General features: G+C 69.6%; 107 protein-coding genes and 1 pseudogene. 71 read left to right on the top strand and 37 right to left on the bottom strand.

Features of this window, described 5'->3' with window-relative positions; all coding sequences use genetic code 11:
• Nucleotides 1–165 (bottom strand): hypothetical protein (locus IG08_RS57685; protein WP_158812315.1); only part of this gene is annotated, 165 nt, incomplete at its 3' end.
• Nucleotides 166–519: 354 nt separating this feature from the next.
• On the opposite strand from IG08_RS57685, the gene IG08_RS0136465 reads away from it, so the two are divergent.
• The 4 genes from IG08_RS0136465 (at nt 520) to IG08_RS0136450 (ending at nt 3,872) form a co-directional block, all read left to right on the top strand.
• The gene (locus tag IG08_RS0136465) at nt 520–1,473 is read left to right on the top strand and encodes a heme o synthase (protein WP_030612941.1); all 954 of its coding nucleotides are present in this window, start codon (nt 520–522) and stop codon (nt 1,471–1,473) included.
• An 84-nt stretch (nt 1,474–1,557) separates the two neighbouring features.
• Complete coding sequence (locus tag IG08_RS0136460) at nt 1,558–1,890, top strand: hypothetical protein (RefSeq protein ID WP_030612938.1); 333 nt, start codon at nt 1,558–1,560, stop codon at nt 1,888–1,890.
• A gap of 116 nt (nt 1,891–2,006) precedes the next feature.
• Nucleotides 2,007–3,113 (top strand): amidohydrolase family protein, encoded by a 1,107-nt coding sequence (locus tag IG08_RS0136455; protein ID WP_030612935.1) that lies wholly within the window; start codon nt 2,007–2,009, stop codon nt 3,111–3,113.
• An 18-nt stretch (nt 3,114–3,131) separates the two neighbouring features.
• Nucleotides 3,132–3,872 (top strand): DUF4111 domain-containing protein, encoded by a 741-nt coding sequence (locus IG08_RS0136450; RefSeq protein WP_030612930.1) that lies wholly within the window; start codon nt 3,132–3,134, stop codon nt 3,870–3,872.
• On the opposite strand, the gene IG08_RS0136445 is transcribed toward IG08_RS0136450, so the two are convergent.
• From IG08_RS0136445 to IG08_RS0136430, 4 genes are read right to left on the bottom strand one after another with little or no spacing between them, the layout of a single operon-like run.
• Complete coding sequence (locus IG08_RS0136445) at nt 3,827–4,849, bottom strand: COX15/CtaA family protein (RefSeq protein WP_052425008.1); 1,023 nt, start codon at nt 4,847–4,849, stop codon at nt 3,827–3,829. The two genes, IG08_RS0136450 and IG08_RS0136445, sit on opposite strands and share 46 nt — an antisense overlap.
• Nucleotides 4,850–4,896: 47 nt before the next feature.
• Nucleotides 4,897–5,664 carry an ABC transporter permease gene (locus IG08_RS0136440; protein WP_030612928.1) on the bottom strand — a complete coding sequence of 256 codons (768 nt, stop codon included), beginning with the start codon at nt 5,662–5,664 and terminating at the stop codon, nt 4,897–4,899.
• Nucleotides 5,661–6,584 carry an ABC transporter ATP-binding protein gene (locus IG08_RS0136435; RefSeq protein ID WP_030612927.1) on the bottom strand — a complete coding sequence of 308 codons (924 nt, stop codon included), beginning with the start codon at nt 6,582–6,584 and terminating at the stop codon, nt 5,661–5,663. The genes IG08_RS0136440 and IG08_RS0136435 overlap by 4 nt, the downstream gene beginning before the upstream one ends.
• A 30-nt stretch (nt 6,585–6,614) precedes the next feature.
• Nucleotides 6,615–7,427, bottom strand: a complete 813-nt coding sequence (locus IG08_RS0136430; RefSeq protein WP_030612926.1) for an AAC(3) family N-acetyltransferase — start codon at nt 7,425–7,427, stop codon at nt 6,615–6,617.
• Nucleotides 7,428–7,588: 161 nt separating this feature from the next.
• Between IG08_RS0136430 and IG08_RS0136425 the strand changes: the two genes are divergently transcribed.
• From IG08_RS0136425 to IG08_RS0136390, 8 genes are all read left to right on the top strand, one after another.
• Entirely contained in the window at nt 7,589–8,332 is a 744-nt protein-coding gene (locus IG08_RS0136425) for a helix-turn-helix transcriptional regulator (RefSeq protein WP_030612925.1), read from the top strand.
• Nucleotides 8,329–9,753, top strand: coding sequence for a Fe-S cluster assembly protein SufB (gene sufB, locus IG08_RS0136420; RefSeq protein ID WP_030612924.1), 1,425 nt, complete (start codon nt 8,329–8,331; stop codon nt 9,751–9,753). Before IG08_RS0136425 ends, sufB begins: the two co-directional genes overlap by 4 nt.
• A 61-nt stretch (nt 9,754–9,814) precedes the next feature.
• Nucleotides 9,815–10,996: a Fe-S cluster assembly protein SufD gene (gene sufD, locus IG08_RS0136415; RefSeq protein ID WP_030612923.1), complete on the top strand. Its 1,182-nt coding sequence runs from the start codon at nt 9,815–9,817 to the stop codon at nt 10,994–10,996.
• Nucleotides 10,996–11,331 carry a non-heme iron oxygenase ferredoxin subunit gene (locus tag IG08_RS0136410; RefSeq protein WP_030612922.1) on the top strand — a complete coding sequence of 112 codons (336 nt, stop codon included), beginning with the start codon at nt 10,996–10,998 and terminating at the stop codon, nt 11,329–11,331. Before sufD ends, IG08_RS0136410 begins: the two co-directional genes overlap by 1 nt.
• Nucleotides 11,332–11,338: 7 nt before the next feature.
• Nucleotides 11,339–12,103 (top strand): Fe-S cluster assembly ATPase SufC, encoded by a 765-nt coding sequence (sufC, locus tag IG08_RS0136405; protein WP_030612920.1) that lies wholly within the window; start codon nt 11,339–11,341, stop codon nt 12,101–12,103.
• Nucleotides 12,100–13,356 carry a cysteine desulfurase gene (locus IG08_RS0136400; protein ID WP_030612919.1) on the top strand — a complete coding sequence of 419 codons (1,257 nt, stop codon included), beginning with the start codon at nt 12,100–12,102 and terminating at the stop codon, nt 13,354–13,356. Before sufC ends, IG08_RS0136400 begins: the two co-directional genes overlap by 4 nt.
• Nucleotides 13,357–13,371: 15 nt before the next feature.
• Nucleotides 13,372–13,839 carry a Fe-S cluster assembly sulfur transfer protein SufU gene (sufU, locus tag IG08_RS0136395; protein ID WP_030612917.1) on the top strand — a complete coding sequence of 156 codons (468 nt, stop codon included), beginning with the start codon at nt 13,372–13,374 and terminating at the stop codon, nt 13,837–13,839.
• The gene (locus IG08_RS0136390; RefSeq protein WP_030612912.1) at nt 13,836–14,168 is read left to right on the top strand and encodes a metal-sulfur cluster assembly factor; all 333 of its coding nucleotides are present in this window, start codon (nt 13,836–13,838) and stop codon (nt 14,166–14,168) included. Before sufU ends, IG08_RS0136390 begins: the two co-directional genes overlap by 4 nt.
• A 353-nt stretch (nt 14,169–14,521) precedes the next feature.
• Here IG08_RS0136390 and IG08_RS0136385 read toward each other — a convergent pair whose 3' ends face one another.
• The gene (locus IG08_RS0136385; protein ID WP_030612911.1) at nt 14,522–15,337 is read right to left on the bottom strand and encodes an AbfB domain-containing protein; all 816 of its coding nucleotides are present in this window, start codon (nt 15,335–15,337) and stop codon (nt 14,522–14,524) included.
• A 218-nt stretch (nt 15,338–15,555) separates the two neighbouring features.
• On the opposite strand from IG08_RS0136385, the gene IG08_RS0136380 reads away from it, so the two are divergent.
• Nucleotides 15,556–16,575, top strand: coding sequence for a sulfotransferase family protein (locus tag IG08_RS0136380; protein WP_030612910.1), 1,020 nt, complete (start codon nt 15,556–15,558; stop codon nt 16,573–16,575).
• Here IG08_RS0136380 and IG08_RS0136375 read toward each other — a convergent pair.
• Nucleotides 16,565–16,864, bottom strand: a complete 300-nt coding sequence (locus IG08_RS0136375; RefSeq protein ID WP_030612906.1) for an endonuclease/exonuclease/phosphatase family protein — start codon at nt 16,862–16,864, stop codon at nt 16,565–16,567. The two genes, IG08_RS0136380 and IG08_RS0136375, sit on opposite strands and share 11 nt — an antisense overlap.
• A 277-nt stretch (nt 16,865–17,141) precedes the next feature.
• On the opposite strand from IG08_RS0136375, the gene IG08_RS0136370 reads away from it, so the two are divergent.
• The 7 genes and pseudogenes from IG08_RS0136370 to IG08_RS0136340 all read left to right on the top strand — a co-directional run bounded on the left by IG08_RS0136370 (nt 17,142) and on the right by IG08_RS0136340 (nt 21,887).
• Entirely contained in the window at nt 17,142–17,462 is a 321-nt protein-coding gene (locus IG08_RS0136370; RefSeq protein WP_030612904.1) for a DMT family transporter, read from the top strand.
• Nucleotides 17,462–17,998: a TetR/AcrR family transcriptional regulator gene (locus tag IG08_RS0136365; RefSeq protein ID WP_030612901.1), complete on the top strand. Its 537-nt coding sequence runs from the start codon at nt 17,462–17,464 to the stop codon at nt 17,996–17,998. The genes IG08_RS0136370 and IG08_RS0136365 overlap by 1 nt, the downstream gene beginning before the upstream one ends.
• Nucleotides 17,999–18,130: 132 nt before the next feature.
• Nucleotides 18,131–18,298 (top strand): annotated as a pseudogene (locus IG08_RS57675) (RNA polymerase subunit sigma-70); the annotation flags it as partial.
• A gap of 334 nt (nt 18,299–18,632) precedes the next feature.
• Entirely contained in the window at nt 18,633–19,622 is a 990-nt protein-coding gene (gene dapD, locus IG08_RS0136355; protein ID WP_030612889.1) for a 2,3,4,5-tetrahydropyridine-2,6-dicarboxylate N-succinyltransferase, read from the top strand.
• A 114-nt stretch (nt 19,623–19,736) separates the two neighbouring features.
• A complete protein-coding gene (locus tag IG08_RS0136350) occupies nt 19,737–19,961 on the top strand; it encodes a hypothetical protein (RefSeq protein ID WP_030612886.1) in 225 nt (74 codons plus the stop codon).
• Nucleotides 19,962–20,103: 142 nt separating this feature from the next.
• Nucleotides 20,104–20,664 carry a SigE family RNA polymerase sigma factor gene (locus IG08_RS0136345; protein ID WP_030612883.1) on the top strand — a complete coding sequence of 187 codons (561 nt, stop codon included), beginning with the start codon at nt 20,104–20,106 and terminating at the stop codon, nt 20,662–20,664.
• Entirely contained in the window at nt 20,661–21,887 is a 1,227-nt protein-coding gene (locus IG08_RS0136340) for an SMP-30/gluconolactonase/LRE family protein (RefSeq protein ID WP_030612881.1), read from the top strand. Before IG08_RS0136345 ends, IG08_RS0136340 begins: the two co-directional genes overlap by 4 nt.
• Here IG08_RS0136340 and dapA read toward each other — a convergent pair whose 3' ends face one another.
• A complete protein-coding gene (dapA, locus tag IG08_RS0136335) occupies nt 21,888–22,787 on the bottom strand; it encodes a 4-hydroxy-tetrahydrodipicolinate synthase (protein ID WP_199820966.1) in 900 nt (299 codons plus the stop codon).
• Between the two features lie 133 nt (nt 22,788–22,920).
• Between dapA and IG08_RS54745 the strand changes: the two genes are divergently transcribed.
• From IG08_RS54745 to IG08_RS0136300, 7 genes are all read left to right on the top strand, one after another.
• Entirely contained in the window at nt 22,921–23,100 is a 180-nt protein-coding gene (locus tag IG08_RS54745) for a hypothetical protein (RefSeq protein ID WP_043456118.1), read from the top strand.
• The gene (locus IG08_RS0136325) at nt 23,097–23,789 is read left to right on the top strand and encodes a hypothetical protein (RefSeq protein ID WP_030612876.1); all 693 of its coding nucleotides are present in this window, start codon (nt 23,097–23,099) and stop codon (nt 23,787–23,789) included. Before IG08_RS54745 ends, IG08_RS0136325 begins: the two co-directional genes overlap by 4 nt.
• Before the next feature lie 159 nt (nt 23,790–23,948).
• Nucleotides 23,949–24,359: a phage holin family protein gene (locus IG08_RS0136320; RefSeq protein WP_030612873.1), complete on the top strand. Its 411-nt coding sequence runs from the start codon at nt 23,949–23,951 to the stop codon at nt 24,357–24,359.
• The gene (locus IG08_RS0136315) at nt 24,356–24,757 is read left to right on the top strand and encodes a DUF3618 domain-containing protein (protein ID WP_030612870.1); all 402 of its coding nucleotides are present in this window, start codon (nt 24,356–24,358) and stop codon (nt 24,755–24,757) included. The genes IG08_RS0136320 and IG08_RS0136315 overlap by 4 nt, the downstream gene beginning before the upstream one ends.
• Nucleotides 24,758–24,841: 84 nt before the next feature.
• Complete coding sequence (locus IG08_RS0136310) at nt 24,842–25,543, top strand: antibiotic biosynthesis monooxygenase (RefSeq protein ID WP_030612866.1); 702 nt, start codon at nt 24,842–24,844, stop codon at nt 25,541–25,543.
• A gap of 59 nt (nt 25,544–25,602) precedes the next feature.
• The gene (locus tag IG08_RS0136305) at nt 25,603–26,199 is read left to right on the top strand and encodes an ArsR/SmtB family transcription factor (RefSeq protein WP_030612863.1); all 597 of its coding nucleotides are present in this window, start codon (nt 25,603–25,605) and stop codon (nt 26,197–26,199) included.
• Between the two features lie 25 nt (nt 26,200–26,224).
• On the top strand, nt 26,225–26,959 hold the full coding sequence (locus IG08_RS0136300) for an SRPBCC family protein (protein ID WP_030612860.1): 735 nt from the start codon (nt 26,225–26,227) through the stop codon (nt 26,957–26,959).
• A gap of 11 nt (nt 26,960–26,970) precedes the next feature.
• Here IG08_RS0136300 and IG08_RS0136295 read toward each other — a convergent pair whose 3' ends face one another.
• Entirely contained in the window at nt 26,971–28,800 is a 1,830-nt protein-coding gene (locus IG08_RS0136295) for an endonuclease/exonuclease/phosphatase family protein (RefSeq protein ID WP_030612857.1), read from the bottom strand.
• Nucleotides 28,801–29,183: 383 nt separating this feature from the next.
• Between IG08_RS0136295 and IG08_RS0136290 the strand changes: the two genes are divergently transcribed.
• Nucleotides 29,184–30,611 carry a hypothetical protein gene (locus tag IG08_RS0136290; protein ID WP_030612854.1) on the top strand — a complete coding sequence of 476 codons (1,428 nt, stop codon included), beginning with the start codon at nt 29,184–29,186 and terminating at the stop codon, nt 30,609–30,611.
• Between the two features lie 82 nt (nt 30,612–30,693).
• Here the strand turns inward: IG08_RS0136290 and IG08_RS0136285 are convergent, their stop codons facing one another.
• From IG08_RS0136285 to IG08_RS0136275, 3 genes are all read right to left on the bottom strand, one after another.
• Nucleotides 30,694–31,140 carry a hypothetical protein gene (locus IG08_RS0136285; RefSeq protein ID WP_030612851.1) on the bottom strand — a complete coding sequence of 149 codons (447 nt, stop codon included), beginning with the start codon at nt 31,138–31,140 and terminating at the stop codon, nt 30,694–30,696.
• Nucleotides 31,141–31,177: 37 nt separating this feature from the next.
• A complete protein-coding gene (locus IG08_RS0136280) occupies nt 31,178–32,338 on the bottom strand; it encodes a chymotrypsin family serine protease (protein ID WP_234343048.1) in 1,161 nt (386 codons plus the stop codon).
• A 75-nt stretch (nt 32,339–32,413) separates the two neighbouring features.
• Entirely contained in the window at nt 32,414–32,611 is a 198-nt protein-coding gene (locus IG08_RS0136275) for a hypothetical protein (RefSeq protein ID WP_078655879.1), read from the bottom strand.
• Nucleotides 32,612–32,943: 332 nt separating this feature from the next.
• Here IG08_RS0136275 and IG08_RS0136270 point away from each other — a divergent pair, with 332 nt between their 5' ends.
• A complete protein-coding gene (locus IG08_RS0136270) occupies nt 32,944–34,392 on the top strand; it encodes an alkaline phosphatase PhoX (protein ID WP_030612844.1) in 1,449 nt (482 codons plus the stop codon).
• 104 nt (nt 34,393–34,496) lie between these two features.
• On the opposite strand, the gene IG08_RS0136265 is transcribed toward IG08_RS0136270, so the two are convergent.
• Complete coding sequence (locus IG08_RS0136265) at nt 34,497–36,101, bottom strand: hypothetical protein (protein ID WP_158812314.1); 1,605 nt, start codon at nt 36,099–36,101, stop codon at nt 34,497–34,499.
• On the opposite strand from IG08_RS0136265, the gene IG08_RS0136260 reads away from it, so the two are divergent.
• The 6 genes from IG08_RS0136260 (at nt 36,091) to IG08_RS0136235 (ending at nt 42,198) form a co-directional block, all read left to right on the top strand.
• Nucleotides 36,091–36,738: a GntR family transcriptional regulator gene (locus IG08_RS0136260; protein WP_030612837.1), complete on the top strand. Its 648-nt coding sequence runs from the start codon at nt 36,091–36,093 to the stop codon at nt 36,736–36,738. The genes IG08_RS0136265 and IG08_RS0136260 overlap by 11 nt on opposite strands.
• A gap of 20 nt (nt 36,739–36,758) precedes the next feature.
• Nucleotides 36,759–37,775: a 1-aminocyclopropane-1-carboxylate deaminase gene (locus IG08_RS0136255; RefSeq protein ID WP_030612834.1), complete on the top strand. Its 1,017-nt coding sequence runs from the start codon at nt 36,759–36,761 to the stop codon at nt 37,773–37,775.
• A gap of 47 nt (nt 37,776–37,822) precedes the next feature.
• Nucleotides 37,823–38,866 carry a LacI family DNA-binding transcriptional regulator gene (locus IG08_RS0136250; protein ID WP_043456114.1) on the top strand — a complete coding sequence of 348 codons (1,044 nt, stop codon included), beginning with the start codon at nt 37,823–37,825 and terminating at the stop codon, nt 38,864–38,866.
• Nucleotides 38,867–39,016: 150 nt separating this feature from the next.
• The gene (locus IG08_RS0136245; RefSeq protein ID WP_030612828.1) at nt 39,017–40,324 is read left to right on the top strand and encodes an ABC transporter substrate-binding protein; all 1,308 of its coding nucleotides are present in this window, start codon (nt 39,017–39,019) and stop codon (nt 40,322–40,324) included.
• 1 nt (nt 40,325) lies between these two features.
• A complete protein-coding gene (locus tag IG08_RS0136240; protein WP_030612825.1) occupies nt 40,326–41,336 on the top strand; it encodes a carbohydrate ABC transporter permease in 1,011 nt (336 codons plus the stop codon).
• A complete protein-coding gene (locus IG08_RS0136235) occupies nt 41,326–42,198 on the top strand; it encodes a carbohydrate ABC transporter permease (RefSeq protein WP_106981095.1) in 873 nt (290 codons plus the stop codon). Before IG08_RS0136240 ends, IG08_RS0136235 begins: the two co-directional genes overlap by 11 nt.
• 7 nt (nt 42,199–42,205) lie before the next feature.
• Here IG08_RS0136235 and IG08_RS0136230 read toward each other — a convergent pair whose 3' ends face one another.
• Complete coding sequence (locus tag IG08_RS0136230) at nt 42,206–43,648, bottom strand: MFS transporter (protein ID WP_043456111.1); 1,443 nt, start codon at nt 43,646–43,648, stop codon at nt 42,206–42,208.
• A 146-nt stretch (nt 43,649–43,794) separates the two neighbouring features.
• Between IG08_RS0136230 and IG08_RS0136225 the strand changes: the two genes are divergently transcribed.
• On the top strand, nt 43,795–44,373 hold the full coding sequence (locus IG08_RS0136225) for a TetR/AcrR family transcriptional regulator (RefSeq protein WP_030612817.1): 579 nt from the start codon (nt 43,795–43,797) through the stop codon (nt 44,371–44,373).
• A gap of 53 nt (nt 44,374–44,426) precedes the next feature.
• Here IG08_RS0136225 and IG08_RS0136220 read toward each other — a convergent pair whose 3' ends face one another.
• The 7 genes from IG08_RS0136220 to IG08_RS0136185 all read right to left on the bottom strand — a co-directional run bounded on the left by IG08_RS0136220 (nt 44,427) and on the right by IG08_RS0136185 (nt 51,942).
• Nucleotides 44,427–45,629 carry a TerD family protein gene (locus IG08_RS0136220; protein ID WP_030612816.1) on the bottom strand — a complete coding sequence of 401 codons (1,203 nt, stop codon included), beginning with the start codon at nt 45,627–45,629 and terminating at the stop codon, nt 44,427–44,429.
• 225 nt (nt 45,630–45,854) lie between these two features.
• Nucleotides 45,855–46,844: a zinc-dependent alcohol dehydrogenase family protein gene (locus IG08_RS0136210; RefSeq protein ID WP_030612813.1), complete on the bottom strand. Its 990-nt coding sequence runs from the start codon at nt 46,842–46,844 to the stop codon at nt 45,855–45,857.
• Nucleotides 46,841–47,686, bottom strand: coding sequence for a carbohydrate ABC transporter permease (locus IG08_RS0136205; protein WP_030612810.1), 846 nt, complete (start codon nt 47,684–47,686; stop codon nt 46,841–46,843). The genes IG08_RS0136210 and IG08_RS0136205 overlap by 4 nt, the downstream gene beginning before the upstream one ends.
• Entirely contained in the window at nt 47,683–48,621 is a 939-nt protein-coding gene (locus IG08_RS0136200; protein WP_030612807.1) for a carbohydrate ABC transporter permease, read from the bottom strand. Before IG08_RS0136200 ends, IG08_RS0136205 begins: the two co-directional genes overlap by 4 nt.
• The gene (locus tag IG08_RS0136195) at nt 48,618–49,988 is read right to left on the bottom strand and encodes an ABC transporter substrate-binding protein (protein WP_030612804.1); all 1,371 of its coding nucleotides are present in this window, start codon (nt 49,986–49,988) and stop codon (nt 48,618–48,620) included. The genes IG08_RS0136200 and IG08_RS0136195 overlap by 4 nt, the downstream gene beginning before the upstream one ends.
• A 108-nt stretch (nt 49,989–50,096) precedes the next feature.
• On the bottom strand, nt 50,097–50,867 hold the full coding sequence (locus IG08_RS0136190; RefSeq protein ID WP_030612802.1) for a DeoR/GlpR family DNA-binding transcription regulator: 771 nt from the start codon (nt 50,865–50,867) through the stop codon (nt 50,097–50,099).
• 265 nt (nt 50,868–51,132) lie between these two features.
• A complete protein-coding gene (locus IG08_RS0136185) occupies nt 51,133–51,942 on the bottom strand; it encodes an NAD-dependent epimerase/dehydratase family protein (RefSeq protein WP_030612798.1) in 810 nt (269 codons plus the stop codon).
• A 190-nt stretch (nt 51,943–52,132) separates the two neighbouring features.
• On the opposite strand from IG08_RS0136185, the gene IG08_RS0136180 reads away from it, so the two are divergent.
• Nucleotides 52,133–53,077, top strand: a complete 945-nt coding sequence (locus tag IG08_RS0136180; protein ID WP_030612795.1) for a 5-dehydro-4-deoxyglucarate dehydratase — start codon at nt 52,133–52,135, stop codon at nt 53,075–53,077.
• On the top strand, nt 53,074–54,288 hold the full coding sequence (locus tag IG08_RS0136175; RefSeq protein WP_030612792.1) for a hypothetical protein: 1,215 nt from the start codon (nt 53,074–53,076) through the stop codon (nt 54,286–54,288). Before IG08_RS0136180 ends, IG08_RS0136175 begins: the two co-directional genes overlap by 4 nt.
• On the opposite strand, the gene IG08_RS0136170 is transcribed toward IG08_RS0136175, so the two are convergent.
• Nucleotides 54,225–55,445, bottom strand: coding sequence for an MFS transporter (locus IG08_RS0136170; protein WP_030612789.1), 1,221 nt, complete (start codon nt 55,443–55,445; stop codon nt 54,225–54,227). The two genes, IG08_RS0136175 and IG08_RS0136170, sit on opposite strands and share 64 nt — an antisense overlap.
• A 272-nt stretch (nt 55,446–55,717) precedes the next feature.
• Between IG08_RS0136170 and IG08_RS0136165 the strand changes: the two genes are divergently transcribed.
• From IG08_RS0136165 to IG08_RS0136060, 22 genes are all read left to right on the top strand, one after another.
• The gene (locus IG08_RS0136165) at nt 55,718–56,134 is read left to right on the top strand and encodes a VOC family protein (RefSeq protein WP_030612786.1); all 417 of its coding nucleotides are present in this window, start codon (nt 55,718–55,720) and stop codon (nt 56,132–56,134) included.
• A gap of 85 nt (nt 56,135–56,219) precedes the next feature.
• Nucleotides 56,220–56,810 (top strand): TIGR03086 family metal-binding protein, encoded by a 591-nt coding sequence (locus IG08_RS0136160; protein WP_030612784.1) that lies wholly within the window; start codon nt 56,220–56,222, stop codon nt 56,808–56,810.
• Nucleotides 56,811–56,850: 40 nt separating this feature from the next.
• The gene (locus IG08_RS0136155; protein ID WP_030612781.1) at nt 56,851–57,603 is read left to right on the top strand and encodes an MBL fold metallo-hydrolase; all 753 of its coding nucleotides are present in this window, start codon (nt 56,851–56,853) and stop codon (nt 57,601–57,603) included.
• Nucleotides 57,604–57,742: 139 nt separating this feature from the next.
• Nucleotides 57,743–58,411, top strand: a complete 669-nt coding sequence (locus IG08_RS0136150; RefSeq protein ID WP_030612778.1) for a GntR family transcriptional regulator — start codon at nt 57,743–57,745, stop codon at nt 58,409–58,411.
• Complete coding sequence (locus IG08_RS0136145) at nt 58,408–59,319, top strand: dihydrodipicolinate synthase family protein (RefSeq protein ID WP_030612775.1); 912 nt, start codon at nt 58,408–58,410, stop codon at nt 59,317–59,319. The genes IG08_RS0136150 and IG08_RS0136145 overlap by 4 nt, the downstream gene beginning before the upstream one ends.
• Nucleotides 59,307–61,037 carry an L-arabinonate dehydratase gene (araD, locus tag IG08_RS0136140; RefSeq protein WP_030612772.1) on the top strand — a complete coding sequence of 577 codons (1,731 nt, stop codon included), beginning with the start codon at nt 59,307–59,309 and terminating at the stop codon, nt 61,035–61,037. The genes IG08_RS0136145 and araD overlap by 13 nt, the downstream gene beginning before the upstream one ends.
• A gap of 150 nt (nt 61,038–61,187) precedes the next feature.
• Nucleotides 61,188–62,120 (top strand): carbohydrate ABC transporter permease, encoded by a 933-nt coding sequence (locus tag IG08_RS0136135; RefSeq protein ID WP_030612769.1) that lies wholly within the window; start codon nt 61,188–61,190, stop codon nt 62,118–62,120.
• A complete protein-coding gene (locus tag IG08_RS0136130; RefSeq protein WP_030612766.1) occupies nt 62,117–63,013 on the top strand; it encodes a carbohydrate ABC transporter permease in 897 nt (298 codons plus the stop codon). Before IG08_RS0136135 ends, IG08_RS0136130 begins: the two co-directional genes overlap by 4 nt.
• Nucleotides 63,010–64,296: a pectate lyase family protein gene (locus IG08_RS0136125; protein ID WP_030612763.1), complete on the top strand. Its 1,287-nt coding sequence runs from the start codon at nt 63,010–63,012 to the stop codon at nt 64,294–64,296. The genes IG08_RS0136130 and IG08_RS0136125 overlap by 4 nt, the downstream gene beginning before the upstream one ends.
• Nucleotides 64,293–65,435 (top strand): Gfo/Idh/MocA family protein, encoded by a 1,143-nt coding sequence (locus IG08_RS0136120; RefSeq protein WP_030612760.1) that lies wholly within the window; start codon nt 64,293–64,295, stop codon nt 65,433–65,435. Before IG08_RS0136125 ends, IG08_RS0136120 begins: the two co-directional genes overlap by 4 nt.
• The gene (locus tag IG08_RS0136115; protein WP_030612757.1) at nt 65,435–66,280 is read left to right on the top strand and encodes a DUF6807 domain-containing protein; all 846 of its coding nucleotides are present in this window, start codon (nt 65,435–65,437) and stop codon (nt 66,278–66,280) included. Before IG08_RS0136120 ends, IG08_RS0136115 begins: the two co-directional genes overlap by 1 nt.
• Nucleotides 66,277–67,797: a glycoside hydrolase family 43 protein gene (locus IG08_RS0136110; RefSeq protein ID WP_030612741.1), complete on the top strand. Its 1,521-nt coding sequence runs from the start codon at nt 66,277–66,279 to the stop codon at nt 67,795–67,797. Before IG08_RS0136115 ends, IG08_RS0136110 begins: the two co-directional genes overlap by 4 nt.
• A 33-nt stretch (nt 67,798–67,830) precedes the next feature.
• Complete coding sequence (locus IG08_RS0136105; RefSeq protein ID WP_030612737.1) at nt 67,831–69,810, top strand: pectinesterase family protein; 1,980 nt, start codon at nt 67,831–67,833, stop codon at nt 69,808–69,810.
• Between the two features lie 48 nt (nt 69,811–69,858).
• Nucleotides 69,859–71,208 (top strand): ABC transporter substrate-binding protein, encoded by a 1,350-nt coding sequence (locus IG08_RS0136100; protein WP_030612734.1) that lies wholly within the window; start codon nt 69,859–69,861, stop codon nt 71,206–71,208.
• Nucleotides 71,209–71,319: 111 nt separating this feature from the next.
• Nucleotides 71,320–72,123: a rhamnogalacturonan acetylesterase gene (locus tag IG08_RS0136095; protein WP_030612731.1), complete on the top strand. Its 804-nt coding sequence runs from the start codon at nt 71,320–71,322 to the stop codon at nt 72,121–72,123.
• Between the two features lie 52 nt (nt 72,124–72,175).
• A complete protein-coding gene (locus IG08_RS0136090) occupies nt 72,176–73,492 on the top strand; it encodes a pectate lyase family protein (protein WP_030612728.1) in 1,317 nt (438 codons plus the stop codon).
• Nucleotides 73,493–73,673: 181 nt separating this feature from the next.
• On the top strand, nt 73,674–74,837 hold the full coding sequence (locus IG08_RS0136085; protein ID WP_030612725.1) for a pectinesterase family protein: 1,164 nt from the start codon (nt 73,674–73,676) through the stop codon (nt 74,835–74,837).
• Nucleotide 74,838: 1 nt separating this feature from the next.
• Nucleotides 74,839–75,861, top strand: coding sequence for a pectinesterase family protein (locus IG08_RS0136080; RefSeq protein WP_030612723.1), 1,023 nt, complete (start codon nt 74,839–74,841; stop codon nt 75,859–75,861).
• Nucleotides 75,854–77,104, top strand: a complete 1,251-nt coding sequence (locus IG08_RS0136075; RefSeq protein ID WP_030612720.1) for a pectate lyase family protein — start codon at nt 75,854–75,856, stop codon at nt 77,102–77,104. Before IG08_RS0136080 ends, IG08_RS0136075 begins: the two co-directional genes overlap by 8 nt.
• Nucleotides 77,091–78,140: a dienelactone hydrolase family protein gene (locus IG08_RS0136070; RefSeq protein ID WP_030612717.1), complete on the top strand. Its 1,050-nt coding sequence runs from the start codon at nt 77,091–77,093 to the stop codon at nt 78,138–78,140. The genes IG08_RS0136075 and IG08_RS0136070 overlap by 14 nt, the downstream gene beginning before the upstream one ends.
• 40 nt (nt 78,141–78,180) lie before the next feature.
• On the top strand, nt 78,181–79,293 hold the full coding sequence (locus tag IG08_RS0136065; RefSeq protein WP_030612713.1) for a right-handed parallel beta-helix repeat-containing protein: 1,113 nt from the start codon (nt 78,181–78,183) through the stop codon (nt 79,291–79,293).
• A gap of 110 nt (nt 79,294–79,403) precedes the next feature.
• On the top strand, nt 79,404–80,201 hold the full coding sequence (locus IG08_RS0136060) for an HAD family acid phosphatase (protein WP_030612710.1): 798 nt from the start codon (nt 79,404–79,406) through the stop codon (nt 80,199–80,201).
• On the opposite strand, the gene IG08_RS0136055 is transcribed toward IG08_RS0136060, so the two are convergent.
• The gene (locus IG08_RS0136055; RefSeq protein WP_030612707.1) at nt 80,194–82,413 is read right to left on the bottom strand and encodes a glycoside hydrolase family 43 protein; all 2,220 of its coding nucleotides are present in this window, start codon (nt 82,411–82,413) and stop codon (nt 80,194–80,196) included. The two genes, IG08_RS0136060 and IG08_RS0136055, sit on opposite strands and share 8 nt — an antisense overlap.
• Nucleotides 82,414–82,645: 232 nt before the next feature.
• On the opposite strand from IG08_RS0136055, the gene IG08_RS0136050 reads away from it, so the two are divergent.
• Nucleotides 82,646–83,800, top strand: a complete 1,155-nt coding sequence (locus IG08_RS0136050) for a right-handed parallel beta-helix repeat-containing protein (protein WP_030612704.1) — start codon at nt 82,646–82,648, stop codon at nt 83,798–83,800.
• Nucleotides 83,801–83,947: 147 nt separating this feature from the next.
• Here IG08_RS0136050 and IG08_RS0136045 read toward each other — a convergent pair whose 3' ends face one another.
• From IG08_RS0136045 to IG08_RS0136030, 4 genes are all read right to left on the bottom strand, one after another.
• Nucleotides 83,948–85,630: a rhamnogalacturonan lyase B N-terminal domain-containing protein gene (locus tag IG08_RS0136045; protein ID WP_030612701.1), complete on the bottom strand. Its 1,683-nt coding sequence runs from the start codon at nt 85,628–85,630 to the stop codon at nt 83,948–83,950.
• A 31-nt stretch (nt 85,631–85,661) separates the two neighbouring features.
• Nucleotides 85,662–86,492, bottom strand: coding sequence for a pectate lyase (locus IG08_RS0136040; protein ID WP_030612699.1), 831 nt, complete (start codon nt 86,490–86,492; stop codon nt 85,662–85,664).
• An 83-nt stretch (nt 86,493–86,575) separates the two neighbouring features.
• Complete coding sequence (locus IG08_RS0136035; RefSeq protein ID WP_030612696.1) at nt 86,576–87,433, bottom strand: hypothetical protein; 858 nt, start codon at nt 87,431–87,433, stop codon at nt 86,576–86,578.
• Nucleotides 87,430–87,996, bottom strand: a complete 567-nt coding sequence (locus IG08_RS0136030) for a SigE family RNA polymerase sigma factor (RefSeq protein ID WP_030612693.1) — start codon at nt 87,994–87,996, stop codon at nt 87,430–87,432. The genes IG08_RS0136035 and IG08_RS0136030 overlap by 4 nt, the downstream gene beginning before the upstream one ends.
• Before the next feature lie 236 nt (nt 87,997–88,232).
• Between IG08_RS0136030 and IG08_RS0136025 the strand changes: the two genes are divergently transcribed.
• Entirely contained in the window at nt 88,233–89,690 is a 1,458-nt protein-coding gene (locus IG08_RS0136025; RefSeq protein ID WP_030612689.1) for an NCS2 family permease, read from the top strand.
• A 77-nt stretch (nt 89,691–89,767) separates the two neighbouring features.
• On the opposite strand, the gene IG08_RS0136020 is transcribed toward IG08_RS0136025, so the two are convergent.
• From IG08_RS0136020 to IG08_RS0136010, 3 genes are all read right to left on the bottom strand, one after another.
• Nucleotides 89,768–91,222, bottom strand: coding sequence for a peptidoglycan D,D-transpeptidase FtsI family protein (locus tag IG08_RS0136020; RefSeq protein ID WP_030612686.1), 1,455 nt, complete (start codon nt 91,220–91,222; stop codon nt 89,768–89,770).
• A gap of 65 nt (nt 91,223–91,287) precedes the next feature.
• Entirely contained in the window at nt 91,288–91,758 is a 471-nt protein-coding gene (locus tag IG08_RS0136015; protein WP_030612683.1) for a GNAT family N-acetyltransferase, read from the bottom strand.
• Nucleotides 91,759–91,761: 3 nt separating this feature from the next.
• Nucleotides 91,762–92,535 (bottom strand): IclR family transcriptional regulator, encoded by a 774-nt coding sequence (locus IG08_RS0136010; RefSeq protein ID WP_030612680.1) that lies wholly within the window; start codon nt 92,533–92,535, stop codon nt 91,762–91,764.
• A 130-nt stretch (nt 92,536–92,665) separates the two neighbouring features.
• Between IG08_RS0136010 and IG08_RS0136005 the strand changes: the two genes are divergently transcribed.
• Together IG08_RS0136005 and IG08_RS0136000 are read left to right on the top strand one after the other, a co-directional pair.
• Nucleotides 92,666–94,195 (top strand): aldehyde dehydrogenase (NADP(+)), encoded by a 1,530-nt coding sequence (locus IG08_RS0136005; RefSeq protein ID WP_106981097.1) that lies wholly within the window; start codon nt 92,666–92,668, stop codon nt 94,193–94,195.
• A 129-nt stretch (nt 94,196–94,324) separates the two neighbouring features.
• Nucleotides 94,325–94,933 carry a DUF1349 domain-containing protein gene (locus tag IG08_RS0136000; RefSeq protein ID WP_030612673.1) on the top strand — a complete coding sequence of 203 codons (609 nt, stop codon included), beginning with the start codon at nt 94,325–94,327 and terminating at the stop codon, nt 94,931–94,933.
• Here the strand turns inward: IG08_RS0136000 and IG08_RS0135995 are convergent.
• A complete protein-coding gene (locus IG08_RS0135995; RefSeq protein ID WP_030612668.1) occupies nt 94,899–96,284 on the bottom strand; it encodes an MFS transporter in 1,386 nt (461 codons plus the stop codon). The two genes, IG08_RS0136000 and IG08_RS0135995, sit on opposite strands and share 35 nt — an antisense overlap.
• A gap of 70 nt (nt 96,285–96,354) precedes the next feature.
• On the opposite strand from IG08_RS0135995, the gene IG08_RS0135990 reads away from it, so the two are divergent.
• The 6 genes from IG08_RS0135990 to IG08_RS0135965 all read left to right on the top strand — a co-directional run bounded on the left by IG08_RS0135990 (nt 96,355) and on the right by IG08_RS0135965 (nt 101,947).
• Nucleotides 96,355–97,341: a GlxA family transcriptional regulator gene (locus IG08_RS0135990; RefSeq protein WP_030612666.1), complete on the top strand. Its 987-nt coding sequence runs from the start codon at nt 96,355–96,357 to the stop codon at nt 97,339–97,341.
• Nucleotides 97,338–97,850 carry a GNAT family N-acetyltransferase gene (locus IG08_RS0135985; RefSeq protein ID WP_199820964.1) on the top strand — a complete coding sequence of 171 codons (513 nt, stop codon included), beginning with the start codon at nt 97,338–97,340 and terminating at the stop codon, nt 97,848–97,850. The genes IG08_RS0135990 and IG08_RS0135985 overlap by 4 nt, the downstream gene beginning before the upstream one ends.
• 510 nt (nt 97,851–98,360) lie before the next feature.
• Complete coding sequence (locus IG08_RS0135980; RefSeq protein ID WP_030612660.1) at nt 98,361–99,077, top strand: DsbA family oxidoreductase; 717 nt, start codon at nt 98,361–98,363, stop codon at nt 99,075–99,077.
• A 98-nt stretch (nt 99,078–99,175) separates the two neighbouring features.
• Complete coding sequence (locus tag IG08_RS0135975) at nt 99,176–100,228, top strand: aminotransferase class V-fold PLP-dependent enzyme (protein ID WP_030612658.1); 1,053 nt, start codon at nt 99,176–99,178, stop codon at nt 100,226–100,228.
• A 56-nt stretch (nt 100,229–100,284) separates the two neighbouring features.
• Entirely contained in the window at nt 100,285–100,893 is a 609-nt protein-coding gene (locus IG08_RS0135970; RefSeq protein ID WP_030612657.1) for an RNA polymerase sigma factor, read from the top strand.
• Nucleotides 100,894–100,918: 25 nt separating this feature from the next.
• Complete coding sequence (locus tag IG08_RS0135965) at nt 100,919–101,947, top strand: maleylpyruvate isomerase family mycothiol-dependent enzyme (RefSeq protein ID WP_030612655.1); 1,029 nt, start codon at nt 100,919–100,921, stop codon at nt 101,945–101,947.
• Here IG08_RS0135965 and IG08_RS0135960 read toward each other — a convergent pair whose 3' ends face one another.
• Nucleotides 101,948–102,439: a MarR family winged helix-turn-helix transcriptional regulator gene (locus IG08_RS0135960; protein WP_052425007.1), complete on the bottom strand. Its 492-nt coding sequence runs from the start codon at nt 102,437–102,439 to the stop codon at nt 101,948–101,950.
• Between the two features lie 202 nt (nt 102,440–102,641).
• Between IG08_RS0135960 and IG08_RS0135955 the strand changes: the two genes are divergently transcribed.
• Nucleotides 102,642–103,715: an alkene reductase gene (locus IG08_RS0135955; RefSeq protein WP_030612651.1), complete on the top strand. Its 1,074-nt coding sequence runs from the start codon at nt 102,642–102,644 to the stop codon at nt 103,713–103,715.
• On the opposite strand, the gene thpD is transcribed toward IG08_RS0135955, so the two are convergent.
• The 5 genes from thpD to IG08_RS0135930 all read right to left on the bottom strand — a co-directional run bounded on the left by thpD (nt 103,699) and on the right by IG08_RS0135930 (nt 107,734).
• Nucleotides 103,699–104,583: an ectoine hydroxylase gene (gene thpD, locus IG08_RS0135950; RefSeq protein WP_030612650.1), complete on the bottom strand. Its 885-nt coding sequence runs from the start codon at nt 104,581–104,583 to the stop codon at nt 103,699–103,701. The two genes, IG08_RS0135955 and thpD, sit on opposite strands and share 17 nt — an antisense overlap.
• Before the next feature lie 7 nt (nt 104,584–104,590).
• On the bottom strand, nt 104,591–105,025 hold the full coding sequence (locus IG08_RS0135945; protein ID WP_030612647.1) for an ectoine synthase: 435 nt from the start codon (nt 105,023–105,025) through the stop codon (nt 104,591–104,593).
• Nucleotides 105,026–105,069: 44 nt separating this feature from the next.
• Nucleotides 105,070–106,341: a diaminobutyrate--2-oxoglutarate transaminase gene (gene ectB / locus IG08_RS0135940; RefSeq protein ID WP_030612644.1), complete on the bottom strand. Its 1,272-nt coding sequence runs from the start codon at nt 106,339–106,341 to the stop codon at nt 105,070–105,072.
• 42 nt (nt 106,342–106,383) lie between these two features.
• A complete protein-coding gene (ectA, locus tag IG08_RS0135935) occupies nt 106,384–106,902 on the bottom strand; it encodes a diaminobutyrate acetyltransferase (RefSeq protein WP_030612641.1) in 519 nt (172 codons plus the stop codon).
• Nucleotides 106,903–107,206: 304 nt separating this feature from the next.
• The gene (locus IG08_RS0135930) at nt 107,207–107,734 is read right to left on the bottom strand and encodes a DinB family protein (protein WP_030612636.1); all 528 of its coding nucleotides are present in this window, start codon (nt 107,732–107,734) and stop codon (nt 107,207–107,209) included.
• Nucleotides 107,735–107,942 lie beyond the last annotated feature (208 nt).

The raw sequence follows: 107,942 nt of genomic DNA, 5'->3' as shown, positions 1-107,942 counted from the left end.
CTTCTGGAAGAGGGTGTACGCGGCGGGCGCCAGGCTCATCGCCGTACCGGGATGGCCGTTACCGACCTTCTGTACGGCATCGGCGGCCAGGACACGGGCGGTGTCCACGGCCCGCTGGTCCAACTCGGTCCACTCGAGGTCTGTGGTGGTCGGCTTGGTGCTCACCCTGGGTCAGGGCTCCTCTCCACATGTCACGCATGTCGAATGCCGGTGCACTGAACGCCCCGGCCGTTGTCGAGCCTACCCCCGTAAGAACGTGCGTTTTTTCGAGTCATTCCAGACTGCCGGGACTCGTCGGGATCCGCCTCCCGACTGGGCCGTTCCGTGTTCGGCATCTGAATACGGAGCCGCTCGTCCGAGTGCTCAATCGAGTGCCGTTCAGCTCTTCCAGCGGTGCGGCTCAACACGACCCCACCCCCGCGAATGTCGGGGTATGGGCAACGTCTACAGTGGCGTGGTACGCGCGGGCCTTTACCGGGACTTCACACGGGGGAGGCCTGCTGGGATGTCTCTGTAGGGGTGTGCGTGACGGCCGTCGAATCCCGTCCAGCCGGTGTGCTGGGGGAGAGCAAGAGCTCGAGTCACCGGCCGTTCGGGGCCCGTGTCAAGGCGTTCGTGGCGCTGACCAAGCCCCGGATCATCGAGCTGCTGCTCATCACCACCGTTCCGGTGATGTTCCTGGCGCAGCAGGGTGTCCCGGATCTGACCCTCGTGCTGCTGACCTGCCTCGGCGGCTACCTCTCCGCGGGCGGCGCCAACGCGCTGAACATGTACATCGACCGTGACATCGACGCGCTCATGGACCGCACCTCGCAGCGTCCGCTCGTCACCGGCATGGTCAGCCCGCGCGAGTGCCTGGTCTTCGGTATCTCCCTGGGGGTCGTCTCCACCCTGTTGTTCGGCCTCGCCGTCAACTGGCTGTCGGCCTGGCTGTCGCTCGGAGCGCTCCTCTTCTACGTCGTCGTCTACACGATGATCCTCAAGCGCCGTACCTCGCAGAACATCGTCTGGGGCGGCATCGCCGGCTGTCTCCCGGTGCTCATCGGCTGGTCGTCCGTCACGAACTCCCTGTCATGGGCGCCGGTCATCCTCTTCCTCGTCATGTTCTTCTGGACGCCGCCGCACTACTGGCCGCTGTCCATGAAGGTGAAAGAGGACTACGCGCGCGTGGGCGTGCCCATGCTGCCGGTCGTCGCCTCCAACAAGGTGGTCGCCAAGCAGATCGTGATCTACAGCTGGGTGATGGTCGCGGTGTCGCTGCTGCTGACCCCGCTCGGCTACACGGGCTGGTTCTACACGCTCGTGGCGCTGCTGGCCGGCGGCTTCTGGCTGTGGGAGGCGCACGGGCTGCAGAACAGGGCCAAGGCCGAGGTGACCGGCGGGAAGCTCAAGGAGATGCGGCTGTTCCACTGGTCGATCACGTATGTGTCGATCCTCTTCCTGGCAGTCGCGGTGGACCCGTTCCTGCGCTAGCTCCTCCGGGCGGCCGGGGTGCGTGGCCAAGACCACGCACCCCGGCCGTCGCCGTTTGATCTACCCGTCGGTAGCATCCTGGCCATGGCAGACACGCAGCAGGTTGACGCGAAGGCCGAGCGCAAGGTGGCCCGGCTCGCCCAGCAGATCGGCGCCTTCTCCAAGGAGCACGGCGGGGCCGAGGGTCAGGTGGCCTACATCGGGGAGCGCGGCGCGCGCATCGTGCTCGTCGGTGAGGACGGCGGCTGGGGCGACCTGGTGGCCCCCTCGTACGAGATCGCCGAGAAGGCCGTCGAGAAGTCCGGCATCACTGTTCACGAAGAGTTCGACGGCGAGTTCGCCGCGAAGGTGAAGACCGGGCCGTACGAGTGGACGCGCATGGCAGGCATCCAGGTAGGTGGACCTAGCAACGACTGACCGAGCGACGGCTGAGATCTGTCGGCTTTTCGCACGGGGTGTGTGACTGCAACACCTAGTGCCCGGTTCACCCGTTAGGACCTGTAAGGAGCGCAGGCCCAGCCACGGGAGTCCGGATGATCGAAACGCCGTCCCTCGTGGACCAGTACTGCCACGGCGTGCTGCGAACGGAGCTGGGCCTCGGCACTTTCGAGGCCCAGTTGGCCCGGACCGAGGGCCCGCCCGCGCCCGGCACGACGCTCTTCGACACCCAGACGGGATTCGCGGTACGCCGCTGGTGCCCCCCGCTGCTCGGCCTGGAGCCGCACTGTCCGCCCGCCCGTTATCTCGCCCGGCGCCGTGAACTCGGCGTACTGGAGTCGGGCCGCAGGCTGCTGCGGGGCAGCGGAATCACGACGTATCTGGTCGACACCGGGCTGCCCGGCGACCTCACCGGCCCGGTCGAGCTGGCCTCCGCCGCGGACGCCGAGGCCCGCGAGATCGTGCGCCTGGAACTCCTCGCCGAACAGGTCGCCGACACCTCCGGCACCGTCGAGTCCTTCCTCGCCAACCTCGCCGAGTCGGTGCACGGGGCCGCCGCGAACGCGGTGGCCTTCACCTCGGTGGCGGGCGTACGGCACGGACTGGCGCTCGCGCCGGAGCCGCCCGGGCCGGGAGAGGTGCGCGGCGCCGTCGGCCGCTGGCTGGCGGGACGCCGGGTGGGCGGGGAACTGTCCGATCCCGTGCTGCTACGGCACCTGCTGTGGATCGCGGTCGCCTCCGGTCTGCCGCTCCAACTGCACGCCGGGCTCGGCGAACCGGGCCTGCGCATCGACCGCACGGATCCGGTGCTGCTGACGGACTTCGTCCGGGCCACGGCAGGCCTCGGCACCGACCTCGTCCTGCTGCACAGCTACCCCTACCACCGCCACGCCGCCCATCTCGCCGGCGTCTTCCCGCACGTCTACGCCGACTCCGGCGCCGCCCTGGTGCGCACCGGCGCCCGCGCGGCGACCGTCCTCGCGGAGATCCTGGAACTGGCCCCCTTCGGCAAGATCCTCTTCTCCAGCGGCGCCCAACGACTGCCCGAACTGCACGTGGTGGGGGCCCGGCTGTTCCGCGAGGCGCTGGGGCGGGTGCTGGGCGGCTGGGTGGCCGAGGGCGCCTGGTCGCTGGCGGACGCGCAGCGGGTGGCGGGGCTGATCGCGGCGGGGAACGCGCGGCGGGTGTACGGGCTGGAGTGAGCTGTACAGACTGGGCGGATGACCGCAACGGACGGCTTGCTCGACCGCTTCCTCATCGGACTGGCCCCGCTCGCACCTGTCGCCGTGTGGGCGCACGGATCGCTCGCCGGCGGCGACTACCAGCAGGGCCGTAGCGACCTGGACCTGATCGCGGTCCTGGACGGACCGGTGACGATGGCTACCGTGCGCCGCCTGGTCGTACTGCACCGCGGGCTGCGTACTGAGCCGCTCGCCGCCGACCTGCATTGCAGCTACCTCACGCCCGACACGCTGGACGACCTGGACCTACGACACCTCACCTGGGCGCACGACCACGTGATGCGCCGAACGGTCACCCCCGTCACTCGGCGCGAGCTGCACGCCTTCGGACGCGTGCTGCACGGCCGGGCCCCGGCCGACCTGCTTCCGGCTGTGCAGGACCGCGAGCTCGACGAGTTCGTCGTAGGCGATCAGCGGGACTTCTGGCGGCCCGCGGTGGACAAGGCACGCCTGTGGACGCAGGACATCTGGGTCGACCTGGGCCTGCTGACCTTCGCCCGCGCGACCGCCACCCTGCGGCACGGGCGGCTCATCTCGAAGCGGGAGGCGCTGGAGCTGCTGCCGGAGCTCGGGGCGCCCGTCGAGGTGGTCGAGGACGTCGGGCTACGGCGGTACGGGCGGCCGGTGTCGCGCGGTGCGGAGTGGACGGTGTGCCGGGGCGAGCTGACCAGGAGTTACCTGGGCCCGGCGATCGACGCGCTCGTGGCGTCGTACGACTGAGCGGGCAGGTCGGCCACCACCACGTCCGGCCGCTCCCGCAGTGCCAGCACCACCCGCAGGACCGCGATCCACACCAGGGCCGAGCCGAGCATGTGCAGGCCGACCAGGAGTTCGGGGAGGTCGGTGAAGTACTGGACGTAGCCGATGACGCCCTGGGCGAGCAGGATCAGGAAGAGGTCGCGGGTGCGGTGCAGAGGGCCCTTGGGGGCGTCGACCGCCTTGAGGATGAACCACAGGGCGAAGGTCAGCGACACCACGATCCAGGCCAGCACGGCGTGCAGCTTGGTGACGTTCTCCCAGTCCAGCGGCATGCGCTCGACCTCGCTGGAGTCGCCCGCGTGCGGACCCGCGCCGGTCACGACGGTGCCGACCAGGATGAGCAGGACGGTGGCCGCGACCAGGAACCACACCAGCTGCTGCACCGGCTTGCCGACCAGCGGGCGGGGCGCCCCGTCACCTTCACGCGTGCGCTGCCACATCACCGTGGCGACCGCGATCAGGGCCGAGGTCGCCACGAAGTGCGCCGCGACCGTGTACGGGTTGAGGCCGACCAGTACCACGATGCCGCCGAGGATCGCGTTGCTCATCACGATCCAGAACTGTGCCCAGCCCAGCCGCGTCAGGCCACGCCGGTACGGCTTCTCGGAGCGCGCGGCGATGATCGCCCAGCCGACCGCGGCGCACAGCACGTACGTCAGCATGCGGTTGCCGAACTCGATGTAGCCGTGGAAGCCCATCGCGCTGGTGGCGGTCAGCGAGTCGTCGGTGCACTTGGGCCAGGTCGGGCAGCCGAGCCCGGACCCGGTGAGCCGCACCGCACCGCCGGTGACCACGATGATCACCGACATCACGAGCGCGGACAGGGCTGCCCGCCGCACCGTTCGGGGGGTGGGGGTCCAGCGGGCGGCGATGAAGGCGAGGGGGTTGCGCACGGCAGCTACGGCGTCGGCACGGGTCAGGTTCGGCACGCGGTCCATCGTAGGCCGCCGCTTGTGCACGCTTTCACGAGGGTCCGTCGTGCCGCCTACTCCCAGCGGAAGAACCGCCCTGCCGCCGCCAGCCCCACAACCCCCCACACCGCCAGAATCCCCAGATCACCCCACGGCATCCCGGCCCCGTGCTGCAGTACATCCCGCAGCCCGTCCGACAGCGCCGAGATCGGCAGCAGCCCCAGCACGTCCTGCGCGCCGGGCGGGAACTTGTCCAGCGGCACGATGACCCCGCCGCCGACGAGCAGCAGCAGGAAGACCAGGTTGGCGGCGGCCAGCGTCGCCTCCGCCTTCAAGGTGCCCGCCATCAGGAGGCCGAGGCCCGAGAAGGCCGCCGTGCCGAGGACCAGGAGGAGCAGGACGGACAGGGGGTTGCCGTGCGGGGACCAGCCGAGCGCGAAGGCGATCACCGTCACCAGCGCCACCTGCAGGATCTCCGTGACCAGCACCGACGCCGTCTTCGCCGTCATCAGGCCCCAGCGGGGGAGCGGCGAGGCGGCGAGGCGCTTCAGGACGCCGTAGCGGCGCTCGAAGCCCGTGGCGATCGCCTGGCCTGTGAATGCTGTGGACATGACCGACAGCGCGAGGATGCCGGGGGCCAGGAAGTCGACCGCCTTGCCGGCGCCCGTGTCGACGATGTCCACGGAGCTGAACAGCACCAGCAGCAGGGTCGGGATCACGACCGTCAGCAGGAGCTGCTCGCCGTTGCGCAGCAGCATCTTCGTCTCGAGCGCCGCCTGCGTCGCGATCATGCGGGGGAGGGGGGCCGCACCCGGCCGTGGTGCATAGGTGCCGGTGGTCATGAACGCAGCTCCTTGCCGGTCAGCTCCAAAAACACGTCTTCGAGCGTGTGCCGTTCGACCGAGATCTTCTCCGGCATCACCCCGTGCTGCGCGCACCACGACGCCACCGTCGCGAGCAGCTGCGGGTCGACCTTGCCGCCGACCCGGTACGAACCCGGTGTCAGCTCGGCGGCCGCGCAGTCCGCCGGGAGCGCCTTGAGCAGAGAGCCGACGTCCAGTCCGGGGCGGCCGGTGAAGCGGAGCGTGTTCTCGGCGCCGCCGCGGCACAGCTCCTCCGGGGTGCCCTGGGCGATGACCCGGCCCGCGTCGATGATCGCGACGTCGTCGGCGAGCTGCTCGGCCTCGTCCATGTAGTGGGTCGTGAGGATGACCGAGACGCCGTCCGTGCGCAGGTCGCGCACCAGGTCCCAGGTGGCGTGGCGGGCCTGCGGGTCGAGGCCCGCGGTCGGCTCGTCCAGGAACACCAGCTCCGGGCGGCCCACCACGGCCATCGCGAGCGCCAGCCGCTGCTGCTGACCGCCCGACAGTCGCCGGTACGTCGTACGGCCGCAACTGCCCAGCCCCAGCCGCTCGATCAGCGTGTCCACGTCCAGCGGGTGCGCGTGCAGCTTGGCGACGTGGCGCAGCATCTCGTCGGCCCGCGCGCCCGAGTACACGCCCCCGGACTGCAGCATCACGCCGATCCGGGTGTGCAGTTCGCGGGACTGCCGTACCGGGTCCAGGCCCAGGACGTGCACCGTGCCGGAGTCCGGCCTGCGGTACCCCTCGCAGGTCTCGACCGTGGTCGTCTTGCCCGCGCCGTTGGGTCCGAGTACGGCGGTGACGCCCGCCTTGGCCACCAGGTCGAGGCCGTCCACCGCGGTCTTCGTGCCGTACCGCTTCACCAGGGCCTGGACCTGGACCACGGGCTCACTTCGCATGGGCCAGAGTCTAGGTACGCGAACCGCGTCTCAGACGGGCGGGTGCAGGATCTCCTCTTCCCGGGACCGGTGCAGGCCGAGCCACCGCTCCGCGTAGGCCACGGCGTCCGCCACCGGGAACAGCCGTATGCCGGCGGCGCCCACCTTTCCCCGTACGACGGGACGGTCCCGCTCGAAGTCGTGGCCCAGCTCGTCGAAGCGGTCCGAGGTGATCGACACCTCGGTGACCACATCCCAGCCGTCCGGTCCGGGACGGCCGACCTTCACGAGGGGGGTCGGTATGCGGTATTCGGCGAGATGGAAGCTCGTGCACGTGTCGTAGCCCGCGCCCAGCAGCAGCACGCGCGCGTGGAGCGCTTCAAGACGGGCGAGCGGGCTGTGTTCGCCGAGCCGACAGTCGGGGGCGTGTCCGGCGGTCACCTCGGCGGCGTGCGGGCCGACGGCGGCGAACGACGTCTGCGGGTGCGCGCTGCGCAGGGCGCCCGGCCAGGTCCGTACGGTCTCCGGGATCACGCCCACCCCGCGCGAGGGCGTGACCAGCGGGTCGTAGGCCGGCATGGTGGCCCGGATCGTCTCCCACCACTGCTCGGGCACCGGTGGGTTGCTCCACAGGGCCGGGTCGGAGAGGTCACCGGTCTGGGTGGGGACGACGAGGGTGCCGTCCGGACCGAGTGCGTCGAGCACTCCCTGGACGATTGTTACGGCACCTCCGCAGACCCAGCCGAGGGCGCTGAGGGAGGAGTGCACGAGGAGGATTTCTCCGGTTCGTACGCCTGCCTCGCGAAGCTGGGCGGCGACTGTGTCCCGGGTGACAAGTGGGCCGGTCGGAGGGGGTGTGGGCATGGTTCGGGAGTGTCCCGGAAGGGGCCTCGCCGCGCCACCGAATTGATCGATCAAAGATCGTTTCCGCAGGTCAGATTAGGTATACCTAAGTGACGGAGCGCACCGTCCCTCGGTCCGGGCACGGCTTGCCCGGTCCTGAGGAATTACGCAACAATGGCGTTGTGAAAAACGTCGGCGAGGCTCGGGAGACCCCCACGGGGACCCTCCAGGAGGAGCACGCGACCGGTGAGCGCTCCACGCGCAACCGCGTCGCGCGATCCATCCTGGACCACGGGCCGTCGACCGTCACCGAGCTCGCCGGGAGGCTGGGCCTCACCCAGGCGGCCGTACGACGTCATCTGGACGCGCTCGTCGCCGACGATGTCGTGGAGGCGCGCGAGCAGAAGGTCTACGGCGCGCGGACACGCGGACGTCCCGCCAAGGTCTTCGCGCTCACCGACTGCGGCCGCGACGCCTTCGACCAGTCGTACGACAAGCTCGCCGCGGACGCCCTGCGCTGGATCCAGGAGCGGTTCGGCGGGGACGAGGCGGTTGTCGCCTTCGCCCGCGCGAGGATCGCCGAGCAGGCCACCGAGTACCGCAAGGCGATCGAGGCCGCCGCCCCCGAGGAGCGCACCGAAGCCCTGGCCAAGGCGCTGAGCGCGGACGGGTACGCTGCTACGGCGCGCAGCGCACCGGTCGGCGAGCAGCTGTGCCAGCACCACTGCCCCGTCGCCCACGTCGCGGAAAAGTTCCCTCAGCTCTGCGAGGCGGAGACCGAGATCTTCTCCCAGCTGCTCGGAACGCACGTCCAGCGACTGGCGACCATCGCGCACGGTGACGGCGTCTGCACGACGTTCATCCCAAAGATTTCCCACACCACACATAACGCATCCGCCAGCACCGCCGGGAGGAACCCCGCATGACGCTCCCCATCGAGGAGACTGCCCACCCCGAGCTCGAGGGTCTGGGCAACTACGAATACGGCTGGGCCGACTCCGACGTGGCTGGTGCCTCTGCCAAGCGCGGTATCAACGAGGACGTCGTCCGGGACATCTCCGCCAAGAAGAACGAGCCGGAGTGGATGACCAAGCTCCGTCTCAAGGGCCTGCGCCTGTTCGACAAGAAGCCCATGCCGAACTGGGGTTCCGACCTGTCGGGCATCGACTTCGACAACATCAAGTACTTCGTGCGTTCCACGGAGAAGCAGGCGGAGTCCTGGGAGGACCTGCCCGAGGACATCAAGAACACGTACGACAAGCTCGGCATCCCCGAGGCGGAGAAGCAGCGCCTCGTCGCCGGTGTCGCGGCCCAGTACGAGTCCGAGGTCGTCTACCACCAGATCCGTGAGGACCTGGAGGAGCAGGGCGTCATCTTCCTGGACACCGACACGGCCCTGAAGGAGCACCCGGAGCTCTTCAAGGAGTACTTCGGCACCGTCATCCCGGTCGGCGACAACAAGTTCGCGTCGCTGAACACCGCGGTGTGGTCCGGCGGTTCCTTCATCTACGTGCCGAAGGGCGTGCAGGTCGAGATCCCGCTCCAGGCCTACTTCCGTATCAACACGGAGAACATGGGCCAGTTCGAGCGGACGCTGATCATCGTCGACGAGGACGCCTACGTCCACTACGTCGAGGGTTGTACGGCCCCGATCTACAAGTCGGACTCCCTGCACTCCGCGGTGGTCGAGATCATCGTGAAGAAGGGCGCCCGCTGCCGTTACACGACCATCCAGAACTGGTCGAACAACGTCTACAACCTGGTCACCAAGCGCGCCGTGGCGTACGAGGGCGCGACCATGGAGTGGATCGACGGCAACATCGGCTCCAAGGTCACCATGAAGTACCCGGCCGTCTACCTGATGGGCGAGCACGCCAAGGGCGAGACCCTCTCCATCGCCTTCGCGGGCGAGGGGCAGCACCAGGACGCCGGCTCCAAGATGGTCCACATGGCGCCGAACACCTCCTCCAACATCGTGTCGAAGTCCGTGGCGCGCGGTGGCGGCCGTACGTCCTACCGTGGTCTCGTCGAGATCGGCGAGGGCGCCCACGGCTCCAAGTCGAACGTGCTGTGCGACGCGCTGCTCGTCGACACCATCTCCCGCTCCGACACGTACCCCTACGTGGACGTCCGTGAGGACGACGTGTCCATGGGCCACGAGGCGACCGTCTCCAAGGTCTCCGAGGATCAGCTCTTCTACCTGATGAGCCGCGGTCTGAGCGAGTTCGAGGCGATGGCGATGATCGTGCGCGGCTTCGTCGAGCCCATCGCGAAGGAGCTGCCGATGGAGTACGCGCTGGAGCTCAACCGGCTGATCGAGCTGCAGATGGAAGGCGCGGTCGGTTAAGACCCGCACTCCTGAAACCAGCTAGCGAAATCTGACGTAGGAAGAGAGCAGACCGACAGCCATGGCTGAGGCTCAGAACATCCCGGTGGGGTCCACCACCGCCGGCCAGATCGCGGTGGCCGCCGAGTCGACCGTCGCCACGCGCATGAGCGCGCCGCCCTCCTTCGACGTGGCGGACTTCCCGGTCCCGCACGGCCGCGAGGAGGAGTGGCGGTTCACCCCGCTGGAGCGCCTGCGCGGGCTGCACGACGGCACCGCCATCGCCACCGACGGCGGTCTGAAGGTCGACGTGGACGCCCCCGAGGGCGTCATCGTCGAGACCGTCGGCCGTGACGACGCGCGCCTCGGCAAGGCGGGCACCCCGGTGGACCGCATCGCCGCCCAGGCCTACTCGGCGTTCGAGAAGGCCGGTGTGATCACCGTCCCCAAGGAGACGGTGCTCACCGAGCCGATCCGGATCGCCGTGCACGGCGAGGGCGGGATCGCCTACGCCCACCAGGTCGTGGAGCTGGGAGCCTTCGCCGAGGCCGTCGTCGTCATCGACCACACCGGTGACGCCGTGCTCGCCGCCAACGTCGACTACATCCTGGGCGACGGCGCCAAGCTGACCGTCGTCTCCGTCCAGGACTGGGACGACAAGGCCGTGCACGTGGGCCAGCACAACGCGCTGATCGGCCGGGACGCCACCTTCAAGTCGTTCGTGGTCACCTTCGGCGGCGACCTCGTTCGTCTGCACCCGCGCGTCGCCTACGCCGGCACCGGCGGCGAGGCCGAGCTCTTCGGTCTGTACTTCACGGACGCCGGTCAGCACCAGGAGCACCGCCTCCTGGTCGACCACAACACCCCGCACTGCAAGTCGAACGTCGCCTACAAGGGCGCGCTCCAGGGCGAGGGCGCCCACGCCGTGTGGATCGGCGACGTCCTCATCGAGGCCAAGGCCGAGGGCACGGACACGTACGAGATGAACCGCAACCTGGTTCTGACCGACGGTGCCCGCGTCGACTCCGTGCCGAACCTGGAGATCGAGACCGGCGAGATCGTCGGCGCCGGTCACGCCTCCGCCACCGGCCGGTTCGACGACGAGCAGCTCTTCTACCTGATGGCCCGCGGCATTCCGGCCGACGAGGCCCGTCGTCTGGTGGTCCGCGGCTTCTTCGCCGAGCTGGTCCAGCAGATCGGCGTGGACGACATCGAAGAGCGCCTTCTCGTGAAGATCGACGAGGAGCTGGAGGCCACGGTCTGATGGCCCCCTTCGACCGCGCCCGTTTCATTCGGGCCTGTGGGCTGAGCGAGCTGGAGGAGGACACCCCGAAGCGGGTGGAACTCGACGGCACGCCGGTCTCGGTCGTCCGTACCGAGGGCGAGGTGTTCGCGATCAACGACATCTGCTCGCACGCGAACGTCTCCCTCTCCGAGGGCGAGGTGGAGGACTGTCAGATCGAGTGCTGGCTGCACGGCTCCGCGTTCGACCTCCGCACCGGCAAGCCGTCCGGCCTTCCCGCGACGCGCCCCGTCCCCGTATACCCCGTAAAGATCGAAGGGGACGACGTGCTCGTCTCCCTCACCCAGGAGTCCTGAGGAACCCATGGCAACGCTTGAAATCCACGACCTGCACGTCACCGTCGAGGCCGACAACGCCACGAAGGAGATCCTCAAGGGCGTCGACCTCACCGTGAAGCAGGGCGAGACCCACGCCATCATGGGCCCGAACGGCTCCGGCAAGTCGACGCTCGCCTACTCGCTCGCGGGTCACCCGAAGTACACCATCACCGGCGGCACCGTCACCCTCGACGGCGAGGACGTCCTGGAGATGTCCGTCGACGAGCGCGCCCGCGCGGGCCTGTTCCTGGCGATGCAGTACCCGGTCGAGATCCCCGGCGTCTCGGTCTCCAACTTCCTTCGTACGTCCGCCACCGCGATCCGCGGTGAGGCGCCCAAGCTGCGCACCTGGGTGAAGGAGGTCAAGGAGACCATGCAGCGTCTCAACATGGACCCGGCCTTCGCCGAGCGCAACGTCAACGAGGGCTTCTCCGGCGGCGAGAAGAAGCGCCACGAGATCCTCCAGCTGGAGCTGCTCAAGCCGAAGATCGCGGTCCTCGACGAGACCGACTCCGGCCTTGACGTCGACGCCCTTCGCATCGTCTCCGAGGGCGTCAACCGCGTCCGCGAGACCGGCGAGGTCGGCACCCTGCTGATCACGCACTACACGCGCATCCTGCGCTACATCAAGCCCGACTTCGTCCACGTCTTCTCCGGCGGCCGGATCGTCGAGTCCGGCGGCGCCGAGCTCGCCGACAAGCTGGAGAACGAGGGCTACGAGGTCTACACGAAGGGTGGCGCATCCGCGTGACATTGCTGCCGGGCCTCCTCGACACAGAGGCGATCCGCAAGGACTTCCCCATCCTGGACCGACAGGTCCACGACGGTAAGAAGCTCGTGTACCTGGACAACGCGGCGACCTCGCAGAAGCCGCGCCAGGTGCTGGATGCCCTGAACGAGTACTACGAGCGCTACAACGCCAACGTCCACCGCGGTGTGCATGTGCTCGCCGAGGAGGCCACGGCGCTGTACGAGGGTGCGCGCGACAAGGTCGCGTCGTTCATCAACGCGCCGAGCCGCGACGAGGTGATCTTCACCAAGAACGCCTCCGAGTCGCTCAACCTCGTGGCCAACATGCTGGGCTGGGCCGACGAGCCCTACCGCGTGGACCACGAGACCGAGATCGTCATCACGGAGATGGAGCACCACTCCAACATCGTGCCGTGGCAGCTGCTGGCGCAGCGCACGGGCGCGAAGCTGAAGTGGTTCGGCCTGACCGACGACGGCCGGCTCGACCTCTCCAACATCGACGAGATCATCACGGAGAAGACGAAGATCGTCTCCTTCGTGCTGGTGTCGAACATCCTCGGCACCGTGAACCCGGTCGAGGCGATAGTCCGCCGTGCACAGGAGGTCGGTGCGCTCGTCTGCATCGACGCCTCGCAGGCCGCGCCGCACATGCCGATGGACGTGCAGGCGCTGCAGGCCGACTTCGTGGCCTTCACCGGCCACAAGATGTGCGGTCCGACGGGCATCGGCGTCCTGTGGGGCCGCCAGGAGCTGCTCGAGGACCTGCCGCCGTTCCTGGGCGGTGGCGAGATGATCGAGACGGTGTCGATGCACTCGTCGACGTACGCTCCCGCCCCGCACAAGTTCGAGGCGGGCACTCCGCCGATCGCGCAGGCGGTCGGTCTGGGTGCGGCGATCGACTACCTGAACGCGATCGGCATGGACAAGGTCCTCGCCCACGAGCACGCGCTCACCGAGTACGCGGTGAAGCGGCTCGGCGAGGTCCCGGACCTGCGGATCATCGGCCCGACGACGGCCGAGGACCGGGGCGCGGCGATCTCCTTCACGCTCGGCGACATCCACCCGCACGACGTGGGCCAGGTCCTCGACGAGCAGGGCATCGCGGTCCGGGTCGGCCACCACTGCGCGCGGCCTGTCTGCCTGCGGTACGGAATTCCTGCGACCACGCGAGCGTCGTTCTATCTGTACTCCACGCCGACCGAGATCGACGCTCTGGTCGACGGCCTGGAGCACGTACGGAACTTCTTCGGCTGAGGAGCTGGCTGAGTCGTGAAGCTTGATTCGATGTACCAGGAAGTCATCCTGGACCACTACAAGCACCCGCACGGGCGCGGTCTTCGGGATGGCGACGCCGAGGTGCACCACGTCAACCCGACGTGCGGCGACGAGATCACCCTGCGCGTGAAGTACGACGGCGAGCAGATCGCGGACATCTCGTATGAGGGCCAGGGCTGCTCGATCAGCCAGGCCTCCGCCTCCGTGCTGAACGACCTCCTCGTCGGCAAGGACCTCGCCGAGGCGCAGAAGATCCAGGAGACGTTCCTGGAGCTGATGCAGTCCAAGGGCAGGATCGAGCCGGACGACGCCATGGAGGAGGTGCTGGAGGACGCGGTCGCGTTCGCCGGTGTCTCCAAGTACCCGGCCCGGGTCAAGTGCGCCCTCCTCAGCTGGATGGCGTGGAAGGACGCGACGGCCCAGGCACTGGGCTCGGACGCCGCCGAAAGGAAGACGGCATGAGCGAGACCATCGAGATGAAGCCGGCCTCTGAGGAAGAGGTCCGCGAGGCCCTGTACGACGTCGTCGACCCCGAACTGGGCATCGACGTCGTCAACCTCGGCCTGATCTACGGCATCCACATCGACGACGCGAACATCGCGACCATCGACATGACCCTGACCTCGGCGGCCTGCCCGCTGACGGACGTCATCGAGGACCAGGCCAAGTCCGCCACGGACGGCCTCGTCAACGAGCTCCGCATCAACTGGGTCTGGATGCCGCCGTGGGGCCCGGACAAGATCACGGACGACGGACGCGAGCAGCTTCGGGCGTTGGGGTTCAACGTCTGAGCCGTTCGGTCACCGAGACCTCACGCGCATGATCGAAACGGCCCCGCCTCAAGGCGGGGCCGTTTCGCTGTGCGCGGATGCCCGGTTGGCAGGAGCTCCCCCCAGAGAAGGAGCGTGAAGGCGTCATCCGGTCGGACCGGTCCGCGCCCAGCGGGATCTCCAGGGGGGGCGGGGGCCATCCCCCAGAAAACGCAGCACGCTGGTGCGGGACCGGAAGGCCGTCGAGGACCGGCTGTACTTCCGACCGTGCCGCCTACGACCAGGCGGCTATGGGCGAGCGGAATCCGCGGCGTGCTGCGGCCCGGGGCGTCACCCGTCGCCTTCCGGGACGCGTAGGTGTGTCCGGTGTGGTCTCAGTCCAGCCCGCCCACCAGCCGGAACGCCGAGTCCGCCTGGTACAGGGAGCTGTACTCGAAGCGTTCGAGGCGGAGCACGAAGTCGCGGTGGCGGAGGAAGTAGCCCGGGTAGTTCACCGACTCCAGGGTGACCGCGCCGGAGTAGGAGGAGGAGCGGGGGCAGAAGGTGGCGTCCTTCTTGAAGACGGACGAGCCGTCGCCGCGGTCGGTGCGCAGGACGAAGTTGCGGTGGCGCAGGTACTTGCCGTCGTGCGTGGCGAAGGAGTAACAGGAGCTGTTGGCCAGCCCCTTGACCAGTTTGAAGGTGGAGTCCTCGCGGGATTCCGAGCCGCGGGGCGCGTCCAGCCGCACGGTGCTGTCGCTCACGTGCCAGTAGCGGTCGGGGTAGTTGACCGAGCGGACCGAGCGCCAGGTGGTGGTGGGCTTCGGCTTGGCCGAACTGCTCCTGGAAGGCGACGACTTGGGCGGCTTCGCGGAGGCGGTGACCGTGGCGGAGGGCGTCGAGCCGTGCTGGCCGGGGGCCCGGGTGGTGGCCGGTAAGGATGCCAGGCCGGCCTTGCCGGGGGGCGGGGTGGTCGCGGTGGACGGCGAGGCGAAGGAGATCAGTCCCGCGCCGTCGTTCCGCGGCGATCCTGACGGATCGTCAGGATCATTCTCCGTCACGGCTATTGCCGCGACGCACGCGACGATCGTGGCCACCGCCAGCGCCCCGGCCAGATAGAGCCTGCGCGTGCCGGGTGTCCGGGAGGTGTCCTGGGTCCAGCCGTTCTCCCAGGGGTGCTCCTGAGGCGGCTGGGACTTGCTTTCGGGCATGCGCTGTTCCTCCAGCGGCGCCTGACGATGGCCGCGGCTGTGATGGCGCGGTATGTGAACGGTGAAACACTAGTGGTTACCGAGGGTCGTGAGCAGCCCTTTGAAGCGAGCGGTTTCCACAATCCTGGCCCAATCCGGCCGACCTTTCGGGCGCTTTCCACATTCCTTTCTCAGGGTGCTCCCAGTCCCGGCTCATCCCGTGGCGGCAGCGTGGCGGTGTGGCTACCTCTGCACCTACCTCCGTACGACCCGTCTTCGTGCTCGGCTGTCCCCGCTCCGGGACCACCCTGCTGCAGCTCATGCTGCACGCGCACCCGCGTATCGCCCTGCCCCCGGAGACCCGCTTCGTGCTGCCCGCCTACGAGGGCCGGCTGCGCTTCGGCGACCTGCGGGACCCGGGCAACCGGGCCGGGCTCGCCGCGTGGATCACCGGGCGGAAGGAGACCCGGTTCGACGAGCTGGGGCTGGATGCCGACACCGTGGCCGAGCGGATCGAGGGCGGGCCGCCCACGCTCGGCTCGGCACTGGGGATCACCCTCAGGTCGTACGCGGAACGGCACGGCAAAGTGCGCTGGGGTGACAAGCGGCCGGCGTACGCCCTGCACGTCGAGGAGATCCTGCGGCTCTTCCCGGACGCCCAGTTCGTGCACCTCGTCCGCGACGGGCGCGACTGCGTCGCATCGCTCATGGGGATGCCCTGGTGGCACCGCGGCTTCCACGAGGCCGTCGCCACCTGGGCGCAGGTGATGGACGTGACGCGGCGGTACGCCCGCAGGCTGGGCCCGGACAGCTGGCACGAGCTGCGCTTCGAGGACCTGGTGGCCCACCCGGAGCCCCAACTGCGGGAGCTGTGCCGCTATTTGGGCGAGGAGTACGACCCCGGGATGACCGAGCCGCGCCGGGTGGCCGAAAAGGCCGTACCCGCCCGCAAGACCTGGCACCGGCGCACCCACGGCGCCCTCGACACCACCCGGGCGGGCAGTTGGCAGCAGCGGCTGACGCCCGATCAGATACGGCTGTGCGACGCCGTGTTGGGCGACCGGCTGGTCCGCAACGGATACGAACTGAGTGGAGCGGTCCGGCCCGACCCGGCCGAACTGCTCCACTACCGCAGGGTGGCGGCCCTGCGCCGCGCCGCCCACGCCAAGCGGCGGATGCTCGACCGCCTGGCGCGGGTGCGCGAACCGGGGCCCGTGTCGGCGGCCCCGTCGTTCACGACCTCCGAGTTCAGGGCGTGATCCGGGCGACCTGCGGGTCGTGGTCGCTGGTCTGGCCCGAGAACTCGCTGTTGATGTGCGCGATGTCGTAGTCGTACGACGTGATCGACGAGCTGACCAGGGTGTGGTCGAGCACCTGCGAGTTGCCGTCGTGGACGTACGTGTACTGCTGCGAGGCCGGCAGCGTGTCCACCAAGTTGGTCAGCACCCCGCCCTTCAGCGTGGAGAGCGTGGTCGAGAACTGGTAGTCGTTCAGGTCGCCGAGCACGATCACGTTGGCGTCGGACTGCGCCGCGAGGATCGAGTCCACGAAGGAGTTGACGACCGAGGCCTGGCTGGTGCCGTCGTCGCCGTGGCGCTGCCGCGTGAAGTGAAGCCCACCCGTGCGGAGTTGTAGAGGTAGGCCTGGCGGATGTCGCCGCCGGTCTCACCGCCGTCGGTGTCGTTCGTCGGTAGGCGCTCAGCGTTACGGCGCAACGGGCGGAACGTGTTCTGCGCGCGTTGCTCGAAGCGTGGGAGCGGCCGGGAGCGTGCTGTGGGAACACTGATATGTACACCCGTACGCAACGATGTGTACACTCGTACGCATGGGATACGTGCTGCTCGCCGGAGCCATAGCCGCAGAGGTCGCCGCCACGACCGCCATGAAGTACAGCGACGGCTTCAGCAGGCTGTGGCCCTCGCTGGTCACCGTTCTCGGGTACGTCATCGCCTTCGCGCTGCTCGCGCAGACCCTGAAGTCCGTGTCGGTCGGCACGGCCTACGCGATCTGGGCCGGCGTCGGCACCGCCGTCATCGCGGCCATCGGCATGGTGTTCCTCGGGGAGGGCATGAACGCCGCCAAGGTCGCCGGCATCGCGCTGATCATCGGCGGCGTGGTCGTGCTGAACGTGGGCGGAGCGCACTGATGGCCCGTCGCTACGACCCCGAGCGCCGGCAGCGGATCATCGACGCGGCCATCCGGGTCGTGCGGGAGAAGGGCCTGGCGGGACTGAGCCACCGCACCGTCGCCGCCGAGGCCGATGTGCCGCTCGGCTCCACGACGTACCACTTCAAGACCCTCGACGAGCTGATGGTCGCGGCCCTGCGGCAGGCGAACGAGAGCTGCGCCAAGGCCGTCGCCGCGCACGGTGCCCTCGACGACCCCCGGGGCGACCTGGCCGCGGACCTCGCCCGGATCCTGGGCGAGTGGCTGAGCGGCGACCGCGCGGGCGTCGAGCTGGAGTACGAGCTCTATCTCGCCGCCCTGCGCCGCCCCGCCCTGCGCCCCGTCGCCGCCGAGTGGGCCGACGACCTCACCGAGCAGCTCTCCCGGCGCACGGACCCGGTGACCGCACGGGCACTCGTCGCGCTGATGGACGGGATCTTTCTGCAGGTGCTGCTGACGGGGACGCCGTACGACGAGGGGTATGCGCGGGAGGTGCTGGGGCGCGTGATGTCCTGACGCCCGCTTCCCTGTTTTCCCCGGCCCTGTTTTCCCCGGCCTTGTTTTCCCTGGCCCCGCACCGTGAACTCTTCTGCGCCCATCGGGGAACAGGAGGTGACACGCGCGCACTGACGAACCAGGGGACCGCTTGTGAGCGGACCACCTCCGTCCACGGCGCGGACGGCGGACGACGCGGAGATCGTCGCGCAGTCACTCGGGCAACCGGAGCTGTTCGCCCGGCTCTGCGACCGGTACGCGCCCGACATCCACCGGTACGCGGCCCGCCGCCTCGGTGACAGCGCGGCCGACGACGTCACCCAGCGCTCGCCGCGCAGGATGTACCAGGTCATGGCCGCCCTGCCGGCCGACGGGGAGCAGACGCCGAAGGTGCTGCGCGAGCGGAACGCCGTCAAGGACATCAGGTCAAGGACCCAGGCGCGGAACGACTACAGCGCGATCAGCGACCTCCCGAACAGCGACCTGATGCCCGCCAAGGGGATGGCCTCCCTCTACCGCGATGAGGCCGGCGACCGCACCTGACACCGCTGTGGCCTGGGCGGCCCGTACCGCGGGGGAGTGCGGGCCGCCCACCACCCGAGACGCCCCGCCCGCTGGTTCGCATCCCCGGCCCCCCGCCGGTTAGGTTGCCCTCATGACCGACACGACTGCACCCCGTACCACCGGCGCTGTTGCCGCCGGGCTCGCCACCGTCGCCGCCGACGGCACTGTTCTCGACACCTGGTTCCCCGCGCCCGAGCTCTCCGTCGAGCCCGGCCCGTCCGGCACCGAACGGCTCTCCGCCGAGCAGGCCGTCGACCTGCTCGGTGACGGTGCGGCGAAGGCGATCGGCCCGGACGCCCGCCGTGGCGTCGAGGTGGTCGCGGTCCGTACGGTCATCTCCTCCCTCGACGAGAAGCCGATCGACGCGCACGACGTCTACCTGCGCCTCCACCTCCTCTCGCACCGGCTGGTCCAGCCGCACGGCCAGAGCCTGGACGGCATGTTCGGCTTCCTCGCCAACGTCGCCTGGACCTCGCTCGGCCCGGTCGCCGTCGACGACATCGAGAAGGTGCGGCTGAACGCCCGCGCCGAGGGCCTGCACCTCGCCGTGACGAGCATCGACAAGTTCCCGCGCATGACCGACTACGTCGCCCCGAAGGGCGTCCGCATCGCCGACGCCGACCGGGTCCGCCTGGGCGCGCACCTCGCCGAGGGCACCACCGTCATGCACGAGGGCTTCGTCAACTTCAACGCCGGCACGCTCGGCACCTCGATGGTCGAGGGCCGCATCTCGGCCGGCGTCGTGGTCGGTGACGGCTCCGACATCGGCGGCGGCGCCTCCACCATGGGCACGCTGTCCGGCGGCGGCAACGTCCGTATCACCATCGGTGAGCGCTGCCTGGTGGGCGCCGAGGCGGGCGTCGGCATCGCGCTCGGCGACGAGTGCGTCGTCGAGGCCGGTCTGTACGTCACCGCCGGCACCCGCGTCACCATGCCCGACGGCCAGATCGTCAAGGCCCGCGAACTCTCCGGCGCCTCGAACATCCTCTTCCGCCGCAACTCGGTCACGGGCACGGTCGAGGCCCGCCCGAACAACGCGGTGTGGGGCGGCCTGAACGAGATCCTGCACAGCCACAACTGAGCGCTCCAAGATCACGTACGGGTTACTCAGCGTGACCTCGAGGTCGTTTCGGCAGATGAACGGGTGGACGCAGTGTCCGATCAGACGCCGAAACGACGAACGAGGGGCCGAGCGATGAGGAACGAGCGGGCGAGAACCGTGGCGCGCTGGCTGACCGGAGTGCTGACCCTGGCGGTGGCCTGCTGGCTGCCGGCCGGGAGCGCGTACGCCGACGAGACCAACACGGCCTCGCACAACGGCCCCCGGATCGGACTGGTCAACGTCGGCCAGGTCGACGATCCGATGGAGGACGTACTGGAGCACGTACTGCTGATCGGCGACGGGTACACCTGGAGCTGACGCGCACGAGAAGTCGCCGTAGAAGGCTGTGGTCTTCTACGGCGACTTTTTTTCGTCGTGGTGGCATAGCGGTGGGTACCGGCACGCGTCACAAGGGGCAGAGGGGCGGGGCACCGGCGCCGTCGGGGAAGAGAAGGTGACGATGAATGCCGAAGGGCTGGAGAGTTTCCGGGACTTCGTGGACAGCAGGTCGTCCGCCCTGCTGAAGACCGCTGTGCTGCTGTGCGGGGGAGACCGGCACGCCGGTGAGGACCTGCTGCAGAACGCCCTGGTCAAGGTGGCCGGACGGTGGCAGCGGATCGACGAGCCCGAGGCTTATGTACGGCGGATCCTCTACCGCCAGCAGGTCAGCCGCTGGCGGCTGAAATGGCCCGGGCGGGAGGTGAGTGTCCCCGAGCCGCCCGAGGTGGGCGCGCCCGGCACCGACGCGGCGGCCGCGACCGAACTGCGCCTCGTGATGCGTCAGGCGCTGTCCCGGCTCACCGCACGCCAGCGCACCGTGCTCGTGCTGCGCTACTTCGAGGACCTGCCCGAGGCCGACGTGGCCCGACTGCTGGGCTGCTCCGTCGGCACCGTACGGTCCACCACCCACCGCTCGCTGGCCCGGCTGCGCACACTCGCGCCCGAACTGGCCGCCCTCGGCCCGGCCGACGCCGAGCGGCTCGCGGCCCGTGACTACTCGCCCGTGGAGGTGCGGCCGTGAACGTCGACGAACTGTTGCGCGACGCCCTGCGCGAGCAGGCAGCCGAACAGACCCCGGCGACAGCGGGGTTCGCCGACCGCGTCCTCGCCGTGCGTCGGCGCCGCGGCAACCGCAGGCTCGCGGCCGCTGCCGCGGCGACCGCGGCCGTGGTCGTCGCGGTGGCGGTACCGCTGCTGGACTCCGGCAAGCAGGACGTACGCCCCTCGGGCGGCGGCATCGTGGTGGAGAAGAAGGACGTGAAGGCCCACCCCGACCAGTCGCCGCCGCGTGAGGAGATCTCCGCCGGGGGCACGACCCTGGCCGGGTACTCCCTCGCGGAGACGGTCGAGAAGTCCGCGGACACCGCCGTCTACCAGCGCACCTACCACCTGCTGAACCCGAAGACCGGCAAGTACGCCAAGGCCGCGGACTGGTCCTGGGTCGCCGTCGCCCCCGGCATGAAGACCGCCGCCGTCCTCGAACAGGACCTGCCCGCCTCGCGGATCGGCCTGCTCGACCTGACCACCGGCAAGGTCGAGCGGTGGATCCCGGTCGACCACGGGGTCGGCGGGCTCGCCTTCTCCCGAGACGGCCGCAAGCTGGTCGCGACGACGTACGGCAAGAACCCCGATCTGCGGGTCAGGACGGAGGGCTCCGACGACTGGGGCCAGGAATGGACGTCGAGCCGCACCGGCTTCTACGTCCTCGACGTGGCCTCCGGGAAGGGCGCCTGGACCGAGGTCAAGCTCGCGAGCGACCCCGACGACCCCATGGGCGGCACCTTCCTCAACACCCGCCAGGACTTCGCCCTCGCCACCGACGGCCGGCACGTCTGGTCGGGCAACCCCATGGGGGACATCGGCAAGCAGTTCTACGACTTCACGGGCAAGGAGGTCCCCGTGCCGGCGGGAGACAAGTACCTGTCGTGGTCCGTCGACGCGGGCAGGTCGCCGAGCGGGAAGCTCGTCGCCGGTGACTTCGCGGGCAAGAAGTGGAAGACCTCCTCCTACGTCCTGGACGCCGCGACCGGGGCGAAGACCGAGGTGCACGGGCAGCAACTGCTCGCCTGGGTCGGCGACAAGCAGCTCATCGCCTGGGACATCGGGAAGGACGACAAGAACGAGTTCCACAACCGGCTCGTGCTGGTCACCGTCGGCAGCGACAAGACCGTTCCGCTCACCGGCTTCCGCGAGGGCAACGACGGCGCCGCCGGGCGCTGGGACCCTCTCTTCGCGCAGCCCTGATCAGGCCGGTCGGGCGGCCACCAGCCGTTCGTACTCCGTCAGCAGCCCGTCGACCGCATCCCGGTCGGCGGGCCGCAGCGGGGAGCGGACCGGGCCCGCCGGCAGGCCGAGTCGGTTCAGGAGGGCCTTGGCGGTGACCGTGCCGGGCAGTCCTGAGGACATCATCAACTCGATCAGCGGCGTGGCCCGTTGTTGGAGGCGGGCGGACACGGGGGTGTCGCCCGCCTCGAACGCGTCGAGGACCGCGCGGAGTTGGGCCGGGACGATGTTGGCGACCGTGCTGACGTACCCGGCGGCGCCCACCGCGTACAGGGCGAGGATGTGCTCGTCGCAGCCCGCGTAGTACGCCAACTCCGTGCGGTCCAGCACCTTCTGGGTGCCGAGGAAGTCGTAGGAACAGTCCTTGACCGCGACGATCCGCGGGTGCTCGGCGAGGCGGATCACCGTCTCCGGCTCGATCCGGGTGCCGGTGCGGCCCGGGATGTCGTAGAGCATGACCGGCAGTCCGGAGGCGTCCGCGATCTCGCGGAAGTGGGCCTCCAGCGCGTCCTGTGGTGGGCGGCTGTAGTACGGGCTGACCACCAACAGGCCGTCCGCGCCCGCCTTTTCGGCCGCCAGGGCCAGCTCCACGGTGTGCCGGGTGTCGAAGGTGCCCACCCCTGCCACGATCGACGCCCGCGTGCCCACCGCCTCGCGGACGGCGGTGACGAGCGCCGACTTCTCCGCGTCCGTCGTGGTCGGTGACTCACCCGTCGTACCGGACAGGACGAGACCGTCGCAGCCCTCGGCCACCAGCCGGTCGGCGAGCCGCTGGGCGCCGTCGAGGTCGAGCGCGCCGGCCTCGGTGAAGGGCGTGATCATGGCGCAGAGGGAGCGGCCGAAGGGGCGAGTCGTCGTCATGGGGGTAGTCTCGGCGTGCCGACAGTGAAGCTCCACTTAATTCTTCTACGAGGTATTGATAAGCAATGCTGCGAGGTGTGTGATGGGCCCCATGTCCCACGCCCTATGTCCAATACGGCCCTCATGAGCCACCATGGCGAGAACGGTCATGGATCCCTGGTCCTTCATGGGAGGCGTCATGAAGCTCGGCAAGGCACTCGCCACCGGAGTCGCGGAAGAGCGGCCGCAGGCCCAAGCGGAAGAACCCGAACTCGAACTCCCCGAGGAGATCAAGGAACTGAAGGCGCCCGAAGAGGTTCCGGCCGCCCGATGAGGCTGCGGCTTCCGGAGGAACGCCCTGCGGAGCCGCCGACCGGATACAAGATCGCCCACCCGGTGCTGTCCCAGGACGGCACCCGGGCCGGGTTCACCGGTGTGTCGCTGGGCGGCGCGCTGCCGTACGGAGTCGTGGCCGACGCGTCCTGCGTCTACGGCCTGCGTCACAGGGCACCGCACCGCCGCTGCGACTGCGGCTTCCACTGCGTGCACGACCGCACGGTGGCCGAGGCACTGCTGTGCACGGCCGAACACCGTACGGCCGTCCTGCTGGAGGTCTCGGTCCTCGGCCGCTACCTCCGCTTCGAACTCGGCTTCCGCTACGCCCGCCAGCGCGTGCGCACGGCCACGGTCGGACCCTGCGCCTGCGGCACGGTCGCAGCGGCCCTGGCCGACGCGGGCTGGGGCAGACCCGGCTGGCGCGGCCTCGCGCCGTCGTGCGCGGGCTGCCTGCGCGGCCGTACGTCCGTCTCGTTGGCCGGATTCGCGAGGCTGGCGGGGGAGGGGCTGCGGGTGGTGGCGGGCAGTGGGGCAGCGGTGGCGGATCTTCAGGCGGACGGCCTCGGCGTATCCGAACTCACCGCGGAGGCGGCCCTGTTGCAGGCGCGGCTGGACTGGTTCCAGACCCAGCTGGCGAGGTTGGGGGAGCGCGGGCACGGCGAGGGCGACGGTCCGGGGGCGCCCTGAGGGGCGCGGGCCGGGTCGATTTGCGGCCCCGCCGCGATGGGGGTCCCCGCCCGTGGGGGAGCGACCGGCCACGACGCGCCCGCGGACCGAACTCGAGAAGCAGCGCTTGGTGGGATCGCGCCCGGGTACCCGTATCCGAACTGAGAGGAGGCGGCCACCGTGACCCACTCCACGACCCCCAGCCCTGCGCAGCACTCCGTGGGCGAACTCGTCGGCCAGACCGCCGAACAGCTCTCCCGGCTCGTACGGCAGGAAGTGGCCCTCGCCAAGGAGGAGCTGGCCGAGAAGGGGCGGCGTGCGGGGCGCGGCGGCGGGCTGCTGGGCGCCGCGGGCGTGATCGCCTACGCCGGACTGCTCGCCCTGGCCGGTACGGCCACCGCCGCCCTCTCGCTGACGCTGCCCGTCTGGGCCGCGGCGCTCATCGTCACGGCCGTGCTGTTCGCCCTCGCGAGCCTGCTCGCCGCGATCGGCCGTGCCCAGTTGCGCCGCGCCGCACCGCCCACGCCCGAGGAGACCCTCGGCAGCGTCAGGGCCGATGTCGAGGAGATCAGGGAAAGGTCGCACCGATGACGGACAAGGCAGCTCAGGGCGTGGGAGGCGGGGCCAAGGGTCCCGATGAACTGCGCCGGAAGATCCAGGAGACGAGGGGCCAACTCGGCGACACCGTCGAGGAGTTGGCGGCCAAGGCGGATGTGAAGGGCCGAGCGCTGGCCCGGGCCGCCGACCTCAGGGACAAGGCGGGCGCGATGACCGTGCAGCTGCGCACCACCGCGGCGCAAGCCGGTCACACCGTCCACGACAAGGCGACGCACGCGGGCCACGCCGTCGAGCACAACGCGCCGCGCCCCGTGCGCACCGTCGTCCAGGCGGGGCTCCGGCATCCGCGGCCGGTGCTGATCGCGGGCGCGGTGGTGGGAGCGGTGGCCGTGGAGGAGATGCTGCGGCGGCGGCACAACGGCCGCCATTGACCTGCTCCCGAGAGGGACTTGACCTGAATCTTGGTTGAGGTCGGAGAGTCGTCGGTACACGGCAGCCGAGCAGTGGAGACCGACATGACCCGTCGTACCGACGATCACCCCGACCTGACCGACCCCCGGACGGGAGCACCCTTCTTCAGCACATGGCGCGTGGGCACGCCCGAGCGGCAGCGGCAGACCGTCGAGGCGATCGACCGGACCTGGCAGCGCCGAGCCTGGCCGACCGCGGACCTGCGCGGCTACCACGTCTACACCGGCCATGACGGCTCCACGCTGCTGCACTACTCGCAGTGGACGAGCGAGCCGGCGTACGAGTCCTTCGTCGAGGCCCACCGCCAGGAGCGCGTCGACGAGATCGACACCGCCGTCCCGGGGATCGAGAGGGTGGCGCTCGGCCGGTACCGGCACTACCGCAGCGGCACCCGGGAGGGCGACATCCGCGTGCCGGGGTGCGTCGTGATCGTCGACATCGAGTTCGAGGGCCCCGACCCCGACCGGCAGCGCGCCTGGGTGGACGCCGTCTTCGAGGCGCTGGAGAGCGAGCCGACCCCGCACCCCGGCGGCATCTCCGCCCACTTCCACCTGAGCACCGACGGCACCAGGGTCCTCAACTACGCCGAGTGGGAGAGCGCTCAGGCGCACATCGACGCCCTCGCCGCGCCCGGCGACGGCATCGGCTCGGCCACGGCCCGGTGGCAGCGCGTCCAGAGCTGGCCCGGCCTCAAGAGCAGCACGGTCAGCCGGTACGACCATGCGCTGGGCCTCGTTCCGGGCTGAGCCGAGCCGACAACTCGAACCGTCTGGACAAAAAAAGTGTTCGGTGAGACGGTGGACCCATGCTGGACGTGACCGTCATCGAGGACCCCGAGGCCGCAGCCGTCTCCCTGGACCCCATAAGGGCGCGGCTGCTCGCCGAGCTGGCGGCCGGCCCCGCGTCGGCCGCCATGCTGGCCGGCAAGGTCGGGCTGCCGCGGCAGAAGGTGAACTACCACCTCAAGGCACTGGAGCGGCACGGCCTGGTCGAGCTGGCCGGAGAGCGCCGCAAGGGCAACGTCACCGAGCGGCTGATGCGGGCGACCGCCGCGTCGTACGTCATCTCGCCGCTCGCGCTGGCCGCCGTACAGCCGGATCCGGACCGCTTCCGCGACCAGCTCTCCGCGCGCTGGCTGCTGGCGCTCGGTGCCCGCCTGGTGCGGGACGTCGGCTCGCTGATCACCGGCGCGGCGAAGGCCCGCAAGGGGCTCGCCACCTATGCGCTGGACGGTGAGGTGCGCTTCGCCTCCGCCGCCGAACGGGCCGCGTTCATCCAGGAGTTGACGGCCGGGGTCAGTGCCCTGATCCGCAAGTACGACGCCCCGGACGCCGACGGCGGCCGTGACCACCGGATCGTCGTGGCCGTCCATCCCACGCTCAAGCAGACCGAGTTGGAATAGCCAGGAGCCCGCCATGTCCGAGGAAATGTCCAAAGAGTTCGAGATCGCCCGCGAGTTCGAGGTCGACGCCACGCCCGAGGAGGTGTGGGAGGCGATCACCGCCGGGACCGGAGGGTATCTCTGGCCGATGGAGCCGCCGGAGCCCAAGGTCGGTGGCAAGGGGCCCTTCGGGTCCACCGTCACCGCCTGGGACCCGCCGCACCGCTACACCAACCGCGTCGAGGACGTCGAGGGCATCTCCGAGCAGACCGCCAACCAGCTCGACTACACCGTCGAACCCCGCGACGAGGGCCGACGGGCCTGGGTGCGGTACGTGCACAGCGGCATCTTCGTCGACGACTGGGACAACCAGTACGACGGCGCCGCCAAGCACACCGACTTCTATCTGCACACCCTGCGCGAGTACCTCACCCACTTCGCGCCCCGGCCGGCCGCCTTCGCCACCTTCGACGGGCCCGAGGCGTCGAAGGCCGCCGACGCGCTGGTCGCCGTAGGACGGGCACTCGGTGTCGGGGAGGACGTGGCCGCCGGTACGCGGGTGACGGTCCGAGGGCCCGACGAGTTCGACGCCGTGGTCGACTACCGCGACCCGTACTTCATCGGGCTGCGTACGGACCGGGGCCTCACCCGCGTCTTCGGGCGCAACCACTGGGGCTACCCGGTCGGCATCTCGCTGCACGACTTCACGCCGGGGGCCGACATCAAGGAGTGCGAGGCCGCCTGGCAGACCTGGCTGAACGGGGTGTTCAACCAGGCCTGAACCAGTGGGAGTTACGGCTTGAAGCGCAGCACCTGCGGGTCGTGGTCGCTGATCTGGTCGTTGAACTCCGCGTTGATGTGCACGCTGTCGTACTCGAAGTCGCAGGAGCGCCGGATCGACGGGCTGACCAGGATCTGGTCCAGGACCTGGCTGTTGCCCTGGTAGTCGTAGGTGTAACGCTCGCTCTTCGGCAGCGACTTGATCGCCGACCAGAGCGCGCCGTCGCCCTCCAGGATCTTGGCGGTGCCGGAGAACTCGAAGTCGTTGATGTCGCCGAGGGTGATGACGTCCGCGTTCTTCTGGGTGTCGAGGATCTCCTTGACGAACGCGTTCACCAGGGTCGCCTGCTGGTGGCGCTGGGTCTCCGAGCTGCGCGGCACCGGCTGGTACTGCGAGGTCAGACCGTAGTCGCCGCCCTTGGAGTTGAAGTGGTTGGCGATCACGAAGACCGTCTTGCCACGGAAGACGAACTCGCCGGCCAGCGGCTTGCGGCTGGCGTTCCAGGCGGTGTCGGTCGGGTCGACACGGCCCGGGGAGGCCGTCAGCTGCGCCTTGCCGTTGACCTTCGTGACGCCGACTGCCGTCGTGGCGTCGCCGCCCGCGCGGTCGGTGAAGGACACCCGCTCCGGGTTGAACAGGAACACCTGGCGGATGTTGCCGCCCGGCTCGCCGCCGTCGGTGTTGTCCGCCGGGTCGATGGAGCGCCAGTCGTACGTCGGGCCGCCGGCCGCGACGATCGCGTCGATCAGCTTCTGCACCGTCTGGTCGGCGGCGGTCGTGCCGTCGTTCGTCGCGCCGTTGTTGTCCTGGATCTCCTCCAGGGACACGATGTCGGGCGACTGCAGGTTGTGCACGATCGCGGAGGCGTGCTCCTCGAAGGTGGCGTCGGACGGGTCGAGGTTCTCGACGTTGTACGTCGCGACCGCCAGCTCGTTCTTCGTCTGCTTCTGCGTGGTCTCCCGCGCGAGGCCGGCGCTCTTCAGCGTGCCGATCTGGTTCGCGACCAGGGTGTAGCCGCCGTACTGGTTGAAGTCCAGGGGGCCCGTGGTGGCGCCGGTGAGGGTGTCGCCGACGTTGGCGACCGGGAAGTCGGCCGTGGCACCCAGCGACTGGATCTGCAGACGGCCGGTGTTCTGCGAGTCGTAGGAGCCGTACAGCGTGCCACCGCGCTTGGTGGCGTTCTCGCGCGGCTTCACCGTGACCCACAGCTCGCTGTACGGGTCGGTGGCGGTGACCACGCGGGCGTCGGCGACCTGGACGTTCATGCCCTCGAGGGACTCGTAGTAGTCCAGGGCGTACTTCTTCGGCTGCAGCGTCAGACCGTTGACCGAGTTGCTCGCGGCGCTGTCGCCGGCCGGGGTGTAGGCGGCCGGGACCGACTTGGCGTCGACGACCGTGGCGGCCGGGACCGTGTTGCCGCTGGAGACGACGGTGGTCACCGGCTTGGTGATCTCGGTGATCGACTGGTTGCCGGAGGAGGAGCCGCCCGGGACGTACTCCGAGACCGTGCCGGAGACCGTGACCAGGTCGCCGACCGCGACGCCCTTCGGGGTGGAACTCGTGAAGACGAACACGCCCTCACTGGTGGCCGGGTCGGCGTCCGGGTTCGCGTCCTGGATCCAGAAGCCTCGGGACGAACCGTAGGTGCGGATGCCGGTGACGACTCCGGTCACGTCCGTCACCGCCTGGCCGGCGTAAGGGGATATCCGGGTCGTGCCCTGGATGTCATGGATGCTCACCGCGGCTGCCTGGGCGGGCGAGGTGAGGACGACGGCCGAGGCCGCGGAACAGACGGCGGCGACGGTGAGCGCGGCGAGGCGCGCGGAAGACTTGCTCGGCAACGGGATCCCTCCGGGGACGTGCATGGGCGCCGGGACGAGGGTGGAGCGTGGAGACGAGGGTGGAGCGTGGAGACGAGGGTGGAGCGTGGAGACGAGGGTGGAGCGTGGAACGGTGGGAGCCGCGACCGGTGGAGCGGTGCGACGCGCGTAGAAAATACAGTGAACAGGTGTCCAACAGATGTCTACGCGCGTAATCTCCTGCCTGGTCAGGCCACTTGTCAAGGTTTCAGCCATGTACGACCCCTGTCGGGGAGATGAACCGGGCGGCATGGGTGGATATCCGTCTAGGCTGAGCGACTGAGTCGTACGGCGGCCAGGTGGTCGTACGTCATGTCGTACGTCGTGTCGTACGTCGTTCAGAGGCGTCCTAGGAGAACCAGCCGATGTCAGAGAGTTCCCCCCTGCCGCCGGTGCGGCTGCACCCCGAAGCGGAGCTGGCGCGGGACGCCCTGTCCACGCCACTGCTCGCCCGGGCCGCCCGGCTCGCCCGCTGGGCCGGACCGGACACCCGGGTCGACGCCGGTGCGGGGCTCGTCGACGAGCAGCTGCCCGCGGCGGCCGAGGTCCTCGGGCTGAGCGGGGACGACGCCGCGGCCCACGCGAGCGAGGCCTGGCGGGTCGCCGTCGACACCGGGCTCGTCGAGGTCGTCGACGAGGAGGAGGGCACCGTCGCGACGGGCGAGGAACTCGACGTGCTCACCGGCGGTTCGCCGCTCGACGTGCTCGGAGTGTGGCTGAACGCCCTGGACACGGTGCTGGCCGACGCGAGCGTGCCCGACCTGGACGACCTGGTCGGCGCGATGGACGCGGGTGGCGAGGTCGACCTCTCCTCCGTGGACTGGGACCCCGAGGTCGAGCAGGAGTTCCTGGACGGCGTGCTCGGCAACCTCTACCTCCTCACCGTCAGCGAGGACGGACCGGGCGACGGTCCCGTGCCGCTGCCCGCGCTCGCCGCGTCGATGATCGTGCCCAGCGACATGGGGGAGCCCACCAACGACGTGCTGGAGCAGGTCTCCGACGCGATGATGCGGCTGGACGACCAGTTCCGGATCCTGGCGCCGGTCGGGCTGGTGGAGTACCAGCCGGTGGACGAGGCGCTGATGGCCGACGCGGACGAGGAGCCGTCCTCCCAGGTCGACGACACCGACGTCAGCCGCTACGGCATGGTGCGGCTGACCCCGCTCGGGCTGTACGGGTTGCGGGCGCGGCTCCTGGAGGCCGGGGTCGCGGCGCCCGCCGTCGGAGACCTCGCCGACAAGGGTGCGGACGCGCTGCTCGACGGGACGGCGACGTTTCCGCCGGCGGCGGCGCAGGCGGAGACCGAGCAGTGGTTGGCTCGCCGTGAACCGCTTGCGGCGGCGCGGGAGTTGCTGGCGGCGGCTCGGGGTGCGGACGCCGGCGGGCCGCTGCGGCGGCTGCGGTGCCAGCAGGCGCTGTCGCTGGTGGGTGCGGAGGCGGAGCCCGCGCTGCGGGAGGTGCTCGGTGACTCGGAGCTGGGTGGGCTGGCCCGGGTCTGGCTGAGCGAACAGGGCGCTTCGGACGTACCGGCCCCCTCGGAGGCGATGGTCTTCTGGCTGACCGTCGACACCCTGGCCGCACAACTGGCCGCCGAGGGCAACTCCGAGGAGCTGCAGGCCCTCGTGGAGGGCCTGGCCCAGCAGCACAGCGGCTTCTTCGCCGCCGCGTGGCGGGTCGAGCACCCGGCCACGGCGGACGTGCTGGAGGCGATGGGGCGGCTGCACCCGGACAAGAGGATCGCGAAGGAAGCCAGGAAGGCGGCCTTCAAGGCGCGTTCCCAGCAAGGGAGTTGACATGACTGCGCGGTGCGGCGGGGAGGTTGTCGGCATCCCCGCCGCACCGCTCAGACGTTCACTGACTCAGTGGTACACCGACTCAGCAGTGGTAACGCGTCGTGTGCTTGAACGACGACGTCGCCCCGTTGAAGCCGTACGTACCCCGGTAGGCCGGCGGGTTCTGGAACTCGCCGACGAGGGTCATCGTGTGGGCGTGGGAGCCCTGGCCGGTGTGCTTCGCGTCGAGGCGAATCGTTTCGCCCACGAAGCCGCCTGTGATGTCCCAGGGGGCGCCGCTGATGCCGGAGGTGATCTTGCCGCCGGTCACGACGTGCGGGTAGGTGTTGGGGTTGTACTTCACCTCGATGGCGAAGGTCACCGTCCCGTTGTGCAGCTCCAGCTTGGCGGACGTGGAGACCGCGTCGGCGGAGACGTCCTGCTGTGCGGCGAACGCCTCGTCACGCGTCTTGACTTCCGCGCCCTGGGGATTGTGGAAGCGGTGTTCGGAGCCGGCTTGGCTCTTCTGCCGCTTGGCCTGCGTGGTCATGCTGATTCCCTCTTCCCGTACGGGTATTGAGTGACCGTCAGGCCAGCTGCTCGGCGATCTCCACCCGCAGCAGTGCGCGAACGTTTTCGATGTGGTTGGCCACGGTGACGACCGAGGAGCCCGCGAAGAGCAGACCGGTCGCGACGTTGTCGAGGGAGGTCACCAGCGAACCGGAGTCCCCGCCCGCCGAGATGGCCGTCGTCAGGATCTGGTCCTTGAACCGGGCCGTGCCCGCCGTGCCGTAGCCGACGTCGATCGTGGCGTCGGTCGCGATGATCCGGCCGAAGCTGATGTTCGTCGTACGGCCGGTCTTCTTCACCAGGTCGCCGACCGCGACGTTGGCCTTGCGCCGCCAGGCGCGCGGCGCACCGCTGAAGTACTGCTCACGGGTGGCGTCCTGGAACTCCACCGCACCGAGCGCGCAGTCCACGACGTTGTTGTGGCGCTCCACCGGGGTCTGCGGCGCGAACTGGATCGGGATGAACCGGTCCAGGGTCGCGATGCGGTCCGCCGGGTCCGTGCCGCCGTCGAACGTTCCGGGCTGCAGGATCGGGCTGCCCAGCTGCGCGCGGTTGGAGTCGGCCAGCACGTGGTTGTTGGAGAGGATGTAGAACTTCGACGGTGTGCCGAGGCCGGGCCCCGGGGGGTCGACGGTGGCGCCCGGCAGGAAGTCGTACACCACGCTGCCCAGCGTGCCCGCGGTCACCCGCACGTTGCCGACCGAGAAGCCGGAAGGGCACGGGCGCATACGGCGCTTGAGGAGCTGCGGCTCGAACTGGCCGAGCCCGCTGAGCTCTTCCAGCAACGGCTGCGAGAGGCCCGCGAGTTGCTCGGCCACACTGCCGTCGGGCTGGTAGGAGGCACCGCGGTCCTCGGAGCGGCCCGAGGCCCTGCGCTGCTGCTGACGCTGCGCGGCGACATGGCCGACCGCTATGACGTCGGTGGGGGTGCCGTCGTCCATCACCCGCGGGATGACATCCCGCTCGGGAAGCTGGGACTCCGGAACCTTCTGGGTCACGAACACCAGCACGGCTGCCTCGCCCGTGGCCTGTCCGTCGATCCACTTCACGCCGTGGCCGAAGCCCACGACGTTGGCCAGCGGCGACTGCGGCCGCAGGAAGTCTGAATTCGCTTGCTGGCGGGAGCTGTCACTCAGCTGACCACCAGTCGGTCCTCGCATCATTTCGGGCTGGCTCACGCCAGACCACCTCTTCAGTTTTCGGCTCTGGGTTCCTTGTGGGCCGCGGCGCGGTGACTCAGCGCTCAGAGCGGCTCACAAGTCCTCTCCCTGAGCGCCCACTTCACCGATCGCGAGCACGCGCACCGGTACGCCGTCGAGCTCGTCCGGAACCACGTCTTCTTGAAGGAGCCGGTCACGGGGCACTTTCCGGGTGACGAAGACGATGATCACGTCCTGTCCCGAGTGCTCGTCCCTCCCGGTGCCGACTCCACTCACGTTGGCCAGCTTCATGAGCCGGCCTTCATGGAGGCGACTCACCCGCTTTGCGTCCATCGGGCTCGCCTCCCCTTCGGGTGGTGTGCTCTTCCGGTCTATGTCCCGGGGCTCCGAGAGTCAAGGCATTCTGAAATGAATCACGAATTTCATTGCGATTCACGCCTATTGACCTTCTTTACGAAGATTATTCCGCCCATCGGTTCGAACACGGGCGGTCTGGCGGATTCATGGAACCGGGTCCCCCGAAGCCGCCCCGTGTTCAACTCCCGTTCAGGCGTGGGCGGGACGGTGGCGCCGAACCGAGGTCCGCCACCCTCCACGGCACACCCACCGTCACAGGAGACACCATGTCGCTCACCCGCAGGGACTTCGCCAGAAAATCCGCGATCACCGGTGCCGGTGTCGCGCTGGCCGGCAGCGCCGGCGTCCTCGCCACCGCGCCGAACGCCCTCGCGTCCACCGACACCGAGAGCACCGAGGAGGGGGCGGCGGACAGCTATGGCGGCGGTGTCGGTTACGGGCCCCTGATCCCCGACCCCGACGGCATCCTCGCGCTGCCCGCCGGCTTCAAGTACAAGATCATCACGTACAGCGGCAAGACCAAGCTGGAGTCGGGCGAGTTCACCCCGTCCAACCACGACGGCACGGCCACCTTCGACGGTCCGCGCGGCACCACCCTCCTCGTCAACAACCACGAGCTGAAGGGCCCGCGCGCCAACTGGACCCACCCGGTCCCGCTCACCGAGGGCCTCGTCTACGACCCCGCCGCGTCCGGCGGCTGCACGGTCGTCGAGGTCCGCCCCGACGGGCAGGTCGCCGAGTGGGTCGGCATCGCCGGCACCTCCACCAACTGCGCGGGCGGCAGCACCCCTTGGGGCACCTGGCTCACCTGCGAGGAGAACTCCGACAAGGCCGGCGTCAACGGCATGACCAAGGACCACGGCTACGTCTTCGAGGTCGACCCCCGCGACCACCGGGCCAACAAGAGCCCCAAGCCCCTGAAGTTCTTCGGCCGTTACGACCACGAGGCCGTCGTCATCGACCCCAAGCGCGGCCACGCCTACCTCACCGAGGACGCCGCCGGCCCCAACGGCCTCTTCTTCCGCTGGACCCCGCCCCAGGGCTTCGCGTACGGCCGCGGCAAGTTCCGCGCCCTCGCCGACGACGCCGGTGTCCTCCAGGCGCCCAGGTGCTACGACTCCGGCGGCAAGTTCGTCGACGACCTCTCCCGCGCCACGAAGATCGGCACGGTGTACGGCGTCGACTGGATCGACGTCCCCGACCGCGACGCGCAGACCACGCCCGTGCGCAAGCAGTTCGCCGACGGCGACATCACCCGCGCCCGCAAGCTGGAGGGCATGTGGTGGGGCGACGGCGGCGCCTACGTCGTCTCCTCGTACGCCCGTGAGGAGAGCCCCGTCCAGCACGACGGCCAGGTCTGGTTCTACGACCCCAAGCGCCGCACCCTCACCCTCAAGGTCCTCCTCGGCGTCAACCCCGACCCGTCCAAGGACGGCGCCTTCGACGGCCCCGACAACATCACGGTCTCCCCCTACGGCGGCCTCGTCATCGCCGAGGACGGCGAGGGCATCCAGCACCTGTTCGGCGCCACCGACAGCGGCCGCACGTACCCCATCGCCCGCAACGAACTCAACGCCGGCACCGAAGAGGAGCCGGAATACAGCGAGTTCACCGGCGTGACTTTCTCGCCCGACGGAAAGACACTGTTCGCCAACATCCAGACGCCGGGGATCATGCTGGCGATTACTGGTCCGTGGAAGCGGCAGAAGCGGTAACCGCCCGCTCCGGCCGAGTCCGCTGCCCTTCTCCGCGTCCGGCTGACCCACCGGTGGCCTGCCGGCCGCCGCCCGGCGCGGAGAGGGACAACGGGCGGACCGCCTCACAACCTCCTGGCAGGAGGGAAGAGCCGGTGTTCCGCGGCGATCCTCACCAGGGGTATCTCGCGCCCGAGGAAGAGCTCGTCGGTGTAAGGGCTGTACCGGTCGCCGGACTCCTTGCTGTGTGTGATGGCGCACCGCACCCGGTAGATGCGATCGGCCGCATGTCCCCTGAGCGCTGCCTCGTCGGCCTGCCCGAAGTCCAGCTGAGGCACCTGTGTGAAGGGGACGGCGCCGTTGGCGAAGTAGTCGGCCGCGCCGGTGAGATACCGGTCGAGGTCGGTGGCGAGCGCGCCGATGTCGACATGCCTGTGCATCACCGCGTGCAGAGCCTTCAACTCACTCCACTCGATGGTGTCCGTGCGGACCCCGAGGAGCTGCGCCGCGATCTTGGCGGCTTTCTTGATGGGGCCCGCGGGCCGTTCCAGGACACCGCCCGCGGCTTCGACTCGGTCGCGCAGCGCCTGGAACCACTCCTCCTCCATGCTGTACTCCAGCACGTGGTAGTACCCCATGTACGCCGCGAAGGGATCGCTCGCGGCGATCGCACGGAGATACCGCTGGGACAGTTCCTCTTCCATGTCGTGAGAATCGCCGAGAAGTCGGTCGCCGATGTGCCCCGGGGGCGTTCCCCGGCCGATGGCGTCGGCGAACTCCGTCGCGCGGAGAGGTAGCTGACGGACCAGCCTCGGCTGGGAGGATCCGTCGAGGCGGCTGACGTCCAGGACCGGAGCCAGGACGATGTCGCTTTCGTAGGCCAGCCGCACCCGGAAGGCTGTCGCCGCCTGCTCCAACTCGCCCGTATCCGTAACCTGAGGTCCGTCGAGCCGCAGTGCCAGCAGGCGCGGTCGAGCAGCCACCCGAAGCACGCATTGCGCTGAGATCCGGGCGGCGGAGCCCTCGGTGATTCCCCGTCGCTCCTCCTGCTCGACGAGGTGGACGAAGAGCGCCTCTCGGTCGAGTACGGCCAGCCTCGCCATGCCGGAGCGTCGCAGCGCCAGGCGTAGCAGCAGGGCGGCTGAGGGCGGGCCGACCGTGACCGTGAGCGGTCCCCGCGGTGTCGCCATGTCGTAGCGGGTAACCGGAATGTCAGCGGTGAGCGGGACGGAGCCCTTGGTCTCGTCACGGACCAGCATCTCGAGGCTCGACGACCCGGCGATCTGCGTGTCGGGACGCTGCCGCGAGTCCACCAACGTCCGGGCCAGAGCCGCGACTGCGTCGAAGCTGGCCTCCACCTCCCATCTGACGCGGGGCCGGTCGTCGAATCCGAGGTACTTTTCCCTCAGTACTTCATCGATTTCGGCGATGCCGGTACCGCCGCGCTCGATGTCCGCGCTGACGGTGAGGACGACACGCTGCCCGTCCTCGTCCTTCGGCTCGTGATCGGTGACGAGGTCGCTCAGCACGCCGACGACAGCTTCGGCTACCTCCTGTACGTCCGTCAGCTCGGTCGGCACCTCGTAGCCGCTCTCCCCGGTGTCATGTGTCCGCTCGTCCATGCGTCCCCCTGTCGACTCGCGACCGATCAGAGTAGCGAGAACCGCCGCAGACTCGCAGGCCTTGTGGAGCGGCATATTGATATCTAACATTTCAGTTGTGGAAGCCATCCGGCCGGTGGGCCGCACCCTCCTCAGGGACCGCGCCTACGAAGCCATCCGGGACGCCATCGTGGCCGGGGAGATCGAGCCCGGTGCGGTGGTGCGGGACGCCGATCTCGCCGAGCGGCTCGGGCTGTCCCGGGCACCGGTGCGGGAGGCCTTCTCGCGGCTGGTGGACGAGGGGCTGCTGGAGAGCAAGCCGCAGAGCTACACGCGGGTCACTCCGGTCGTGGCCGCCGAGGTACGGGACGCCGCCGCCGTGGTCGGCGCCATGCACGAGCTGGTCACCCGGGTCGCCGTGCCCCGACTGTTCGCCGCTGACGTCGAGGCGATGCGTGCGGCCAACGAGCGGTTCGCCGCCGCCGTGCGCGACGGAGACGTGGACACCGCCCTGCGGGCCGACGACGAACTCCACGACGTCCTCGTCCGCGTCAGTGGCAACCACGCGGCCGCCGCCACCGCCGCCCGCTACACCCCCCTCATCCGCCGGCTGGAGCGACGCCGCTTCGGTGAGGGCGGCAACTGCCGTTCGGCCGGCCTGCACGACCGGCTCATCGAGGCCTGCGCGGCCGGTGACGTGGACGAGGCGGTCCGGGTCACCGCGGAGATCTGGCGAGGGCTGGCCGAGCTCGCCGACAGCGACTGAACCCGACCCCGGGAGGACCCATGTCCCTTTCTTCCTACGACCGTTACCCCCTCCTCTTCGGGCCCTCGCCCGTGCATCCGCTGGAGCGGCTCACCGCGCACCTCGGCGGTGCCGCCCTGTGGGCCAAGCGCGAGGACTGCAACTCCGGGATCGCTTACGGCGGCAACAAGACCCGCAAGCTGGAGTACCTGGTCGCCGACGCGCTCGCGAAGGGGTGCGACACGCTCGTCTCGATCGGCGGGGTGCAGTCCAACCACACCCGTCAGGTCGCGGCGGTCGCCGCCCGGGCCGGGCTCAAGTGCGTGCTCGTACAGGAGAGTTGGGTGGAGTGGCCCGACGCCGTTTACGACAAGGTCGGCAACATCCTGATCAGCAGGCTCGCCGGAGCCGACGTACGGCTGGTGAGGGCCGGGTTCGGGATCGGGTTCAAGGAGAGCTGGGAGCAGGCGCTGCGGGAGGTCGAGGAGGGGGGCGGTACGCCGTACCCGATTCCGGCCGGTGCCTCCGACCATCCGCTCGGCGGTCTCGGATTCGCCGGGTGGGCCTATGAAGTGGCCGAGCAGGAGCGGGAGTTGGGCGTCTTCTTCGACACCGTCGTCGTCTGCTCCGTGACCGGGTCCACCCAGGCGGGCATGGTCGCCGGGTTCCGGGCGCTGGAGGAGGCGGGCGGGCGGACGCGGCGCGTGCTCGGCATCGACGCGTCGGCGGCACCCGCCCGCACCCGGGAGCAGATCGCGCGGATCGCGCAGAACACCGGGCAACTCATCGGCGTGGAGAAGGAGTTGACGGAGGCGAACGTAGAGCTCGACGAGCGATACCACGCGGGGACGTACGGCGTTCCCGACGAGACCACCCTCGCCGCGATGCGGCTCGCGGCCCGCACCGAGGGGATGGTCACCGACCCCGTGTACGAGGGGAAGTCGATGGCCGGGATGGTCGACCTGGTCGAGCGCGGGGAGATCGACCGCGACTCGACCGTGCTCTACGCGCACCTGGGCGGACAGCCCGCCCTCAACGCGTACAGCGCGCTGTTCTAGCCCACGCCTGGATCCCGTTCACGTGATGGCCGGATACAGTGCACAGCGTGTGGGCCGACAAACAGCAGCGGGATCCGGGTGCCGACGAGCCTGACGGTCCGCGGCGCCGGGCCACGATCCATGACGTCGCCCAACTGGCCGGAGTGTCCCGCCAGACGGTCTCCCGGGCGGTCAACGACAAGGGTGAGATCGACCCGGCGACCAAGGAGCGGGTGCTCGAGGCCGCCCGTCTGCTGGACTACCGGCCGAGCCGGTTCGCGCGCGGGCTGGTGCAGAAGGGGACGGTGACGGCGGGGCTGGTGATCCCGGACCTGATGAACCCGTTCTTTCCCGAGGTCGCCGCCGGTGTGCTGGAGGCCGCCGAACAGCGCGGCTGGCAGGTGGTGGTGTGGGACACCCGTACCGACGACGCCCGGGAGCGGGAGGCGCTCGACATGCTGTCCCACCAGGCGGACGCGGTCGTGGGCTACTTCAAGAACAAGGACGACGTCCTCGCCCGGCACCTCGGCGGTGTGCCGCTCGTCCTGCTCGAACGCGGCCCGCAGCAGACCCGGTTCGCGGCCGTGGGCATCGACGCCGCCGCCGGCCTGGCACGGGGCGTCGCCCACCTGGTCCGCACGGGACACCGCAGGATCGGCATGCTGGACGGCGACCGGCTCGACGCCCCCGGTCCCCGGCGGGAGGCCTTCCTGGCCGAGGCCCGGCGGCACGGCCTGCCCGTCGACGACAGCTGGGTCGTGATGTGCCCCGAGCACAGTGTCGCCGGCGGTGAGGCGGGCATGGAGCAACTCCTGGACGCTCGGCCCGAGATGACCGCGGCCTTCGGTTTCAACGACCTGATCGCCGTCGGCGCGATGCGTGCCGCCCGTCGCCGCGGCCGGCGGGTGCCCGACGACCTGGCCGTCATGGGCTTCGACGGGCTCTCGCTGGGTGAACTGGTGGAGCCCGCCCTGACCACCCTGCACCTCGACAAACGGCGGCTCGGACGGCTGGCCGTCGAACAGGTCGCCCGTCTGCGCGCGGGCGAGGAGCCGCTGAGCGGCGCGGACGCCTGGGTGATCCCCGAGCTGGTGGTACGGGCCTCGGCCTGACGCCCCAGCACCTCTGACAACACGTCAACAGATAGCGCTTGCACACGTCTTGACTCTCGTTTTCGGCCACCCCAATACTCGTCGGCAACGTTCACGTGAACGTTCACGGAGCTCTTGACATCGTTGTCCTCCGAAAGCGAGTGCGCGCCCATGCCACACCGAACGCTGTCCCGCCGACGTCTGCTGGGGGCCTCCCTCGGCGGCGTCGGCGGAGCTCTGCTGGGCCTGTCGGGATGCGGGGCGAGCGCCGGCTCGGCCTCCGCGGGAAGCGACCACCTCAGCCTCTGGTACTGGAAGGGCTCGCTCAGCGACGAACTCCTCGCCACCGCCGAGCGCGGTGTCCCCGGGGTGTCGGGGCTGAAGGTGCAGGGCGCGCAGATACCCGACAGCGACATCGACTCGAAGGTGCGCACCAGCCTCTCCGCCCGCGCCTATGTCCCGGACATCACGGTCGCCAACTCCGACAACCTCGCCACGTTCTTCCCCGACGAGAACGAGTTCCTGGACCTCAGGACGCTCGGCGCGGAGTCGGTCCGCAGCGAGTACCTCGACTGGAAGTGGAAGAGCTGCTTCACCCCGTCGGGCCGGATGATCGGCTTCCCCCTCGACGCCGGCCCCACCGCGCTCTACTACCGCAGGGACCTCTTCCAGAAGGCCGGACTGGCCCACGAACCGGAGGAGGTCGGCGAAGCGGTCCCGACCTGGGAGAAGTTCATCGCCGCCGGGAAGACGCTGCGGGCGAAGGTGCCGGGCAAGCCGTACCTGGTGAGCAACATCGGCAACGTCTTCCAGCAGGTCCTGCTCCAGAGCACCAAGCAGTTCGTGGACGCCGACAACCGCTTCATCGGCGACCAGGCGCACATCAAACGCGCCTGGGACCTGTCCGTGGAGATCCTCCACCAGGGCCTCAGCGCCCGGATCACGGACGGCACGCCCGACTACAACGCGGCCATGAGCGGGGGCCGGGTCGCCACCATGACCACCGCGGTGTGGGCCATCAACGGCCTCAAGGACACCGCGCCGAAGACGTCCGGTGCCTGGCGGCTGACCACCATGCCGGACGGTCCGGCCAACTACGGCGGCTCGTACATGACCCTGACCCGCTACTGCCGGGACCCGGAGGGCGCCTTCGCCTTCCTGAAGTGGCTGCTCAGCCCGGAGAACCAGCTCAAGAGCTACCAGGAGATGGCCCTGTTCCCCACCACTCCGGCCGCCTACGCCGATCCCGCGATGCACACCTCCGACCCCTTCTTCGGCGGTCAACGGCCCATCGACGTCTTCGGCCCGGCCGCCCAGAAGGCTCCGGTCGTCTACTTCAGCCCGTACGAGGAGACCGCCAACACCCCGTTCTTCCAGGAGCTGACCAACGTGGAACTGCTGGGCAAGAAACCCGACAGGGCCTGGCGGGACGCGGTGAACACCGCCGAGACCACGCTGTCCCGGCTGGGGGTGAGCTGACATGGCCACGGTTCTCGACCCGCCGACCGACAAACAGCCTCTCGTCCGCCGTACGCGATCCACCGCCCCGGGCGGACGCAGACGCCATGTCTCGCCCCTCCTCGCCATCTCCCCGTTCTATGTGCTGTTCGCCGTCTTCGGCGCCTTCCCGGTGGTCTTCTCCCTGTACCTGTCCTTCCAGGACTGGGACGGCATCGGCGACATGCGCTTCGTCGGTCTCCAGCAGTACGGCTGGCTGCTCGAGGACTCGGTGTTCTGGCACTCGGTGCTCAACACCTTCGAGATCTGGTTCCTGTCCACGGTGCCGATGCTGTTCCTGGCCCTGGTGCTCGCGTTCCTGCTGCACTCGCAGGTCCGGTTCACCGGCGCCTACCGGGTGGCGTACTTCATCCCCAACGTCACCTCGATGGTCGCCATGACCGTCGTCTTCGGCTCGGTCTTCGCCCAGACGGGCCTCGCCAACTCGGGCCTGCGGGCACTCGGGTTGGACGGCATCGGCTGGCTGTCCTCCGAGTGGGGGATCAAGTCGTCGATCTCCCTCATGATCATTTGGCGGTGGATCGGTTACAACGCCCTGATCTTCCTGGCGGGCCTCCAGGCCATCCCCACCGAGCACTTCGAGGCCGCCCGCGTCGACGGCGCGAACAGCTGGCAGACCCTCTTCCGGGTCGTGCTGCCGCAGCTGCGGCCGGTGGTCCTCTTCGCCGCCGTCACATCCACCATCAACGGCCTGCAGATCTTCACCGAGTCCCAGGTGCTCTTCCAGTCGACCGACGTCGGAACCACGGGCGGTCCGGGCCAGGAAGGGATGACCATCGTGCGCTATCTCTGGCAGAAGGCCTTCAAGGACCACCAGTTCGGCTACGGGGCCGCGATGGGCTGGCTCCTCTTCGCGATCATCGCGGTCTTCACCGTCATCAACTGGCGGCTGGTCGCCGGCTCCGACCACGACGACCGCGCGGGCATCCTGCGCTCGCTGCGCCGCAAGAAGGGGGCCCGCAATGGCCGTTGACGAGCGGACGACCGGCAGCGCGGGCCTCGCCATCGGCGCCGGCAGCAGGCTCACCCGGATCGGTGTCCGGGCGGCGCTGCTGCTCGGCGTACTGATCTCGCTGTTCCCCTTCTACTGGCTGGTGGTAATGGCTTCCGGCACCACCCAGGACATCTACCGCTACCCGCCCAAGCTGGTGCCGGGCCCGCATCTCCTGGACAACATGCGGCGGGTGCTCGACACCGTCGACTTCTTCGGCTCGCTGTTCAACACCGTCGTCGTCGCCGTCCTCGGCACCGCGCTGGTGCTGTTCTTCGACTCGCTGGCCGCGTTCGCCTTCGCCAAGTACGAGTTCCCGGCCAAGAAGTTCCTCTTCGGCACGCTCCTGGTCACGTACATGATCCCGGCGCAACTCTCCCTGGTGCCGCAGTTCGTCACCATGGCCGAGTTCGGCTGGGCCGGTTCACTGAAGGCGCTGATCATCCCCGGCGCGGCCAATGCCTTCGGCATCTTCTGGATGCGCCAGTACGCCCAGAACTCGCTGCCCGACGAGCTGTTGGACGCCGGGCGGATCGACGGCGCCGGCTTCTTCCGGCTGTACTGGACGGTGGCGCTGCCGCTGTTCCGGCCGGCCCTCGCCTTCCTCTGCATCTTCACGTTCATCGGTCTCTGGAACGACTACATCTGGCCGCTGGTCGTCCTGATCGACCCCGACAAGGTCACCCTCCAGGTCGCCCTGGCGAACCTCAACGTCCTCTACAACACCGACTACTCCCTCGTGATGGCGGGCGCCCTCATGAGCGTCATTCCGCTGATCATCGTCTTCGTGCTGGGGGCGCGGCACTTCCTGCGGGACCTGGCCGCGGGGGCGACGAAGATTTGAGGGCGGCTCAGGCGGTGGTCTTCGGGCGGTTGCCCTTGATCACCGCCCCGCAGACCAGCAGGGCCGTGAGGGCGATGAGGGCACCCACGCCGAACGCCCTCGCGGAGCCCTCGGTGAGGATGTCGGACGGTGACCCGGTCGCGTGCCGGGTCGCCGTGCCGTAGACCGTGACGAGGATGGACAGTCCGAGCGTGCCGCCGAGCCACTGCAGGGTCTGCAGCAGGCCGGATGCGGCGCCCGCCTCGTGCGGCTGGACCCGCGCGAGGATGGTCGCGTTGAGCGGCATGAGGCTCAGACCTATGCCGACGCCGAGCAGCAGCAGCGGACCGAGCAGGCCGGAGAGGTAACCGTCCCCCGGTTCCAGGCGCCACAGCCATCCGGCCGCCACGACGACCAGGCTCAAGCCGGTGAGCAGCACCGGCTTGGCGCCCACGCGTGCCAGCAGCCGTGGCACGAAGCGCACACTGGTGAACATGGCCAGCGTCATCGGCAGGAAGGCGAGGCCCGCACGCAACGGGCTGTAGTCCAGGACCTGTTGGCTGATCAGGGTGAGGAAGTAGAAGGCGCCGAACATGCCGGCCGGCACCAGCATGACGCCCACATAGGCGCCCGCCCGATCGCGGTCGGCGAACAGCCGCAGCGGCAGGATCGGTTGGTCGGCCCGGGACTCGATGAGGGTGAAGCCGACGAGCAGGGCGGCCGCCACGCTGAAGCCGAGCATCGCCTGGGTGTCGCTCCAGCCCTCTTCCGAGACCCGGATGAACGCGTACACCAGCGAGGTCGTCCCGGCCGTGCCGGTGAGCGCGCCAGCGGCGTCGAACCGGCCCGCGTGGCGCGGGGTTTCGGCGACGAAGCGGGGCAGGGCGAGGGCGACCGCGATGCCGATGGGCACGTTGATCAGCAGGGCCCAGCGCCAGGACGCCCAGGAGGTCAGCATGCCGCCGAGGACCAGGCCGACGGAGGCGCCGATGCCCGCCGTGGAGGAGTAGATGCTCAGGGCGTGGTGGCGGCGCGGGCCCTCCGGGAAGTTGGTGGTGATCAGGGCGAGGGTGCTGGGGGCGGTGAGGGCGGCGCCGACGCCCTGGAGCGCGCGGGCGGCCAGCAGCCAGGCGTTGTCGGTGGCGAGTCCGCCCAGGAGGGAGGCCGTGGCGAAGAGCAGGACGCCCAGGGTGAGGGTGCGCCGCCGTCCGACGATGTCTCCGACGCGGCCGCCGAGCAGCAGCAGGCCGCCGAACGCGAGGGTGTAGGAGTTGAGGACCCAGGACAGACCGGTGCGGCTGAAGTCGAGGTCCTGCTGGATGTCGGGGAGCGCTACGTTGACGACAGTGGAGTCGACGCCGACCATCAGGTAGGCGGTGACGACGACGAGAAGGACGGTGCCGAGCCTGGCGGGTGGGCGCGGGGCGGAGAGTGGGTCGGTGGTCGTGGACGGTGCGGACGGGGTGGACATGGTGTTCTCCCGTGCTGGCGTCCCCGGCTGAGGAGTGCGCGGGCAGGGCGAACTGTCCGCGGAGATCGCTGCAATAAGCGGGGACTGTCTCCGTTTAATGCTCGATAAGATACGGAGAGAGTCCCCGGTTTGCAAGGAGTATCTGGATGACGCAGGGAAGGCCCATGCGCGCGGACGCTCGCCGCAACTACGAGCGGTTGCTGAAGGTGGCGGCGGAGGCCTTCGCCGAGCATGGGGAAAAGGCGTCCCTCGACGACATCGCCAAGCGGGCGGGCGTCGGGTCCGGCACGCTGTACCGGCACTTCCCGACCCGGCAGGCGCTGCTGGAGGCCGCGTACGTCGACCGCGTCGAGGAGTTCGCCAGGCGGGCCGACGAGATCGCGAAGGAACTGCCGCCGGGCGAGGCGCTGGTGGTGTGGCTGAACGAACTCTGCGTCGGCACGATTCAGGTGCGCGGCCTGAAGGCCCTGCTGGGCTCGGCCGTCACCGACGGCAGCAACGCCGTGATCACCGCCTGCGGCACCCATATGAAGGGGGCGGTGGAACGGCTGGTGGTGGCGGCGCAGAAGGAGGGCACCCTGCGCCAGGACATCGAGCCGATCGAGGTCCTCCGGCTCGCCCACGGTGTGGTCACGGCGTCGGAACTGGCGAACGGGCAGGGGAAGGCCATCAGCCGGTATCTGTCGCTGCTGTTGGAGGGGCTTCAGCCCGGGTCCGGGAACTGAAGCCGGGCGCCCCCTGGATGGATCGGGGGCGCCCGCAGCTGTCGTACGGCTTCCTACAGGGCCTGCGCGGCCGGCTTCACCATCCCCCTCACCGTGCGGGACTTCACGAAGTCGCCCATCGCCGTCATGTCCCACTCGCCGGAGAACTGCTTGATCAGCTTCGCCATCATCACGCCCGTCTGCGGTTCGGCGCTGGTGAGGTCGAAGCGGACGAGTTCCTCGCCGGTCGAGGCGTCGAGGAGACGGCAGTACGCCTTGGCGACCTCGGTGAACTTCTGGCCGGAGAAGGAGTTGACCGTGAAGACCAGGCCGGTCACCTCCTGGGGGAGGCGGCCGAGGTCGACCACGATCACCTCGTCGTCGCCGCCGCCCTCACCGGTGAGGTTGTCGCCGGAGTGCTTGATCGCGCCGTTCACGATGGACAGCTTGCCGAAGTAGCAGCTGTCGATGTGGTTGCGCTGCGGGCCGTACGCGATGACCGAGGCGTCCAGGTCGATGTCCTTGCCGCGGTACGCCGGCTCCCAGCCGAGGCCCATCTTGACCTGGGAGAGCAGCGGGCGGCCGCCCTTGACCAGGGAGACGGTCTGGTTCTTCTGAAGGCTGACCCGGCCCTTGTCGAGGTTGATCTTCCCGGCGCCGGCGGGCGGCGGCGGGGGAGTGGAAAGGGGCGGGGCCGGCGGGGCGACCGGGGGCTGCATGGTGGGCGGGGGCGGCGGCGGGGTTACCTGCTGCGGCGGGGCGACGGGGGTGGGCGCGGGTGCGGGCTCCTCGACCGTGACGCCGAAGTCCGTGGCGATGCCGGCCAGGCCGTTGGCGTAGCCCTGGCCGACCGCGCGGGCCTTCCAGGCGCCGTTGCGCAGGTAGATCTCCACGATCACCAGGGCCGTCTCGGTGCCGAGCTGCGGGGGCGTGAACGTCGCCAGGACGCTGTTGTCGTCGCCGCTGCGGATCGTGGCCGTGGGTTCGATGCCCTGGAAGGACTGGCCGGCTGCGTCCGGGCTGGCGGTGACCACGATCTTCTCGATGCCCGGGGGCACGGCAGCCGTGTCGACCGTGATCGCGTCGGGGGCGGTGCCGCCGCCCGAGCGGTACGTCACGCCGGGGCCGTTCGGCTGGTTGTAGAAGATGAAGTCGTCGTCCGAGCGCACCTTGCCGTCGGCGGTGAGCAGCAGGCCCGATACGTCGAGGCGCACGGGCGCGGCGACGTCCACCGTCACGCGGGCGGCGGACAGGGGGATGTTCGAGCCGGGGGTCATAGCTGTCATGCCCGGTGAACGATCCAGGCCGCTTTACCGTTCCCTTACCAGCGGCCGTTCGGGTCAGTGGGGGTGCGGCCGTTTTTTCGCCCCCGCCGCCCCTACCCTTCCCGTCCCTGGGGGCTGCGCCCCCAGACCCCGCTTCGGCCCTGAAGGGGCCTCGTCCTCAAACGCCGGACGGGCTGAAAGAACTCAGCCCGTCCGTCATCGAGGAGCGGGAATCCCCTACGGCACCACCACGATCTTGCGGCCCACCCCCGCCGCGAACTGCTCCAGCGCCTCCGGGTAGCGCTCCAGTGGGATGCGGTCGCTGATGAAGATGTCGGGGTTCAGGACACCGTTCGCGAACAGTTCCGCCGCTCGTTCGAAGCTGTGGAGGACCGCCATGGAGCCGGTGATGGTGATCTCCTGGTTGTAGATGCGGTACGGGTCGATCGTCACGCGCGTCGCGTAGTCGGCCACTCCGAACTGCAGGAACGTGCCCGCCTTCGCCACCCGGTCCAGGCCGTCCTGGATCGCCGCCGCGTTGCCCGTCGCGTCGATCACCACGTCCCAGCCCTGTGGGCGGTCCAGCTCGTCCGGGTTCGCCGCCGACGCCGAGACGCCGAGCGTGCGGGCCGTTTCCAGGCGGGTCGGGTTCAGGTCCACGACGTCCACGCTCGACGCACCCGTCCGCTTGGCCAGCTCCAGCATCATCAGGCCCATCGTGCCGGAGCCGTAGATCAACACGTGGGCGCCCAGGCGGGATTGGAGCACGTCGTAGCCCCGGACCGCGCAGGACAGCGGCTCCACCAGCGCCGCGTCCTGCGTACGGACGTGCTCGGGCAGCCGTACGCAGTTCGCCACCGGCGCCACGGCGTACCGCGCCGCACCCCCGGCCGTGGTCACGCCGATCGCGGCCCAGCGTTCGCAGAGGTTGTTGTGGCCCGTACGGCAGTACCGGCACTCGTAGCAGTAGAGGGACGGGTCCACCGCCACCCGGTCGCCCACCGAGATCTCCGTGACCTGGGTGCCCACCCCGACCACCTCGCCCGCGAACTCGTGCCCGGGGACGATCGGCAGCTTGGGTGCGAACTCGCCCTGCAGGATGTGCAGATCGGTCCCGCACAGGCCGCAGGCCGCGACCTCGACCACGACCTCGCGCGGTCCGGGCGTCGGGTCCGGGACCTCGGTGACGACGGCACGGCCCACGGACTCGATGACGGCGGCCTTCATTTCACGGCTCCCAAGGAGAGGCCCTGGACCAGCTTGTCCTGGGCGGCGAACCCCGCGGCGAGCACCGGCAGGGAGATGACGAGCGACGCGGCGCACACCTTCGCCAGGAACAGGCCCTGGCTGGTGATGAAGCCGGTCAGGAAGACGGGGGCGGTCTCGGCCACGACACCGGTGAGCACCCTCGCGAAGAGCAGCTCGTTCCAGCTGAAGATGAAGCAGATCAGGGCCGTCGCGGCGATGCCGGGCAGGGCGATCGGGGCGACCACCCGCGCCAGGATCGTCGGCAGCCGCGCCCCGTCCACCCGGGCGGCCTCGATGATCGCCACCGGGACCTCGGCCAGGAACGACTGCATCATCCACACCGCGATCGGCAGGTTCATGGAGGTGTAGAGGATGACCAGCAGCCAGATGTTGTCCAGCATCCCGGCGTTCTTGGCGAACAGGTAGATGGGCAGCAGGCCCGCCACCACCGGCAGCATCTTCGTCGACAGGAAGAAGAACAGGACGTCCGTCCACTTCTTCACCGGGCGGATCGAGAGCGCGTACGCCGCCGGGAGCGCGAGGAGCAGGACGAACAGCGTCGACGCCACCGACGCCACCACCGAGTTGATCAGCGCCGGCCAGGGGCTCGCGCCGCCGCCCGTGCCGAAGAACTCGCGGTAGCCGTCCAGGGTGAGGGCGGCGCCGAAGGACGGCGGATTGGTGGCCGCGTCCGCCTCCGAGTGGAAGGAGGTCAGCGCCATCCACGCGATGGGGAGGAAGAACAGGATTCCCAGGAGCCAGGCCACGAGGCCCAGGCCGGCTCCCTTCTTACGGCTGGCTCGTACGGCGATGCTGCTCATGCCCGGCCCACCTCCTCGCGGAACAGGGACGACACCACGCGCAGGGCGAAGGTCGCGATGATGATCGAGCCGATGACGACCAGGACGCCGGCGGCCGAGGCGAGGCCGTTCTCGTGGGCCTGGTAGAAGCTCTGGTAGACGGTGTAGGGGAGGTTCGCGGTGCCCAGGCCGCCGGACGTGATCGTGAAGACCGCGTCGAAGTTCTGGACGATGTAGATCGAGCCGAGCAGAGCGCCCAGTTCGAGGTAGCGACGCAGGTGCGGGAGCGTCAGATAGCGGAAGATCTGCCAGTCGCTCGCGCCGTCCACCCTCGCCGCTTCCATCTGCTGCTGGTCGCGGCTCTGCAGGCCCGCGAGCAGGATCAGCATCATGAACGGCGTCCACTGCCAGACCAGGGACATCTCGACCGCGAGCAGCGGGGTGTTGGAGATCCAGTCCGGCTGTGGGCCGCCCACATAGTGCAACAACCCATTGAGCAGGCCGTATTCGGGGTTGTAGAGTACATGCTTCCAGAGCAGGGCCGCCGCCACCGGGACCACCAGGAAGGGGGCGATGAGCAGGGTGCGGACCACGCCCCGGCCCCGGAACTTCCGGTCGAGGAGCAGGGCCAGGGCCAGGCCCAGCACCAGGCTGACCAGGACCACCGCGACCGTCAGCAGGACCGTCGTCCACACCGAGTGGCGCAGATCCGCGTCGGTCAGCACCTGCTGGTAGTTGTCGATGCCGGTGAAGTGGCGGGCCTTGGGATAGAGGGCGTTCCAGTCGAAGAAGGAGATCACCAGCGTGGCCACGAACGGGAGTTGGGTGACCACGATCATGAAGACGAGGGCGGGGAGCAGCGGGGCGCGGGTGGCCCAGGCGCGCAGGCGGGCGGAGGGCTGCCGCACGGGGCGTACGTGTGGGGTGGCCAGTGGGGCCGTGGTTGTCGCGGTCATCGTCCCTCGTACTCCTCGGAGATCCGCTCGGCGATCTGTTGGGACTTCTTCAGGGCCGACTCGACGGACTGGCGTCCGGCGATGGCCGCGCTGATCTCCTGGGAGACCTTGGTGCCGAGATCGGTGAACTCGGGGATGCCGACGAACTGGATGCCGGGCGCGGGGCGCGGCTGCACGCCGGGGTCATTGGGCCGGGCGCCCTCGATGGCCTCCTTGGTCATCTCCTGGAAGGCGGCGGCCTCCTTGACGTAGGCCGGGTTCGTGTACGTCGACGCGCGCTTGCCGGCCGGGACGTTGGACCAGCCGATCTGGTCGCCGACCAGTTGCTCGTACTGCTTGCTGGAGGCCCAGGACACGAACTTCCAGGCCTTGTCGGGGTTGCGGGACGCGTCCTGGATGCCCCAGGCCCAGGTGTAGAGCCAGCCGGCGGACTTGGTCTCCTCGACGGGGGCGGGGGCGTAGCCGAGCTTGCCCTTGACCGGGGAGTCCGACGCCTCCAGGGAACCGGCCGCGGAAGTGGCGTCGTACCACATGGCGACCTTGGCCTGGGTCATGTTGTTGAGGCATTCGGCGAAGCCGGACTGGGGGGCGCCGGACTCGCCGTGCTCACGGACGAGGTCGACATAGAACTTCGTCGCCTTCTCCCATTCCGGGGAGTCGAGCCGTGCCTTCCAGTTCTTGTCGAACCAGGTGCCGCCGAAGGTGTTCACGACGGTGGTGAGCGGTGCCATGACCTCGCCCCAGCCCGGCAGGCCGCGCAGGCAGATGCCCTTCATGCCCGGCTCGGCCCCGTCCAGCTTCGCGGCGAGGTCGGCCACCTGGGTCCAGGTGGGGTGCGCGGGCATCGTCAGGCCCTCCTTCGCGAAGACGTCCTTGCGGTACATCAGGAAGGAGGACTCGCCGTAGAAGGGCTGGCCGTAGAGCTTGCCGTCGTCGCCGGTCAGCGACTCGCGCATCGGCTTGAGGACGTCCTGTTCGTCGTACGCCGGGTCCTTGGCGACGTAGGAGTTCATCTCGCGCAGCCAGCCGTTGCGGGCGTAGATCGGGATCTCGTAGTTGGAGAGGGTGGCCACGTCGTACTGGCCGGCCTGGTTGGCGAAGTCCTGGCTGATCTTGTCGCGGACGTCGTTCTCGGGCAGAACGGTGAAGTTGACCTTGATGCCGGTCTCTTCGGTGAAGCGGGGGGCGAGCTTCTGCAGCTCGATCATCTGGGGGTTGTTGACCATCAGGACGTTGATCGAGTTGCCGCCTGATCCCGCCCCGCCGGCTCCGACCCAGCAGCCGGAGAGCAGCGGGGCGAGCAGCGTCCCTGCGGCGGCCATGGCGAGCGTGGCTCGCGGCGGCCGTCGTCGGCTCTGGGTTCGCATGGATCGCTCCTGGACTTATGGGGAGATAAAGGGCGCTCCTAGGCGTAGGGTGCCCCATTTAGTGGTGAGTTGTGTTTTCAAACTTGAGGGATCGGGTGCGTCTGGTTTTCAGACGCGGATGACCTGCGGCCCCTGCAGTGAGTAGCGGTGGGCCTCGGCCGAGGGGAGCAGCGTGCTCGTCACGATCGTCTCCAGTGCGCCGATGTCCGCGAACCGGCAGAAGCTGACCGCTCCGAACTTGGTGTGCACGCCCGCGAACACCGTGCGGCGCGCGGCCCGGATCGCCTGCGTCTTGACCTCGCTGACCGCGGGGTCGGGCGTGGTCAGTCCGTGTTCGCGGGAGATGCCGTTGGCGCCGATGTAGGCGAGGTCGACGACGAAGCCGGCCAGCATCTTCGTGGTCCAGTGGTCCACGGTGGCGAGGGTGCCGCGCCGGACCCGGCCGCCGAGCAGCAGGACGGAGGTGTTCTCGGCCTCGGCGAGTGCGCCCGCGACCGGGAGGGACGCGGTGACCACGGTCAGCGGCCGGTCCCCGGGCAGTGCCTCGGCGATGAGCTGCGGCGTGAAGCCCTCGTCGACGAAGACCGTCTCGGCGTCCCCGAGCAGCTCGGCCGCGGCGGCCGCGATCCGGCGCTTCTCGGGCACGTGGCTGGTGGCGCGGAAGGCGAGCGTCGTCTCGAAGCCGGCGCTCTCCACGGGATAGGCCCCGCCGTGCGTACGGCGCACCAGACCGTGGTCCTCCAGGGCGCGCAGATCCCGTCGTACGGTCTCCTTGGCCACGCCCAGTTCGGTGGCGAGCGCGGTGACGTCGACCTGGCCGGAGGCGCGCGCGGCCCGCACGATCTCCCGCTGGCGTTCCTCTGCCGTCCTGATGTCCATGGCCGACACCTGCCTCCGCGCTTCCTTGCCCGTTCGGGCCCTGGTGGGGCCCATGGGGGAAGTTCTACAGCGGGTGCGCGGCACTGACCAGGTCTGTTGCAGGCCCGATGCTGCCCGTGTCTGCCCGTTTGCGGAGCGGAGTGCCCGCCTCGGACCTGCGTCGCTGTGAATCGTCGCGTGAGATCGGGCAGGTGTGGTGCCCGAACACGACGGCGGGCGGGCCCGTTCGGTGCCCGCCCGCCGTGAAAGTGCCTTCGCGCAAGTGTCAGTACGGCCAGATCGGCGGGTCGCTCACGAAGTGGCCGCCGAGGTAGGCGTGCGCGATGTTGTCCGGCTCCAGCTCGCCCTGTTCGGCGATCAGTTTCTCGGCGTACGGCTCGGAGTCGTCCTGCGGGTCGTAGCCCAGGGACCGCGCGGTGGTCAGGTCCCACCACAGGCGGGTGTTGGCGGAGGAGCCGTAGACGACGGTGTGCTGGACCTCCTCGGCGGTCAGGGCCGCGTGGAAGAGGCGGGCGCCGTCGGCGGGGCTCATCCACAGCGACAGCATGCGCACGCTGGTCGGCTCGGGGAAGCAGGAGCCGATGCGGACGGAGACGGTCTCGAGGCCGTGCTTGTCCCAGTAGAGCTGGGCGAGGTCCTCGCCGAAGGACTTGGACAGGCCGTAGAAGGTGTCCGGGCGGCGGGGGACGTCGATGGGGATGAGGGGGGCGTCGCCCTGGGGCCGCGGGGTGAAGCCGACGGCGTGGTTCGAGGAGGCGAAGACGATGCGCGGGACGCCCTCCTCGCGCGCGGCCTCGTACAGGTTGTAGGTGCCCTCGATGTTCGCCCGGAGGATCTTCTCGAAGGGGGCTTCCAGGGAGATGCCCGCGAGGTGGATGATCGCGTCGACGCCGCGCACGGCCTCGCGCACCGCGTCCTTGTCGCCGAGGTCCGCGACGAGCGCGTCCGGCTCGCCCTCGATGGGCCGCAGATCGAGCAGGCGCAGCTCGTAGCCGTAGTCCGGGAGCAGATCCCGCATCAGGGTGCCGAGCCCGCCGGCGGCGCCGGTGAGCAGAACGGTGCGGGGCGCTGGCATCCTCGGTTCTCCTTGAGTCGAAGGCTGCATGAGTGCACGGTATTCACATTCGTGGACAAGTTAAGGATCATTGCCGTGCCCAGTCAAGGGTGGCGTGACCCCTGTTCATAAATATAAACTCTGATCAGAAGCCTGCACATTCCCGTTCCTGTTCTCGTTCTCGTTCTCGTTCTCGTTCTAGGGAGAGCCCGTGACGTCTGCCGACCTGGCCACTCGACTCGGCATCCCCAGCGGGCCGCTGTTCTTCCCCGTCACGGCCTACGGCCCGGACGGCTCGGTCGACCTAGACGTGTACCGCGCGCACGTGCGCCGCGGGGTCGAGGCCGGGGCCGCCGCCGTCTTCGCGTGCTGCGGCACGGGGGAGTTCCACGCGCTCACGCCCGAGGAGTTCGAGGCGTGCGTGCGGGCGGCCGTCGAGGAGACGGCGGGCCGGGTGCCGGTCGTCGCGGGCGCCGGATACGGCACCGCGCTCGCCGTGCGGTACGCGCGCGTGGCCGAGGGGGCCGGCGCCGACGGACTGCTCGCCATGCCGCCCTATCTCGTGGTCGCAGGGCAGGAGGGACTGCTGCGGCACTACCGGGAGGTGGCCGCCGCGACCGCGCTGCCCGTCATCGTCTACCAGCGCGACAACGCCGTGTTCACCCCGCAGAGCGTCGTCGAACTCGCGCGCACCGACGGCATCATCGGGTTCAAGGACGGGCTCGGCGACCTCGACCTCATGCAGCGGATCGTCAGCGCCGTTCGGACCGAAGTCCCCGGCGACTTCCTCTACTTCAACGGACTGCCGACGGCCGAACAGACCCAGCTCGCCTACCGCGCGATCGGCGTCCCGCTCTACTCCTCGGCCGTGTTCTGCTTCGCGCCGGAGATCGCCCTCGCCTTCTACCGGGCGCTGCAGTCCGGCGATGACAGGACGGCGAACCGCCTCCTCGACGGCTTCTACCGGCCCTTCGTCGAACTGCGCGCCCAGGGCCGCGGCTACGCCGTCGCCCTCGTCAAGGCCGGCGTACGGCTGCGCGGGCTCGACGTGGGGGAGGTCCGGCCGCCGCTGCACGAGCCGAGCGAGGATCATGTGAAGCAGCTCGCGCAGATCATCGAGCGCGGATACGCGCTGCTGGAGGAGGGCACCAAGTGAAGGCGTCGACATTCGTCTACCCCTGGGACGTCAACGGGGACCCGGAGGCCGCGGCGCGCATCGCCTCCCTCGGCGTCCAGCAGGTGACCCTCGCCGCCGCCTACCACTCCACGCGCGCGCTCACGCCCCGCCACCCGCGCCACCGCATCGTCACCGCCGAACACGCGGCGGTGCTGTATCCGACGGACGGCCGCTGGGAGGGCCGCGAGCTGCGCCCTTACACGGCCGGCGACTGGGCGCCCGGCGACGCCTTCGGCGAGGCCGCGGAAGCGCTGACGGGCGCCGGTCTGGAGGTGCACACCTGGGTCGTACTCGCGCACAACTCCCGCCTGGGCGCCGAGCATCCGGGCACCTCGGTCGTCAACGCCTACGGCGACCGCTACCCGTGGGCCCCTTGTATCGCGCAGCCCGCCACGCGCGCGTACCTCGTCGACCTGGCCGCCGAGGCGGCGGTACGGCCCGGCGCGCGCGGCACCGAGCTGGAGTCCCTCGGCTGGTACGGACTGCAGCACCTGCACGCCCATGACAAGACCGGCGGGGTGCCGCTCGGCGACGCCGGGATGTACCTGATGGCGCTCTGCTTCTGCGCGGTCTGCCGGGAGGGCTACGGCGCACAGGGCCTGGACGCCGACGAACTGGCGGCCGCCGTACGGGCCGCCCTGGAGCCGCTGTGGCAGGGGGCGCCGGACGACGGGGGCTGGGCGGGGGTCGAGAAGCTCCTCGGGGAGGCGAACGCGGCCGCCACGCGCGCGTGGCGCGACGAAACCGCCCGCACGCTCCAGGAGACGGCCGTCGCCGCGGTCCGCGCGGCCGCCCCCGAGGGCTTCCAGATCCTGCTGCACGCCGACCCCGTGACGTACCACGTCGGCGCCAACCCCGGCGTCGACCCGGCGCACGTCCTGTCCGTCGCGGACGGCGTGGTCGTGCCGTGCGCGGGCGGGCCGGGCCTGCTGACGCCGTTCGCGGAGACCCGGAAGGACGCCGAGCCCCGGAAGGACGCCGAGCCCCGGAAGGGCCCGGAGCCCCGGAAGGACGCGGTGATCGCCGCCAACTTCGGTGTGGTGTCCGGCATGGGCGGCAGCCCGGGGACGCTCGCGGCGGACGTGGCCCGGGCGCGGGAGCTCGGCGCGACGGAAATCCGGCTCTATCACGCCGGGTTGGCGTCGGACCGTGACTTGGAGGCGGTGCGCCCGGTGCTCGCCGGGTTCTGAAGCAGGGGCACGACGGTCGCGAGCCACAGCACGCCCAGTACGGCCGACAGCGGCCGCTGGTCGAGGAGTTCGACCAGGACGGCTCCCACGGCCAGCCCGAGCACGTTCGGCGCGAACACCAGCGTGTTGGCCGTGGCGACCGTACGGCCCAGCAGGGCGTCCGGTGTCTCGCGCTGTACGGCCGTGAGCGCGGCGATCAGCACGCAGGGCAGCCCTACACCGCTCGCCGCGCTGCACGCGAGGGCCACCGGGTCGGAGGGGAGCGCCCGCAACCCCGTGGCGACGGCCGTCAGAGCGATGCCGTACGCCGCGAACCGGCGTTCGCCCAGGCGGCGCAGGGCCGGGCCGGAGAGCAGTCCGACCGCCACGGAACCGGCGCCCTGGGCGGCGTACAGCACGCCGGTCCAGGCGGGGGAGTGGCCGAGGCCGTCGACGACGGCGTAGATCAGCGCGCCGTTGAGGCCGGCGAAGAGCATGGTGGTGCCGCCGGCCAGGACGAGGGCGCGCAGCGCGGGGTGCGACCAGAGGTGGCGGGCACCCTCGGTGGCCGGCGTGCGCTCGGACGGCTCGGGCCTGCTCTCGCGGACGCGGAGAGCGGCGTACAGGGCGGTGGCGATCACGAAGGTCACGGCGTCGAGGAGGGCGACGCTCGGGCCGCCGTACGCCGCGTAGAGGCCCACGCCCGCCAGTGGGGCCACGAGCTTCATGCCCTCCGTGATCGCCATCCGCAGTCCGTTGAAGTCGCCGAGCAGGGACGGGGCGACGGCGGTGGCGACGAGGGCGGACTCGGCCGCGTCGTGGACGACGCCTGCGGCGCCGTAGAGGAACAGGACCGCGTAGAGGAGCCAGACGCGGTCGGGGGAGTCGACGGTGAAGAGGGTGGGGAGCAGGGCGGCCAGGAGCAGATTCGTGCCGATCAGGAGCGGCTTGCGGCGGACGCGGTCGGCGAGCGCGCCGAGGAGGGGGCCGGCGAGGGTGGGCGCCCACATCGCGAGCATGCAGAGCGCGGCCAGGCCGTCCGAACCGGTGAGGTCCTTGACCCACACGCCTGACGCGAGCCACAGCGCGGAGGTGCCGAAGCCGGAGATCAGGACGCCGGCGAGGTAGAGGCGGGCGTTGCGGTCGCGTAGGAGGACCCGTGTCCTGGTGGTCGTCATGCCTGGCCATCGTGGGTCTAAGGCGGGGGCGTGCGGATGGGGAAGGCGCCCTAGAGAACAAGGGTGAACAGTGGGCCAACTAGCTGTGTGCGTCGGTAATTTGCCCGTGACGTGAGGCCGGGTGGTGATGTAACCTTCAAGCAAAGAAAAGGTAAAGCGCAAAGGAAGCAATATGTTCGATCTCCGTACGGAAGCGGAAATGAGGCTGCACTCGGACAAGATGGCCCGGGAGCTCGCTCTGAAGAAGCAGCGGGAAGAGGGCGGCGAGACCGATGAGAACACTGCACTTCGGCCTGAGAGTGACGAATCCTGAGCGGTCGCTCGCCTTCTACACGGCCGTCGGCTACGAAGTGGTCGGGAGCGTCCCCGCGACCCCGCTCGGGCGCCTGACCATGCTGAAACTCCCCGGCGACGAGTTCGTCAGCATCGAACTCGTCCACGACCCCGACGGCGGCGAGACCGCCGTCGGCACCGGCCTCAGCCACTTCGTCATCAAGGTGGAGTCCATGGCCGCCACCCTCACCGAGCTGGCCGCCCGCGGCATCGACACCGGGGCGCCCGGATCGCCGGACGGCTCGGACGACTTCCTGACGACATGGCTCACCGACCCGGACGGCAACCGGATCGAGCTGGTCCAGTGGCCGACGGGTCATCCCGAGGGCATGAGCGCGGCCGACTGGTCGGACTGAGTTCCGGAGCGGGCGCGGCCTGCGATGAGTTTCCGCCGCGTGGACGGTCTACCCCTCAGATCCCCCGAACTCTGAGGAGCAGCGGATGACCGACACGACCCTCGACCTCGGACCGCAGACCCGTGTCGTCGCGCGCCTCGCGGCCGGCGTGACCGACGAACAGCTGGCCGACGCCACACCGTGCCCGGACTGCCCGGTGCACAACATGCTCGGCCACCTGGTCCACCTGTCCGCCGCCTTCCGCGACGCCGCCCGCAAGGACCTGGGCGTCACGACCGACACCGACCCCACCGCCGCCGTGCCGGACATCGGCCCCGGCTGGCGCGAGGAGCTCCCCAAGGTCCTCGACGAACTCGCCGAGGCCTGGCGCGACCCGGCCGCCTGGACCGGCATGACCCGCGCGGGCGGCATCGACCTGCCCGGCGAGATCGCCGGCGCCGTCGCGATCGACGAACTGGTCATCCACGGCTGGGACCTGGCCCGGGCCACCGGTCAGCCGTACGACCCCGACCCCGCCGCACTCCAGGCGTCGCACGACTTCCTGCTCGCCTCCGCCGACGACCCCGACCGGGGCGGCATCTTCGGCCCGGTCGTGCCGGTGCCGGAGGGCGCCTCGCTGCTCGACCGGGCGGTAGGGCTGAGCGGGCGGGACCCGGGGTGGACCCCGGGGTCGTAATCGGGAGGCGTACGGCCCGGGGCGACCGTACGCTCCCCGCATGCCCCTCGCCCTCACCGTCCTCGGCACCGCCTCCCCGCACCCGCAGCCGGACACCCCGTGCTCCGGTTACCTGGTACGCGGTGGGGGCGCCGAGGTGTGGGTGGACGCGGGGTTCGGGAGCTTCGCGGAGTTGCAGCGGCACACTGATCCGGTACGACTCGACGCGATCTGGATCTCGCATCTGCACGCCGACCACCATGCCGATCTGCTGGCCGCGGTGTACGGGTTGGCCTACGGAGGGCTCAACCCGTCCGTCCCCCTTCCCGTCTACGCCCCGGACGGCTGCGCACAGCGCCTCGCCGGGTTCTTCGGGCGGGCCGACACCGGCTTCCTGAGCGGCATCTTCGACTTCCGGAAGCTGTACGACGGACACACCGCCCGGCACGGCGACCTGACCCTCACCGCCCACGCCGTCACCCATGATGTCGAGGCCTACGGGCTCCGCGCCGCAGCCGACGGGCGGGTGCTCGCGTACTCCGGGGACACCGGACCCTGCGCCGCGCTCACCCAACTCGCCCGCGACGCCGACCTGTTCCTCTGCGAGGCCGACATCGACGTCCATCGCGAAGGTGAACAGGTTCACCTGACCCCGGAGGATGCCGGAAGCGTCGCCCGCGAGGCCGCCGTACGGCAGCTGCTCGTCACGCATGTCGGGCCCACTCTCACCCCCGAGGCCGCCACCACCCGCGCCGCCTCCGTCTTCGGCGGGCCGACCGCCGCCGCCCGGGTGGGCGAGACGCGCACCGTCTGACGCAACCTCAACTTCCTTTGTCAGAAGCATTGACGAAACACGGGGCCCCTCCTACCTTCAACGCGTCGTACTTCGTACGTCATATATGAGACGCGATACGCGAGATCAGATACGAGACCGCGAGATCCGAGAGGCGCGCATGACCTCTGTGCCCACCCCGATCCCGTCCCGCACGCAGTACGTGCTGGACGCGATCAAACACCGCATCCTCACCGGGCAGTTGACGCCCGGTCAGGCCCTGGTCGAGACCGAGCTCGCCGCGCAGTTCGGGGTGTCGAAGACCCCCGTGCGCGAGGCGCTCAAGACGCTGGCCGGGACCGGACTCGTCGTGATGAGCCAGTACAAGGGCGTCACGGTGCGCATGGTGGACGCGGACATGGCGCGCGAGGTGTACGACGTGCGGCTGCTCCTCGAACCCCAGGCGCTGAAGCGGTCCGTGAAGCGGGGCGCCTCCCTCGACGCGGCACGGGACGCGCTGACCCGGGCCGACGACGCCACCGACACCGCCGAACGCTCCCTCGCCAACCGGGAGTTCCACCGCGCGCTCTACCTGCCCTGCGGCAACCCGCTGCTCGGCCGGATGCTCGACGAGGTCCGCGACCAGGCGGCCCTCGTCTCCGCCGTCGCCTGGGCGGCCTCGCCCTCCTGGGAGCGGGAGGCCGGTGAGCACCGGGAGATCCTGCGGCTCGCGCTCGACGGTGACGCCGACGGCGCGGCGCGCGCCCTCCACGCCCACATCGCTTCGTTCGTGCAACGGGCCTACCCGGGGGTCCTCGAAGAGCTCCAGGCAGAGGAAGGTCAGGAATGAGCAGCGTGACGTTCGAGACCCAACGGGCGGCCCTGGCCGACGTGGTGGCGATCCCGGTGACCCCGTTCGCCGAGGACGGCTCCATCGACCAGGACGCCCACCGGGCCCTGCTGCGTCGCCTGCTCGACGGTGGGATCAGGATCCTGACCCCCAACGGGAACACCGGCGAGTTCTACGCCCTGACGCCCCAAGAGCGCCAGCTGGTCACCGAGTTGACCATCGACGAGGCCGGCGACAGCGCCGTGATCCTCGTCGGCGTCGGCCACGACGTGCCCACCGCCGTCGCCTCCGCCCGCCACGCCCGTGAGCTCGGCGCCCGGATGGTGATGGTCCACCAGCCGGTCCACCCGTACGTCTCCCAGGGCGGCTGGGTCGACTACCACCGCGCCATCGCCGAGGCCGTGCCCGAGCTGGGCGTCGTGCCGTACATCCGCAACGCGCAGCTGTACGGCGCCCGCCTCGCCGAACTCGCCGACGCCTGCCCGAACGTCATCGGCGTCAAGTACGCCGTCCCGGACGCGGCCAGGTTCGCCGCCTTCGCGCGGGACGCGGGGCTGGAGAGATTCGTCTGGGTCGCCGGGCTCGCCGAGCCCTACGCCCCCTCGTACTTCTCCGCGGGCGCCACCGGCTTCACCTCAGGACTCGTGAACGTCGCCCCGTCCGTTTCGCTGAACATGATCGAAGCGCTTCGATCCGGCGACTACCCGGCCGCCATGAAGGTCTGGGAGCAGATCCGCCGCTTCGAGGAACTCCGCGCCGCCAACGGCTCCGCCAACAACGTCACCATCGTCAAGGAGGCCCTCGCCTCCCTCGGTCTGTGCCGCCGCGAGGTCCGTCCACCGAGCAAGCCGCTGCCCGAGGACGAACGGGCGGAAGTCGCCGCCATAGCCGCCGGGTGGTCCATGTGAAGCGGCCCGAGGAACTGAGAAGTCACCAGTGGTACGGCACCGAAGGCCTCCGCTCCTTCAGCCACCGCGCCCGGACCCGCCAGCTCGGCTACCTCCCCGAGGAGCACCTCGGCAAGCCGGTCATCGCGATCCTCAACACCTGGTCGGACATCAACCCCTGCCATGTGCACCTGAGGGACCGCGCGCAGGCGGTGAAGCGAGGGGTGTGGCAGGCGGGAGGCTTCCCGCTGGAATTCCCGGTCTCCACCCTCTCCGAGACCTTCCAGAAGCCGACCCCGATGCTCTACCGCAACATGCTCGCGATGGAGACCGAGGAGCTGCTGCGGTCGTACCCCGTGGACGGGGCCGTGCTGATGGGCGGCTGCGACAAGTCGACCCCGGCGCTCCTCATGGGGGCCGCCTCCGTCGACCTCCCCGCGGTCTTCGTGCCCGCCGGGCCCATGCTGCCGGGCCACTGGCGCAACGAGGTCCTCGGCTCCGGCACCGACATGTGGAAGTACTGGGACGACAAGCGGGCCGGCCTCATCGGCGACTGCGAGATGACCGAGCTGGAGAGCGGCCTCGCCCGCTCGCCCGGCCACTGCATGACGATGGGTACGGCGTCCACGCTGACCGCCGCGGCGGAAGCACTCGGGGTGACCGTCCCGGGTGCGTCCAGCATCCCGGCCGTCGACTCCGGGCACGACCGGATGGCCGCCAAGGCCGGCATGACCATCGTCGAACTGGTCCACAGGGACCGGAAGTTGTCCGACATCCTCACCCCGGACGCCTTCGAGGACGCGGTCACCACCGTCCTCGGCCTCGGCGGCTCCACCAACGCCGTGATCCACCTGATCGCCATGGCGGGCCGGGCGGGCGTCGAGCTCACCCTTGACGACTTCGACCGCATCGCCCGCACGGTCCCGGTGCTCGCGAACGTACGGCCCGGCGGACAGACGTACCTCATGGAGGACTTCCACTTCGCCGGCGGCCTGCCCGGGTTCCTCTCCCGGATCCCGGACCTGCTCCACCTGGACCGGCCGACGGTGTCGTACGACACCCTGCGCGAGCAGATCGACGGCGCGCAGGTGCACGACGACGACGTCATCCGGCCCCGGGACAACCCGGTCGCGGCCGAGGGCGGGGTCGCCGTACTGCGCGGCAACCTCTGCCCGGACGGCGCGGTCATCAAGCACATCTCCGCCGAGCCGCACCTGCTCAAGCACACCGGTCCCGCGGTCGTCTTCGACGACTACCGGACCATGCAACGCACCATCAACGACCCCGAGTTGAACATCACCGCCGACAGCGTGCTGGTGCTGCGCAACGCCGGGCCCAAGGGCGGTCCGGGCATGCCCGAGTACGGCATGCTGCCCCTCCCCGACCACCTGCTCAAGCAGGGGGTGCGGGACATGGTGCGGATCTCCGACGCCCGGATGAGCGGCACGAGTTACGGCGCGTGCGTGCTGCACGTGGCGCCCGAGTCGTACATCGGCGGACCGCTGGCCCTCGTACGCACGGGTGACCCGATCACCCTCGACGTCGAGGCCCGCACCCTCCATCTCCACGTGGACGACGAGGAGTTGGAGCGCCGCCGGGCCGGGTGGACACCGCCGCCCGCGCGCTACGAGCGCGGCTACGGCGCGCTCTACAACGAACAGATCACCCAGGCCGACACCGGCTGCGACTTCGAGTTCCTGGCCCGCCCGGGCAAGGTCGCCGACCCGTACGCCGGCTGAGCCGAAGCAGCACGACAGCACCACCTCGCACACCGCTGTCCAGAGAGAAAGCGCTTCCCGCACGACGCAAGCACACGCAAGCACACGCAAGCACACGCACTCCCCGCACGACGTACCTCCCGCACGACGTACTGAGATCGGAGAACTGTCATGGCCCAAGCCGCAGCCGTGGCGAAGCCGCCCGCGCCACCCCGGCGGCGCCGGGCCTCCGCCACGCCACGCAGGCTGCCGTACCTGCTGATCGCACCGGCGGCCCTGCTGATGCTGGGCTTCATCGCCTACCCGGTCATCAGCGTCTTCTACTACAGCCTGCAGAACTACAACCCCACCAAGCCGTGGCGGAACGGATACGCGGGCTTCGACAACTTCGTCCACGCCTTCACCAAGGACCCCGTCTTCTGGGACACGCTGACCTTCAGCGCCAAGTGGGTCTTCGTCGAGGTCGGGCTCCAGCTGATGTTCGGTCTGGCGCTGGCCCTCATCGTCAACCAGACCTTCGTGGGCCGGGCGATGGGCCGCGCCATGGTCTTCTCCCCGTGGGCCGTCTCCGGTGTGCTGACCTCCGCGATCTGGGTGCTGCTCTACAACTCCCAGACGGGCATCACCCGTTACCTCGCCGACATGGGCATCGGCTCCTACGGCACCAGCTGGCTGTCGGACACCTCAACTGTCTTTCCCGCGGCGATAGTTGCCGACCTCTGGCGAGGCGTCCCCTTCTTCGCGATCCTCATCCTCGCCGACCTGCAGTCCGTCTCGAAGGACCTGTACGAGGCCGCCGAGGTCGACGGGGCCAGCCGTCTCAAGCAGTTCTGGCACATCACGCTGCCCCATCTGAAGGACGCCATCGTCCTGTCCACGCTGCTGCGCGCGGTGTGGGAGTTCAACAACGTCGACCTGCTCTACACGCTCACCGGCGGCGGCCCGGCGGGGGAGACCACCACCCTCCCGCTCTACATCGCCAACACCAGCGTCGACGCCCACAACTTCGGTTACGCGTCCGCCCTGACCACGGTCGCGTTCGTGATCCTGCTCTTCTGCTCGATGGTCTATCTGCGGCTGAGCAAGTTCGGAGGCGAGAAGTGATCACCAAGGAGGCCACCAAGGTGGCGCCCGCCCCCGCACGCCGGCCCGCCGATCCCCCGCGGCCGCTCAAGGCCGGCCGCAACTGGGACGAGGTCCCGCGCTGGCAGATCTACCTGCCGCTGTCGATCTACCTCGTCTTCACCCTGATCCCCTTCTACTGGATCCTGCTCTTCGCCCTGCGCCCGGCAGGCTCCACCTCGCTCGTGCCCTGGCCGATGACCTTCGACCACTTCGAGAAGGTGTGGACGGAACGGCAGTTCGGCACCTACTTCGAGAACAGCGTCCTCGTCGGCGTCGCCACCCTGCTGATGACGACGCTCGTCGCCCTGGCCGGCGGCTACGCCCTCGCCCGGTTCAACTTCAAGGTCAAGCGGGCCTTCATGCTCGCCCTGCTGTGCTCGCAGTTCGTGCCGGGCGCGCTGCTCCTGGTGCCGCTGTTCGAGATCTTCGCCGAACTGCAGATGATCAACTCGCTGGGCAGTGTCATCCTCGCGGAGACCGTCTTCCAGCTGCCGTTGTCGATGATCCTGATCAGCAACTTCATCAAGAACGTGCCGTACTCCCTGGAGGAGGCGGCCTGGGTCGACGGCTGCAACCGCATGACGTCCTTCCGCATCGTCGTGCTGCCGCTGCTGCGCCCCGGTCTGATCGCCGTCGGCTCCTTCGCCTTCGTGCACTCCTGGAACCACTTCCTGTTCGCCCTGATGTTCCTCAACAACCAGGACAAGCAGACGATCCCGGTCGGCCTCAACACCCTGATGAGCGCGGACAGCGTCGACCTCGGCGCTCTCGCGGCAGGCGGCATCATCGCGGCCGTACCCGTAGTGATCGTGTTCGCCTTCATCCAGAAGTGGCTGATCACCGGCTTCAGTGCGGGGGCGGTGAAGGGATGAGACTCCGTCAGATAACGGTCTTCACCGCTCTGTTGGGGCTCCTTTGTGTCCCCGCCCACGCCGAGGCCCGCGACATCAGCCGCGACACCCTGCCCGCGAACGACGGCTGGGCGTCGGAGGGCGCGGGCACGACCGGCGGCGCGGCCGCCGACGACGCACACGTCTACACGGTCACCGACCGGGCCGGACTCGTCCGCGCCCTCGACGGCGGCAGCGCCACCCCGAAGATCATCAAGATCGCCGGGACCATCGACGCCAACACCGACGACGACGGCGATCACCTGGACTGCGCCGACTACGCCACCGACGGCTACGGCCTGAAGAAGTACCTCGCCGCGTACGACCCCCGCACCTGGGGTTCCGCCAAGCCCAGCGGCGAGCAGGAGGACGCCCGCCAGGCCTCGGCGGCCAAGCAGGCCGAGCGGATCGTCCTGCCGGTCGGCTCCAACACCACGATCGTCGGACTCGGCGACAAAGCGGTCCTCAAGGGCGCCAGCCTCCAGGTCAAGAACGCCGACAACGTCATCGTCCGCAACCTCGACCTGCGCGACGCCTACGACTGCTTCCCCGTCTGGCAGCCCAACACCGGCGGCCTCGGCGACTGGAAGACGGCGTACGACAACATCTGGCTGACCGGCGCCACCCACGTCTGGGTCGACCACATCACCGCGAGCGACAAGGGCCACCCGGACGCCGCCGAGCCCACTTACTTCGCCCGCAACTACCTGCGCCACGACGGCCTGCTGGACATCACCAACGGCTCCGACCTGGTCACCGTCTCCTGGAGCCGGTTCGCCGACCACGACAAGGCGATGCTCATCGGCAGCGGCGACTCGGCCACCGGCGACCGCGGCAAGCTCCGGGTCACCCTGCACCACAACCAGTTCGAGTCCGTCGTCCAGCGAGCGCCCCGCGTCCGCTTCGGACAGGTGCACGTCTACGACAACCGGTACGTGGTCGACTCGGACGACTACCGCTACTCCCTCGGCGTCTCCACCGAGTCCGGCATCTACGCCGAGAACAACGCCTTCACCACACCCGGTGAGATCGAGGTCGCCGACCTGGTCAAGAGCTGGAACGGCACCGCCCTGCACCAGACCGGCACCCTCTTCAACGGCTTCCCGGTGGACCTGCTCGCGATCTACAACGCCTACAACTCGGGCAGCGAGCGTGACCTCACGGCGGACGTCGGCTGGACGCCTACCCTGCACACAAAGATCGACAGCGCCGAAGTGGCCGACCGAGAGGTGGCACGCGGCGCGGGCGCAGGGAGGATCCCATGAGCACCGACATCGTCCTGGCGGGCGCACGAGGCCACGGCCACTGGCACCTGGACAACATCCGCCGGCTCCAGGACAAGGGGATCGTGCGGCTGGCAGGCATCTGTGAGCTGAGGCCTCTCACCAAGGACGAGCTCCCCGAGGGCCTCGGCACGCCCGAGCAGTCCGCCGACTTCGGCGCCCTGCTCGACTCCACGGGCGCGCGGATCGCCGTGATCTGCACACCGATCCCGACCCACACGGACCTGGCGCTCGCGGCGGCTCAGCGAGGAGTGCACCTCCTCCTGGAGAAGCCGCCCGCGCCCTCCTACGCCGAGTTCCGCCGCATGGCCGACGGGGTCGCCGAGGCCGGCGTCGTCTGCCAGATCGGCTTCCAGTCGCTGGGCTCGCACGCCGTGCCCGCGATCCGGGAGCTGATCTCCGAGGGCGCGATCGGCGAGGTGGTCGGCATCGGCGGGGCCGGGGCCTGGGCGCGTGCCGAGGCGTACTACCGGCGGGCGCCCTGGGCGGGCCGGCGGCGGCTGAACGGCGTCGACGTGATCGACGGCGTGCTGACCAACCCGCTCGCGCACGCCGTCGCCACCGGCCTCGCGCTGGCGGGCGCCCCGCGCGCCGAGGACGTCACCGGCATCGAGACCGAGCTGCTGCGCGCCAACGACATCGAGTCCGACGACACCTCGTGCGTCCGAATCACTACGGCGAACGGCCGCACGGTCACCGTCGCCGCGACCCTGTGCGCCGAGGACCCCGACGAGCCGTACGTCGTCGTGCACGGCAGCCGCGGCCGGATCACCTTCTGGTACAAGCAGGACCGCGTGCTGCTCCAGCGGGCCGGCCACGGCCCCGAGGAGTACGAGTACGGCCGCACCGACCTGCTGGAGAACCTGGTCGACCACCTCACCGACGGCACCGACCTCCTCGTCACTCCGGACGAGACCGGCGCCTTCATGAAGGTCGTCGAGGCGATCCGACTGGCCCCGGACCCGGCCCCGCTGCCGGCCGGGGCATGGCACCTGATCCCCGACGAGGGCCGCCGGGTCGTGCCCGGCATCGACGGCCTCGTCGCGGCCGCCGCCGACACCCTCTCCCTCTACTCCGAGCTGGGCGCCGGCTGGACCCTTCCCAAAGAGGTGAGCACTTGATGACGACCACCGACTCCCCGGTCCTGCGCGTCGCGGGCCGCCCGGTCGGCCGCTACGTCACCCGGCCCGAGCTGCCCGCCCGGCTCTCCCCACGCCCCTATCTGCACCCCGTCACCACCCTGGCGGGCACGGCGGTGACCGAGCTCAGCCCCGCCGACCACACACACCACCTCGGCGTCGGTGTCGCCGTTCCCGACGTCGAGGGGTACAACTTCTGGGGCGGACGCACCTACGTCCGCGACCAGGGCCCGACCGAGCTCGACAACCACGGCGCCCAACGGCACAACTCCTTCCAGCTCCGGGACCCCGACGGCTTCGTCGAGGAGCTGCGCTGGGTGGCCTCCGGAGCCGAGCTGCTGCGTGAGCGCCGTACGGTCGCGGCCGCCGAACTCACCGACACCGCCTGGGCGTTGGACTTCACCTTCTCCCTGACGAACGTCACCCCCGACCCGCTGTCGATCGGCAGCCCCGCCACCAACGGGCGTCCGGGCGCCGCGTACGGCGGCTACTTCTGGCGGGCCCGCAAGGAGGCGACGGCACCGGACGTCTTCACGGCCGAGGCCGAGGGCGAGGACCAAGTCCACACCCACCGCGCCGACTGGCTCGCCCTCGCCGGCTCCACCTGGACGCTGGTCTTCGCCGGCGCCACCGAGCAGACCCGCCGCGACCCGTGGTTCGTGCGCACCGGTGAATACCCGGGCGTGGGCTCGTCGTTGGCGTACGACGAACGGCTGCCGATCGAGCCGGGCGACACCGTCGTACGGCGGATCGTCACCGTCGTCGCCGACGGCCGTCTGGACCGGGACGGGGCCGCGGCCCTGATACGCAAGGCGGTGAGCCTGTGACCACCGACGAGACGCACGAGACGTACACGAACCCGATCCTCGACGCCGACTGGTCCGACCCGGACGTCGTCCGCGTCGGCGACGACTTCTACCTCACCGCGTCCAGCTTCGGCCGTGTCCCCGGCCTGCCGTTGCTGCACTCGCGCGACCTGGTCAACTGGACACTGGTCGGCCACGCGCTCGAACGCCTGGAGCCTGCGAAGGAGTTCACGAAACCGCGCCACGACTGCGGAGTCTGGGCCCCTGCGCTCCGGTACCACGACGAACGCTTCTGGATCTTCTGGGGCGACCCCGACCAGGGCATCTTCCAGATCAACGCCCCTGAGATCAGGGGCCCTTGGACCCGCCCGCACCTCCTCAAGGAGGGCAAGGGCCTCATCGACCCCTGCCCCCTGTGGGACGAGGAGACCGGCGAGGCCTACCTCGTGCACGCCTGGGCCAAGTCCCGCTCCGGCGTCAAGAACCGCCTCACCGGCCACCGTATGCACCCCGACGGCACCGAACTCCTCGACGAGGGCAAGCTGATCGTCGACGGCGACCGGATCCCCGGCTGGTTCACCCTCGAAGGCCCCAAGCTCTACCAACACGACGGCTGGTTCTGGATCTTCGCCCCCGCCGGGGGAGTGGAGACCGGCTGGCAGGGCGCCCTCCGCTCGCGCGGATTCTTCGGGCCGTACGAGGAGAAGGTCGTCCTGGAGCAGCGGGACACCGAGGTCAACGGCCCCCACCAGGGCGGCTGGGTGCGGACCCCGTCCGGCGAGGACTGGTTCGTGCACTTCCAGCAGAAGGGTGCCTACGGCCGTGTCGTCCACCTCCAGCCGATGAGCTGGGGCGCGGACGGCTGGCCGGTGCTCGGTGACGCCGGCGCCCCCGTCGCCGTACACCCGAAGCCCGACCTGCCGCCGCAGCCGGCCGCCGCACCCGCCACCGACGACGACTTCCCCGGCGGACGGTACGGCCGCCAGTGGCAGTGGACCGCCAACCCGCAGGACGGCTGGGCCACCCACCACTCCGGTGACGGGCTCCGGCTGACCTGCGTCCGCTCGGCCGACGCGCACGACCTGCGCAAACTGCCGAGCGTGCTCACCCAGCGGCTGCCCGGCACTCCGTCCGCCGTCGAGGTCGAAGTCAAGTTGCACAGCGAGGAAGCGGGCTCACGGGCCGGACTGGCGGTCCTCGGGGACGCGTTCGGCTGGATCGGACTCCAGCGGGGCGCGGACGGGGCGGTCCACCTCGTACACCGGTTCGCCGAGGCCGTCGCCGAGCAGGAGCGCGACGCCGACCACCCGCGACTCGCTCCCGAGGGAAGTGTGCGACTGCGGATCGAGATCGGCGCGGGGGCGCGTTGTCGCTTCTTCTACGACATCGGGGAGGGGCCGCACCCGTCCGGTCCCGTCTTCGCCGCCACCCCCTGGCGCTGGGTCGGCGCGCTGCTCGGCCTCTTCGCCCTCGCACCCGTCGGCTCGGGACACGCCGGCGCGGCAACCTTCTCGCACTTCAGGATCGACCACCTGTAACCCACCGCACCCGTATGCCTGTTGGGAGCCGCAATGACGCAGCACCTTCATAGCAAGCGCTTGCAGAGACCGGGGCTCGGCAAAGTCGTGGCCGCCGTGCTCGGTCTCGTGGCCGCGCTGAGCCTCGGGGCGGTCGGGGAGGCGAAGGCCGGTGTTCAGACGCCGGCCTCCGTGGACCGCTTCGACGACCAGCCGCACGGTTTCGCCTCCCTCGCCGGTGGCACCACCGGCGGGGCCGGCGGCAAGGTCGTGACGGTCACCGACCAGGCGTCGCTGGCGAAGTACGCCGCCGCCGAAGAGCCGTACGTCATCCGGGTGTCGGGGGCGATAGCCGTCGAACCCTTCGGCTCGGACATCGTCGTGACCTCGAACAAGACGGTCATCGGCGTCGGCGACACCGGCGAGATCGTCCACGGCGAGCTGCACCTCAACCCCGGTACGAGCAACGTCATCATCCGCAACCTGACGATCCGCGACTCGTACGTCGAGGGCGACTGGGACGGCAAGACCACCGACTTCGACGCCATCCAGATGGACACCGTCGACCACGTCTGGATCGACCACAACCGCTTCACGCACATGGGCGACGGGCTGCTCGACATCCGCAAGGACAGCCAGTACATCACCGTCTCCTACAACCAGTTCACGAACCACAACAAGGCGTTCGGGATCGGCTGGACGACCAATGTGCTGACGCAGATCACCATCGACCACAACTGGTTCACGGGCACGAAGCAGCGCAATCCCTCAGCGGACAACTGCGCCTACGCCCACCTCTACAACAACTACCTCTCGGCGCAGGTGGCCGACGGGGACCCGGTGTGGACGTACGGGAACTGGTCGCGCGGCAAGACCAGGATGGTCATCGAGAACAGTTACTACGACGGGGTCCAGCATCCCTATCAGGCCGACGCCACCGCGGAGTTGGTGCAGCGCGGGTCGATTCTGAAGAACATCAGCGGGCGTACCGACGAGTGGGGTGCCGCCTTCGATCCGCGGGAGTTCTACCCGTATCGGCTGGATCCGGCCGCCGCCGTACCGGCGTTGGTCGAGCGGTTCTCCGGGCCGCAGAAGCGGATCGGGGTGACCCTGCACGTCCCGGGTGACTACCCGACCGTGCAGGCCGCCGTGGACGCCGTGCCCGACGGGAACGCTGTTCCGGTGACGATCGCGGTGGCCCCGGGGACGTATCGCGCGAAGGTCCACATCCCCGCGACCAAGCCGAACATCGTGCTGCAGGGCACTGGACGCGATCGGTCCGACACCGTCATCGTCCACGACACGCCTGCCGCGTACGGCGGTTCGACGGGAAGCGCGACGGTCCGGATCGCCGCGAACGACGTCACCGCCCGCCACCTCACCTTCAGCAACGACTTCGACGAGGCCGCGGTCGAGCTGAACGGCGAGCAGGCCCTCGCGATGAAGACGACCGGCGACCGGATCGTCTTCGAGGACACCGCCTTCCTCGGCAACCAGGACACCCTGATGACCGACAGCCCCAAGCTGGACGTCATCAGCCGGGTCTACATCCGCGACTCCTACATCGAGGGCGATGTCGACTTCCTCTACGGACGGGCGACCACCGTCGTCGAGCGGTCCGTGATCCGTGCGCTGAGCCGGGGCTCGGACACCAACAACGGCTACATCACGGCCGCTTCGACCTGGACGGGCAACCCGTACGGGTTCCTGATCACCGGTTCCAAGATCGTGAGCGACGCGCCGGCGGGGAGCTTTCACCTGGGGCGGCCCTGGCACCCCGGCGGTGAACCCGCCGCGATCGCCCAGGTGTTGATCCGCGACACCGAGCTGCCCGCCGCGATCAAGGCCTCGCCGTGGACCGACATGAGCGGCTTCTCGTGGAAGGACGCGCGGTTCGCGGAGTACCGGAACTCCGGGCCGGGTGCGGCCGTCACGGCCGACCGGCCGCAGATGAGCGACGAGGACGCCCGCGCCCACACCGTCGCCGACTACCTGCGAGGCAGCGACGGCTGGGCGCCGAATGCACGCCACTGACCCCCACAACTTCATATCTCAGTTGGATCCAGAAGAGAGAGCCGACCAATGAAGATCAGCATCCGCAGAAGCAGGCGTGCCGCCGTGGCCGTCGCCCTGGGCTCCGTACTCGCCCTGACCGCCACCGCCTGCGGTGACGACGGCAGCGGCGCCGGTGGCGACAAGGGCGAAGAGGGCAGCGGCAAGGGCAAGATCGTCTTCTGGGACAACAACGGCGGTGTCCGCACCGACGTCTGGAAGGAGATCATCGCCGACTTCGAGAAGGCGAACCCGGACATCAGCGTCGAGTACGTCGGCATCGCCTCCACCGAGTACCAGTCCAAGGTCGACACCGCCATCCAGGGCGGCGGCCTGCCGGACGTCGGCGGTGTCGGCGCGGCCATGATCGCGGGCATCTCCGCCCAGAACGCGCTGGAGCCGCTGGACGACCGCCTCACCAAGTCCTCCCTCAACGGCAAGCTCAACGAGGACATGGTCGAGTCGCTGAAGGCGGCCGGCGGCCGTGACGACACGCTGTACTCCATTCCGACCTCCGCCAACAACGGTGTCCTCTACTACCGCACCGACCTGTTCAAGAAGGCGGGCCTGGACGAGCCGACGACCTGGGACAAGTTCTACGAGGCCGCGGACAAGCTCACCGACTCCAAGAAGAACGAGTTCGGTTACACCATCCGCGGTGGCGCCGGTTCCATCGCCCAGGCGCTGGACGCGATGTACGGGCAGTCCGGCATCACGTCCTTCTGGGACGCCAGCGGCAAGAAGACCACGGTCAACGACGCGAAGAACGTCGAGGCGCTGGAGAAGTACGCGGCGCTGTACAAGAAGGACACTCCCGCCGCCGACCTCAACAACGACTTCACCAAGATGGTCGCCCAGTGGGACTCCGGCACGATCGGCATGCTGAACCACAACCTGGGCTCCTACCAGGACCACGTGAAGGCGTTCGGTACGGACAAGTTCCGCGGCATCCCGCAGCCGGTCGGCTCCTCCGGCAAGCGGGTCCAGGTGTCCAACCCCGTTGACGGGCTCGGGCTGTTCAAGAGCTCCAAGAACAAGGACGCCGCCTGGAAGTTCATCGAGTTCGCCACCTCGCACGCGGAGAACTCGAAGTTCAACAAGTCGGCGGGGCAGGTGCCCGCGAACAACGAGGCCGCGCAGGACTCCTGGATCTCGGAGGCCGAGCCGACGAAGTTGGCTGCGGCTGCGCTGACCGACGGTTCTACGTCGATTGTTCAGCTGCCGTACTACCTGCCGGACTGGAACACCATTTCCAAGGCCGACAACGAGCCGAACTTCCAGAAGGTGCTGCTCGGGGACATGAGTGCGAAGGATTTCCTGGACACGGTTGCCGAGCAGCTGAATGCTGCGCAGGCGGAGTGGGACGAACAGAAGAGCTAAGAGCTCGGGTGGTTTCGGTTGTGGGGGACTGCGGGTCCGGTTGTGGCTGGTCGCGCAGTTCCCCGCGCCCCCTGGTTTCTCCAATTGGCCCCTGTTGAAAGGCACATCGTCGTGTCACTTACCCGCAGACAGGTCACCGCCGCGGCCTTTGGTGCTGTTCCTCTCGCCTTCGCGGTTAACGGGGTTGCGCAGGCCGCCCCTTCCAAGAGCAAGCCCCGCACCCTCTACATCGCCGGCGACTCCACCGCTGCCCAGAAATACGCCGACGCCGCCCCCGAGACCGGGTGGGGCATGGCGTTTCCCTTCTTTCTGCACAAGGACCGGCCGGTCGCCAACCATGCGGTGAACGGGCGGAGTTCGAAGAGCTTCGTCGACGAGGGGCGGCTCGATGTCATCCTCGGGGCGATTCAGCCGGGCGACTTCCTGCTGATCCAGTTCGCGCACAACGACGAGAAGAGCGCCGACCCGACGCGCTACACCGAGCCGTGGACGACGTACCAGGACTACCTGCGGCTCTACATCGATGGGGCCCGGGCTCGCGGCGCGCGGCCCGTGCTCGCCACCTCCGTCGAGCGCAGGAAGTTCGACGCGGACGGCAACGCCGTGCCGACCCACGGCGACTATCCGGCGGCGATGCGCGCGCTCGCCGAGGAGGAGCGCGTGGCGCTGCTCGACATCCAGGCCCTGTCGCTCGCGCTGTGGCAGAAGCTCGGGGTCGAGGAGACGAAGACGTACTTCAACTGGACCGCCACCGAGCAGGACAACACGCACTTCAACCCGCCGGGTGCCATCGCCGTGGCCCGGCTGGTCGCCGGGGAACTGCTGCGCCGCCGGGTGCTGGCGCCGCAGGACGTGCGCCGGCTCGACGCCGAGATCCCCGAGTCCTGGATCACCTGGCCGCCGGCCACCGCCTGACCACCCCGCACCCTCCGCCGAAACGCCGATACGCCGAAAAGAGAGCCGCACAATGAACACAAAGAAATGGCATGGGCATGCCACAAGTGTCGCCGTGGTCGGCTGCACCGCCCTCGCGCTGACCGTCACCGGCACCACCGCCCAGGCCGCCAAGCCCCGTGACCCGGCCCGGCAGACCCTCGCCGCGAACGACGGCTGGGCCTCGTACGGGACGGGGACCACCGGTGGTGCCGCGGCCGACGCGGACCACGTCTACACCGTCACCACCTGGGCCGAGTTCAAGGCCGCCCTCGCCGACGGCGGCAGCGCGCCGAAGATCATCAAGGTCAAGGGGACGATCGACGCCGTGTCGGAAGGGTGTGACGCCTTCGCCGCGGACGGGTACGACTTCGACGCCTACCTGGCCAAGTACTCGCCGGAGGCCTGGGGGCTCGACACCGATCTGAGCGCCGAGCCCGACGACAGCCCCGAGGGGCTGCGCCGCACCTCCGCCGCCAACCAGGACAAGGCCATCAAGGCGACCGTCCCGGCCAACACCACGATCATCGGCATCGGCAAGGACGCCGGCTTCAAGGGCGCCAGCCTCCAGATCAAGGCCGTCGACAACGTCATCGTCCGCAACCTCGCCTTCGAGAGCCCCGTCGACTGCTTCCCGCAGTGGGACCCCACCGACGGCGACAACGGCAACTGGAACTCCGAGTACGACACCGCCGTCGTCTACGGCTCCACTCATGTCTGGCTGGACCACAACACCTTCACCGACGGGGCCCACCCGGACAGCGCGGCGCCCACCTACTTCGGCATGCTCTACCAGCAGCACGACGGTGAGCTGGACATCGTCCGGGGCGCCGACTACGTCACCGCCTCCTGGAACGTCTTCGCCGACCACGACAAGACGATCCTGATCGGCAACAGCGACAGCGAGTCCACGGCCGCGGGCGACCGGGGGCACCTGAAGGTGACCTTCCACCACAACCTGTTCTCGGACCTCGTCGAGCGGGCGCCGCGGGTGCGGTTCGGGCAGGTCGACTCGTACAACAACCACTTCGTCGCCAACGACGACTACGCCTACAGCTTCGGCATCGGCAAGGAGTCCCAACTCGTCGCCGAGCACAACGCGTTCACGCTGCCGGAGGGGGTCAGCGCGGCGAAGGTGCTCAAGCGGTGGAACGTGTCGCCGCTCACCGCCGCCGACAACTACGTCAACGGCGAGGCCGTCGACCTGATCGCCGTGCACAACGCGGAGATTCCTGCGGAGGCTTTGGAGTCCGGGGCCGGTTGGACGCCGACTTTGCGGACCAAGGTCGATCCGGCGAAGGCGGTTCCGGGGATCGTCGATCACTGTGCCGGTTCGGGTCGTTTGAGCTAACCGTTTGCGCCGTCGGTCGTCTGCGGCGCCGTCGTGGCTGGTCGCGCCCGCGCGGCGGTAGCCGCAAATCGATACAGCCCCGCGCCCCTGGGGGGCGGGGCTGCGCCCCGGCCCCCCATCACCCCCCACGGCGAGGTACCACCTACACACATTCAGAGCCGCAAATCCAAGGAGCACCCGCATGCCCTCGCCCCACGCCCAACTCCCCCTGTCTAGAAGGGGTTTCCTGCTGGCGGGCACCGGCGCGGCCGCCGCCCTCGCCCTCGCGCCGGTCCCTGCGCGGGCCGCCTCCCGGCCGCGCCCGTTCGGCCGCTTCGGGTCGCCGGCCGCACGCCTGACCCCGAAGACCCGGTACGTCGATCAGGCCGGCCGTGGTGACTTCAGCACCGTCCAGGCCGCGGTGACCGCCGCCACCACCGCCGGACACACCCTCGTCATCGCCCCCGGCGTCTACCGCGAGACGGTGAGCGCCGGAGTCGTCGACCCGGCGACCGGGCAGCGTACCGAGGCCGCCACCGAGATGACCTGGATCGGGGCGAGCGAGGACCCCCGTGACGTCGTCATCGTCTACGACAACGCGGCCGGCACCCAGAAGCCCGACGGCTCGGGCACCTACGGCACCACCGGGTCGGCCACCACCCTGATCCGCGCCGACGGCTTCACCGCCCGCTGGATCACCTTCGCCAACGACTGGCTGCGCGCCGACCACCCCGGCATCAGCGGCACCCAGGCCGTCGCCATCAAGGTCCAGGGCGACCGCTCGGCCTTCCACCACTGCCGCTTCCTCGGCCACCAGGACACCCTGTACGCCGACTCCTTCGCCCTGACCGTCCTCGCCCGCCAGTACTTCTCGCACTGCTATGTCGAGGGCGACGTCGACTTCGTCTTCGGGCGGGCGACCGCCGTGTACGAGCACTGCCACTTCCGCACGCTGAACCGCACCGACCTGGCAGCGTCCCCGTACGGTTTCGTCTTCGCCCCCTCGACGGCCGGTGCCAACCCGCTCGGCTACCTGGTGACGAAGGGCCGGGTCTCCAGCGAAGCCCCGGACGCCTACTACAAGTTGGCCCGCCCCTGGGTCCCCAGCTCCGACACCACCGCCCGCCCCTCGCTCACCGTCCGGGACACCGTCCTCGGCTCCGGCATCGACGCGGTCGCGCCCTACACCAACATGTCGGACGCCTTCCCGTGGCAGAGCCAGCGGTTCGCCGAGTACCGCAACAGCGGCCCCGGCGCCGAGATCACCGTCCCCGAGAACCGGCCCCAACTCACCGACGAACAGGCCGAGTCGGCGACCCGCGAGGCCTACCTCGGTGGCTGGCAGCCGTGGAAGGAGACGTGCTGACATGCGCCGACGCACCCTTCTCGCAGCGGGGATGGGCCTGGTAGCCGCAGGGACCACACCTGCCTTCGCGACCGGGGTCCGCCACGTCCTGCACGTCCGCCCCGGCGACTCCGTCCAAGCGGCCGTGGACGCGGTGACCGGGCCCGGCTGGACGATCGTCGTGCACCCGGGGACGTACCGCGAGGTCGTCAACATCCCTGCCGACAAGGCCGAGTTGACCGTGCGAGGCGCGTCCCGCGACCCGCGCGACGCCGTGATCGTCTACAACAACGCCAACGGCACCCAGAAGCCCGACGGCACCACGTACGGCACCGCCGGCTCCGCCACCTTCACCTCGGCGGCCCCCGGTCTGACCGTCCGCGACCTCACCCTCGCCAACGACTGGCTGCGCGCCGACCACCCCGACTTCACCGGCACGCAGGCGGTCGCGGCGTACCCGTACGGCGACCGCACCCACTTCGAGAACGTCCGTCTGCTGGCCCACCAGGACACCCTCTTCGTCGAGACGACCGCGCTCACCGCCTTCGACCGGCAGTACTTCCACCGCTGCTACATCGAGGGCGACGTCGACTTCGTCTTCGGGCGGGCGACGGCCGTCTTCGAGGAGTGCCACTTCCACACGCTGCAACGGGACGTCACCTTCACGCCCAAGGGCATGGTCTTCGCCCCGTCCACCGCCCGTGCCAACCCGTACGGCATCCTCGCCGTCCGCTCCCTCATCACCTCCGGTGCGGAGGACGCGGCGTACAAGCTGGCGCGGCCGTGGGTCCCGTCGTACGAGACGACCGCCTGGCCGTCCCTCGTCGTGCGGGACACCCGGATCGGGCCCGGCATCGACCCGGTAGCGCCCTACACCAACATGCGGGAGGCCTACCCCTGGCAGACCATGCGGTTCCGGGAGTACGCCAACTCCGGCCCGGGCGCGGTGATTTCGGTGCCGGAGAACCGGCCGCAGCTGACCGCGGAAGAGGCGGAACTGCACACCGAGAAGACGTACCTCGGCGACTGGCGACCCCGTGCGTAGGGCTGCCGCCGCCCTTCTCGCCGGTGTCTGCCTGCTGTGGGCCCCGGACGCCTCCGCCGCCGAGCGCGGCCCCGTCGGCTGGGCCACCGGCACCACCGGCGGGGCGGGCGGCACCACCTGGACGGTGCACACCCGCGCCGAGCTCAAGGAGGCCCTGACAAACGAAGGAGACCCCACCGCACCCAAGGTGATCCGGGTCGTCGGCGCCATCAACGGCCATGAGGCGGCCGACGGTTCACTGCTCGACGAGCAGGACTACGCGCCCGGCTACGACCTCGCCCGGTACATGTCCTGCTTCGGCGAGGACGGCACCACCTGGTCCGACACCCGCTACGACTACTGCAAGCAGCAGCGCCAGCTCCGGCAGACCGGGTCGAACAAGGAGAAGGCACAGATCCAGCTGACCGTGCCGAGCAACACCACGCTCGTCGGGGTCGGCGACGACGCCCGGCTCCTCGGTGTCTTCCTGACGGTCAACACCGGCACGAACATCGTCGTGCGGAACCTTCAACTCGAAGCCCCGGTCGACCACTTCACCAGCTGGTCGCCGGACGACGGGACGCAGGGCAACTGGAACGCCCGCTTCGACGCGATGACCGTCATCACCGGCAAGAACATCTGGGTCGACCACTGCACCTTCACCGACGGCCGCTTCCCGGACCGCGAGGCACCCCTCGGCTTTCGCGGCGAGCACGTCCAACGGCACGACGGGCTGCTCGACATCGAGGACGGCTCCGACTTCATCACGGTCTCCGACAGCCGGTTCACCGACCACGACAAGGCACTCCTCATCGGGTCGGGTGACGGGCGCGGCGACCGCGACCGCGGCCACCTCAAGGTGACCTTCGTCCGGAACCTGTTCACCGACATCGTGCAGCGCGGGCCCCGCGTCCGCTTCGGACAGGTGCACGTCGTCAACAACGTCTACCGCGGCCGGACTCCTCTCTACGCCCTGGGCGTGGGTCTGGAGTCCGCGATCTTCTCCGAGCGCAACGTGTTCGGCTATCCGGGCGGTGAGCCGTCGATCGCCGTCGCGGACTATGGCGGCGACCGCTTCCACGACACCGGCTCCTGGTTCAACGGCCGTCCGGCCCGGCTGAACGAGCTGGCGAACGGCCTGATCGACGACGTCGGCTGGGACCCGGCAGAGGCCTACGCGTACCGGGCGCTCACCTCCCGGTCGGCCGTCGAGCACCACGTCCTGACTCACGCCGGCCCGGGGAGGCCCTATGGGCACGCCTGACACCCTGTACCCGGCGCTGAAGAAGGAGCTCACCTTCCCCCTGGCCTGGGGCACTTCGCCTGTCCGGGACTTCCGTGACTGGCGGCTCATGGCCCGGGCCAAGGTCGAGGAACACCTCCTGATGGAGCGGCAGGACGAGACACCGTACGCGCCGGAGTACGGCGTACCGTCCCGGACCGACTCCTACACACAGGAGTTGGTGACCCTCTCCCTGACCCGTCACGAGCGCGTGCGAGGTGTCCTCCTCACCCCGCACGGCCCCGGCCCCTTCCCCGCCGTGCTCCTCTTCCACGACCACGGGGCCAAGTTCGACATCGGCAAGGAGAAACTCGTCCGCCCCTGGTACGACGTCACACGCCTCGCCTCCGCCCAGGCGTGGGCCGACAAGTACTTCAGCGGACGGTTCGTGGGCGACGAACTGGCCCGGCGCGGACATGTCGTGCTGTGCCTGGACGCTCCGGGCTGGGGGGATCGCGGTCCGATCGCCTACGAGCAACAGCAGGCCCTGGCAAGCAACTTCTACAACCTCGGCTCCTCGCTCGCCGGACTCATGGCCCGCGAGGACGCCCGCGCCGCCGGCTTCCTGGCCGGCCTGAACCGCGTGCGCCGGATCGCGGCCGTCGGGTTCTCCATGGGCGCCTACCGTGCCTGGCAGACCGCCGCGCTGAGCGACGACATCGCGGCCACCGCCGCCGTGTGCTGGATGACCGGGCTGAAGGAAATGATGGTGCCCGGCAACAACACCCTGCGCGGGCAGTCGTCGTACTACATGCTCCACCCGGGACTTCCCCGGTTCCTCGACTTCCCCGACGTGGCGGCCATCGCCGCCCCCAGGCCGATGTACTTCCTCGACGGCGCACAGGATCCGCTGTTCACCGCCGAGGGCATCGAGACGGCCTACGCCAAGCTGCGTGCCGTCTGGTCCTCCCGCCACGCCGAGGAGCGGCTCCGTACCGAGATCTGGCCGGGGCTCGGCCATGTCTTCACGCAGCCGATGCAGGACGAGGTCATCGACTGGCTCGACTCCGTCCTGTGAATCCCCATCCCCCCAAGAACGACGAAAGGACCCGCACTCCATGTCTCGTCGTACCGCTCTCACCGCCGCAACCGCCCTCGCGTTCGGCACCTGCCTCGCCGTCCTCCCCACCCAGGCCCAGGCCGCGACCGTCGTCGTCGACACCTCGGCCGAGCTGAGCAGTGCCCTCTCCAGCGCCACCGCCGGCACCGTCATCCAGGTCCGCGGCGGCACCTACTACCCGACGGCCACCCTCCAGTCCACGGCCAACGGCACCTCGTCCTCGCCCGTCCAGCTCACCGCGTACGGCTCGGAGACCGTGAAGATCGACGGGTCCTCGCTGCCCGACGGCGACTGGATCTTCAAGCTGACCGCCGACTACTGGAACGTCTCCAACATCACCTTCCAGAACTCCCCGGACAGCGCGGTCGTCTGCCAGTCCTGCACCGGGACGGTCTGGAACAACATCAAGACCATCAACGGCGGCGACTCCGGCTTCACGCTCACCGGCGACGGCACGGTCAACAACACGGTCAGGAACATCGACTCCTACGGCCACTACGACGCCGCCAACCACGGCGAGAACGCCGACGGCATCGCCGTGAAGTACGGCTCCGGCAGCGGGAATCTGATCACCGGGGCGCGCCTCTACAACAACTCGGACGACGGCCTCGACTTCTGGTCCTTCTCCTCGCCGGTCACCGTCGAGCACACCTGGGCCATGGGCAACGGCGTCAACCGCTGGTCCGACTCGTCCTTCGCGGGCGACGGCAACGGCTACAAGCTGGGCGGCGACGGTGAGGTGGTCGCGCACGTCATCAACAACTCGGCCGCCTGGGGCAACGCCGGCAACGGCTTCACCGAGAACTCCAACACCGGCGCGATCGTCATCAACCGCACCACCGCCTACGCCAACAGCAAGTGGGGCTACTACTTCGCCACCAGCTCCGCGAAGCTCGGCAAGAACCTCGCCGTCAGCAACGGCAGCGGTTCGGTGAACAAGGGCTCCTCGGTCACCTCGGCCGGCAACAACTGGGACAGCGGCATCAGCACCCCGTCCTTCGTCTCGACGGACGCGTCGACGACGTACAACGCCCGCAGTTCGAGCGGCACCCTGCCCGCGACGACGTTCCTGACGACGGGCAGCTCGACCATCGGCGCGACGATGAACTGACCAACCCGTACGCCCGTCAGGGCGCTTGACCCGATTTTTGCCTGTGCAGGAGGTCTCGATCAGGCAACGGGTCTCGCGCCCACCGGGGTGACGCGCGTAGAACTCCTGTCATGCATAAGCCACTGCGTATCGCAGCCGTCGCCACCGCCTGTGCTGTCGCCGGTGCCGCCCTGTACGGCGCCGGCGCGGCCACGGCCGGTCAGTCCACGGCGAACTCCACGCACGAGCCCTACAACATCGGGCTCCTGGTCAAGGACATCGACACCTACTACGGCACCACGCTCGACGCGAACGGTGTCTACCAGGCGTCCTCCGACAGCCCCTACGCCAAGGACCTGGCGGCCATCGACAAGGCCGCGAGGAAGTACATCGACCAGGCAAGCCGCAAGGCGGTCCACAAGGGCGAGAAGCCCGCGGTCGTCTTCGACATCGACGACACGCTGCTCCTCAGCCTCGACTACGAGAAGCGCTACAACTACACGTACAACTCGACCACTTGGGCCGACTACGTGAACAAGGCCGACCGCCCGGCCGTCTTCGGCAGCCCCGAGCTCGTGCAGTACGCCGAGAAGAAAGGCGTCGAGGTCTTCTACAACTCGGGTCTCAGCGAGGCGCAGCGTTCCGCCGCCGTCGAGAACCTGAAGAAGATCGGCGCCGATGTGAACCTCGACGCCGACCACGTGTTCCTCAAGGACAAGGCGAACCCACCGTCCTACCTGAGCGCCTGCGCCACGGCCGGCACCTGGAACTGCACGACCGTGCAGTACAAGTCCGGCACCCGCAAGCACATCGAGGAGGACCTCGGCTACGAGGTCATCGCCAACTTCGGCGACCAGTACTCGGACCTCGAGGGCGGGTACGCGGACAAGACGTACAAGCTGCCGAACCCGACGTACTTCGTCAGCTAGAACGCACTGGTTTCACCGACTCCAGGGTCGGCACCACCGGCTCGATGGACCCGTCCGCCCCGAACTCCAGGCGGTCGATCGTGGTCTCCCGGTGCATGCCGTCCCCGCCCGGCCTCCCCGGCCCGTTCAGGGCGAACCGGTGATAGACGATGTACCAGTCGTCGGTCCCGGGCGTGTTCACCACGGAGTGGTGGCCGGTGCCGAGGATGCCGTACTCGGGACGCTTGGACAGGATCGTCCCCTTCTTGGTCCACGGGCCGAGCGGGGACGGTCCCGTCGCGTAGGCGACGTGGTAGTTCTCGCTGCGGGTGTCGTCCTCGGACCACATGAAGTAGTACGTGCCGTTCCGCTTGATCACGAAGGATCCCTCGCGGAAGTTGTCGGGCGTGATGTCCCGCACCTTGCTCGCGTCGTACGACGTCATGTCGTCGTTCAGCGGTACGACGTACCCGTGGCCGTTGCCCCAGTACAGATATGCCTGGCCGTCGTCGTCCGTGAACACCGCCGGGTCGATCATCTGGCCTTGCAGCGAACCGCCCTTGGCGACCAGCGGCTTGCCCAGCGCGTCCTTGAAGGGGCCGGCGGGGGAGTCGGCCACCGCCACGCCGATCTGCTGCTCGGCACAGAAGTAGAAGTAGTACTTGCCGTCGCGCTCGGCGATCGCCGGCGCCCACGCGTACTTGTCGGCCCAGCTCACGTCCGGACCGAGGTCCAGGATGACGCCGTGGTCCGTCCAGTGGACCAGGTCCTTCGACGAGTAGGCCTTGAACTGCGTGCCGCCCCAGCCCTGGAAGCCGTCCGTCGTCGGATAGATCCAGTACTCGCCGTTCAGATAGTGCACGTCCGGGTCGGCGTTGAGGCCGGGGAGGGTCGGACTCCCGGTCCGTACCGCTTCGACGGTCCAGGTCCGTCTCGTGCCGTCCGCAGCCGTCACGGTGTACGTCTGCGGCTTGCGGAAGTCGCGCCGGGTACCGGACCTGGGGCTCAGCTGGGCCCCTTCACCCACCCAGAGCTTCGGAGCGAGGTCGCGCAGATCCGCGCCGGGCTGCATCGGCAGCACGACCTTCGACGCGGCCTCGGTGGCGATGGCGTAGCCCTTCTGGCCCTTCGCCGTGGCGTCCACGACCGAGGTGGGGGTCGACGGGTACGCGGCGAGGAGTCGGTCGTACTCCGCCTGCGTCACCGGCATCACGGTGCCGTGCCGCGGGCTCGCCGGCAGCTGGTAGTTCGTGGACATCGTCCACTTGCCGGAGTCGAGGTCGGTGGTCTCGAAGGGGACGTAGCCGCGGCCGCCGTACTCGTCGATGAACAGGTACCACTTCTTCTCGGTGTTCGACTTGAAGACCGTCGGCCCCTCGCCGCGGTCGATCGAGCCGCTGCCGATGCAGTCGGAGACGAAGTCGTACGAGGTGTCGGTGAGGCTCGTCGACTTCTCGCCGGTGATGAACTTCGAGCAGGGCGAGCTGGAGGACGGGTCGCGCTCGTCCTTGGTGTAGCGGTAGTAAGTGTCCTTGTACTTCACGACAGTTGAGTCGATGACGGAGTACCCCGGGTCGTCCCAGACCTTCGGCTCGCTGAAGGTGCGGAAGTCCTTCGTGGTCGCGTACAGCATCTTGTTGTACGTCGAGCCCGTGTGGTCGGGATCGTCGTCGGCGTACAGCTTCGACGCCCAGAAGACGACGTACTCGCCGAGCGAGTCGTCCCAGTAGGCCTCCGGCGCCCAGGTGTTGCCCGCGGTGTCCGGGGACACCTTCACCAGGCGCTGGTCGGTCCAGTGGACCAGGTCGGTGGACTCCCAGATCATGATCGACTTGCTGCCGTGCCGCTGGACGTCGTCCCAGCTGCCGCTGCTGTTCTGGTACATCCTGAGGTCGGTGGCGATCAGATAGAACTTGTCGCCCTCGGGGGAGCGGATCACGAACGGATCCCGCAGCCCTTTCTCCCCGATGGTGGACGTGAGGACCGGCTTGCCCTGGTTGAGCTCGCGCCAGTGCAGCGGGTCGTTGCCGCGGCTGAGGGCGTAGCGGATCTGCTCGCCGTCGGCGGTGCCCTCGCCGGTGAAGTAGGCGAAGAGGTAGCCGGCGTACTGGGACTGGTTCACGGGTGGTGCTCCGGATTGTGCGGGGGCGGTCGGTGCGGCCAGCAGGCTCAGGAGGAGGGCGAGGAACGGGACCAGGAGCGTGCGGGCGGTACGGCGTCTGCGGCGTCGCATGACACATCCTGTTGGGGTGTGGGGGTTTCTGTTGAGGTGGGGTCCTCGGAGTGTCATCGGACGAGGCCAGCGCGTCAATCGGTGCGGCTGGGGCGCGGGGGGATCGAAAGTTTCGGTTGTTCTCTCGTGGCACGGCAACCTTTTCTGACCATGGCGGCGACCAGATGTCAGAAGCGGGCCGGGGCGGCCCCTCCGGCCCGCTTCGTCCCCATCGCCTAGGAAAGGAAGCTCCGTGCTGCTCAGCACCGGACGCCACCGCCGGACCCGCACCCTCTCCATCGCCGCGGCCGTCGCCGTCGCCGCGGGGGCGGGCGGCGTCTACCTCGGCCTGTCGAACGGCGGCGCCCAGGCAGCCTCGACGACCGTCACCGTGTCCACCACCGCCCAGCTCGAGTCGGCCGTCAAGAACGCCACCGCCGGCACCACGATCCAGGTCCGCGCCGGCACCTACACCCCGGCCGCCACCCTCAAGTCCACGGCGAACGGCACCAGTTCGGCGCGGATCACGCTGCAGGCGTACGGCAGCGAGAAGGTGAAGATCGACGGGTCCAAGCTTGCCGCCGGCTCCTGGCTGGCCGGGATCTACGGTGATTACTGGACCGTTCAGAACATCACTTTCCAGAGCTCCCCGGCCCAGGGATTCGTCGTCACGTCCTCGGTCGGCGGCATCTTCAAGAACCTCGTCACCGCGAACAACGGCGACTCCGGGTTCACGCTGCGCGGCGACGGCACGACGAACAACCTCGTGCAGAACCTGGACAGTTACGGCAACTACGACCCCGCCGGGCACGGCCAGAACGCCGACGGCATCGCGGTGAAGTTCGGCTCCGGCACCGGCAACAAGATCACGGGTGCCCGCCTGTACAACAACTCCGACGACGGCCTCGACCTCTGGCAGTTCTCCTCGCCGGTCACCATCGAGCACACCTGGGCCTTCGGCAACGGCAAGAACCGCTGGAGCGATTCGGCCTTCGAGGGCAACGGCAACGGGTTCAAGCTGGGCGGCGGGGGTGTCACGGTCGCGCATGTCGTCAACAACAACGCGGCGTGGGACAACACGCTGAACGGGTTCACCGAGAACTCCAACCCGGGCGCGATCGTCCTCAACCGCAACACGGCCTACGCCAACGCGGAGGCGGGGTTCTACTTCGCCACGGGCAAGGCTCGGCTGGCGCGGAACCTGGCGGTGAGCAACAAGGGCGGGCTGTCGAAGCTGGGTTCGTCGACGGTGTCGGCGGCGAACAACTGGGACAGTGGTGTTTCCGCGCCCTCCTTCAAGTCCACGGACGCCGCCACGGCGTATGCCTCTCGGCAGTCGGGCGGGGCGTTGCCGTCGACGACGTTCTTGACCACCGGTTCTACGACTATCGGTTCCACCATGAACTGACTGTGGTTTGCGGGCTGCCGGCCGGCTGTGGCTGGTCGCGCAGTTCCCCGCGCCCCTGGTAAGCGAACGCCCCGTCGGTCGTCACCGACGGGGCGTTCGTGTGCCGGCCGAGGGGGGCTCTGACCGGCGCCGCTGGCTGAGGGGGGCTCAGGCCAGCAGATCGATGCAGTCGAACGACGTGCCCGGGCTGAGGTAGGCCGAGCCGGTCGAACCACTGACGATGTTGAGCTTCAGGATGTTGTACTGCGAGGTGTCCGTCTTCCATGCACTGGAAGGGACGTTGAAAGTGAACGTGTGGTTGTTCCCCCGGTACGAACCCGTGGTGAGAGAGCGGGTGTTGGGCTGGGTGGGAGCCGAGGGGATGGCCGAAACCCAGTCATTGATGGATACCCGCGGACGGCCGTTGAGGAACGCGTCCGTGACTCCGACCCGCAGCGTGTGCGCGGCAGCCGCCTGCGCCGCGGTCAGCTTGAAGTAGACGAGGACGCCGTCGTTGACGTCCTTCCAGACGTACGCCGGGAAGGAGGCGGCCTCGCTGCCGCTGCCGATGGTGACGTTGCCGGTCCACTTCGTCGCGCGGGCGTCGGAGGGATGCGCGTACGTCATCAGCTGGGCGTTCTTGAAGCCGCCGGGCGTGCCGTCCCAGTCGCCGAGCCGCCAGAGGGTCGAAGCAGTGGACGGGTCGCCCGTGATGGTGAGGCTGTGCAGGGACGTCGTACTCCCCGCCGTCACCTTCACCGAGGCGGTGTGCACGGCGAGTTCGCCCTTGAAGACGGTCAGCGTGTACGTCCCCGGCAGCATCCCCTTGCAGGAGAACGCACCCGTGCCGGCCGCGGCCTTCGCCCAGTACTGCGCGTCCGCGTTGGCGAAGCCCACCGTGTACGCGTACTTGGCGTCCATGCCCTTCAGGCCGACGCCCGCCACCTTGCCGCGGCCGGCCGCGCCGACCCAGCCGGTGATGCCGAGCCCGTCCACCCAGGAGGTGTCGAGGTTGGCGTGGAAGAGGGAGGACGAGGGCGTACCGCCGTCGGTGAAGGCGAGCACGTACGGGCCCTGGAGGCCGAAGCGTTGCGCCTCCGTCTGGGCCTGGTTGTAGTGCAGGATCTCGTACAGCGCGGCGCCGCCCTCGTTCGAGTGGCGCAGCAGCGAGCGGTAGAACGGGCCGCCGGAGGCCTTCTCGTGGTTGGAGCGGACGACCCACAGACCCACCGAGCCGGTCGTGAAGCCGACGTGGTCGTAGTCGATGACCCGCTTGCCCGAGTAGTGCTTCGAGTGGGTCGTGCCGTCCGACCGCTTCCACACGTCCCCGGCCTCGATCACCGAGTCGGAGGCCTCGATCCAGGTGTCCGATCCCTCGTTCGGGAAGATCCCGGGCTTGAGGCGGACGATGTAGCGGGTCGCCGTGAAGGAGGCGTCCGCCTTGTTCGTCCAGACGTAGACGTTGTTCTGGCCGCTGCGGGCCGCGTACCACTGGGTGATCGCGCCGTGTACGACCTTCACGAGGACCGTCGAGCCCGACTGCTTGATCGTGACCGTCGAGGCGCCGAGACCCGATTCGACGTGCGAGTGCTTGCCGCCGTAGCCCTCGTACTCCTTGCCCTTGTAGGCGAGGGACGTGATGTCGCCGGTCGACTTGGAGACCTTGAAGACGAGTGAGGCCCCGGTGTCGATGACGTAGTTCGTGCCGTCGTCCTTGTATCCGAAGGTCGCGGCGGACGCGGACGTGAGGAGGCCGGTGCCGCCCGCGACGGCGGCGCCGGTGGCGGCGACGCCGATCGCGGAGGCCCCGAGCACCCGTCGGCGCGTGAGGTGTCTCTTGTGCGTGCTCAAGGGGATGGCTCCGTCATGCTTGAAGGTTCACTCACTCGTACGAGATGTCAGAGGACGAGAAGTTGCACGAGGTTCCGTCGGCCCCGGTGCCGATCTCCGTCGGCTCCGCGCCCGTGTTGTTGCCCTTGAAGCGGGTGCACGTCTTGATCTTCTTGCTGCTGTCGCCGTGGATGCGGATCTTGCGCAGCGCGGCCGTGTCGCCGTAGTTGGAGTTGACGCCGACGATCGACTTGCCGGGCGCGGTGATGTCCACGTCGTTGATGATGATCGTGCGCTTGTACTGCGTCTTGCAGTTGCCGCAACTGCGCACCAGCTTGCCGAAGTTCTCGACCTGGAACTTGGTGACGACGAGCCTTCCGGCGCCGTTGAACTGCAGGACCTTGTCCGAGGCGTTCTTCGCGCCGCCGCCGTAGACCGTGTACACGGCCGAGGAGGACTTGCCCTTGAAGCTCGCGGCGTCCTCGCCGACGTCGAGCCACCACACGTTCTGCAGGGTGCAGCTGCCCGTGCAGTGGACGCCGTCCGCGGCCGGGGTGCCGATGATCACGTTCTTGAGGGTCGCGCCGTCGGCGAGCTCGAAGATCGGGTCCTGGCCCTCGTCCTGGCTGTCGCCGCCGAGGTCGCCGGAGCCGTAGAACTTCGTGAGCTTGCCGTCGTAGGTGCCGGACACCTTGATCGTCGACGACACGGCCTTGCTGCCGTTCGCAGTCGGCCAGGAGGCGGCCGCGCCCGCGGAGGAGAGCATCGTCGACGTGACGATGGCTGCACCCGTGATGCCGAGGGCCGAGACTCCGGCGATCACCGCCCGGCGCTTCGAGGGCCGGCGGCGGTGGCGGACGAGCTGTTCAGCTGGTGCAGTCATGCCCATTCCTTGCGTGGGAGAGGAACCTTGCGCTTCCTGGTCGCCACTCGTGAGGAAAGGGTTGCCGAGCCTGACGAGATTCTTTACGAATCCCCTTCGTCCGTCGCCTCGTTGTCGTCCTGGGCCGCGAAGTCGCCCTTCACGGCGAGCTGTTCGGACCCGGCCGTGGCCGACGCGAGGTAGGCGTCGTCCTTCGCGTCCCGGCCGCCGCGCTCATGGTTGTACTGGCCCGCGAACACCCACTCGCCCTTCGGGACCGTACGGCCCTCCTTGAGCACCCAGGTGTAGACGAGGAAGCCGTCCTGCTCGCCGACCGTCAGCGTGAAGTCGTCCTCGGGCAGCGAGCGCCAGGCGCCGGCGCTGGTGATGCCGCCGGTCTGCGCGATCTTCAACTGGACGGTGAGCGCGGTGAGTTGTTCGGACGTCTTGAAGGTCAGGTTGCTCTGCGCCCAGAAGTCGTTGCTGTGCGGGTCGACCGAGCCGTCCGACCACAGGGGGCCGTCCTCGTTGCCCTTGGCGGCGGGCGGCTGGGCGGAGGAACTTGCCGTCGGCGAGGGGGACTTGCTGGACTCGCGGGTCTCCTGCGGAGTGCTGCTCGGCGTCGGATCCACCGGCGGGACGGGCGCGCGGCTCGTCGCGTCCGGCGACGGAGTGGGCGTCCCCGTGGACGCGACCGTCCCCTGCGCCGGGTTCTCGTCCTTCACGGCGGACGCCACCGCGTAACCGCCGACGCCCAGCACACAGGCGACCGCGGCGGTGGCGCTCACCACCCGCACCCAGCCGAACACCGGCGGACGGGTCGCCCGGTGATCGGCGCGGGTCTGCTCGATCATGCCGCGCTCGACGCGGGCCAGGATGCGCGCGCGGTCGGGCTCGTGCTCCCCGGCCGCCTCGTGCAGCCGGGTGCGCAGCTCGTCGTGCACGTCCCGCGGCATGGTCATCGGTTCCTTCCTCCGGCTTCGGAGGTGCGTGCCATCGCGGCGTGCACCTTCAGCGGAGCTTCCTGCGTTCCGAGCAGCCGCTGCAGCTCGGCCATTCCCTTCGAGGTCTGGCTCTTAACCGTACCGACAGTTACCCCGAGGGCGAGAGCGGTGTCCTTCTCCGAGAGATCGAACGCGTGCCGCAGTACCACGCAGGCTCTCTTGCGGAACGGCAGTCTGCGCAGCGCCTCCTGGACGTCGACCACGCCCGCCACGTCCGGGTTCTCGGTCTTCTCCTCGCGCTGCGACCAGAACAGGGCGATACGCCGCCGTTCGCGGACCGCGCTGCGGATCCGGGTGCGGGCCAGGTTGGCGACGACCCCGCGGGCGTACGCCGCCGGGTGGTCGGCCGCGCGCACCCGGTCCCAGCGGTGCCAGAGCGCCAGCAGCGCGTCCGCCGCCAGATCGTCCGCGGCGTCCGACTCGCCCGTCAACAGGTGGGCGAGGCGCGACAGTTCGGCATAGTGGCGCTCGAAGAAGGCGTGAAACTCCACGGAGGCGGCGTCGTCGACGACTGTGCCCACGGGCGAGACCTCCTTGTGCCTGTCATGTGAATGACACGTGATCATCCGGAGGTGATCCGGACGAGATCCGGAAGCGTAGCAGTGATCAACTGCTTGATTCGTACAGGGCATCGAACGGAGTCTGACGGGCCGACCCCCGATTCCGTAACACGGAGAAAACCTGAAGAGCGTTCAACGCGGGAACAATCCAGCCAGCATCCGCACACAGATCATTCAGGCAACAAGGAGCAACAACCATGTCCGAGACCCAGAAGGTGGCCGACCGGGCGAGTGCCCCGCCACCGGGGGCGAACAGCGTCGACCGGTTCTTCAAGATCTCCGAGCGAGGGTCCTCCTTCGCCCGTGAGATACGCGGCGGCTTCGCCACCTTCTTCACGATGGCCTACATCCTTGTCCTGAATCCGATCATCCTCGGCAGCGCGAAGGACAAGTTCGGCCACCAGCTCGACGCGGTCCAACTGACCACCGCCACCGCCCTGGTGGCAGCGGTCATGACGATCATCATGGGCGTCGGCGGCAATCTGCCCCTCGCCCTCGCCGCCGGCCTCGGACTGAATGCAGTCGTCGCCTTCCAGATCGCCCCGCTGATGAGCTGGGACGACGCGATGGGCCTGGTCGTCCTCGAAGGCCTGCTGATCTGCGTCCTGGTGGTGACCGGCCTGCGCGAGGCCGTCATGCACGCCATCCCGCAGGCGCTCAAGCAGGCGATCAGTGTCGGCATCGGCCTGTTCATCGCCTTCATCGGCTTCGTCGACGCCGGCTTCGTCAGCCGCATTCCGGACATCGCGAGCACCACGGTCCCGGTCCAGCTCGGCGCCACCGGCACCCTCACCGGGTGGCCGATTCTCGTCTTCTGTCTCGGCGTGCTGCTGACCATCGGACTGCTCGCCCGCAAGGTCAAGGGCGCCATCCTGATCAGCATCGTGACCATGACGATCGTCGCGATGATCATCAACTCGATCGCCGACATCAAGGCCTGGGGCCTGACCACGCCCGCGTGGCCCGACAAGCTGGTCGACACCCCCGACTTCGGGCTGATCGGTCACTTCAGCCTGTTCGGCGCCTTCGACGCGGCCGGGGTCGGCGTCGTCACCGTCGTCCTGCTGATCTTCACGCTGATCCTGTCCGACTTCTTCGACACCATGGGCACGGTCGTCGGCATCAGCGCCGAGGCCGGCCTGCTGGACGAGGAGGGCAAGGTGCCCAACCTCGGCCGGGTCCTGCTCATCGACGGTGCGGCGGCGGTCGCGGGCGGCGCGGCCTCGTCCTCCTCCGCCACCTCCTACATCGAGTCGGCGGCGGGCGTCGGCGAGGGCTCGCGGACGGGCTTCTCGAACCTGATCACCGGCGGCCTGTTCGCGCTCGCCCTGTTCCTGACCCCGCTGCTCACCATCGTCCCGCTCCAGGCGGCCGCCCCGGCCCTGGTCGCCGTCGGCTTCCTGATGATGACCCAGGTCAAGCACATCGACTGGGACAAGTACGAGATCGCGATCCCGGCGTTCCTGACCATCGCCGTCATGCCGTTCACCTACTCGATCACCAACGGCATCGGCGCGGGCTTCCTCGCCTACGTCGTGATCAAGACGGTCCTCGGCAAGGCCAAGGAGATCCACTGGCTGTTGTGGGGCACCTCGGTGATGTTCCTGATCTACTTCGCGATCAACCCGATCGAGCAGATCCTCGGCGTGAAGTGACGCACTGACCTGCACGGGTGAAGGGCCGTCCTCCAGGGGTGAGAGGACGGCCCTTCGGTGTGGGGACGGGGCTCAGTTCACTTCAGCGCGGCCTGCATCATGGCCTTCGCGACCGGCGCCGCCAGCCCGTTGCCGCTGACCTCCGACCGGGCCGCGTCCGACTGCTCGACGAGGACCGCGACGGCGACCTCCTTGCCGGTCGAGTCCGACTTGCCGTACGACGTGAACCAGGCGTACGGCGTCTCGCTGTTGTTCTCGCCGTGCTGGGCGGTACCTGTCTTGCCGCCCACTGTCACACCGTCGATTCGAGCATTCGTGCCGGTGCCCTCCTCGACGACCGTCTGCATCGCCGACTGCAGTTGCTCGGCGGTGGAGGAGCTGACGATCTCCGTGGTGTCCGCCTCGTCGTCGTAGTTCTTGAGGACGTCACCACCGCTGTCGGTGATCGTCGACACCATGTGCGGCGAGACCAGCTTGCCGCCGTTGGCTATGGCCGCGGACACCATGGCCATCTGGAGCGGGGTGGCCGTGACGTCGAACTGGCCGATGCCGGTCAGGGCGGTCGACGACTTGTCCATGTCGGAGGGGTAGACGCTCTCGTAGGCCCGCACGGGCACGTCCTGCGTCTTGTTGTTGAAGCCGAACTTCTCGGCCATCGCCCTGAGCTTGTCCTGCCCGAGATCCGAGGCCATCTTCGCGAAGACGTTGTTGCAGGAGTACTGCAGCGCGGTGCGGATCGTGGCGTTCTCGCAGGGCGCGGACGAGTTCTCGTTCTTCAGCACGGTCGTCGTGCCCGGCAGTGTGTACGGATCCGGACTGTCGGTCTTCTCGTCCACCGACGAGTACAGGCCGTCCTCCAGCGCGGCTGCCGCCACGACCAGCTTGAACGTCGAGCCCGGTGCGACCGGCTGGCGCAGCGCGCGGTTGGTCAGCGGCTTGTCCGAGTCCTTGGTCAGCTTCTTCCAGGCCGTCCCGGCGGTGTTGGCGTCGGTGAGCGAGGAGGGGTCGTACGACGGGGTCGACACGACCGCCAGGATCTTGCCGGTCGTCGGGTCGATCGCGACGGCCGCGCCCTTCGTGTCGCCGAGCGCGTTGTACGCCGCCTTCTGCACGGCCGGGTCGATCGTGGTCACCACGTTGCCCGGTTCGGCCCGCTGGTTGGTGACGGTGTCCATGACGTTCGTCAGCCGGCTGTCCGTGCCGTTCAGCAGGTCGGCGTAGATGCCCTCCAGCTGGGTCGGCGCGTAGGCCTGCGAGGCGTAGCCCGTCACCGCGGCGTACAGCTCGCCGTTCGTGTACGTGCGTTTGTACTTGAGGTCGCTGTCCTTCGTGCGTGCGGAACCGGTGATCGCGTCTCCGGCCACGATGATGTTCCCGAGTGGCGAGGAGTACGTCTCGATCGCGTTCCGTCGGTTGTCGTTGTCGTCCGCGAGTGCCTGGCCGTCGTAGAACTGCACCCAGGTCGCCCGCACCAGCAGAGCGAACACCAGGAGCAGCGCGAAGACCGATGCGCGCCTGATCGTCTTGTTCATCCCGCTTGGAAGACGATCAGGGGGAAGCGAATCGTTCCCATGCGCCCGGTTTTCTCATCGTACGTTCATGCGTCCAGGGTCAGGACGACCTCGTCGATCTCCTCGCCGCGGGCGTTCGCGTACCCGCTGGCCCGGGCGGTCACCCGGAAACCGCACTTCTCCAGGACGCGCCGCGAACCGGCGTTGTCCGCCGCCGCACGCGCGTACAACGGGCGTTCCGGAACCTCCGCGATCAGGAGCCGCAGCGCGGTCGTCGCGATGCCCCGCCCCCAGTACGCGCGGTCGATCCAGTACGTCACCTCGCGCTCGCCCGGCTCGCCGTAGACCGCCGCGCTGCCCACCACGTCCCCGTCCACCAGGATCGTGCGGTGTACGGCGTCCGAGGCCCGGACGCGTTTCCAGTGGGCGTCGAACGTGTCCCGGTCTGCCGGGTCTTTCGGGGTGAACGCGGCCATACGCAGGGACTCGGGATCGTTCATCTGCCGGAAGAAGACCGGCAGATCACTGTCGTGGACCTCTCGGAGCGCGATCTGCATGCCTCAGAGCCTACGGGTGGCCAGTGTCAGCCGGTCCCGGGCGTCGAACAGCGCGTCCTTCACCATCTGCTCGTGCGCGGGGGTCAATCGCGCCACCGGCACCGAGCAGCTGATCGCGTCACGGGCCGGCGTGCGGTACGGGATCGCCACGCCGAAGCAGCGCAGCCCCAGCGTGTTCTCCTCGCGGTCCACGGAGAAGCCCTGCTCCCGGATCTGGTGCAGCTCCTCGATGAGCTTCTCCCGGTCGGTGATCGTGTGCTCGGTGAGCGCGGGGAGGGTCTCCGGCAGCATCTTGCGGACCTGCTCGTCGGAGTAGGTGCTCAGCAGCGCCTTGCCGAGGGAGGTGGAGTGCGCCGGGAGCCGGCGGCCGACCCGCGTGAAGGGGCGCAGGTAGTGCTGCGACTGCCTGGTGGCGAGGTAGACGACGTTCGTGCCGTCCAGACGCGCCAGGTGGATGGTCTCCGTGGTGTCGTCGGAGAGTCGGTCCAGCGTAGGGCGGGCCGCCGCGACCACCTCGTCGCCGTCGATGTACGAGGTGCCGACGAGCAGCGCCCGCACCCCGATGCCGTACCGCGTGCCCGTCGCGTCCGTCTCCACCCAGCCCAGCTCCACGAGCGTGCGCAGCAGCATGTACAGGCTGGACTTGGGGTACCCGACGGCCTCCTGGACCGCCGCGAGGGAGTGCATACCGGGGCGTCCGGCAAAGTATTCGAGCAGCTCAACCGTCCGCACCGCGGACTTGACCTGAGCCCCGCCCCCCGTCTCGCCTGCCGACATCGCCCTAGACCCCTTCGTTCGACGAGAAGCTGAAGATATAGTCTCCAACAGCATATTCATCATCAGAGACGGCGTTCAGTATATCGAACGACCCTGGTGAATGACCCAGATACACGTGGAGGGACCCGCGGTGGCAGCAGCACCAGTCTGGAGTGTCGACCCCCGAACCGGGAAGCAGCGTGAACAGGTCGCGGTGGAGGCCACGGCCCAGGAAGTGGACACCACCGTCCGCGCCGCCCACGCCGCACGCGCCTCCCTCGCCGACCGCACGGTCCGCTCGGCCTTCCTGCGCACCGCCGCGGCGAAGCTGGAGGCGGCCAAGGACCAGCTCGTCGAGGCCGCCGACGCGGAGACCGCGCTCGGCCCGGTCCGGCTGACCGGCGAACTCGCCCGCACCTGCTATCAGTTGCGGTCCTTCGCGGACACCGTCGACGAGGGCGACTTCCTCGGGGTGGTCATCAACCACCCCGACGGCACTGCGACCCCGCCGATCCCGGACCTGCGCCGCTACAAGGTCCCGCTGGGCGTCGTCGCCGTCTACTCGGCCTCCAACTTCCCCTTCGCCTTCTCCGTCGCAGGCGGCGACTCCGCGAGCGCGCTGGCCGCGGGCAACCCGGTCGTCGTCAAGGCCCACCCCGACCACCCGGCCCTGTCCGAGCTGGTCGCGGCGGTCCTGCGCCGGGCCGCCGCGGCGCACGACATCCCCGAGGGTGTCGTCGGCCTCGTGCACGGCTTCGAGGCGGGCATCGAGCTGATCAAGCACCCGCTGATCTCGGCGGCCGGCTTCACCGGTTCCATCCGGGGCGGCCGGGCCCTCTTCGACGCGGCCGCGGCCCGTCCGGTGCCGATCCCGTTCCACGGCGAGCTGGGCTCGCTGAACCCCGTCGTCGTCACCGAGGCCGCCGCCGCCGAGCGCGCGGAGGCCATCGGCACCGGGCTCGCGGGCTCGATGACCCTGGGCGTCGGCCAGTTCTGCGTGAAGCCGGGCCTCGTGCTGGTACCGGCCGGTGCCGCGGGCGACGGCCTGGTCAAGTCGCTCACGGACGCCGTCAGCGACACCGACCCGGGTGTCCTGCTGGACCACCGGATGCGGGACAACTTCGTCGCGGGCGTCGCCGAGCGCACACAGCTGCCGGACGTCGATTCGCCGGTCACCCCCGGTGCGGGCAGCGAGCACACGGTGAGCGCGGGCTTCCTGACGGTGGCGGCCGGCAGGCTGGCGCAGGAGGGGGAGTACGACCTCCTGCTGGAGGAGTGCTTCGGCCCGGTGACCGTGGTCGCCCGCTACGAGGACGATGCCGAGGTGCGGGCCGTGCTGTCGCGGCTGCCGGGCAACCTCACGGCGACGGTTCAGCTGTCCGCGGAGGAGGCGGCCGGTGAGGGCCGTGGCGCGGAGATCCTCGCGGAGCTGACGCCGCTGGCGGGTCGTGTGCTGGTGAACGGGTGGCCGACGGGAGTTGCCGTGGCCGCGGCCCAGCATCACGGGGGTCCGTACCCGGCGACGACCTCCACATCGACGTCGGTCGGCGGTACGGCAGTTGAGCGTTGGCTGCGGCCGGTGGTGTACCAGACCACCCCTGAGGCGCTGCTTCCGCCGGAGCTTCGGGATGACAACCCGTTGGGGCTTCCTCGCCGGTTCAACGGACAGCTGGAGCGATAGCGCCGTTGGGGCGCGGGTCGTCTGCGGGCTGCCCGCCGCGTGTGGCTGGTCGCGCCCACGCGGCGGAGCCGCATGTTGACACAGCCCCGCGCCCCTGGGTCGGTCGACTCGCCCTGCGATAATCAGTCAATGGACGTGTCGCTTCCCGAACTGCCTTTCCCCCTCCGTACCTATGGGCCCGACGGGCACTGGTCCTACGAGGAGGGTGTCCTCACCGGGTGGGCCGGGCCTCGGCAGGATCGGTTCGTGCCGCCCACTGCCGAAGCGCTTGATCCCGCCTCCGACGCGCCGCGTCTTCTGGGCGCCCCCGAAGGTGACTTCCAGCTCATCGCTCGGGTCACCGTCGGCTTCAGCGCGTCCTTCGATGCCGGGGTGCTCTACGTCCATGTCGGCGACCGGGCCTGGGCCAAGCTCTGTCTGGAGTTCTCCCCGGACGTGCCCACCGTCTGCACGGTGGTCACCCGGGGACACTCCGACGACGCCAACTCCTTCACCGTGGAGGGCAGTTCCGTCTGGCTGCGGGTCAGCCGCACCGGCCGGGCCTTCGGCTTCCACGCCTCCCGTGACGGCGAGCGCTGGACCTTCGTCCGCCTCTTCACCCTGGGCGAGGAGAAGGAGACCGACGCGGCGCTGGTCGGCTTCATGACGCAGTCGCCGATGGGCGAGGGCTGCGTCGTGACCTACGACCACATCGAGTTCCGCCCTACCTGGCCGAACGACCTGAGAGACGGAAGCTGACCGCACCCGTCACCAGCAGCAGGGCCGCACTGATGCCCAGGCTCAGCCGCATCCCGGCCTCGAACCCGTCGGAGACCAGCACTCCGAACACGGCGACCGCGAGCCCACCGGCCACCTGCCGAGCCGCGTTGAGCACGCCCGCCGCGAGCCCGGCCCGCTCGGCCGGCACGGCGTCCATCATCGCGGCCGTCAGCGGCGGCACGGTCAGCGCGCACCCGAGGGCCAGGGGAACGAGCAGGACGGCCACCACGGCGGGCGACGTCCCGGCATCGACGTACAGCAGAATCAGCAGCCCCACCACCGCCAGCCCCTGCCCCACCAGCATCGGCGGCCGGGGGCCGTACCGGCTCGCCAGCTTGCCCGAGACCACGTTCGTCACCCCGATCAGCCCGGTCATCGGCAGGAACATCAGCCCGGCGTAGAGGGCGGAGCGCCCCTGCAGCTGCTGGAAGAAGAGGGAGAAGAGGAACACCACGCCGTAGAAGGCCACACTGACCGCAGCCCCCGCCGCGACAGCGACGGAGACGGTCCGGTTGCGGAACAACCCGAGCGGTACGACGGGATGGGCCTGCCGCGCCTCGACGCGGACGAAGGCAACGGCAGCCAGGCCGGCCACCGCCAGCGCCACCAGCCCGGTCGCCCCGCCCTCGATCACCGCGAAGGTCAGCGCCGTCAGGGTCACCACCGCCGTCAGCTGGCCCGGGAGGTCCAGCGGCGCCGGGCGGCGCTCCGAACGCGGGGCCCGGACCAGCAGCGCCAGGGCCACCGCGCCCAGCGGCAGGTTGATGAAGAAGATGCCCCGCCAGTCCCAGGCGGTCGTCAGCGCGCCGCCCGCCACCGGACCCAGCGCGACGGCCACCGAGCCGCCAGCCGCCCACGCGGCCACCGCACGGGCCCGCCGCACGGGATCGCCGTACGCCTGCCGCACCAGCGCCAGCGAGGCCGGCAGCACCACGGCCGCAGCCGCCCCCTGCACCACGCGCGCGCCGATCAGCGCCGGGAGGCTCGGCGCCAGCCCGCAGGCCGCCGAGGCGAGCGTGAACACCGTGATGCCGATCGCGTACGCCCGGCTCGCCCCGGCCCGGTCCGAGAAGGCGCCGGTGGAGAGCATCAGCGCCGCGAAGGCGAGGGTGTAGGCGTCCACCACCCACTGCAGCCCCGACATCCCGCCGCCGAGCGCGGAGCCGATGGACGGCAGGGCCACGTTCACGACGGACGCGTCGAGGGTGATCAACGCGAAGCCGAGAAGGGCGGTGGTGAGGGTGAGGGCGGGGGAGGGCTGCTTCCCGGCCGGCAACTTCCCTTGCCCATCGGTCAGTTGGCAACTGTCGGCCACGTGGTTCGTTGACATGCCTCCATGCTGCGGATCTCCGGCGGCGTACAGTAGTGGCCTGAATGCCATACCCCCGGAGGTTCTGGCCATGAGGCCTCTGCGTCGTATCGCCGTCGTCGCCCCCTCGCCCGTCTCGATGTTCAACCTCGCCATCCCGGAACTGCTGTTCACCAAGGTCGAGGTGGAGGGTCGGCCCGGCTACGAGGTGGTCATCTGCGCCCCCGAACCGGGACCGGTCCCGACCACCGGCGGTCTCGACCTCCACGTACGGCACGGACTGGACGTCATCCGGGAGGCCGACACCGTGCTCGTCGCCGGCACCGGGGCGCTGTACACGGCCGACCCGCGAACGGTGGACGCCCTGCGCGAGGCAGCCGCCGACGGCAAGCGGATCGCGTCCATCTGCACCGGCGCCTTCTCGCTCGCCCAGGCGGGCCTGCTCGACGGACGCCGGGCCACCACCTACTGGAGCCACTCCGAGGAGCTGCGCCGCCGCTACCCGGACGTCGACCTGTGCGCAGACGTTCTGTACGTACAGGACGGCCCGGTCCTGACCTCCTCCGGCTACGCGGCCGGCATCGATCTCTGCCTCCACATCATCCGCACCGACTACGGCGCCGCCGTCGCCAACGAGGTCGCCCGCCTGGCCCTGGTCGCCCCCGTCCGCCCCGGCGGCCAGACCCAGTTCACCCAGACCCCGCTGCCGCCCGAGCGGGGCACCGCCTGCTCCGACACCCGCGGCTGGGCCATGCGCCACCTCGACGAGCCGCTCACCCTGACCGACCTGGCCCGGCATGCGGGAGTCTCCGTACGGACCCTCACGCGCCGCTTCCACGCCGAGAGCGGGGTCAGCCCCCTGCAGTGGCTGCTCCACCAGCGCATCGAGCGCGCCAAGGAGTTGCTGGAGACCACCACGCTCCCCATGGACCGGGTGGCCCGAGCCTGCGGTCTCGGCACGGCCGACTCGCTCCGCGGCCACCTGGTCCGGCGCACCGGCCTGACACCGAGCGCCTACCGCACGCAGTTCAGCCGCCTCGGAACCGGAATGGCTGCCGCCACGTCCTCCGCTGCATGATCCGTGACCGAGTGACCGGAAGCCGAGTGATCCGCACCGTCCTGCCCGCCGAGGCGGCAGCCGTCACCGCGCTGCACGCGCGTGCCCGGGCGACGTACTACCCGGACGGCCTCCCGGACGACGGCACCGACTGGCTCGCCGCCTGGCGCTCGGCCATCGAGCGGCCCGACGGCCATGTGCTGTGCGCCGTCGAACAGGGCCGGATCATCGGCCTGGCCTCCTTCCGCACCCCGGAGGGCGCCCCGGCAGAAACGGTCAAGCTCTTCCAGTTCCACGTCGATCCCGACCACTGGCGCGACGGCGTCGGTACGGCCCTGCACGCGGCCTGCGTCGAACAGTGGCGGGCCGACGGTCGGCGTACGGCCGTACTGGAGGTACACGTCGCCAACGACCGGGCCCAGTCCTTCTACGCCCGCTGCGGCTGGACCGCGGACGTGGCGGACCCGGGGGACCACCACCTGCACCTGAGGTACGCGGTGCCGGGACGCTCCGCTGGTAGTGCCGGGTGAGGTCGTAGGGCGTCTGCGGGCCGGTGGGGGCGGGTCGCGCCGCGGGGTGCCGGGTGAGGTCGTACGGCATCTGCGGCGCCATCGTGGCTGGTCGCGCAGTTCCCCGCGCCCCTAAAGAAGGGCGTTGCCGCGGCCGCGGATGGTGAGGACCCGGCGTGGGTGTGAGCGTCAGCCGCCGACAGTGAGCAACCCGGCACGAGCATGAGCGCCAGCCGCCGACAGTGAGCAACCCGGCGTGGGTGTGAGCGTGAGTCGCCGGCGGTCGGGGGGTGTCCGCCCGCAGCGGCGGGCGTCCGACACCGAGCACATCCCCAGCAGACAGCACCGCCGACCGAGGACGGACACCCCCCGGCACGGCCCCGACCCACCCACCGGACCGAACGCGCTACACAAGCCCCACCACACCCGCACAGGCGCCGCAGGCATGGGGAATGAACCCCGCTGGTTGAACGTTCAGGTACCAGGCGGAGGGAGCCTCCGTACCCGTACGACCTGGAGAGAGCCGTAGACATGCGCGTCGAGATCTGGAGCGACATCGCCTGCCCCTGGTGCTACGTGGGCAAGGCCCGCTTCGAGAAGGCGCTGGAGGCCTTCCCGCACCGTGACGGCGTCGAGGTGGTGCACCGGTCCTTCGAGCTGGACCCGGGCCGGGCCAAGGGCGACGTCCAGCCGGTGCTCAAGATGCTCACCAAGAAGTACGGCATGAGCGAGGCCCAGGCCCAGGCCGGCGAGGAGAACCTGGGCGCCCAGGCCGCCGCCGAGGGCCTGGAGTACCGCACGAAGGACCGCGACCACGGCAACACCTTCGACATGCACCGCCTCCTCCACCTCGCCAAGGAGCAGGGCAGGCAGAACGAGCTCATCCAGACCCTCTACAAGGCCAACTTCGCCGAGGAGCGCTCCGTCTTCTCCGAGGGCGAGGAGCGCCTCGTGGAGCTGGCCGTAGAGGCCGGGCTGGAGGCCGAGGACGCCCGCAAGGTCCTCGCCGACCCCACCGCCTACGCCGACGACGTCCGCGCCGACGAGCGCGAGGCCGCCGAACTCGGCGCGAACGGCGTGCCGTTCTTCGTCCTCGACCGCAAGTACGGCATCTCCGGCGCCCAGCCCGCCGAGGTCTTCACCCAGGCCCTGACCCAGGCATGGGGCGAGCACTCCCCGCTGAAGCTGATCGACGAGGGCGGCGCGGAAGCATGCGGCCCGGACGGCTGCGCCGTACCGCAGCAGTGACGAACACGCAGATCAGGGCACACGTATAAGCGTTCCTTAGAAGAACCACGTAAGAATTCGCAATGGACTGAGAGATGGTCCGGGCCCACAGTGGACCCATGGAGACCTTCGAGAGCCTCGTCCGCGCCGAGTTCGCCCCGAAGAACACCTACCTCAACACCGCGAGCAGCGGCCTGCTCCCCGCCCGAACCGTGACCGCCCTCCAGGAAGCGGCGCGGATCAGGTTCGAGGGCAGCCCGCTGGACCCGCTGTTCGAGGACGTGGAGGCCGCCCGCGCCTCCTTCGCAAGGCTGGCCGGCGTCCCGGTCGCCCGGGTGGCGGCGGGGGCCTCGGTCTCCTCGCACAGCGGCGTGGTCGCCGCGTCCCTGCCCGCGGGTGCCGAAGTCCTCACGGCCGAGGACGACTTCACCTCGGTCGTGAACCCCTTCCACGCCCGCGGCGACCTCAAGGTGAGGATCGTGCCGCTGGAGCGGCTCGCCGACTCCGTCCGCCCGGACACCGCGCTCGTCGCGGTCAGCGCCGCCCAGTCCGCCGACGGCCGGATCGCCGACCTGCCGGCGTTGCGCGAGGCGGCACGGGAACACGGCGCCCGGACGTACGTCGACTTCTCCCAGGCCGCCGGATGGCTGACGGTGGACGCGGAGTCGTACGACTACACCGTCTCCACCGCCTTCAAGTGGCTGCTCGGCCCGCACGGCGCGGCCTTCCTCGTCGTCCCGGAGGACTTCGGCGATCTGACACCCGTGCTGGCCGGCTGGGTCGCGGGCGAGATCCCCTGGGACAGCTGCTACGGCCCCATCGCCGAACTGGCCCATTCGGCCCGGCGGTTCGACGTCAGTCCCGCCCTGTTCACCTACACCGGAGTACGTCACTCCCTCGCCCTGATGGAGGAGCTCGGCGTGGACGCCGTACACGCCCACGACCTGGCCCTCGCCGACCGCTTCCGCGCGGGACTCGCCACGCTCGGCCACGAGCCCCTGCCGGCACCTGGCTCGGCGATCGTCTCGGTCCCCGGACTGGGCGGGAAACAACCCGAGTTGAGCGCGGCGGGCATTGAGGTCTCCGACCGCGCGGGCAACCTGCGCGCTTCCTTCCATCTGTACAACACCGCCGCGGATGTCGATCGCCTCCTGGACGCCCTCTCTCACTGAACCACTGGCGCGCGACCGCCCGGGACGCTAGGAAAGGCACAAGGGGTGGTGGTGCCGTGGAGTCCACGGACGGGACGACGTCCGTTCAGCAACCCGCCGACGCGGAACTGCACCGGCGGCTGGTCTACGGGGACGAGTCCGCGCTGGCCGAGGCGTACACGGTGTACGGCTCCCTGGTGCGGGCCGTCGCCGTGCGGGTCACCCGCAGCCGGGCCGCCGCCGAGGACGTCGCGCAGGAGGTCTTCGCCCAGCTGTGGAGCAGGCCGTACGCCTTCGACGCCGGCCGGGGCAGTCTGCGCACCTGGCTGTCGGTGCTCGCCCACCGGCGGGCCGTCGACTGGGTGCGCAGCGAGGCCCGGCACCGCAAGGACGCCCGCGCCGACGACTCCGCCCTGCAGACCATCCCTGACGCCTCTCCCGGCCCGGCCGAGGCGGTCGTCGACCGGGAGCGCTCCCTCCTCCTGCACTCCGCCCTCGCCGAACTCCCGCAGCCCCAGCGGGAGGTGGTGCACCTGGCCTACTTCGCGGGCCGCACCTACCGCCAGGCCGCCGTCGAACTAGGCATCCCCGAGGGCACCGCGAAGACTCGACTACGCACCGCTTTACGTACTTTGGCCGAGTCTTTGGCAGACCCACCCGACCCTGCGTGGGAAAGGGGCGCATGATGGCAGGCAGGGAAGGAGGCGTGTGGTGACCACGGATCACGACGGCGTACGAGACCTGCTGGCCGCCTGGGCCTTCGGCGCCCTGGAGCCGGCCGACGAGAAGACGGTCCCGCTGCACCTGGCCGAGTGCGAGAGCTGCGCCGCGGAGGCGGAGCAACTTCGCGAGACGGTACGGCTGTTGGACGGACCGCCGCTGAACGGACTGCTGCCGGACGAGCCGCTCGGCCTCCGGAACGGCACCCCCGGCGTCCTCTCCGGCGCCCTGCGCACCCGCCCCGCCGCCGCACCCCATGTGGCCGGGCATGCCGCCCCCTACGCAGCCGCCGTCGCCGGCCTCAAGGCGCTGCTGCCCGAGATCGAGGGCCGCTGGACCACCCCGGTCGTCCACGACTGGGACGTGCACGCCACCGTCGCCCATCTCCTCGCCGCCGACGAGCACCTGGCGCGGCTGCTCGGCATGGGCCCACGCGTGCCGCCCTCCCGGATCGCGGAGGACACGCGCTGGGCGGACGCCTGGGATCAGCGCACGGCCGACGTCATCACCCACGAGCACGGCCGTACGCCCGAGGAGACCGTCGCCGACTGGTCCGCGCAGGCGGACGGGCTGCTCGCGGCGCCCGAGGCCCGTGACCACGAACTGGCCGCCCGCGCCGTGATGTTGATGGGCGTGCGGCTGCCGGTCGCCGACCACTTCGTGGTGCGCGCCTTCGAGGCGTGGATCCACACCGACGACATCGGCCGCGCCCTGGGACTCGCCGTCCCGCCGCCGCCCGAGGAACACCTGTGGCAGCTGGTCCGCCTGGCCGTCCGCATCCTCGGTCTGTCCCTGGGACCCACCGCGCCGCCGGTGCTGTTCGCGGTCACCGGCGGCGAGGAGTGGGTGCTGGGCTCCGAGGACGAGCCTGTTCAGGCCGAACTCACCCTGGACCCGGTCGACTTCTGCCTCCTCGTCGGCGGCCGGTACGCCCCCGACGAGGTGCCGCGCGGCACCGCGGGCGACGAGGCCGCCGTACGGAACGTACTGGAGCGGGCGTCCCAGCTGGCCTGGCTGTAGTCAGCCCTCGCCGCCACTGCCGCACAGGTTGGTCTCGACCTTGGCGAGCAGATCCAGCAGCTGCCGCCGCTCGGGCGCGGTCAGGCCGGTGAGGGTGTTCTCCTCCAGGACCCCCCAGGCCTCCTCGACCTCGGCGAGCAGGTGCGAGCTGGCGTCGGTCGCCTCGACGAGGACCGCGCGCCGGTCCGCCGGATCGGGCAGGCGCCGGACGTGCCCGGCCTGCTCCAGGCGCTGCAGCATCTTCGTCACCGTGGACGGATCGAGGTCGAGGAGCCGGATCAGCTCCGACTGCCGGGCCGGGCCGCGCTCCCACAGGTGCATCATCACCAGCTCCTGACCGGGGTGCAGTCCCAGCCCGCGCAGCAGCTGACCCGCGGCCTTGCGGTGCAGCCGGGCCGCCCGGGAGATGGCGTGGCTGACCGGCCCGCTGCGGGCGGCCGACGGCAGCTCGGTACAGATGTGGTGGCCCTCCGCCGCCTTGATGGCCTCCATCGGAACTCCCCGTTGTCGCTCGTGCCTGCCCTGCAGGGTACTCGCCCGGAGATTTGATTGGCCGACCAAGGAATGCGCTAGGGTGGCCCCCGGTTGAATTGATTGGCCGACCATGTAAATGGCCCATGGGTCGCCAATAGATCGCCCGTAGACCCCCCATAGGCCTCCCATAGGCCTCCCGTAGATCGCTTCAGGAGCCACCATGACCACCGCGTTCGATCCGATCGACCTCTCCGGCACTCAGCTGGCCAACCGCGTGGCGATGGCGCCGATGACTCGCAGCCGTGCCGCCGAGGGTGGCCTCCCGACCGCGCTGACCGCCGAGTACTACGTCCAGCGGGCCTCCGCCGGGCTGATCGTCACCGAGGGCATCCAGCCTTCCGCGGTCGGCCAGGGCTACCCCGACACCCCGGGGCTGCACAGTGCGGAGCAGGTCGCCGCCTGGCGCACGGTGACCGACGCCGTGCACGCGGCCGGGGGCCGGATCTTCGCGCAGCTCATGCACACCGGCCGGATCGGACACCCCGCGCTGCTGCCCGACGGACTGGTCAACGTCGGAGCCTCGCCGGTCGCCGCGAGCGGCCAGGTCTTCACCCACGAAGGCCCGAAGGACTTCGTCACGCCCCGCGAGCTGACCGGGGACGAGATCCGCGCCACGGTGGGCGACTTCGTGACCGCCGCCCGCAACGCGATCGAGGCCGGCTTCGACGGGGTCGAACTGCACGGCGCCAACGGCTACTTGATCCACCAGTTCCTGGCACCCGGCTCCAACCACCGCACCGACGAGTGGGGCGGGCCCGTCGAGAACCGCATCCGCTTCGCCGTCGAGACCGCAGAGGCCGTCGCCGCCGCGATCGGCGCCGACCGCACCGGCCTGCGCCTCTCGCCCGGCAACCCGCTCAACGACATCCACGAGCCCGAGCCGGAGCCGGCGTACACCGCGCTGGTGACCGCGCTGGAGCCGCTGGGCCTGGCGTATCTGCACGTCATGGAGATGGGCGAGATCCGCGAGCTGACCCTCACCCTGCGCAAGCAGTTCAGCGGCGTGTTCGTCCTCAGCCCGGCGACCGAGGGCCCGACGGGACCGGACGCCCTCGCCCTGGTCGAGGAGGGCGTCACGGACCTCGTCGCCTACGGCCAGCTGTTCCTCGCCAACCCGGACCTGCCGACCCGACTGCGGGCGGGCGGGCCCTTCAACGCCCCCGACCGTACGACGTTCTACGGCGGGGGCGCGAAGGGCTACACGGACTACCCGGTGCTCAGCGGACGGGAGTGAAGTCCCGCGCTCCGATGAACTCGGGGCGTCGGATGGGAGCCGCGAAGGGCTCCACGGCCGCGTTGTCCACGCTGTTGAACACGATGAACACGTTGCTGCGCGGGAACGGCGTGATGTTGTCGCCGGACCCGTGCATGCAGTTGCAGTCGAACCAGGTCGCCGAACCGGCCTTGCCGGTGAACAACTTGATGCCGTACTGGGTGGCCATCTCCGTCAGCGCCTCGTCGGACGGCGTGCCGGCGTCCTGCATCTGCAGGGACTGCTTGTAGTTGTCCTTCGGCGTGGCCCCCGCACAGCCGAGGAACGTGCGGTGCGACCCCGGCATGATCATGAGGCCGCCGTTGGTGTCGTGGTTCTCGGTCAGCGCGATCGAGACCGACACGGTCCGCATGTTCGGCAGCCCGTCCTCGGCGTGCCAGGTCTCGAAGTCGGAGTGCCAGTAGAAGCCGCTGGCGCCGAAGCCCGGCTTGACGTTGATCCGGGACTGGTGGACGTACACGTCCGAGCCGAGGATCTGCCGGGCCCGCCCGACGACCCGCTCGTCGCGCACCAGGTTCGCGAACACCTCGCTGATCCGGTGCACCTCGAAGACGGACCGGATCTCCTTGGACTGCGGCTCGATGATGGAGCGTTCGTCGGCGCGGATCTCCGGGTCGGTGACGAGCCGCTCCAACTCCCGGTGGTACACGGCGACTTCGTCGTCGCTGATGATCTGGTCGACGGCGAGGAAGCCGTCGTGCTCGAACGACTGGAGGCCGATGTCGGAGATCGGGCCGGGAGTGCCCGGCGCGCCCCACACGACGGGGTCCTTGCGCGGGGTCGACACCTCGGTGGCGCCGCGGCTTGGGTAGAGATCGGTGATGGTCATGGGTGCCTCACACCTCCTCGGGCTCGGTGAGCTGGGGGTCCCCCCAGTCTTTTGGATCTGGGGGAGGGTAGACGCCGTTCTCGTCGTGGTCCTCCCGGCCGGTCACGGGCGGGTTGAAGACGCAGATGCAGCGGAAGTCCTCCTTGATCCGCATCGTGTGCCGCTCGTGGCCGTCGAGGAGGTACATGGTGCCGGGCGTGATCGTGTACTTCTGCCCGGTCTCGTCGTCGGTGAGCTCGGCCTCGCCCTCGACGCACACGACGGCCTCGATGTGGTTCGCGTACCACATCGACGTCTCCGTACCCGCGTACAGAATCGTCTCGTGCACGGAGAAGCCGACCCTCTCCTTGGCGAGGACGATGCGTTTGCTCTCCCACGTCCCGGACGCGGCCTTCACATGCCGGTCGGTGCCTTCGATGTCCTTGAACGAACGGACGATCACGGTGTTGCGATGCCTCCTAGGTGGATGTGTCTCAACCGGTCGGTTCAGACGGTTTCGCGGACGGAGCGGGCGAGGACGCTGAGCCCCTCGTCCAGCTCGTCCGAGGTGACGGTGAGCGCCGGGAGCAGCTTCACGACCTCGCCCTCCGGGCCCGACGTCTCGATGAGCAGCCCGAGTTCGAAGGCGCGGTGCGCCACCCGGCCGGCCCGGTCCTTGTCATGGAACTCCAGGCCCCACACGAGCCCGCGCCCCCGGTACTCCTTCACATCGGCGAGGTTCTCCTCGGTGATGGAGATGAGGGCCTGCTCGATCTGCTCACCGCGGGCACAGGTCTGCTTCTCCATCGCGGGCCCGTCCGCCCAGTACGCCTCCAGCGCGGCGGTGGCCGTCACGAAGGCGGGGTTGTTGCCGCGGAAGGTGCCGTTGTGCTCGCCCGGCTCCCAGATGTCCAGCTCGGGCTTGAACAGGCAGAGGGACATGGGCAGTCCGTAGCCGCTGATCGACTTGGAGACGGTGACGATGTCGGGGGTGATGCCCGCCTCCTCGAAGGAGAAGAAGGCACCCGTCCGCCCGCAGCCCATCTGGATGTCGTCGACGATGAGCAGCATGTCCTGGCGCTCGCACAGGTCGGCGAGCGCCCGCAGCCACTCGGGGCGCGCGACGTTGATGCCGCCCTCGCCCTGCACGGTCTCCACGATCACGGCGGCGGGCTTGTTGAGCCCGGACCCCTGGTCCTCCAACAGCCGCTCGAACCACAGGAAGTCCGGGACCTGCCCGTCGAAGTAGTTGTCGAACGGCATCGGCGTCCCGTGCACCAGCGGAATCCCGGCGCCGGCCCGCTTGAAGGCGTTGCCGGTGACGGCGAGCGACCCCAGCGACATCCCGTGGAAGGCGTTGGTGAACGACACGATCGCCTCGCGCCCCTTCACCTTCCGCGCGAGCTTGAGCGCGGACTCCACGGCGTTGGTGCCGGTCGGCCCCGGGAACATGACCTTGAACGGCAGATCACGCGGCCGCAGCACCAGGTCCTGGAAGGTCTGCAGGAACGCCCGCTTGGCGGTGGTCGACATGTCGAGCCCGTGCGTGACGCCGTCCCGCTCCAGGTAGTCGATCAGCGCGCGTTTGAGGACGGGGTTGTTGTGCCCGTAGTTGAGCGAGCCGGCGCCCGCGAAGAAGTCCAGGTACGCGTGGCCGTCCTCGTCGTACATACGGCTGCCCTGCGCACGGTCGAAGACGGTGGGCCAGCCGCGGCAGTAGCTGCGCACCTCGGACTCGAGGGTCTCGAAGACACTGAGGTCGGGCTGGGTGATGGTCACGACGAATCGCTCCTCGTTGCGTGGGGGGTGCAGAGGGAGTGGTCAGGCGGAGGGAGTGAGAGACAGGGGCCCGATGCGGTACAGAACCTCGGGGTCGTGCGGCCCGTCGGGGAACAGACGGGCGTCGAACAGCACCTCGCGCTCCAGCCGGGCGCCGTGACGCTCGGCGAACGCGGCGAACAGCCGCTCGGAGGCGGTGTTGCCCGGGGTGATGGTGGTCTCGACGATGCGCAGACCGCGCTCGGCGGAGACCCGCGCGGTCAGCCCGTCGAGCAGCGCGGCGGCGAGGCCCCGCCCGCGGTACGCCGCGTCCACGGCCACCTGCCAGACGAGCAGGGTGCCGGGCCGGTCGGGCCGGACGTACCCGGTGACGAAACCGACCGGCTCCCCGCGCTCGTCCCGCGCCACGGCCGTCGTGGCGGCGAAGTCCCGACACCACAGCAGATAGCTGTACGACGAGTTCAGGTCGAGGGCCTTCGAGTCCCTCGCTATCCGCCACAGCGCGGCGCCGTCCGCCACCGACGGCCGGTCGATTTGCAGGTCTGCTTGTGCGGCAGTCATGCGAATTGAATTTACCGAGGGAAATTCGAAATTGCATCGCCGGGTGGGGTTACGTGCGAGGGCTCTCTGTGTTATCACGCGGGCGCGTGCGGCCACGCGAGTGGGTACCGAAATGGGTGATTTCACCCGGTAATAATGCACATAGCGGACGCGATGTGTAACGCGTCACAACCATGTAATCCCCACGAGATCTGACCGAATTACACTGATCGGCGTTCGCGAAATCTTTGCGTTTAGGTCGAAGGAAAGCGGGCAAAAGAATACGGGAAGCTGTTCTCCGAGGAATTCAAGAATTCCCTCGAAATTAGGTTCCGGTTACTCCGTCGATCCGCTCCCGCAAGATGTCCGCGTGCCCGTTGTGCCGCGCGTACTCCTCGACCATGTGCACGAGCACCCACCGCAAGCTGACCTCCAGCCCGGCCATCGCCCCGTCGGCGATCCGCCCGGTGTCGTCCGGCGACCGCCCGGCACGCAAGGCGTCCCCTCGGGCGATCTCCCGCTTCCACGCGGCCAGCGCCTCGTCGAGTCCCCGTCCCGGATCGAGGGCGTACCCGGTCTCCTCCTCGAACACCGGCGGCACATCGAGCCCCCCGACCACCCGCTGGAACCAGTTCCGCTCGACCTCGGCGAGGTGCTGCACGAGGCCGAGGAGGGTCATCGCGGACGGCTCCGCCGATGCCAGCCGCACCTGCGCGTCGTCCAGTCCCGCACACTTCAGCTCCAACGTGGCCCGGTGGAAGGCCAACCAGCTTTCGAGCATGGGGAGTTCGTCGCCGGTCATGAGAGGGATGGGGCGTCCGTCGGGGAGGGCGAGAGGTGTGTCGGTGGTCATGCGGGCGAGTCTCTCAGCGAGAGCCCGCCCGGCAACGCGCGTTTTCGGCCCGTCCGACGGTTTTTTCTCGCCCCCGCCGCCCCTTCCCAATTCCCGTCCCTGGGGGCTGCGCCCCCAGACCCCCGCTGTCGGCCCTGAAGGGGCCTCGTCCTCAAACGCCGGACGGGCTGAAAAGATCAAGCCCCAGCCGGGAAAGTCCAGCCTCGGC

Origin of the sequence: Streptomyces fulvoviolaceus (assembly GCF_000718165.1) — a bacterium.
Classification (GTDB): Bacteria; Actinomycetota; Actinomycetes; order Streptomycetales; family Streptomycetaceae; genus Streptomyces; species Streptomyces fulvoviolaceus.
This window is presented reverse-complemented; position numbering and strand designations above follow the sequence as displayed.

Excerpts from the sequence above, each read along its gene's own strand:
- IG08_RS0136460 (WP_030612938.1), top strand. The coding sequence starts at position 1,558 with ATGGCAGACACGCAGCAGGTTGACGCGAAGGCCGAGCGCAAGGTGGCC.
- IG08_RS0136455 (WP_030612935.1), top strand. The coding sequence starts at position 2,007 with ATGATCGAAACGCCGTCCCTCGTGGACCAGTACTGCCACGGCGTGCTG.
- IG08_RS0136450 (WP_030612930.1), top strand. The coding sequence starts at position 3,132 with ATGACCGCAACGGACGGCTTGCTCGACCGCTTCCTCATCGGACTGGCC.
- IG08_RS0136445 (WP_052425008.1), bottom strand. The coding sequence starts at position 4,849 with ATGGACCGCGTGCCGAACCTGACCCGTGCCGACGCCGTAGCTGCCGTG.
- IG08_RS0136440 (WP_030612928.1), bottom strand. The coding sequence starts at position 5,664 with ATGACCACCGGCACCTATGCACCACGGCCGGGTGCGGCCCCCCTCCCC.
- IG08_RS0136435 (WP_030612927.1), bottom strand. The coding sequence starts at position 6,584 with ATGCGAAGTGAGCCCGTGGTCCAGGTCCAGGCCCTGGTGAAGCGGTAC.
- IG08_RS0136430 (WP_030612926.1), bottom strand. The coding sequence starts at position 7,427 with ATGCCCACACCCCCTCCGACCGGCCCACTTGTCACCCGGGACACAGTC.
- sufB (WP_030612924.1), top strand. The coding sequence starts at position 8,329 with ATGACGCTCCCCATCGAGGAGACTGCCCACCCCGAGCTCGAGGGTCTG.
- sufD (WP_030612923.1), top strand. The coding sequence starts at position 9,815 with ATGGCTGAGGCTCAGAACATCCCGGTGGGGTCCACCACCGCCGGCCAG.
- IG08_RS0136410 (WP_030612922.1), top strand. The coding sequence starts at position 10,996 with ATGGCCCCCTTCGACCGCGCCCGTTTCATTCGGGCCTGTGGGCTGAGC.
- sufC (WP_030612920.1), top strand. The coding sequence starts at position 11,339 with ATGGCAACGCTTGAAATCCACGACCTGCACGTCACCGTCGAGGCCGAC.
- IG08_RS0136390 (WP_030612912.1), top strand. The coding sequence starts at position 13,836 with ATGAGCGAGACCATCGAGATGAAGCCGGCCTCTGAGGAAGAGGTCCGC.
- IG08_RS0136385 (WP_030612911.1), bottom strand. The coding sequence starts at position 15,337 with ATGCCCGAAAGCAAGTCCCAGCCGCCTCAGGAGCACCCCTGGGAGAAC.
- IG08_RS0136370 (WP_030612904.1), top strand. The coding sequence starts at position 17,142 with ATGGGATACGTGCTGCTCGCCGGAGCCATAGCCGCAGAGGTCGCCGCC.
- IG08_RS0136365 (WP_030612901.1), top strand. The coding sequence starts at position 17,462 with ATGGCCCGTCGCTACGACCCCGAGCGCCGGCAGCGGATCATCGACGCG.
- dapD (WP_030612889.1), top strand. The coding sequence starts at position 18,633 with ATGACCGACACGACTGCACCCCGTACCACCGGCGCTGTTGCCGCCGGG.
- IG08_RS0136350 (WP_030612886.1), top strand. The coding sequence starts at position 19,737 with ATGAGGAACGAGCGGGCGAGAACCGTGGCGCGCTGGCTGACCGGAGTG.
- IG08_RS0136345 (WP_030612883.1), top strand. The coding sequence starts at position 20,104 with ATGAATGCCGAAGGGCTGGAGAGTTTCCGGGACTTCGTGGACAGCAGG.
- dapA (WP_199820966.1), bottom strand. The coding sequence starts at position 22,787 with ATGACGACGACTCGCCCCTTCGGCCGCTCCCTCTGCGCCATGATCACG.
- IG08_RS54745 (WP_043456118.1), top strand. The coding sequence starts at position 22,921 with ATGGCGAGAACGGTCATGGATCCCTGGTCCTTCATGGGAGGCGTCATG.
- IG08_RS0136325 (WP_030612876.1), top strand. The coding sequence starts at position 23,097 with ATGAGGCTGCGGCTTCCGGAGGAACGCCCTGCGGAGCCGCCGACCGGA.
- IG08_RS0136315 (WP_030612870.1), top strand. The coding sequence starts at position 24,356 with ATGACGGACAAGGCAGCTCAGGGCGTGGGAGGCGGGGCCAAGGGTCCC.
- IG08_RS0136310 (WP_030612866.1), top strand. The coding sequence starts at position 24,842 with ATGACCCGTCGTACCGACGATCACCCCGACCTGACCGACCCCCGGACG.
- IG08_RS0136305 (WP_030612863.1), top strand. The coding sequence starts at position 25,603 with ATGCTGGACGTGACCGTCATCGAGGACCCCGAGGCCGCAGCCGTCTCC.
- IG08_RS0136300 (WP_030612860.1), top strand. The coding sequence starts at position 26,225 with ATGTCCAAAGAGTTCGAGATCGCCCGCGAGTTCGAGGTCGACGCCACG.
- IG08_RS0136290 (WP_030612854.1), top strand. The coding sequence starts at position 29,184 with ATGTCAGAGAGTTCCCCCCTGCCGCCGGTGCGGCTGCACCCCGAAGCG.
- IG08_RS0136285 (WP_030612851.1), bottom strand. The coding sequence starts at position 31,140 with ATGACCACGCAGGCCAAGCGGCAGAAGAGCCAAGCCGGCTCCGAACAC.
- IG08_RS0136275 (WP_078655879.1), bottom strand. The coding sequence starts at position 32,611 with ATGAAGCTGGCCAACGTGAGTGGAGTCGGCACCGGGAGGGACGAGCAC.
- IG08_RS0136270 (WP_030612844.1), top strand. The coding sequence starts at position 32,944 with ATGTCGCTCACCCGCAGGGACTTCGCCAGAAAATCCGCGATCACCGGT.
- IG08_RS0136265 (WP_158812314.1), bottom strand. The coding sequence starts at position 36,101 with ATGGCTTCCACAACTGAAATGTTAGATATCAATATGCCGCTCCACAAG.
- IG08_RS0136255 (WP_030612834.1), top strand. The coding sequence starts at position 36,759 with ATGTCCCTTTCTTCCTACGACCGTTACCCCCTCCTCTTCGGGCCCTCG.
- IG08_RS0136245 (WP_030612828.1), top strand. The coding sequence starts at position 39,017 with ATGCCACACCGAACGCTGTCCCGCCGACGTCTGCTGGGGGCCTCCCTC.
- IG08_RS0136240 (WP_030612825.1), top strand. The coding sequence starts at position 40,326 with ATGGCCACGGTTCTCGACCCGCCGACCGACAAACAGCCTCTCGTCCGC.
- IG08_RS0136235 (WP_106981095.1), top strand. The coding sequence starts at position 41,326 with ATGGCCGTTGACGAGCGGACGACCGGCAGCGCGGGCCTCGCCATCGGC.
- IG08_RS0136230 (WP_043456111.1), bottom strand. The coding sequence starts at position 43,648 with ATGTCCACCCCGTCCGCACCGTCCACGACCACCGACCCACTCTCCGCC.
- IG08_RS0136225 (WP_030612817.1), top strand. The coding sequence starts at position 43,795 with ATGACGCAGGGAAGGCCCATGCGCGCGGACGCTCGCCGCAACTACGAG.
- IG08_RS0136220 (WP_030612816.1), bottom strand. The coding sequence starts at position 45,629 with ATGACCCCCGGCTCGAACATCCCCCTGTCCGCCGCCCGCGTGACGGTG.
- IG08_RS0136210 (WP_030612813.1), bottom strand. The coding sequence starts at position 46,844 with ATGAAGGCCGCCGTCATCGAGTCCGTGGGCCGTGCCGTCGTCACCGAG.
- IG08_RS0136205 (WP_030612810.1), bottom strand. The coding sequence starts at position 47,686 with ATGAGCAGCATCGCCGTACGAGCCAGCCGTAAGAAGGGAGCCGGCCTG.
- IG08_RS0136200 (WP_030612807.1), bottom strand. The coding sequence starts at position 48,621 with ATGACCGCGACAACCACGGCCCCACTGGCCACCCCACACGTACGCCCC.
- IG08_RS0136195 (WP_030612804.1), bottom strand. The coding sequence starts at position 49,988 with ATGCGAACCCAGAGCCGACGACGGCCGCCGCGAGCCACGCTCGCCATG.
- IG08_RS0136190 (WP_030612802.1), bottom strand. The coding sequence starts at position 50,867 with ATGGACATCAGGACGGCAGAGGAACGCCAGCGGGAGATCGTGCGGGCC.
- IG08_RS0136185 (WP_030612798.1), bottom strand. The coding sequence starts at position 51,942 with ATGCCAGCGCCCCGCACCGTTCTGCTCACCGGCGCCGCCGGCGGGCTC.
- IG08_RS0136170 (WP_030612789.1), bottom strand. The coding sequence starts at position 55,445 with ATGACGACCACCAGGACACGGGTCCTCCTACGCGACCGCAACGCCCGC.
- IG08_RS0136165 (WP_030612786.1), top strand. The coding sequence starts at position 55,718 with ATGAGAACACTGCACTTCGGCCTGAGAGTGACGAATCCTGAGCGGTCG.
- IG08_RS0136160 (WP_030612784.1), top strand. The coding sequence starts at position 56,220 with ATGACCGACACGACCCTCGACCTCGGACCGCAGACCCGTGTCGTCGCG.
- IG08_RS0136155 (WP_030612781.1), top strand. The coding sequence starts at position 56,851 with ATGCCCCTCGCCCTCACCGTCCTCGGCACCGCCTCCCCGCACCCGCAG.
- IG08_RS0136150 (WP_030612778.1), top strand. The coding sequence starts at position 57,743 with ATGACCTCTGTGCCCACCCCGATCCCGTCCCGCACGCAGTACGTGCTG.
- IG08_RS0136145 (WP_030612775.1), top strand. The coding sequence starts at position 58,408 with ATGAGCAGCGTGACGTTCGAGACCCAACGGGCGGCCCTGGCCGACGTG.
- IG08_RS0136135 (WP_030612769.1), top strand. The coding sequence starts at position 61,188 with ATGGCCCAAGCCGCAGCCGTGGCGAAGCCGCCCGCGCCACCCCGGCGG.
- IG08_RS0136125 (WP_030612763.1), top strand. The coding sequence starts at position 63,010 with ATGAGACTCCGTCAGATAACGGTCTTCACCGCTCTGTTGGGGCTCCTT.
- IG08_RS0136120 (WP_030612760.1), top strand. The coding sequence starts at position 64,293 with ATGAGCACCGACATCGTCCTGGCGGGCGCACGAGGCCACGGCCACTGG.
- IG08_RS0136115 (WP_030612757.1), top strand. The coding sequence starts at position 65,435 with ATGACGACCACCGACTCCCCGGTCCTGCGCGTCGCGGGCCGCCCGGTC.
- IG08_RS0136105 (WP_030612737.1), top strand. The coding sequence starts at position 67,831 with ATGACGCAGCACCTTCATAGCAAGCGCTTGCAGAGACCGGGGCTCGGC.
- IG08_RS0136100 (WP_030612734.1), top strand. The coding sequence starts at position 69,859 with ATGAAGATCAGCATCCGCAGAAGCAGGCGTGCCGCCGTGGCCGTCGCC.
- IG08_RS0136090 (WP_030612728.1), top strand. The coding sequence starts at position 72,176 with ATGAACACAAAGAAATGGCATGGGCATGCCACAAGTGTCGCCGTGGTC.
- IG08_RS0136085 (WP_030612725.1), top strand. The coding sequence starts at position 73,674 with ATGCCCTCGCCCCACGCCCAACTCCCCCTGTCTAGAAGGGGTTTCCTG.
- IG08_RS0136080 (WP_030612723.1), top strand. The coding sequence starts at position 74,839 with ATGCGCCGACGCACCCTTCTCGCAGCGGGGATGGGCCTGGTAGCCGCA.
- IG08_RS0136070 (WP_030612717.1), top strand. The coding sequence starts at position 77,091 with ATGGGCACGCCTGACACCCTGTACCCGGCGCTGAAGAAGGAGCTCACC.
- IG08_RS0136065 (WP_030612713.1), top strand. The coding sequence starts at position 78,181 with ATGTCTCGTCGTACCGCTCTCACCGCCGCAACCGCCCTCGCGTTCGGC.
- IG08_RS0136060 (WP_030612710.1), top strand. The coding sequence starts at position 79,404 with ATGCATAAGCCACTGCGTATCGCAGCCGTCGCCACCGCCTGTGCTGTC.
- IG08_RS0136055 (WP_030612707.1), bottom strand. The coding sequence starts at position 82,413 with ATGCGACGCCGCAGACGCCGTACCGCCCGCACGCTCCTGGTCCCGTTC.
- IG08_RS0136040 (WP_030612699.1), bottom strand. The coding sequence starts at position 86,492 with ATGACTGCACCAGCTGAACAGCTCGTCCGCCACCGCCGCCGGCCCTCG.
- IG08_RS0136035 (WP_030612696.1), bottom strand. The coding sequence starts at position 87,433 with ATGACCATGCCGCGGGACGTGCACGACGAGCTGCGCACCCGGCTGCAC.
- IG08_RS0136025 (WP_030612689.1), top strand. The coding sequence starts at position 88,233 with ATGTCCGAGACCCAGAAGGTGGCCGACCGGGCGAGTGCCCCGCCACCG.
- IG08_RS0136020 (WP_030612686.1), bottom strand. The coding sequence starts at position 91,222 with ATGAACAAGACGATCAGGCGCGCATCGGTCTTCGCGCTGCTCCTGGTG.
- IG08_RS0136015 (WP_030612683.1), bottom strand. The coding sequence starts at position 91,758 with ATGCAGATCGCGCTCCGAGAGGTCCACGACAGTGATCTGCCGGTCTTC.
- IG08_RS0136010 (WP_030612680.1), bottom strand. The coding sequence starts at position 92,535 with ATGTCGGCAGGCGAGACGGGGGGCGGGGCTCAGGTCAAGTCCGCGGTG.
- IG08_RS0136000 (WP_030612673.1), top strand. The coding sequence starts at position 94,325 with ATGGACGTGTCGCTTCCCGAACTGCCTTTCCCCCTCCGTACCTATGGG.
- IG08_RS0135995 (WP_030612668.1), bottom strand. The coding sequence starts at position 96,284 with ATGTCAACGAACCACGTGGCCGACAGTTGCCAACTGACCGATGGGCAA.
- IG08_RS0135990 (WP_030612666.1), top strand. The coding sequence starts at position 96,355 with ATGAGGCCTCTGCGTCGTATCGCCGTCGTCGCCCCCTCGCCCGTCTCG.
- IG08_RS0135985 (WP_199820964.1), top strand. The coding sequence starts at position 97,338 with ATGATCCGTGACCGAGTGACCGGAAGCCGAGTGATCCGCACCGTCCTG.
- IG08_RS0135980 (WP_030612660.1), top strand. The coding sequence starts at position 98,361 with ATGCGCGTCGAGATCTGGAGCGACATCGCCTGCCCCTGGTGCTACGTG.
- IG08_RS0135975 (WP_030612658.1), top strand. The coding sequence starts at position 99,176 with ATGGAGACCTTCGAGAGCCTCGTCCGCGCCGAGTTCGCCCCGAAGAAC.
- IG08_RS0135960 (WP_052425007.1), bottom strand. The coding sequence starts at position 102,439 with ATGGAGGCCATCAAGGCGGCGGAGGGCCACCACATCTGTACCGAGCTG.
- IG08_RS0135955 (WP_030612651.1), top strand. The coding sequence starts at position 102,642 with ATGACCACCGCGTTCGATCCGATCGACCTCTCCGGCACTCAGCTGGCC.
- thpD (WP_030612650.1), bottom strand. The coding sequence starts at position 104,583 with ATGACCATCACCGATCTCTACCCAAGCCGCGGCGCCACCGAGGTGTCG.
- ectA (WP_030612641.1), bottom strand. The coding sequence starts at position 106,902 with ATGACTGCCGCACAAGCAGACCTGCAAATCGACCGGCCGTCGGTGGCG.
- IG08_RS0135930 (WP_030612636.1), bottom strand. The coding sequence starts at position 107,734 with ATGACCACCGACACACCTCTCGCCCTCCCCGACGGACGCCCCATCCCT.